Origin of the sequence: Chitinophaga polysaccharea, from assembly GCF_902150045.1 — a bacterium.
Lineage (GTDB): Bacteria > Bacteroidota > Bacteroidia > Chitinophagales > Chitinophagaceae > Chitinophaga > Chitinophaga polysaccharea_A.
Genome location: NZ_CABFVU010000001.1, coordinates 2,941,105 through 3,056,447, shown reverse-complemented (window position 1 = coordinate 3,056,447; position 115,343 = coordinate 2,941,105). Strand labels below are relative to the sequence as shown.

The following is a 115,343-nucleotide window of genomic DNA, read 5'->3' as shown; positions in this document are numbered from 1 at the left end:
AACTGGAATTCCACCCGGTTAACATAGTTATCGATCGTAGTGATATAACTCTCTTCGTTAATCGGCGGTACATCTTTCAACGCCCATTTGTAAGTTGTTACAGAAGGCGTAACAGTTACCAGGTTGGAAGGGCCGGTGGATCCACTCGATTCATTACGGAAGGTAAAGGTTGTACGGGAAAATGTTTTCGTTTTCACCACGTATGGCTCATACCCCTGGGGGATCAGCATATAATCGAAATACTCAGGTATAGCAACACTGTACTCACTCCACAGGCGCGGATATTGCCCCTGGAAATCCCAGGCGCGCAGATGCCGGTAGTAAGGGGAGGAAATCGTGTAAACGTATTCAATGATGGTGCCTTCCTTTACCGCAGGCAGGGTAAACTTTTTGACAAGCAGGTTTTTATCCTGCTTATCATTGAACACATTTTTGCTCTCCATCTTCGTTTCCACTACTTCCCCATTTTCAAGGTTATAAGCAGCAGCTTTCAGGTTCAGCAGCTTTTCTTCCGAGGAACTGGATTTGTAAATGGGTACCAGTACGGTGGCTACATTGTAACCATTCTTGTCCATAACTTTGATACGGCGGTGTACCTTATACACCAGTCGAAGATCATTTCCATCCGACTCAAAGATGGAAGAACCGATCTCAGACAGGATGATAGCATGCGCGCCGGTATCCTTCTCCGATCTTTTTACAGCAAATTCTTCTTTGGAAACCTTACCAAATTTCATTTTACTTCCATCCTGGGCCGTGGTGGAAAGGGCGAACAAACAGCTGGCAATGGGAGCCAGCAAAACAAAAGTATAGCGCATACTGTTAACGGGCATATGGGATATATATGCCTGGCGAAGATATAAATAATATGCTAATTTTGCCCGGATGACCCATACATTATTCATAAAAGAGCTGGCCAAAGAATTAGGATTTGACCATTGCGGCATTGCGAAAGCGGAGCAGCTGGACGACGATGCACGGCGACTGGAAGCCTGGCTGAATAAGGGCATGCATGGCAACATGCAGTATATGGAAAATCATTTCGATAAAAGAATAGATCCGCGCAAGCTGGTAGACGGCGCCAGGTCGGTGATCACGCTGCTGTTTAACTACTTCCCTTCCGAACAGCAACGCGCCGATGCCCCCCGCATCTCCAAATATGCCTATGGCCAGGATTATCATGAGGTGATCAGGGCTCGACTGAAAACGATGCTGCTGCGGATGCAGGAACGCATCGGCCCTGTCCAGGGCCGGGGCTTTGTGGACTCAGCTCCTGTACTCGAGCGTGCCTGGGCCAGCCGCAGCGGGTTAGGCTGGGTAGGTAAAAACGGGAACCTGATCCATAAACAGGCCGGCTCCTTTTTCTTCATTGCCACATTGATCACCGATATTGAACTGGAATATGATGGCCCCGTGGCCGATTACTGCGGCTCCTGTACCCGCTGCCTGGACGCATGCCCTACAGAGGCCCTGGTGGCGCCAGGCGTAGTGGATGGCAGCAAGTGTATATCTTATTTTACCATAGAACTGAAAGAGCAGCTGATCCCTGATAAAATGAAGGGACAATTTGATAACTGGATGTTTGGCTGTGATACCTGCCAGGATGTCTGCCCATGGAACCGGTTCTCCAAAGCCAACCGGGAAGCGGCATTCACACCTGTGCCGGCCATCCTTAATTTTTCCACCCGCGACTGGGAAGAGCTGACGGAAGAAGCCTTTAAAAACATCTTCCGCCATTCCCCCCTTAAGCGCAGTAAGTTTGAAGGTATCCGGAGAAACATCAATTTCCTGAACAGTTAGCGGTTGGCCGCCTTAATCAGCCATTGGGCCAGGTCTGTTGCGGCTTCATAGTTTTGGAAAGATGCCGGTAGCTTCTTTCCATCCACATATTCATTATAAAACCAGGGATCGCCAACAGCAAATACCTTTCCTTTTCCTACTTCAGCCACCGCCATAATCACATGGTCACCGTCTTTATAAACCGCCCGTGCAGGCGCTTTCAGTGTTAAAGTAGACAGTTCCTTGATATACACCTGCCGCCCCGGAGAAAAAATTTCATGCCCGGCAGGAATATGGAAAGTGCCCTGTTCAAAGTTCCTGCCCTGCACCCGGTTGCGGCTGTCGCCATTAAAATGGATACCAAATTTCCCGCTCAGCCGGTTAAAGTGCGCAAAGTCGGCATTGGCAGAGTCGTTTTCCAGCAATACCAGCACCCCGCCTGCCTTTACCCATTCGTAAATGGTGCGGGCATCCTTCTCATTCATATAATTAGGCCGGGGCGATTCCTTTTCTGTATCAGGGTCAATGATGATATAGATACCGGTATTTTCCAGGTTGGCAGCCGTGGGCGCCGTTAACAGGCTATCCCTTTTTACTCCCAGGGAGTCGAAAATATGCCCCCAGAGCGACACGCCCCCGTTATCCGTTTCCCCCCAGATGTAATGCCATCTTTCCGGGTTACCGGCTTTATCCTTTCTGAACTCGCTGTTGTAATAATAATCGAGCGTAACGGTGCCCCCCTTTGCAGGCGGTTGCTGCGCAAAGGCGGCCAATCCCGTTCCTGCTAACAGCATCATACATAAAGTAATACGTTTCATGATTTTCAGATTGGCAAAAAAGTACTCAATAATCTTTAAAGATTATAACCCATTATCCTGAAATTATCCAGCCGCAGAAAAAAATAAGGTTTCGGGGTGATTTTAATCTTTTTTTAAATATTGTTTGCTAATTTCTTGACAATCGTTTTACCTTCACCTACTTTTGTATAGCAAGAAGCTGGCTATCCCCATAAAACCGCAAATATCATTTATCATATACCGGCTTGCCGGATTTTTAGCTGATTAACTTTTTATGGACCTGAGTGCCATAACGTGGAATTTTAGCAATAAAGGTCGAATTCTTTCGACCTTTCTTTTTTTATTTCCATTTTATGGTATATTGTTGCGCAATAATTATAACTATAATTGTCAGACCAACAATTTTTCAACCAGGTAAGGTGTACATGCGGAAGCGGGTCTTTATATTTATCTTTTTATTCCTCGTTACGATAATAATGCGGGGACAAACACTCCCCTATCAGTTCAACCGGATTGATATCAACCAGGGCTTGTCTAACAACCAGGTAAACTGTATTTTCAGGGATAGCACAGGATTTATGTGGATAGGGACTGTATCAGGTCTGAACCGGTTCGACGGCTATCATTTCACTGTGTACCAGCACGATCTGCGCGATACTACCTCTGTAGCAGATAATAATATCAGCAGGATCATGGCTGGGCCAGGACAGCATCTCTGGATCCAGACCCGGGCCGGCATCAATATTTATGACCCGGTGACCGCCCGTTTTAACCGGCGCCCTGAAAAGATCCTGGGCCAGTGGGGCTTTCCCGGCAACACGGTCACAGATATCGTGAAAGATCCTTCCGGCGGGTACTGGTTCCTGCACCCTTCCGCAGGCATTTTCCTGGTAAGTGCAGCCAACAAGGTAAAACGGTTTACGCATACTGGTTCCGGAGGCAGCATCGGTACCAACAGCGTGTCTGTACTGTTGCCCGGTAAAGCAGGTATCTACTGGCTGCTGCATAGCAATGGCCTGCTGGAAAAAATGGACGCCCGCAGTCACCAGGTTGTTTACCGTGATAATACACTCGTAAGAGCTGAAATCCCCACCGGTGGCTGGGGAATGGTGGCAGATGCCGACGGCGACCTGTGGATGTTCAGCAAAAATGAGGACAACGGCGTTTACTATTTTGACGTAAACACACAACGTTTCCGGCATATCGACCAGAATACTCCCGGGCTGGCGCTGAATAACAATATTGTAAGAGGCATCGTTCCGGATAATAGCGGCCTGGTATGGATAGGTACCGATCATGGCGGTATCAATATTATTAATAAGAAAACACAAAGCATCCGTTACATTGAGAATATCAGTGAAGATAACCGAAGCCTGAGCCAGAACAGTATCACCACGCTTTATAAAGATAATACCGGCATCATATGGATAGGCACCTTCAAAAAAGGGCTGAACTTTTACCATGAAAACATGGTGAAATTCCCGCTCTACCAGTACCAGGCGTATAGCCGTAACAGTTTGCCGTATAACGATGTGAACCGGTTTGTGGAAGATGCAGCCGGTAACTTATGGATAGGCACCAATGGGGGCGGATTGATCTACTTTGACCGTGCCCGCAACACCTTCACCCAGTACCGGCACGATCCCGCCAATAATAACAGCATCTCCGGCAATGTGATTGTAAGCCTATGCATTGATCACAACAAACAACTATGGGTAGGTACCTATTTCAGTGGGCTCGACCGCTTCGACAACGGCCGTTTTATCCATTATAAACATGACCCGGCAGACAGTTCCAGCATCAGCGATAACAGTATATGGGAAATACTGGAAGACAGCCGCCACCAGCTGTGGGTAGGCACCCTCGGCGCCGGTCTTAACCGGATGGACCCCGCCACAGGCCGTTTCCGGCAATACAGGCGGGAAGTGAAGTCCAGGTACATTTCCGCTCTCATGGAAGACCACCAGGGAAAGCTCTGGATAGGCACCTCAGATGGCCTCGATGTATACAATCCCGCCTCCGGCATTTTCAAACATTATAACAATCTCCCGGGCGACAGCACCAGCCTCAGTCACAATAACGTGGTATGTATTTTCCAGGACAGCCGCCGCCTCATATGGATAGGCACCAGGGAGGGACTGGATCTCTTTGATCCGAAAACCAACAGTTTCCGTACCCTCCGCAAGGAGAACGGTCTCCCGGATAATTCTGTCCTGAACATCCTGGAAGCCAATGACCACCGCCTCTGGATGAGCACTCCCAATGGCCTGTGTAATATGACCATTGAGGGTAATACCTATACTTTCAAAAATTACGACGAATCCGACGGCTTGCAGGGAAAGGATTTCAACGAAAACGCCGCCCTGAAAACCAGTCGCGGTGAGCTTATTTTCGGCGGCGGCAACGGCTTCAACCTCTTCTACCCCGATGCCATTGCCCTCAATAATAATATCCCTCCAGTGGTGCTCACTGATCTGCAGATCTTTAACAAAAGCGTGCTCCCGGGAGAGGAGATCAACGGGCGCATACTACTGAAGGCCGCTATTCCGGAAACACAAAGCATCACCCTGAAGCATGGTGAAAATGTATTTTCGCTTGAATTTGCATCCCTGAATTATTTCCACCCGGAAAAGAACAGGTACGCCTATATGCTGGAAGGGTTTAATAAAGACTGGCTGTACACCGACGGCCTGCAAAGAAAGGCCACCTACACCAACCTCGACCCGGGCGAATATACTTTCCGCGTAAAGGCTTCCAACAACGATGGCGTATGGAATGAAAAAGGGCTTACCCTGAAAATAAAAGTACTCCCACCCTTCTGGAAAACCTGGCCTGCCTTCCTCGGTTATATACTGCTCATACTGGGGGCGCTGCTACTGGCCCGCCGCATCATACTGGAACGGGAAAGACTGAAGTTCAGAATGGAACAGCAAACACAGGAAGCTGCACGTATGCACGAACTGGATACGCTGAAGATCCGCTTCTTTACCAACGTAAGCCATGAATTCAGAACACCGCTGAGCCTTATCATTACCCCACTGGAAAAAATTGTGCGCCAAACAACCGAAGGCCCCTTAAAAGTACAGCTGGACCTGATGCAACGCAACGCACGGCGCCTGCTCAACCTCGTGAACCAGCTGCTCGACTTCCGTAAAATGGAAGTCCAGGAAATCAAACTGCATCCCGCAGAAGGAGACATCATCAGCTTTGTAAAAGACCTCACCGGCTCTTTTTCCGACCTGTCTGATAAAAAACATATACAGCTCGGCTTTCAGAGCAATGTACAAGAGCTAAAAATGTTGTATGATGCCGATAAAATAGAGAAGATCATCTTTAATCTCCTCTCCAATGCATTTAAGTTCACCCCCGAAAATGGCAGTATATCCGTTCAGGTTAGTTACCAGGAAACTGCCGGGCAACTGGAAATTGCCGTAAAAGATAATGGTATCGGTATTCCCCCGGAAAAACAGGAACATATATTTGAAAGGTTCTTCCAGCATGAAGTACCGGCCTCCATGGTGAACCAGGGCAGCGGGATCGGGCTCTCTATCACAAAGGAATTTGTGAAAATGCATGGGGGCAGTATTACGGTAGACAGCGCCCCGGAAATGGGTAGCTGCTTTACGGTATACCTCCCGGTTAAAACAGCTGCTGCAGTTGTTCCCGGCGATGTGCAGGAAACAATACGTACTGCCGTTACCGTTACAGCGCCTCCTGCGGTGAACACCAACTCTAAAAAACCGGTGGTTTTACTGGTAGAGGATAACGAGGATTTCCGTTTTTATCTGAAAGATAATCTCAGCCAGTACTTCCAGATTATTGAAGCAGAGAACGGGCTTGCCGCCTGGAAAGTGCTGCAGCACACGCTCCCGCACCTGGTAGTAAGCGATATTTCCATGCCGGAAATGGATGGACTGGAATTATGTAAAAAAGTACGCGCCCTGCAACGCACCGCGCACCTTCCCCTTGTATTGCTCACCGCCAGGGCCGAAGAAGCCCAGCAGCTGGAAGCCCTGGAAACCGGCGCTTCCGATTACATTACAAAGCCTTTTAACTTCGAGGTACTGCTTTCACGGCTCAGGAACATTATCTCCCAGCAATCATCTCTCAGGAAAACATTCCAGCAATATATAGAAGCCAACCCGGGAGAAGTAGCCATTTCATCGGCAGATGAACAATTCATACAACAGGCTTTGCAAATTGTAGAGAAGAATATTGCCAATCCCGACTTCTCGGTAGAAGAACTGAGCAGGGCGCTTTTCATGAGCCGGGTATCCGTGTATAAAAAGATCCTGGCCCTCACCGGGCGATCGCCCATCGAATTTATCCGGAGCATCCGTTTAAAGCGGGCTGCACAACTGCTGGAAAAAAGCCAGCTTACCGTAGCAGAGGTGGCCTATGAAGTGGGCTTCAACAATCCCAAATACTTTACAAAATATTTCAAGATGGAATACAATGTGCTTCCGTCTGTTTATGGAAAGAAGAAATAATACCCCTACTTCAAAAGTACATCATCCTGCAAAACAACAAATCTGCCCTATGAAATAACGAAATGCGCCCCCTGTTTCAGGGGGGCAATAGATAATTTTGTTGGATCGATTATTAAACCTACTATGTTCAAGCAAAACTTTAAACGAAGCAATCGCCTGTATCTGTTGATTGAAATCCTGCTGTACTGCCTGATCACAGGTTCTCTCATCGGCATCTTCTTATTATAACAGCTTTATAACCAGCCCTTTCATTTGCCATACGTTAACATTTAATGCCCTTACCGAAATCAAATTGTTACCCAGCGGATACCAGGAGTTAACATAATCGCCCTACATCAAAAACATACCCGTACCCTCGGATTCGTGCCCTCCTTTTACTTTTGTTTCAACACGTTTTGAAGTAACACGTTTTTGAAAAATGCAGCACAGGTACCACAACCTGTATTTGTAACAACCACGTTCAACCAACGAAAAAATCCGTTCAAATATGCAGATAAAGAGGGCGATACCGATCGTATTAATGACGTTCCTCACTTCCTGGTCTTATGCCGGGCAGGTGGAAAAATTGGCTGATGGGCTGTTGATCCATTTAAAAAAAACCGCCCGGAACGGCGCCAGGCAGGTGAAACTACAGGTGGTTTCTGATAAAGTGATCCATGTAACCGCCACCCCGGACGATCATTTCACGGGATCTCCAAGTCTCATGGCCGTAGATGCTACCGGTAATACTATCAAATGGGACTCAGAAGAACGGAATGAAAGCGTTACACTGAAAACAACCAGCATTACCGCTACAGTAGCACTGAATACCGGGGAAGTGACATTTCGCGATAAAACAGGCAATATAATATTACAGGAACAGGCCGGCGGAGGCAAACGCTTTTCCCCGGTTACTATTGGCAACAAATCCTTATACCGGATCCAGCAGGTTTTTGAATCCCCCGCCGGTGAAGCTTTCTATGGACTTGGACAGCACCAGACCGGCTTAATGAACTACAAAAACCAGGATGTAGACCTCACTCAGTACAATTCTGTAGCGGCGGTTCCCTTTGTAGTGTCCAGCCGGAACTACGGTATTTTATGGGACAACTATTCCATTACACGTTTCGGTGATAACCGTCCCTATAAACAAATGTCTGAATTACACTTAACCTCAGCCGACGGACAAACAGGCGGTTTTAGTGCCACCTATGGCGACCGTAATAATAATACAGTATATATAAAAAAGGTAGAGGATAAGATCGACTACGAATTCCTGGACCGTTTATCGTCGCTTCCTCCTTCCTTTCCAATGGTAAAAGGAAAAGTAACCTGGGAAGGCTCCGTGAATGCAGATGAAACAGGCGAGTATAAATTTTTCATGACCACTTCGGGTTATACCAAAGTATGGATCAATGGCCAGCTGAAGCTGGACAAATGGCGCGAAAGCTGGAATCCCGGCGCTTCTGTATTCCGCCACCTTCTTAAAAAAGGAGAACCGGCTACCGTAAAAGTAGAATGGATCCCGGAAACCGCGCAGTCTTTTATCTCCCTTAAATTCCTTCCTCCTACCCCGGAAGAAGGACCGGATAAAATGCAGCTAACCTCCGAAGCAGGTGAAAAACTTGACTATTACTTTATGTATGGAGAAAATATGGACGAAGTGATCAGCGGTTATAGAAAGGTAACAGGTAAAGCCACCATGATACCACGCTGGGCACTGGGCTTCTGGCAAAGCAGGGAGCGGTATAAAACGCAGCAGGAGATTGAAAGCACCGTGGCAGAATTCCGCAAAAGAAAGATCCCGCTGGATAATATCGTACTCGACTGGAGCTACTGGAAACAGGACGAGTGGGGCAGCCAGCAGTTTGATCCCGCACGTTTCCCGGATCCCGCAGGCATGATCAGCCGCCTGCACAAACAGTACCATACCAACTTCATGATCTCCGTATGGCCGAAATTCTATGAAGGCATCAGCAACTATAAATTATTCGACAGCAAAGGCTGGTTATACAAACAGAATATCAAAAACAGGCAGCGCGACTGGATAGGTAACGGTTACGTATCTACGTTCTATGATGCCTTTAATCCTGAGGCACGCAAACTGTTCTGGAGCCTGTTGCAGAAAAACCTGCTCAGCAAAGGTGTGGACGCCTGGTGGCTGGACGCCACAGAGCCGGATATCCTTTCCAATGCGTCTATTGAAGAACGCAAAAAACTGATGGATCCCACTGCGCTCGGCTCTTCTACCCAATACTTCAATACCTACGCACTGGTAAATGCGCAAGGCATTTACGAAGGACAAAGAGCTGCAAAACCGGATCAGCGCGTGTTCATTCTTACCCGTTCCGCTTATGCAGGGCTGCAACGTTATGCCGCCGCCACCTGGAGCGGCGATATAGGCGCCACCTTTACCGAGTTTAAAAGGCAGATCCCCGGCGGACTGAATTTCAGCCTCTCCGGCCTGCCCTACTGGACTACAGATATAGGAGGTTTTTTTGTGGAAGATAAATATGACAGTCCCGATCCGCAGGGGCCGGCACTGGAAGAATGGAGAGAGCTCAATACAAGGTGGTTCCAATATGGCGCTTTCTGCCCGCTGTTCCGCTCTCACGGGCAATACCCTTATCGTGAGATGTTCAACATTGCTCCCGACAGCAGTGTAGCGTACCAGTCTATGCTGTACTACGACAAACTGCGTTACCGCCTGCTGCCTTATATCTATTCCATTGCAGGCAGCACTTACCACCACGACTATACGATTATGCGCGGGCTGGTAATGGATTATGGCGGGGATACCGCGGTACTGAATATCAGCGACCAGTACATGTTTGGTCCCTCTCTCCTGGTAAACCCCGTAACGGAGTACCATGCACGCAGCCGCGAATTGTACCTGCCTGCAGGTAATGGCTGGTACGATTTCTACACCGGGAAATACGAAGCCGGTGGCCGGCATATTACCGCCGAAGCGCCTTTGCAAAGAATGCCTTTATATGTAAAGGAAGGCGCCATTCTGCCGGTAGGCCCTGACCTCCAGTATACCAGTGAGCGCCGTGCAGATACCATACAGCTGTATGTGTATACAGGTAAAGACGGTGAATTCACGCTGTATGAAGATGAAAATAATAACTATCAATATGAGAAAGGTGCTTTCAGCAACATTTCCTTCCAATGGAATGAAGCTGCGCAAACACTCACTATAGGTCAACGGGAAGGCAGATTTCCGGGTATGCTGCAGCAGAGGTACTTCCTCGTAACATTCGTGGGAAAGGAAAATGCGGCAGGACCGGACATCAGCAATAAGACAGGTAAAATGATAACATATAATGGAATAGCAAAAACGGTCCGGGCCATCTGACCTGGACCATTTTCTCTTAAAATCATTAAACTCCTTTGCCTAAATAAAACACGTTAAACATGAAAATCTGGTACACAATCAGCAACTATTTTCCGCGGCAAACCGTCATAAAGGCGCTCGCCGTATGCAGCCTGACCACCGCTGCGCCTCCCGCGCTGCATGCAGCTGCTAATAACGGGAAGGCATATACGCAACCTGTAAAACAAGCAGTTACGGGCAAGGTAATTGATGCCAATGGCGGCGCTCCCCTGCCCGGTGTTAATATCGTTATAAAAGGAACCACCCGTGGCACTGTTACCAACGTCGACGGAATCTTCACCCTGCAGGCAGCTCCTGGTGACATACTCGTGGTATCTCTGGTAGGCTATACTAAACAGGAACTGCCGGTAAAAGTGGACGGCCCCATGGTAATACGCCTCCAATCCGCTTCCACCGGTCTGGATGAACTGGTAGTAGTGGGGTATGGCGCGCAAAAGAAAAAAGTAGTGACCGGCGCCACTGTACATCTCAACAACGATGATCTCATAAAAAATCACGCCATCAGCGTAGAACAATCTTTACAGGGACAGGCCCCCGGTGTGCAGGTAACATCCAACTCCGGCCAGCCCGGTGATGCATTGAAATTCACTATCCGTGGTATAGGCACCAATGGCGACTCCAGGCCGCTGTTCATTATTGATGGCTTCCCGGCAGACGATATCAGCTTCCTCAATCCAAACGATATTGCCAGCGTAGACGTGCTCAAAGACGCTGCCTCTACAGCTATCTACGGAACACGCGCTGCCAACGGTATCGTAATGATCACCACGAAGAAAGGCCGCGCGGGTAAAATGAATGTCAGTTTTGATGCGTCTTACGGGTTACAGAATCCCGCCCGCAAACTGGACCTGCTGAATGCGCAACAGTATGCACATATCATGAATGAAGCAGCTATCAACTCCGGTTCGATACCTATCTATACACCGGATTCCATTGCGAAACTGGGTACAGGGCCCGACTGGCAGAAAGCAGCTACCATCAAAAATGCACCTATACAGAACTACAGCCTGAGCCTCTCCGGTGGCAACGAGCACTCAGTGTTCTCCTCTTCCCTTTCTTACCAGGGACAGCAGGGCGTAATGGGGCTTCCCGGCAGATCTAACTTTGAAAGAACTTCTTTCCGTATCAACTCAGAGCACAAACTATATAAGGACCTGATCAAAACCGGGGAGAACTTAACGTTTGCGCATACACGCCAGCGTGGTATCGGTACAGGCAACATCTATAATAACTCTATCCGCGGGTTACTGAACGCCTCACCCATTTACCCGGTGTATAATGCCGACGGCAGCTATGGCAAATCGCCCTATGCAGAGGAGCCCAATCCTATCGGTATGATCGATTACACGCAGAATAACCAGACCATCATCGACAGGATCATTGGTAACATCTACGCAGAAGCTACCCTCATCAAAGGACTGACCCTGCGTACCGACTTCGGCGCCGACATCTCCTATAATTACAATAACTCGTTTATTCCGGTATACAACCTCGGTACCAATAATAAGAACGATCACTCCTTTGCCAGCCAGGGAATGTACCGCAATCTTACCTGGAACTGGGATAACACCCTCACCTACCAGCTCACAACAGGCAAGCATAACCTGAATGTAATGGTTGGTACCACGGCAAAGAAATTTGAAGGGTATAATGTAAGCGGCAGCAAAACAGATCTTATCATTGCCGACTTTGATCATGCCATTATCGATAATGGCAGAAATGATTCTACCCGCAAAGTATATGGAGCAAGAACTTTGAATGCCCTGCAATCATACTTCGGAAGGGTGTTTTACAGCTACGACGATAAATACCTGCTTACCGCAACATTACGCCGCGACGGCTCCACCAAGTTTGGCGCCAACAACCGCTATGGCTACTTCCCCTCCTTCTCTGCAGGATGGATTGTGACCAACGAAGCGTTCCTTAAAAACAGCAGCTGGATCAACTTCCTGAAGATCCGCGGTGGATGGGGACAAAACGGTAGCGACAGGATTGATGATTTCAGGTACCTGGCCACTATCAATTCTACTTACCGCGATTACTACTTCAACGGGCAAAAAGCCATCGGCGCTTCTCCTGATAAGATACCCAACCCCGATCTGCACTGGGAAGCATCTGAACAGATTGACATCGGGTTTGATGCAACACTGTTCAAAGACGTAACCGTAACATTCGACTGGTATCAGAAAAATACCCGCGACTGGCTGGTAACGGCTCCTATCCCCGACCTGGTGGGCACCGGCGCTCCTACCATCAATGGCGGTAATATCCGGAACAAAGGTATTGAACTTGGCATTAACTACAACCACCAGTTCGGAGAAGTTACCATTGGTATCGGCGGTAATATTGCCTTCAATAAAAACACCGTAATAGATATTCCTAACCAGGAAGGCGTATTGCATCCTTCTTACAATGGCGTACTGTCGTCCAATATGGATGAATACTTCCGCGCGCAGAACGGCATGCCTATCGGCTTTTTCTATGGCCTGAAAACAGCCGGTATTTTCCAGAACCAGGCCGAAATAGATGCCTACACCAGCAAAAGCGGGCAAAGGATCCAGCCGGGCGCACAACCGGGCGATGTACGCTTTGTAGACATGAACGGCGATGGTGTGATCAATGGTGATGATAAAACAAAAGTGGGAGATCCTAATCCTACACAAACCTATGGCATCTCTTTATCCGCCGGCTGGAAGGGATTTGACCTGAGTGTGCTCATGAACGGTGTAGGCGGCAACGATATCGTGGATGGAACAAGGGCTTACGACCGTTACACTAACAACTATACCACAGCTATATTTGGCCGCTGGCATGGTGAGGGCACTTCCAACAGCATGCCCCGTGTAACACAGAATAATGAAGCCAACCAGAACTACACCCGCTTCTCAGACCTGTATGTGCACAATGGCGCTTTTCTCCGCATCAAAAGCATCAACTTCGGATATGATTTCAAGAAAACATTACTGAAACGCCTGCCGCTTCAGCAATTCAGACTATATGTATCCGGGCTGAATGTATTTACGTTTACCCATTACCGTGGGCTGGATCCGGAAGTGGGTTATGGTATCGACAGCTGGTCATCAGGCACAGACCTCGGTTACTTCCCGCAGCCCAGAACTGTTCTATTCGGCCTTAACGTTAAATTTTAAACTCCGGTAATCATGAAGAAAATATTTGCAGCTATCATCGTAACGGGGTTAATGGCTTCCTGTTCCAAAAGTTTCCTGGAAACATTGCCCATCAATACTATAACAGAAGAAGATTTTTATAAGACACCCGCAGATGCCTACCAGGCATTGGTTTCCGCATACAGTGTGTTAAACTGGGATGGATACGGGAATATTGCTCTCTCCTCAGAAATTGCATCTGATGAATGCTTTGGCGGTGGTGGTACCTCCGATAACGGTTGGAACCAATGGGATAAGAGCATTAAAATGAATGACCTTAACAGCAATGCCTGGAAGAAGTATTATACCGGTATTTACCGCGCCAATAAACTGATCCAGAAAATAGATGCAGTAGATTTCAAAGGAGATGACGCTACCAAAAAGCGTTATGTAGGCGAAGCACACTTCCTGCGTGCCTACTTCTATTTCGACCTGGTGCGTATGTTTGGTCATGTGCCATTACTCACAGCACCACTGGAACCCGGTAATTATAATATCCCGCAGGCAAGTCCCGACAGCGTATACATGCTCATTGCCAACGACCTGAAACTCGCAGCAGGTAATCTTCCTGCTACTCCTTTTGCCAGTATTCCCACCAGCGAATATGGCAGGGCTACCAAATGGGCCGCCGAAGCCCTGCTGGGCCGTGTGTTCCTGTACTACACCGGCTATTACAGCAAGCCTGATATTGCCGGCGTGCTTTCACAGGCAGATGCGATTGCCGCTGTTGACGATGTGATCAATAACAGCGGTCACAGTCTTATTCCAAAATACCGGAACCTGTTCCGTGCCTCCGCAGAAAACACTACTGCATATGCGGGTCAGAATAATGCAGAGGGCGTATTCACCATCCAGTACACCTACCTCGGCCTGGGCGATCAGAACCAGCAGAACGGTAACCGCATGCAGGTAATGATCGGTATCCGCTCCCAGGAACTGGGCCCCTACTACAAAGGATGGGGCGCCGCCACTGTAAATGAAGCGCTCTTTCATTCCTATGCACCCGGCGACACCAGGCAAACCGCTTCTATCATTTCCATTAACGGGGAAGGATTTGCCGATACCTATACACTGGGCGATCAGGCGCAATACACCGGCTTCTTTATAAAAAAATATACACCGCTGAAAGATAAGAACCCTGATGACCTTGGTGGTAATTTCCAATGGGACAATTTTGATAACTACGTGGTGATCCGCTTTGCAGATGTACTGCTGATGGGTGCTGAATTAAACATTACAGCCAACGCTGCCAAAGCACAGGAATACCTGGATCGCGTGCGCGACCGCGCATTTGGTGATCAGACTCACCGCGTTACCCTTAGCAGTAAAACGCAGATCATGCAGGAACGTAAATGGGAACTGGCACTGGAAGGACACCGCTACTGGGATCTGCTCAGGCAGGGCATGACCGTTGCCAAACAGGCAATAGATAACCCATCTTCCCAGGCAGCCTTTAATGTAGTATTCCGTACAGAAACAAATGGTTTATTCTCTATCCCTGAAACACAGATCAATTTATCTAACGGTACACTCAAACAAAACACCGGCTGGTGATATTGCTCACTTTAAAAAACCAAGAAAATGAAACGTCTGCATATATATTTCCTGGGATTAACTGCTGCATTATTTTATGCATGCAGTCCTTATGAAGACAGGATCACTCCCGCAGATCCTGCCGGCATTCAACTCGATTTCTCTGTTACACAAACGCCTGGTTATGATAACCAGGTAACGCTGGAAAGCAAAACCAAAGATGTGATCCCCTTCTGGGATTATGGCTTTGGTACCACTAAGAACGCGAAAGCGGTGGTGATCCTTCCTTTTGCGGGCGACTTCTTCATAAAATATTCTGCTTATGGCGCCGGTGGCCCTAAAACAGATTCCGTAAAAGTAACCGTGAGTGAAAACGATCCGAAATTTTTCGCCAGCGAATTATATAACCTGCTCACCAATGGCGCCGACGGAAAAACCTGGGTATGGGCAACTGATGTTCCCGGTGGCTACTGCTTTGGCAACGGCCCCGGTAATGCAGATAAACCGGCATGGTGGACTGTAGGTACAGCTGGCTTAAGAGACCAGGGCGTACTGGATGATGAAATGACATTTGATCTGAACAAAAATGCAAATTTTACTATCCTGCATAAAGGAGTAACTACGAAAGGATCATTTGCACTGGACACGCTGAACAAGGCGATTAAGATCAACGGAGCAGATATCAGCTGGGGCAACAACGTTACTTACAATATTATTAAGCTGAACAACAATGAACTGACGCTGGTACAGCAGGGCGATGGCTGGCGTAATCTCTGGCTGTTCAAGCGCAAAGGGTTTGTATTTTAAAAATCCACATTATGGCCCCCGGCGGGGATCTCCCTGCCGGGCCTTTTAAAAATTATTTTTTGGAAGATGATAAAAGCGATAACATATATCATAAATAATTAAGATACTCAGTATTAATCAATGCTGTTTTGGTTGTTACCTGTTGCCGGTGCTTTTCAGCACCGGTTATTTTTTTGTTGTCCGGCTTTCATCATTCACTTAATTTCTTATTTGATGATTCTTTATTACCTTTCAAGACACAACGCCTCTATGTCATGGAAATTAAAGTACTGACCGCGCCGGGGCTGGGGAGCTCCGGTGAATTACACTGGCAAACACTATGGGAACAGTCTATACCAGGAACAAAACGGATTGAGCAAACAGATTGGAACGCACCGGTATGTGCCAACTGGGTAGCGCAGATAGAGAAAGCGGTAACCGAAGCCGGGCCGCAGGTAGTAATAGCTGCACACAGCCTGGCTTGTATTGCGCTGGCGCACTGGGCAGGGCAAACCACCAGGAAGATCCGCGGCGCATTACTGGTAGCGCCTGCAGATGCAGAAAGACCAGGCTTCCCACCGGAAGCGACCGGCTTTACGCCGATCCCTTTGGTTAAGCTGCCCTTTGAAAGTATCATTGTTGCCAGCACCAATGATACTTTCTGTTCACTGGAAAGGGCTGCTTTCTTTGCCCGGTACTGGGGAAGCCGCTTTGTAAACGCTGGCGCCAAAGGCCATATTAACAGCGAATCCCGGCTGGGTGACTGGCCTGAAGGACAGAACCAGCTGAAAGAACTGGTGCAGAACTGGCCAACGCTCTGATGCCACAGGGGCTTATCTCATCAAATTTTATTGCCTGCCGGCAACGTTTAACCTGTTATTTCATTTTTCTTTATTCCACTTTTTCTTACCGCGCAAATAAGATATAACGCCGGAAGTATTGACTAAATCGATTTTTTCTGCCGGGAATTAACATAAAGATAAACTCAGGCGGTACTGCATGCTAACAGGATTATACCACCTTTGCCCGCTGAAACTTTTGAAAACTATCTTTTACCATACAATGAAAAAAGCACTGTTCTTTTTATCCGGTGTAATGATGGCCGCCGGGGCAGCTGCCCAAATAAAGCAGTATACCATGGCCCAGGCGCACTCGCATAACGACTATGAGCGGGCCACTCCTTTTTATGCAGCAGCGGCCCTGCAGTTCGGATCTATCGAGGCGGATGTGCACCTTAAAAACGGCGTTTTATACGTAGCGCACGATGCCACTGCCATACAACCGTTCCGCACGTTTAAGGAAATGTACCTGCAACCGGTGCTCCGCCAGTTTTCTCTTTACAACGGCAAACCCTACGAAGGCAATGCACCCATGCAGTTGCTCATCGACCTGAAAACAGCCGGTACTCCTACCCTCGGGGCATTACAGGAACTATTGCTCCCTTACCGGAATTATTTTGACCGCAATACCAATCCATCTGCCGTAAAACTGGTGATATCCGGCAATGTGCCGCCAATGGAAGAATGGCAAAAGTATGATCCCATCTTCTTTTTTGATGGCCGTCCCGACAGCGTATACCCGGCAGCGTTACAACAACGCATTGCCATGGTAAGCGTGGATTTTCACTCCTACAGCCACTGGAACGGCAAGGGCACACTGGTGCCGGATGAATTGGAAAAAGTAAAGGCAGTGATCAGCAAAGTACACGGACAGGGGCACCCCTTCCGCTTTTGGGGCGCACCCTCTACCAGGTCTGCCTACTACAAATTGATGGACCTGGGCGCCGACTGGATCGGTACAGACCACCCGGAAGAATTGTATGATGTGCTCCACAACACCAGCCGCACTACCGCCTCCAACATGCCGGTGCATGAAATATATACTCCCTCCTTTGCATCGGATGCCACACAGGTACGCTCAAAGAACGTGATACTGATGATAGGTGATGGCACCGGTCTTGCGGAAATGTTTTCAGGCTATACCGCCAATAAGGGCGCGCTGAATATCTTCCAGATGAAACAACTGGGCTTATCAAAAACCCAGTCGACCGATAATTACCACACCGACTCTGCCGCAGGCGGCTCTGCCATGGGCACCGGTGTCAAAACACATAACCGCGCCATCGGGCTGGATAACACCTATGTGCCCATCCCCGTAATCCCTGAAATACTCGCCCCCAAAGGCATCCGTAGCGGCGTTATAGTTACGGAAGAAATTACCGGCGCCACACCGGCTTCTTTCTATGGCCATATTGCTGATCGCGACAGCACCTACACACTGGAAAAGCAATTGCTGGGCAGCAAGCTGGATCTTGCAGTGGGCGGCGGCAGGGAACAACTGGATAAAGACTTCGGCCGGCAGCTCGCCTCCGCTGGCATCCGCATCTACGATAACCTGGATAACTGGGACGCCACTACGAAAAACCGTACGCTCGTGATTCTGAGCAACAAAGTAGTTAGCTCGATGCGCAATGGCCGGGGCAGCTATCTGAAAAACGCACTGAAAAAAGCGTTGCAGCAACTCAACGCTTCCGGCAAAGGATTTTTCCTTATGGTGGAAGGCTCCCGCATAGATCACGGCGGCCACATGAACGACCTGGACTACCTGGTGCGGGAAATGCTCGACTTTGATGAAGCCGTGGGAGAAGCCCTTCGTTTCGCCGACCACGACAAACAAACCACGGTGATCGTTACCGCCGATCATGAAACCGGTGGTCTCGCCCTGATGGATGGAGATATTTCACAAGGCACTTTACGGGGCCATTTTGCCACCAACGATCATACCGGTATTCCTGTGATGGTATTCGCCTATGGCCCTAACTCCCAGCTGTTCCGTGGTGTATATGAAAACAACGAGATCTTCCGCAAGATGCTGACATGCTTCGGCGAGTAGCGCTGGTGCGCCTTCGGTGCGCGCGGATTTTGTCTGACTCAGGATTAAACTGATTACGCTGATTACGCTGATTTTATTTTTTGGGATTTTATAACATGATTTTAAAAGATTCGGGGAGATATAAGCGGATATCGCTTTTATCTCCCCAAATTCTTTAAAATCAAAACAGATCAAATCAGCGTAATCAGTTTAATCCTGAGTCAGACAAAATCCGCATCTTTTTTATACTTTTAAAGGCATTTTAAAATTCCGGTTATGTCAGCAAGAATGATATTGCTGCTCACGGGCATGTTATGCCTGCACGTAGCATTCGCACAGGAAACCCGATACATCTACCTTTCAGGTACAGATAAAGACCATACCGTTAACTGGGACTTCCGTTGTTCCGGTGGACAGCGCAGTGGAAAATGGACCACTATTCCCGTTCCATCCAATTGGGAACAGCAGGGATTCGGCAGCTATAACTACGGCCACGACAAAGTTAAAGCCGATGAACAGGGGTTTTACCGTTATCGCTTTACCGCTCCGGCCAACTGGCGCGAGCGACAGGTGAATATTGTTTTTGATGGCGTGATGACCGATGCCGAAGTAAAAATAAACGGCCACCTTGCCGGTGAAATACACCAGGGTGGCTTCTACCGGTTCAGGTATGATATCAGCAGATTGTTACAGAATGGCAGCAACCTCCTGGAAGTAAAGGTGAGCAAAATGTCGGCTAATGCAGGTGTAAACCGTGCAGAAAGGAATGGTGACTTCTGGATCCTGGGCGGTATTTACAGACCTGTGTTCCTGGAAGTGAAGCCGCTGATCCATATTAACCATGTAGCCATTAATGCCACTGCCAAAGGGCTTTTCACAGCGCAGGTATTCACTTCCCCTTTGCCGGAAGGATATTCCCTCAGTACACAGGTGGTAACTATGACCGGCCAGCCCCTGCAGCCTGCTGTAACCCTGCCTGCCACTGCTAATCACCCTGCCGCCTATACGTTGCAGCAACAGATTGATCACCCGGCTACCTGGAGTGCGGAGTTTCCAAACCGCTACCTGGCAGTGGTGGAAATTAAAAAAGATAACCAAACCATACACCGCATATCCCAGCCCTTTGGTTTCAGAACCATTGAAATAAGACCACGGGATGGCATATACGTAAATGATACCAAAGTAATACTGAAAGGCGTAAACCGCCATAGTGCATGGCCTGAAACAGGGCGTACGCTCAGTAAGGATATCAGCATCCTGGATGTGAACCTGATGAAAGATATGAACATGAACGCCGTGCGCATGTCGCACTATCCGCCGGATGAACACTTCCTGGACGTATGCGATTCCCTGGGCCTGTTTGTACTGGATGAGCTCACCGGCTGGCAGGCAGCATACGATACTGTAGTAGGCCGCAAACTGGTGAAAGAACTGGTGGAACACGATGTGAACCATCCATCCATCATTGCATGGGACAATGGCAATGAAGGAGGGTTTAACCGCGCCCTGGATGGCGATTATCAGTTGTACGATCCGCAGCTGCGCCCGGTATTGCATCCGTGGGAAAGATACGGTGGTGTAGACACCAAACATTATCCCAACTTCAACTATATCGTTAATTCAAGTCTTTACGACCAGGATATTTACATGCCTACCGAATTTATGCATGGGCTTTACGACGGCGGCATGGGCGCCGGCCTGGCCGATTTCTGGGACCGCATGCTGCAACATCCCCGCTGCGCCGGAGGGTTTCTGTGGGCATTCGGTGACGAAGGACTGGTACGTACCGACAAAAAAGGCATCATCGACACCAATGGCAACCACGCCCCTGATGGCATTGTAGGGCCTCACCGCGAAAAAGAGGGCAGTTTCTATACCATCCGCCAGATCTGGTCACCGGTACATATGTCCCTGCCCGTTATAAACCCCAACACCTTCGATGGCCGTATCCAGGTGGAGAACCGTTACGACTATACGCCATTGTCCAGGTGCCGGTTTACTTGGCAGCTGCTGCGATTTGCATCTCCCGGAAAAAATAATAAAGCAGATACTATCCCTTCCGGCAGGATCACTCCTCCCGGCCTGGCGCCTCATACCAAAGGCTTCCTGGAGCTATCCCTTCCCAATGGCTGGCAGGATGCAGACGCTTTATATGTGAATGTGCAAGACAGCTACGGACGCAGTATCATTACCCGCAGCTGGCCGCTGCAACCGCCTTCCCGTGTAGTGCGGCAGTTTCAGGGAACAAAGGGCCAGCTGGACGTAGTAACGGATCATGATACACTTTCCGTCAGCAATGGCGCAGGCACCTATTATTTCAGTCGCACCACCGGGCAGCTGTTACATATCCGCACCCCCAAAGGCAACATATCGTTAAGCGGAGGCCCTGTATTGGCGGGCATTTCCCAGGAATTGAAAGCATTCAGCTCCGGTACCGACTCCAGCGGTTATTTTATCGTTGCCAGGTACGAAGGCAACGGCTTTCTTCACGTTAAATGGACTTTTAAGCCCAACCTGCCGGTACAACTGGATTACAGCTATAGCATTAAAGGCGCCACACCCTATAGCGGCATTACTTTCCGCTACCCGGAAGAAAAGGTAACCGGACTGTCATGGACCGGTGAAGGACCTTACCGTGTGTGGAAGAACAGGTTGCAGGGACAATTATTTGGGAGCTGGTATAAAGCCTACAACAATACAGTAACGGGGGAAAGCTGGGAATACCCGGAGTTTAAGGGTTATCATGCCAACGTATACCAGGCCACTTTCCATACAAAGGAACAGGCATTTACCTTTTATACCGGGCAGGAAGGTACATTTTTACAGGTATTCCGGCCACAGGCGCCGGCAGGAGCAGCCAACAACTATACCGCGCCGGCCTTTCCGGACGGTGATATAGGCTTCCTGAGCGCCATTGCGCCCATAGGTACCAAGTTCCAGGATGCCGCACAGATGGGGCCTGAAAGCCAGGAGAATATAATGCTGAACTATACGCCGGTGAAGGGCACTATCTGGATAGACTTACCGTAGGTTGCCGGGGTCTGTAACAAAATTCAGGAAAGCATTGAACTTGGCGTTGTACTTGCGCTTGTCGAGCTTGAAGTAAAAGGCGCCGCGTTTGGAGCTGAGCCGGTCTTTATCCTTTTGTTTGATCAGCAGGCCGGTGGACAATACCTTGCGGCTGAAATTACGTTTATCGAAAGTAACGTCATATACTGCTTCATACAGCAGCTGTAACTGTGGAATAGTGAACTTCTGCGGCAGCAGTTCAAAAAGGATAGGATGTATAGCTGCTTTATAACGGAGCTTCTCCTGGGCCATCTTCACCATTTCAGTATGGTCAAAGATGAGGTCGGGCAGCTTACCGAGTGCGATCCATTCGGCATGGTACTCGTCGTTGATCTGCAGTTTGTACTGGTTGATATCAATAAGGGCGAAGTAGGTGATGGAAACAGTGCGCTCTACCGGGTCGCGGGCAGGTTCACCAAAGGCAAAGAGCTGCTCCATATATACCCCTTCCAGGCCCGTGAGCTTATGCAACACCCGTGCAGCAGCCGCTTCAAAGCTCTCGTCGGCCTGCACAAATCCGCCCATCAGGCTCCACTTATTCTTCTGCGGTTCAAACCCCCGCTTGATCAGCAACAGCTTTAGTTCTTCCCCATCGAAACCGAAAATGATGCAATCAACTGCTACCAGCATTCTTGATTGCCCTGAATAACGTGTCATACCAGCAATTATTTATATAACCCGGCAATTTATGGTACACTGCCGACATTTGGAAATTATATTGCAATATTCCTTGTCTATACGAACAATTGTTGTAACACCGGATCGGTATAGTCCGCCACAAAAGCCCTGATATTGTTGTAGGCGGCAAACTCTTCGCGTGTATGCATGGTGGTTAATACAATTGCCGCCATACCCGCATTCAGTGCGGCTTCCACCCCTTTGGGCGCATCTTCAAATACGATGCAGTTGTTGGGCGATACGCCCAGTTCTGCTGCGCATTTGAGGAAAACTTCCGGATCCGGCTTGCTGGTGGCAACATCATCGGCACTTACAATAGCCTTCAGGTAGCGGCGGATATCCAGGTTGTCGAGCACATAGTTGATGTTGAAAGTGTTGGCTGCAGATCCTATTGCCATGGGAATACCCGCAACGGCAGCTTTGTCAAGGAATGCAGGCAGCCCTGCAATCAGCTCCAGGTGAGGCCTGAAAGCTTCCTGGTACAATACCTCTTTTTCATGGGCAATTTCCTCCATCTCTTGGGCGGTGAAACGATCTTTCCCGAACACACGTACCAGCAACTCTTCATTTTTGCCGTACATATGGCTTCTTACAATTTCCCTGGGAAGATTGGCGCCCAGCTTGTTCAACATGTTATACCAGCCTTCCAGGTGATACTCCATGTCGTTGATCATAGTACCATTCAGGTCAAACAGAAATGATTTTTGCTGCAGGGTCATAATGCCTTTTTTTGTAAGGCGCAAAGATACACGAATTTTGTCTGACTCCCGAGTCAGACAACCACCACGTAGTTCGAAAGGAATTACTTATATTTGAAAATTGTGACATTCCGGCCAGTGGCTTCAGGCATTAAATTACCCGGATGGACCCGGCTTCTCAGGATAACCTTTTCACCAGCTATAGTTCATTATCTCAAATATTAGTTGCAGTATGGATATCATTCAAAGAAACAATATCCATGTTACCGGTAACCCTGACAGTCCGCAGGAAGCAGTAGCTGCCATCCAATTGTTTCTTTAGTTCATCTTTTTAATTGCATACTTGTGAGCAACTGGGAGCGTAAAGCTTTAAATTTTATCAATCAAACCGGCAGATGGGATAAAGAAAAACATATCTCCTCCTTTCTTGCCTTCAGTATTTCCCTGGTAAAAAACCTGGTGGAAGCAGATATCGCACTGCAACTGGAGTTTGAAGACGAAGAAACAGCCAGGGTAAAATGCGCTTCCCCGCTCCATCTGAACGAAATTGTGCTCAACCCTGAACCCATCAAAAAGCTATTGTACGCCAATGGCTTTAAAACCATCTACTGGCGCGTAGTGCCGCCACCAGAAGAGAATGTGTTCAGTGAAATAATGCCTGCGTTGTCGTCGGCCGTTATCATGCCCGTAAATACCAGTCCGAATAACAGCCTCCTTATTTTAGGCTGGAGTGAACCGCCATCCTTTGATGCCGGCTTCCTGGAATGTATAGAAACGATCCGTTTACGTTTGAAAGAGGTACTGGTGCAATCCCAGCAGCAGATCTACTTTCAGCGGGTAGCCATCCGGTTTGCCGCTATCCTGCATACCATTCCCCATGCACTGGTGTTCATCAACAACGATGGGTTTTCCGGTTGGGTAAACCAGGAAGGCGCTACCCTTCTCGGGCTGTCCGGTCCGGGAGAACAGCTGCCGGCTGTGCTTTCAGACGCCATGATGCAGTTGCGGAATAAAGCGGCTAACATAGTGGCAATCGACAGGGAAGCGATGCAATTGTTCTCTTCCCCGGAAAATTCCATCCGCAACTGGACCTGGGAGATGGAACATAAAACATTGATGGTATCGTGTTTACCTGTTAACACCCAGCAGGTAAGCGGCAGGTTATGGATCTTTGAAAACAGCGATCAGGACCAATCCTTTCCTCCTCTCAAAAATTAATTTGGAAAATTAACACTGTTCAGTATATTTGCACTGTAAACAATTCAACGTGGGCATAACAGAAAGAAAAGAGCGGGAAAAGGCAGAAATGCGCAGGCGTATTGTAGACGTGGCAATAAAAATGTTTGTGGAAGAAGGATATGAAAAAGTATCTATCCGCAATATTGCCGACAAAATAGAATATAGTCCTGCAACTATTTACCTGTATTACAAAGACAAAGACCAGCTGCTGTATGATGTACAGACAGAGGCCTTTGCCACGCTGGCCGGTGAATTTGCGAAAAAAATTACACATAAGGAGCCATTTAAGCGCTTGCAGCAACTGGCAAAAGCATACATAGAGTTTTCAAGGGATCATCCTGAACTGTATGACCTGATGTTTATTATAAAAGCGCCGATGAATGCCACACATGAGGAAGAATGGAAGAACGGGGATCCTTCATATGATGGGTTGTTTCACCTGATGGAGGAATGTATAGCAAAGAAACTGGTGAAATTTAAGGACCCCACCATTGCTACGCTATCTGTCTGGGCTTTTGCACATGGCTTCATCAGTCTCTACCTGAGAGGACGATGCAAAGTAGCCGCTGTGTCACAGGAAGAAATGCCCGCGGTGATAGATAAAGCAGTGGACGAATACCTGCGGATGATCAAAGCATAAACTACTAAAGCCATTACGGCTTTTTTTTAAGACAGGAATTAAACACTGTTCAGTATCTAAACATCGATTAACAGAAGCCTGCCGGCTTTATTTTTTTCGACATTAATAAACACCGTTCACTATGTATACATCAATCACAAAAGGAGCATTGTTAACAACCTTGCTGACAGCAGGATTCAGCTCCTTTGCACAACATTCCGTACTGGATCAATACATACAATCCGCCTTTGATAATAATAAAGGATTGAAGGATCAAAACTTCCAGCTTACTAAATCGATGCTGGCTTTACAGGAAGCCAAAAGCCTGTTCGGGCCAAATGTTTCCGTACTAGGCAGTTATACCAAATCGGCCGGGGGCCGTACCATCGACTTCCCCATCGGTGATATTATGAACCCGGTGTACAATAGTCTAAACCAGCTTACCAACAGCCACAATTTTAAAAACATCGACAACGTGTCCGTACAGCTGAACCCCGACAATTTTTATGATGCAAAAGTAAGGGCCAGCCTGCCGCTGATCAATGCAGAGATCTATTACAACCAGAAGATCCGCAAAGAACAGATCACACAACAACAGGCAGCGCTGAACGTATACAAACGGGAACTGGTGCGCGATATAAAAACAGCCTACTACCAGTATTACCAGGCTGCTCAGGCAGTAGCTATTTACAACAATGCGCTCTCGCTCATCAATGAAAACATACGGATCAATGAAAGCATGGTACGCAATGGCGTTCGCAACAATACCGCCCTGTACCGTGCGCAAACAGAGAAACAGAAAACGGATGCCGATATCAATAAAGCCATCAACGCCAGGGAAAACTCAAAAGCCTATTTTAACTTCCTGCTCAACCGCGGACTGGATGAGAATATTACACTCGACAGCACCCTCCTACGGGTGCCGGCACAACTGCCTGGCAGGGATATCAACGACCGGGAAGAACTGGCGCAATATAAAAGCGCTACTAACGTATACCGCTTAAACGAACAACTGCAGCGCTCCTACCTGGTACCCCGGCTCAGTACCTTTATTGACCTTGGCTCCCAGGGTACGGGCGCGCACTTTGATAAAGATACCCGCTACTATCTTTTTGGCGTAAACCTGGAATGGAACCTGTTTGCTTCGCATAAATACAAGTACAAAATAAAACAGGCAGCCAATGAAGTAGCCACCATTACCAATGCCGCCGACCAAACAACACAGCAACTACAGCTACAGCTATACGAAGCGGTAAACAACTACCAGACATCCGTACTGAACTTTAAAACAGCACAAAGCCAGCTATCCTTTGCGGAAAGGTATTACCGCGACCAGATGAAAGTATACAAAGAAGGACAACTGCTTTATATAGAATTACTGGATGCACAGAACCAGCTCACACAGGCACAGCTGCAAACCGCAGTAGCACAGGCCGCCGTGCAAACGGCCTACGCTTCGGTAGAACGTGCACAGGCATCTTACAATATCACTGATAATCACAACAACCAATAAATATATACTCATGAAAAATACATTGCTCCTGCTGCCTCTTTCTGTACTGCTGTTCTCCTGCGGCAGTAAACCGGCAGCTATCATCACTGTTTCCGATACTATCCCCGTAAAGATCATGCCACTGGAAAAACAGGGCACCGCCGTTACCATCAATGCCTCCGGGCAGTTTACTACCGATGATGAAGTATATCTCTCTTTCAAAACCAATGGCATCATCAGCAGCATCCTGGTAAAGGAAGGGGATAAAGTACATAAAGGACAATTACTGGCAACGCTCAATCTCACTGAAATAAATGCACAGGTGCAGAAAGACCAGCTGGCCTTTGAAAAAGCCCAGCGCGATTACCAGCGCATTGTGAGGCTGCATAACGACAGCGTAGCCACACAGGAACAACTGGAAAACAGTAAAACCATCATGGACCAGGCACGGCAGCAACTGAGCACTACCCAGTTTAACCGCAGCTACTCCACCATTCATGCCACACAGGATGGCTATGTATTGCATAAACTGGTAAGCAGCGGGCAAATGGTGAACGCAGGCACGCCGGTGCTGCAAACCAACGGCGCCAGCAGCTCCCACTGGCTGCTTCGTGTAGGCGTAAGCGACAGGGAATGGGCACAGGTAAAGAATGGCGACAAAGCCAGCATTGAAATATCAGGCGTTCCAGGCGACACACTCACTGGCATGGTTACACGTAAATCAGAAGGTATTGATGCACAGAGCGGCACCTTCCTCATTGATGTACAGCTCACCGGCAACAAGCCCGCCGCTATCGCGGCCGGCATGTTTGGCCGTTGTCATATTCACGCAGGCGCCATTACCGGCAGCACTGCCTGGAGCATCCCCTACGCCTCCCTGCTGGATGGCAATGGCAGCAGCGGGTTTGTGTTCGTTACCAACGACAATAAAACCGCGCAGAAAATACCTGTTACCATTACAGGTATGGAAAAAGAAAATGTACTCATCAGCACTGGCATGGAACAGGCAAAAGCACTCATCATTTCAGGCAGCGCTTACCTGAAAGATCAATCACCTATCCGTATCATCCAATAACAACTGCGATCATGAAAATAGCCAGATATGCCGTAAAAAATTACCAGTTCACCCTGGTGATATTTATAATGATCATTGTGCTGGGCATTACTACCATACTCAATATGCCCCGCTCGGAAGATCCGGAAATGAAAGCCCCGCAGTATACCGTTATCGTGGTATACCCCGGCACCAGTCCAAAGGATATGGAAGACCTGGTAGTGGATCCTATGGAAAAGGAGATCTACGGACTGGATGATATCAAACGGGTACGTACCTCCATCAGCGACGGCGTGGCCGTGATGCGCGTGGAATATAAATACAGCTCCAATGTGGACCAGAAATACCAGGAGCTGGTGAGGGAAGTTAACAACAAACGCCAGGAGCTGCCTGCCGACATATACAGCATAGAAGTACAAAGACAGGAGCCCTCTGATGTGAACATCATGCAGATAGCGCTGATCTCTGAAAACGCTTCCCGCGACAAGCTCCGCTATTATGCCGATAAGCTGCAGGACGAACTGGAGAAAGTACCTTCCCTGAAAAATGTAAAACTGCATGGCTTGCCGGAACAACAGGTAAGAGTGGAACTGCAGCTGGATAAAATGGCGCAGCTGCACCTGCCGGTAAGCACCGTGATGGCGGCCATGCAAAGCGAAATGGCCAATATCCCGGGCGGCAGCATTGACGCCGGCGAAAAAAGCTTCAACATCAAAACCAGCGGCAACTATCAGCATCTCGATGAAATCAGTAACACCATTGTATCTGCCGGTAACGGCAAAAATATTTTCCTGAAAGATGTTGCCCGTGTATATTATGGCTTTGAAGATGAGAAATACTTTGTGCGGTTGAACGGTCACCGTTGCGTAGTAGTATCCGCTGCACAAAAATCCGGCGAGAACATCACCAAAACGCAACTTGACTATAAGCCCGTAATTGATAAGTTCAAAAAAACATTGCCAGCCAACATCGATATGGTGCAGTACTTCGACCAGGCCGATGCAGTGAACAACCGCCTGAGCGGCCTGGGGAAAGACTTTATCATTGCCATCCTGCTGGTAGCCTTTACCCTGCTCCCATTGGGTCAGCGACCGGCGCTCATCGTGATGATCTCCATCCCGTTGTCGCTTTCTATTGGCATCGTATTGCTGCAACTGTCTGGCTACAACCTGAACCAGCTGAGCATCGTAGGACTGGTAGTGGCATTGGGGCTGCTGGTAGATGATAGTATTGTGGTAGTAGAGAATATAGAAAGATGGATGCTGGAAGGGCATAGCCGTATGGAGGCCACGCTCAAAGCCACTTCACAGATAGGCCTGGCAGTAATAGGCTGTACAGCTGCATTGGTGATCTCGTTTATGCCACTGGTGTTTATGCCGGAAGGCAGCGGCGACTTTATCCGGAGCTTGCCCCTGGCAGTGATCTTTAGTGTGCTGGCTTCTATGGCCGTATCACTTACTATCATCCCGTTCCTCTCCAGCCGTTTGCTGAAAGAGCATACCGGCAACCCGGAAGGCAACCTGTTTATGCGTTTGCTCAAAAGGCTCATACATGGCAGTTATGCAAAGCTGCTTGATAAAGCCCTGCATCGCCCGGTAATCACCATCCTGGTTTCACTGGTGATATTCGGCGCCTCCATCGGGTTATTTAAAGTGATTGGTTTCAGCCTGTTCCCCGCTTCGGAAAAACCGCAGTTCCTTATCAATGTATTTACGCCGCCACAGTCGAACCTGAATTACACCAACAGCATTGTACAGCAGATTGAAAAAGAACTGAAGCAGGAAAAAATGGTGGCCTCCTATGCCAGCAACATCGGCAAAGGCAATCCCCGCATCTATTACAACGAGGCGCAGGAGAATGAAAAAAGCGATTATGCGCAACTGTTTGTACAGCTGGATCCGCATACCAGTCCGGCTGATAAGAACAAGCTCATTGAATCGCTCCGTAAAAAGTGGACGCCTTATCCCGGCGCCAAAGTGGAAGTAAAGAACTTCGAACAGGGCCCTCCCATGGTAGCACCGGTAGAAGTGCGGCTGTTCGGGGATAATCTGGACACCTTACGGTCTCTGGCTGCCAACGTGGAAAAAATGCTGGAGAAAACACAGGGTACTATCTATATCAACAACCCTGTGAGCAACCTGAAATCGGATATCCGTGTACGGATAGACCGTGAAAAAGCACAACAGCTGGGCATCCCTACCGCCAACATCGACAGGGTGGTACGTTTAGCCGTAGCAGGTATAAACCTTGGAAAGTACAACGATCAGAATGATAACGATTACGACATCCTGCTTACCAAGCAGAAGACGGATAAGCCCACACTGGATGTATTCAGGGACCTGTACGTGAACAACAGCCAGGGAACCGCGATCCCGCTTTCACAAGTGGCACAGCTGCAACTGGAAACATCTCCCCTGACTATTAACCACCAGGAGAAAAACCGGGTAGTGGCAGTAGGCGCTTTCATAAAGAAAGGATTCCTCACCGACCAGGTAATAGCAGACGTAGTAAAACAGATGGATGCCCTGAAGCTTCCTGCCGGATATACTTACGAAATGGGTGGTGAAGTAGAAAGCAGGAAAAATTCCTTTGGTGGTTTTATGAGCGTGATCATTGTTACCGTCTTCCTTTTTGTAGCTGTACTGATACTGCAGTTCAAAACGTTCAAGAGCATGCTCATTGTATTATCAGTGATCCCGTTGGGCATAGTAGGCGCAGCTACTGCTTTGTGGCTCACCGGCAACTCCCTGTCGTTTGTAGCGATCATAGGATTGATAGCCCTGGCCGGTATTGAAGTGAAGAACACGATCCTGCTGGTAGATTTTACCAACCAGCTACGGATGCAGGGCAAACCACTCGAAGCCGCTATCCGGGAAGCCGGCGAAGTAAGGTTCCTGCCTATTGTGCTTACTTCCCTCACGGCTATTGGCGGATTAATACCGGTGGCTGTTTCCACCAACCCGTTGATTGCCCCGCTGGCCATTGTGCTGATCGGTGGCCTTATCAGCTCCACCCTGCTGTCAAGGATCGTTACGCCGGTGGTATATAAACTGATCCCTCCGCGGGTTGAAGCCATTAATAGCAACGGGCATGGCTCACATAAACAGCAAAGCCAGGACGAAGAGGAAGAGGTATTATCTCATCATGCGGTAATTCACAATTCGTAATTAGCAATTAGTTCCTTACTTTTACGGCTAATTAGCTAGTCACCAATCCTTTGAAAATTAGTTCTTATGAAAAAAATCTTCCTGGCATTTGCAACCATGCTGCTGATGATCTGTATCAGTTCACAGTCGTCGCAGGCACAATTGAAACGATTCAGTATCGGCCCTTTTGTTGAAGCGGGCTTTCCTGTGGGCAAGTTCAGCGATACCCACGAAACCGGCTATGGCATTGGTTTGGGCGCCGATGTAAAACTGGTAGCAGGTTTAACAGCCGTAGGTTCTGTAAGCTACTTTCATTTTGGCGGTAAAAGCTTTAACACAAACGGTGTAAGCGGCGACTACGCGGATTACAATGTAGTGCCTATCCGTTTGGGGCTGCGGTACAACCTGATCTCTATCCTGTATGTGAAAGTAGAAGGCGGTACTGTGCAGTATACCGGTAAAAACTACAATGGTATAGGCGGGCTGGTAGCTCCCGGTATCGGTATCCGTATCCTGGGCCTCGACGTGGAAGGCAAGTATGAAGCATGGTTTAAAGACGGCACAAGAGGGTTCTTTGGCCTGAAAGCCGGATATAATTTCTAACAAATAAAAAGCTGGTAGTTATCGCTACCAGCTTTTTTATCTCTTTAAAATATCGTCGCTGTCCATGTTCTTTCAAACAACCCATCCGGCGCCAGCCGGTTGATCCCCTCTTTCTCTTCCAGCTCCCCGTTAGTATCCACACTGTCGGCAATCCCGCACCAGGGCTCAATACATACAAAGTCCGCATCCTTGGCCGCCCATATGCCCATGTAGGGAAAGCCTTCAAAGGCCAGTGTTAAACCATGCGGCGTATGGTTGCTTTTAATACTGATAGCGGTGGATGCCAGCTGTTTGAATACCAGGGCATCATTGTAAAACAGGGATTTCTTCAGGGGCAGTTCGTGTGTGTGTTGAAGATAAGGCACGGGAGCTGTTTCCACCTGCCCGCCGGCAGACAATGGCCAGATCCCTGCATCCTCTTCTTTATTAAAATACAGGTAATAATCTTCATACGTTGTATCCGGCACCAGCGGCAGTTTAAAGGCGGGGTGCGCCCCTACGGAAAAGAACAGGGTTTTGTCGTCCCGGTTGAGCACCTGGTAAGTCACCTGGAGCTGGTCGTCCTGCAACAGGTACTGGATGGTAAAATCGAAGCGGAAGGGATATACTTTGCGGGTAGCCTCATTGTCTGAAAGACGGAGACTTACATGTTCCGCTCCCTGCTCCGTTACGGCAAACAGCTGTTCCCTGGCGAAGCCATGGCGCCCCAGCGTGTAGTGATCGTCGCGGTATTGATAGGTATTATCTTTCAGCCCGCCGACGATAGGGAATAACACGGGGCTTTTCTTGCCCCAGAAGGTGGGGTCGCCGCTCCATAAATATTCGAGGCCGGTATCGTTGCGGACAATGCTTTGTAGTTCGGCTCCCTGGGGGCTCACCAATACGGTGAGTTTTTCATTGGAAATCTGTATCATAATATGAGGGTCTTATAAACTAGAACAATGCGAAGATAACCCGTAAATGGAACAAAGCTTTGTACCTTTGCCAGGTATTTTTAAACTTATAAACCGAAGGCATAATGGAATCATTAAAAGGAAAAAAGGCCCTGATCACCGGTGGTGGCAAAGGCATAGGTCGTGCGCTGGCAATGGCGCTGGCCCAGGAAGGCGTAGATATTGCCCTGCTGGGGCGTAGTGCCGGTTCGCTCGAGGCGGTGGCAAAAGAGATTGGCGGTACAGGCGTGAAAGTGGCCTATGCCACCGCTGATGTAAGCGATATGCAGGCGGTGAATGAGGCAGTGACCGTGCTGGTAAAAGAACTGGGTGAGCCGGATATCCTGATCAACAATGCGGGTATTGCTGCCTTTGGCGGTTTCATGGAACTGGAGCCTGCCCAATGGGAGCAGATCATCCGGGTAAACCTGCTGGGGGTATATTATGTAACCCGGGCCGTATTACCGGGTATGATAGCCAGAAAAACAGGCGATATCATCAATATATCTTCTACTGCGGGCCAAAGAGGCGCGCCGCTCACCAGCGCTTACAGCGCTTCCAAGTTTGGCCTGCTGGGCTTAACCGAATCGCTGATGCTGGAAGTAAGAAAACATAATATCCGGGTAAGCGCCTTAACGCCGAGCACCATTGCAACGGATATGGCCAGGGACCTGAACCTGACAGATGGCAACCCCGACAAAGTATTACAGCCGGAAGACCTGGCGGAATTTGTAGTGGCACAGTTGAAGCTGAACAGAAGAGTGCTGGTGAAATCAGCCGGGTTATGGTCTACCAACCCATAGTGACAGCTATTTGTTTCAGCAGGAGCTTCCTGCTGAAACAAATGCTCTTCTTATTTTTTATTACAGATACGGTAGGCGTACCCGATAGAAGCAGTGGCAGCGCCGATATTATTTTTGCCGTTGGCAGATCCTTTCTGGATGTTAAGGAAGCCATAGTTCCCTCCTCCTTCCACAAATACCTGGTTGCGGCCAAAGATATAGGCCAGTCCTACGTTTCCGCTTACGCCCACATTGAAAGTATGCAGCTGATCCTTAATGTCTGTTGTTTTATCGAAAGATTGCGGTTGCTGCGTGATGGGTTGTTTTCCCTCTTCATCCAGGTAAAGTATGCTGCTACCGCTGGTCACCTGTTTGGCGCTTACCAGGAAGCCCAGGAACGGTCCTGCATCTACGTAGAGGCGTAGAGGTGAGGTAGCTCCCAGGTTCCAGCCAAACTTGGCCAGGATGGGCAACATCAGGTAATTCATTTTTGCCTGGCTTTCGAAATTTGCATACAGATAGGTAGGCGCGGGCATACCGGGAGGCAATGCGGGCGCCATTTCCGGCGGGAAAGGGAATGCCTGCAATCCTTTTTTCTTACCCCCCTCCGAGGAATAGGAGAGCATGGCTTCAATAGAAAAGAGCTTGCTGATGTGGTATTCACCAAAGATGCCGAAGTCGGGTCCCTGCCTCGAGCTGTAGCCGGTATTAAGCGGGTTGCTCTCACTGCCGCCGGCAGTAAGATTGGGGATACTGATGCCTCCGCGGGCGCCCAGGTCAACCTGGGCATTTGCCTGCAAACAACCCAAAAGCAGCATGGCAGGCAACAACCATTTGTAAGAACAGTGGAATTTCATAGTGATTAATTGTAAAACGAATTTACTGATTATCTCACATTACTCAGCCAACCTGCAATAAACAGCAATATGTCCCTCTTTGCGGGCTCATTATGCATTTCATGATACATCCCTTCCCACTCGCGATACGTAAGCAAAGCGGAGGGCGCTCTTACGGCAAACAGGCGCGAGCCTTCCACAGCCGTAAATTCATCGGCGTTCCCATGGATGAGCAGGCAGGGCACACACAGTTCAGCAGCATGTTCCAGGCACCAGGCGCCGTTGCTGATCATATCATTGGCCAGCCGCAGGCTCAGTTTACCATGACGCAGCGGGTCGGCCCTGAATTTCTCTACCTCCGACTTATCATGTGAAATTTTATTGAGGTCCAGCCCCTGGTTGATCCGGAGATTGGGAGCTATGGCACTGGCCATTTTCAGCACTCCCTTCAGGAAGCCTCCGGGACGCATACCGATGATGAGCGCCGGCGCAGAAATAACAGCCGCCAGGATCACCGGCTGCCGGCGGAGCAGGAATCCTGTGAGCACGCCTCCACCCATACTATGACCGTACATTACCACGGGCTTCCGGTAAGTGTCTTCCACATAGCGGACAAAGCTCTGCAGGTAATCAAACATAAACGCAAAGCCCCTGGAAGCGCCTTTCGCACCATCGCTCCGGCCGTGGCCATAATGATCGATACCTATCACGGCATATCCCTCTTTCATAAAAAAGGAAGCTACATGATCGTAACGGCCCGTATGTTCCCCTATCCCATGTACAATGATCATAACCCGCCCGAAACTGGCGGGGATCCAGTTAATACCATGAAACCTGGTGCGCTGGTAAAACCAGTAAAATTCATTCATAGCCGGAAGTGCTGGTGCAGAAACGAAGATAAAGAATATCTTTACGCCCGATTTCAACCAGGTAAAATTAACTGAACAACACACATGAGCAAACAAGCCACCACTTCGCCGGTATACAGCATTCCTTTAAGTTACCGTAAGATGGAAAACCTTCATATTGTTTTCTGGCTGTTGAAAGATATCAGCTGGTGTATGATATGGAAACCGCTGGGCTTTGCGATGATCTTTCCTACACTGATCATATCCATCGTTATTGCATGGCGTACCCGCCAGTTTATGTCGGAGCTGTGCCATAATGTAGCTATTACCGTATGGATTGCAGCCAATTCCTACTGGATGATCAGCGAATTCTTCCACTTTGATACCATGGTGATCACCGGCGATATTACTTACAAACATCTTGCACTGATCCCTTTTGTTACCGGGATACTGATACTGGCTTATTACTACCTGTATTACCAACCAAGGCATAAGGAAGAAACTGAAGTGATCACTGAATAAGATGCGCATGCAGTAACCGCTGTATTTCCGGTTCCAGTAATGCTTCTTTTTCCACCGTAATATTCACCAGGTAATAATTGTTCCCGCTGCAAAGCGCATCCCATCTCCATTCCAGCAGATCATTGGCTGTTGGCGTTTAACCGTTGCCATGGCAATGTATCATTGGCGGCGTTATACAGCCGGTTTAAGACGGATAACGTTTACCGACTGCGCAGGCACTTCCCAGCTGAACTGTGCTGCTGCATTATGGATAGCGGAGCTATGCGGAGTGCAGGCTTCCGGTGCTGTAAAAGAGTTTTCAGCTTCCGGTTTGTCTGCTGTTAAAGTGATCACTTCCGCTACCGGGTTAACTGCTATACCATTAAGACTGATGTCTGCTTTTACAGGAGTGTTCCCGGCATTCACGATCTTAAGAATAATATCTCCCGTCTTTTCATCTTTCCCGGCAATGGAAAATAATGAAGGTGGCTCACGGTAGGTCATCAACAGGGAATCATCTATATAACACCTTACTTCTTCATTATCCACTTCCAAACGGATATTATACCAGCGGCCTGATTCCAGCGGCGCTTTCAATCGCACCGGGTTGCTGATCCCGGCAACATCATACCCGTTGGTAAGACTTTCAAACATGGCATTGGAATTCAGCCAGGAACCGATATGGGCACGCAGGCAGGTATTGGTATCCTTTACCGCAAAAGGAATAATAAATGCGTTTACACCGCCTGTTTTCCTGGCTTTCAGCGAAAGCGTATAGGCATTAAAGTGATGCCCTTTCAGGATGGCCAGTTGCTGTGCGCCTTCTGCTGTTTGTGCAAGCAAACCGGCCTGTTTTTTCCAACTGCCTCTTACAGGGAGCCAGTCTGCCAGCTGTGGATCACGGCGGCTGTTATAAACGGTATCGCCCTGTTGTACCACGGTGATGTCTTTATACTCCGCTTCTGTGTCCCAGGTAGCAAGGCCAATACCTCCCCCGAACTTTGGCGCCGGCTTTTCTTCCGGGAACAAGGTAGTGGTTACCGGGTAATTAAAAGTAGCCTTATGATCATTCAGCATGTTAATCGCATAATAAGAGATCCTGGCAAAACTGGCGCCTGCATTGAAGTGGATGAGATTCACGGGCCAGTCCACGTCATGTTCATTCACCAGCAGCGGCGCATAACTGCTCATCTTTACCAGGTCTGCATTCTTTTCCATACTCATTACATACACCGCATCATTGAGGGCTGCCTGAAGATTGCCGGCTCCTACGCCTGCATTCGTGGCATACTCTCCCACATACATATCCCAGTGCCCCCGCTTGTACTTATCGAAGTGGTCAAAATTGCGTTGGCTCCATCCTGCCGCTTTATAGGCATGTTCATCCACGATGTCTGTATGTTGCATACTGTCGAGCGTATGCCGGTTTACATCCCCGATACCCATGCTGGCGATAATGCCTATCTGCGGATATTTTTTATGAATAGCATCATAAAAACGGTTATAACGTTTGGCATAATCCGGGCCATGTTGTTCGTTGCCTACTTCCACGTATTTGAGCGGAAACGGCGCCGGGTGGCCGTTGGCTGCGCGTTGTTTTCCCCACTTTGAGGTAACGGGGCCAATAGCATATTCAATAGCATCCAGCGCGCTTTGTATATACGGCGCTACGCTGTCGTCCGGCACAAATGTGCCGCTGCGGTATTCACAGGAAATCCCCACGTTGAAAACATACAACGCTGCGGCATTGATATCCTCACAAAACTGCAGGTATTCGTGATAGCCAAAGCCATTGCTGCTCCAGTAACCCCAGGGGCTATACGTAGGCGTACGCTGCTCCAGCGGGCCCAGCGTGGTTTTCCAGTCGGGCGCACTTTCTACCGTAATCCCTTCCACATAACAGCCGCCGGGCCAGCGCACAAAGGCCGGCTTCATTTGCTGAATGAGCGTGGCCAGGTCTGCACGCATTCCATTGGGGCGGTCCATGAAAGTATGCATAGGGAATAACGATACCATGTCCAGCAAGAGGGTGCCGGGCTGCTGAAGGGTAAGCACCAGGCGGGCGGTAGAGTCGCCCGCCTTTGCAGTGAGCACAGCATTGTATTTCTTCCATGCAGCGGCCCCGCTTACGTGGAATATAGTATCTGCCAATATTTGCCCGCTGGTTGTTTGCAGTGAAACTTTTACTTCTCCCGTATATCCTTTCACGTTACTGGCAAAAAAAGAAAGACGGTAGCGGGCGTTCTTTTCCACGTTCATTCCCCAGAACCCTTCATTGACCAGCGCCCCGCCTTTCTCTACCGCTTTCACCTGCATGGCATGCGGTGTAATGGTATTCAGCGGGTGATCTGTTACCAGGGAAAGCTGTGCATTATTTTCTGCATGCCAGGCAGGCCACTGACTTTTCAGGGGCCATTCCATTTTCCAGTCGGATACCTGCCTGTTCAGCATGAAATGCGGCTTACGCGGGAAAGGCACCAGCCACCCGTTTTCCAGCCTGGTACCCGGCGGAAGACGGTGATCCTCAAAACCGCGGTTCTGGACCATTTCTGCATATAGCCCGCCTTCACCGGCATGACTGATCTCCTCGAAGAAAATACCATGCAGGGTAGACGGAATAAGAGGCCCTTTTTCTGCGGTATTTACCCTGATCTCCGCCCTGTTCTGGGCAATGGCCTGGCCACTGCCCGCCAGCAGGCAGATAATGGCCCAAAAGCCCTGTTTTATGCGATCCATAATTATTCAACTATCCATTCATGTATACCGGTGGCATTATCGGCCGGCAATTGCACTTCCAGCTTCAGCGCCGTGGTTGTCACCGGGTCAAAGGTGATGGTGTTGTATTTATCTTTTGCTGTGGTGTATGGCGTTTTAGCATTCACCGGCTTCCACTCGGTTCCTTCCTTGTAATACAGTTTCCATGAAGCGGGTACCCTGCAGCCACCAAAGGGGCCATCATCGTACCAGTATACTTTGGAGCTGCTTACCGTATGAGCAGTATCGAATGTGTACTGCACCCATTCTGTAGTGCCTTTGGCCGGCCACCAGTGCAGGTAAAGTGCGCTGTTATCTTTAGAGTCCTTTGGTTCATACTGGTCGTTCAGCGCCATGTACATCCGCTGGTTTTTCACAGAAGCCGTTACCTTGCTTTTGGAGGCAATGGTGGGCGCTGGTTTGGGACGGGCCGCAGAAGCTTCATAAGGGATCCATACGGTCATTTCAGCGGGTCCCCGGTTGGCCCACGAAAAATAAGGTATAGCCGTTACCGTTTGCCGGCTGCTGATAAGTGAATCGGAATTCAGCTGCCTGCTGGCGGCGGTACCGGTCATCTGCAGGGTCATTACACCACTGAGCAGATCAGGACGGTATACGGGAGAGATCAATGCCGCTTTATCCACCACGATATTCTGTACGGTGGCATCTTTATTATCCGGTCCTTCCAGGCAATACATGATAGGGCCACGCTCAAGCGCAAAGCGGGAATGATCATCCATTACTTCGGCAGTCGCCAGCACCTTCTTTACCTCCATGGGGAAATCCAGTGTCACCTTATCTCCTTTTTTCCAGGATCGCTTAATCACGGCATAACCTTTCTCCATCGTATAGTCGATGGGGTTACCATTCAGCAGGATGGGTATCTTTACAGCAGCGCTGTCTTCTTCAAAATACAGGTTACCTGGTACGGGCCTGTTCTCCACCCAACCCGGAATACGCACCCGCAGGGCAAAGGTGGTAGGCTTCACCGGATCCACGGTAATCTCGTCTTTCCCATTCCAGGGATAATCCGTTTGCTGTACAAGATGTACTTTCCCTGCCTTCAGCTGTATGGTGGCAGAATCTCCCACAAACAGGTTCACATACAGGTCATTATCTTTCTGCGCATACACATAGCCAGGCATGGAAGGCAGGAAGCGGGTCATGTTGGAAATACAACATGCACATCCAAACCAGGCGCTTCGCTGGTGCTGCCCCATTGAGGCCAGCGGGTTGGGGTAAAAGAAACGGTCGCCGCTGATAGATACGCCGGAGAGCAAACCATTATACAGGGTGCGTTCCAGTACATCAATATATTTAGCGTCGCCATGCAGGAGGAACATACGGCTGTTCCAGTATACATTGGCAATAGCTGCACAGGTTTCCGCATAAGCCGACATGTTCGGCAGTTCATACGCAGCGCCGAATGCTTCACCGGCGCCGGTAGCGCCAATCCCGCCTGTAATGTACAGTTTCCGGTCTATCACATCATCCCAGATATCATCGATGGCTGCCAGGTATTTGCGGTCGCCTGTTAAGGCAGCTACATCGGCCATGCCGGTGTACATGTAAGTAGCGCGTACTGCATGCCCTACGGCTTCGTGCTGGTCGGTCACTTTTTTGTGCGACTGGCTGTATTCCTGGCTGTATGGGGTACCCGGCCCGCGAACATCCAGGAAAAATTTGGCCAGGTCCAGGTAGGCTTTGTTGCCGGTTACCCTGTAAAGACGGGTAAGCCCTGTTTCCACTATCTGGTGGCCCGGGAATTTTTCTTCTTTGCCCCAGCCGAAATCCTTCACCAATAAATCCGCGTTGCGGATAGCAATATCGAGCAGCGTTCTTTTGCCGGTAGCCTGGTAATGCGCAACGGCAGCTTCAAACAGGTGGCCGGAGTTATACAGTTCATGACTCAGGTCCTCTTCTTTCTCCCATCGTTTACTCCCTATCCATTGATGCGGTTTGGCCGCTTTCACGGTACGGAAAGTATAGAGATACCCGTCTTTTTCCTGTGCGGCGCCTATGATACTGATCAGCGTATCCAGGTACTTCTCCAGCCCGGGATTGGGCTGCATCTGTAGCCCATAGGAAGCCCCTTCTATTATTTTATACAGGTCGGTATCATCAAAGGTGTACTCTGTAAGCTTATCGCCCGGCAGCTTTCCTGCAGCACGCAGAAAGTTATCAATGCGCCCTGTTTTCTTACATTGCTCCAGGGTATACGGAATTGTTACCGTGGCATTGGTCCTTATCTTCGGCGCCCAGAAATGATCGTTCACCCTTACCTGTGTAAAGGCTACCGGTTTGATCGGATAATCTTTCTGCAGCTGCGCCTGCACTGCAGAGCCGGCCATCAGCATCCCCGCGCCTGCCAGCGCCGCTTTTCCCCAAAATGATCTCATACCCTTTTTTTTATTATCTTCTAATATAATGTTTTACAATTGTCTTAATAACAATTATTTGTCATAACCAGGATTCTGGTCCGGTAGCGGGTTTTACTGATTTCGTCCCTGTCAACCGGCCGGTCATTCAAGGCTTCTCTATACCTACAATTTCGTCACATTCGGCAATCTTATAGTCACTTCATAACTACCTTCAAACAATATCTGGAAACCGAACCGCGGGTTGGCAGCCCAGGCCTTGGCCGGGGCTCCGTTCATTTTGATAAACCAGGCCGGGATCCTGTAATAGATCAGGTAATTTACATAGCCCGGGATCAGCTTTGCAGGATAGGGCGCAATCGCATAATCCGTGATCAACGCCGTATCTGTTACGATCACCGGGTTAAATTTTGCATACGAAGTAAATGAAGGACGATCGCCCCGTGTGATCACTTCCCCATTCTTCGGATTAAACAATTTACCGTTCTTATCCATGATCTTTAGCATCACCGTAGTACCGGTAGTGGATATACGTTTTAATTCCATTGTTCCTTTTGCTTCGCCGGGGAAAGTATTGGTAACAGAATCATAACCGGGTATCACGGGTACCTCCGTCATCCGGATATACTCCGGGTCTTCAATATGCAAACGGGCAATGTTCTTATACACCTTGCTGCCGTTCACATTAGTGGCCTTCACATCAAATTCATACACGCCATTGGGAATATTGACGGAAGGCGATTTAAAGAGGAAACCACCATTCACCGGGTTAAACTCAAAAGGCAGTTCCTGCAAACTATCCTGCTTTGCGCGCAATAATTTAATGGTGGTATCGGTATCCGGGTCAAAAGACATTTTATCTTTAAATACCCATACCGGGTACCTGGTAGTAAATGCTCCCGGTAGCTTTCCCCCGCCCACAGGGCGTATCTCCAGCATTTCAAATGTTACCGGCGGCGTGGAGCCATCAAATAAAATACCGGGATAACGGGCGGTAATCCCTTTGGGAATAAATATTTCAGGACTTTTATAGCGGATACCATCGCTCAGGAAGCCTTCTTCCACTTTGGTACATGCGGCAGTCATACCCAGCAATGCGGCAGCAACGAATAAGATATATTTCATGGTCATCTTATTTTTTTAGTTTTCCCTGTAAATGTAAAATCCGAGGTTGGCGTTGGCCTCCAGTACATGCACCATCCCCGTGGCAGTACGCACTTCAGAGGTTTGGACATAGGCGTAAAAATCCGGCTCTTTGTTCTCTGTGCCATCCGGTACATCTTCATCGGCCAAACCGAATACACGCCGGATCTGTATCCTGTTGGTGGTAGAGCGGATACCGCTTACATCGATATAGTACTTCTCCAGCAACAGGAAGTAATTTCCTTCACTGTTAATATTGACAAAACTTTTCTTTGTATAACCCAGCGCGCTTTTATCTATCACCCCCTTGAAAATATGCCGGCGCATAAAGAACTTAATACTGTCGGCAGTCAGACTATCCAACGTAAATTTGAGGTTCTCATTATTGTATTTCCGTTGCAAGGCACGTGTTTGCTGTGCCAGGAAATTGTTGACACCGGCATTGGTTGGCGGGAAAAAAGTAATGTCGCCATTGATCTCGTCTTTCATACCTGCACGGTCTATCAGCATAACCACAGTATCCAGCACTTTGCTTTCTTTCAGGAAATCGTAGCTCGACATTTTCCTGATCCTTTCGCGGTCGGTACCGCCCTCGTTAACGAGGTAATTATCTTTTTTACATGCAGCCAGGATCAGCAGTGATCCGAGCAGCAAATGAATGATCTTCATGATAAATGATTTGGATGGAAACTAAATTTTACCTGCCCAGTACTTATTCTGCACCAGCAGCCTGTTATTGTTAAACAACGCAGGATCCAGCGGCATCAGGTAACCTTCCTGGTTATACCTTGCGGGCGTTAGCCAGGGAACTACGGAGCGTTTCATTCTCACATCGTCGAAATAAAGCTGTCCTTCCATAAACAGCTCCCGCGAGCGCTCGGTCATGATCTCATCCAGCAGGCTGTTGTAAGTAAGCGGCGATTCGCTCACATACAGCGCTGAATCCATCTGCGGGAGGTTACGCGAACGGCGGAAGCTCCGCAGCTGCGCATAGGCTTCACCCAGCTGTCCTTTATACACGGCTATCTCCATGCGGTTCAGCAACACATCTGCATAGCGGATCAGGGAAACATTATTATCGAGATAAGGTTCTGCCTGTTGATTAGGATTATTGTAAATTATGTTGCTGTATTTTGTAAAGATGGGTTGGGCACCGTCTGCGTCATAAAGAAATAATCCTCTTCGTATATCCGTATTCGGTATAGTGTCTTCAGGATTGGGTCCCGTCTGAATGATCCGCGGGTATAGATTGCTCACAAAACTGTTGCCCAGCAGCAGGGGGCTCCAATCTGTTTTTGCCAGCACCGGTATTCTCAGGAACTTAATGGGCATCAGGTTATTAGATCCTTCATTATACGCATAACGGGTATACAGCTCAAAAATACTCTCGCGGGTGTTACCGATAAATACCTTTGCATACTGGATGCTGTCTACCTTACCACCAGCCGCGGGCAGGCCATACAAGCCACTGCTTACAATACTTTCCACCAGGGCAGATGCTTTGGCTACATCTGCCATATCAGGGGTGGCTTCAAAGGCCGGTTTCCTGATCACACAGGCACGCCACAGGTACACCTGCGCTTGCAGCGCCATTACTACCGCTTTATTGGGTACGGTACCCCTGCTGGCATCCACTTCGTAAGTCATATCCAGGCAATTGGCGGCGGAATCAAGATCGTTCAGTATCTGCTGCACCACCACGTTCTTATCGGTGCGGGCCAATGGTTTATTGGCAATAGGGTCCGGGTCTGGTGTAAGCACCAGCGGCACATCGCCGAAAGTACGGAGCAGCTGGAAGTATACATAGGAGCGGATAAAAAGGGTTTGCCCCGCAATGTTCTTCCGTCCTTTTTCCGGGTCGTCCAGGAAAGTATTGTCCGGTACCAGCGGCAGCTTTTCCAGTATAAGGTTGGTTTGCAGGATAGTGCTGTAAAACCTCGACCAATTACGGAACACACCCAGGTAGTTCATTTCAAACTTGCCCACCTGGATGTTCCAGTCGGAGCCAGAAAAATAAGGCCCGCTGCGGATAATGATAAACTGGTCGCCCAGCGTCATATCGCCCAGATTATGCAGGTAGTCCTGTTCCAGCATGTTGGCGCGCAGCGAAGCGTAAGCGCCCGCCAATGCTTTCTTCATATCGTTTTCCGACTTCCAGAATTTCTCTTCGTAAGTAGTATCTTTTGGCTCCTGGTTCAGCATCTTCTTACACCCTGATAAAGACGCCGCCGCTATGATGATGATAATTAAAGTCCGTTTCATAAAAAGTGTTTAGCTGTTTTAAAATCCTACATCAATGCCCAATGTGTATTTATGCGGGCTCGGATAGCCTACACCGTTATACTCCCCGTAAGGATTTACATTCTCTGCATCCGGTAATCTTCTGGATGCCTGGAAGATGTATACGTTGTCCATCAGCCCATAGAACCGTAAGCGGTTCAGGTGAAGCGGTTTCAGTGCCTTTTCGCGGAGGGTATAACCAAATGAAATATTCTTGATCCTGAAATAATCTCCTTTCTCCAGGAAGAAGGTCTGATCTGCACGGTAGTAGTAACGGTAAGTACCAATATCCATTCTTGCGTACTGTGCCTTGTCGCCCGGCTTACGCCAGATGTTCATAGACGAAAGATCAGACACCGCATATTTGGAAAATTCATCACCACCTGTATCCCAGCCATAACGGCCATAGGTATCGGATTCATACAGGTTCAGCACATCCCTTTTAAATGTAAACGTGCAAAGGAACCCGAAGGTGAAATTCTTCCAGTAAAAATTTTGCGTGATACCACCGGTGAGGAAAGGATTAGGGTTGCCATAAGGGATTTTATCCCCGGTAATACCGCCGTTATAAGCATCTATAATACCATCGCCATCCAGGTCTGCAAAAATAAACTCGCCTGCCCGGAAAGGATTGTTGGAATTCGGGTCATTCACTGCCCCTACCTGGAATTTCTTACCAGTATATTTATCTGTCGGCACATCATCATCGGTACTATATACGCCCAGTGTTTTCAGCAGGTAAAAAGTATTCACCGCTTTTCCGCGGGTAAGGATATGCGTGGTATTAAAGAGATTACCAAAAGTAAGATCCCTGTTATTATTAGGTATGCTAACCACTATATTCTTGTTCATACTCACATTCCAGAGTATTTCCCAGCGCAGGGCGCTTTTCTCCGGCATTACATTCCTGAACTGGAAGTTGATATCAATACCTGAATTGCGTAACTGTGCACCGTTGGTTTTGGCGGTAGCGATACCGGTAGTGCTTTGCAGGTTCATATCTATTAACCCGGCTTTACTGTTCTTTACATACACATCGGCGCTGAAGTAGTATTTACCATTCATCAGTTCTGCTTCTATACCTCCATTCCAGCTGGCGGTTTTCTCCCAGCTGATGTCTTTCTGCGCCACGCCACCGGAACCAAATTGCGGGGTAATGGTAACACTGCCATTGTAGGTATTCGGGCTCAGGCCACTGCCGTTATAACCGGCGCCGCCAATGTTATAAAGACTGTACTGCAGATAATAATCACCCGGAAGATTACCCAGCACACCATAACTGCCGCGTAGTTTCAACATGGATAACCAGCTGGCATAGCGCCGCATGAAAGGCTCATTACTGATCATCCAGCCGGCGGAGATAGCGGGAAAATATCCCCATTTATTATCAGGGCCAAAGCTGGATGCTGCATCTCCGCGGAGGGAAGCAGAAAAGAGGTAAGTACTTTTATAATCATAGTTCACCCGCGAAAACAACGAAAGGATACCAAAGGCTGAGTAAGCGGAACTACCATACAGGTAAGGTCCCTGCGGGAAACCGTTCACTACCTGTATCTGGTCGCTGGCGCCGCGGGAACCCTGCGCATAGGTATTCTGATAGGTGCTGTACTGCACTTCCTGTCCTACGATAGCGTTAATGGTATGCTCTTTCCCTTTTCCGAATACAGCGTTCCAGTTCAGGTCGTTGGAAGTGGTATAGCTTTGCTGCAGCCCACTCGTAGACGAGGCAGAATTGCCAAGATCTGCATTCAGCTCACCGGGCACTGATACGTCGCGGCGGCTCATCACCATCGATACAGAGTTGCGGGAGCGGAAAGACAACTGGGGAGATAACCTCAGCTGCAGGGAAATATCGCCATTCACCTGGTTATCCACATTAATATCCATATTGCTTGAATACCGACCCAGCACACGTTGCAGGCTGTTCTCATCAGGTGCGAACAACGACGACGGCATGCTTTGCCCTACTGCGCCAAACAGGTCGGCACTACCGGAGCCACGCCCTCTTTCCATACGGGCCAGCCTGATATTGGGCACTACTTCCAGCGCGCCGTTCTTGGTACGTATCGAAGAAGAATAGTTGAGCGTATAACGTTTAAACCCGGAGGCTTTTACGATACCATCTTCCATATACAGGCCGGCAGACAAACGATACGTGTTATACTCCGTACCCCCGTATACGTTAAAGTCTACATTCCTGATCATTCCTTTGCGGTAAAACAGGCGTTGCCAGTCGGTGGCCTTGTCCAGGTCCGGGTTCAGGCTATCCGTCATGATCAGGTTCTTATGTGTAAGCCGGTCGTAGTTACCTTCAAAGTTGTCATCATACAGGCGGATCTTCTCCCGGCGTTCGGCTGCTCCCACCAATACCTGGCGGAGCTTTGGGATCTCCGTTAAACCGCCATAAGCCGATACGCTGAAGCGCGGGGCGCCGGTACGGGCTCTTTTTGTTTTGATGATGATCACCCCATTGGCGCCGCGGGAACCGTATACGGCGGCTGCCGCTGCATCTTTCAGTACATCTACCGACTCAATTTCATTGGGATTCAAACCGGCGATATTGTTGGTGCCCGTACCAATGTCCGGTCCTACCATATCATCATTGAACTGCGGCACATCATCAATTACATACAATGGTTTGTTCAGTATCTTATACTGATTGTTTTGGTAAGATGTACCAATGGCCGTGTTGCCCCTTACCGAAATAGTAGGAGCAGCGCCGGGCTCACCGGTGAAGTTCTGTACATTCACGCCAGACATTCGTCCCTGCAGGAGTTGTTCAAAACTACCGGCGGGAATGTTCTCAATGTCTTTTCCTTTAATGCTGGAAACAGCCGCAGTGGCCTTACGCCGGTTTACGGTCTGGTAGCCGATCACCACCACATCGCCCAGCGCACCGCTCTGCGCGGTAAGCACAATATTCAGGTGGGTACGGCCTTTCAGTTTCTGTTCTTGTTTAAGGTAGCCGATAAAACTGATCTCTAACGTGGCATCGGGTGATGCCGCCAGGGAAAATTCCCCTTTATCATCCGTAACTACCCCCTGGGAGTTCCCTTTGATCTTGACCGAGGCGCCGGGAAGTGGCCCGCTTCTTTCATCTGTAATTTTGCCGGTCACTTTTACGTTCTGGGCAACAGATGGTAAGACCGCCAATAAGGCGATAAAGGCCATGACAATTTTCTGCATGGGATTAGATTTAAGAAATGTTGAAAAATTCTGGTTGATATATGCTATTACAGGCCCGCACACCGTGCGTTGACGCGATATTAGATCTTACTCCGGTTGATTTATTTTAATTGTATTGTTGACAATTGTTGTTACAAATCTATCTAAAAGGGCCGGATATTACTTCCCGGAAATTAACAGATAGGTTGCTGATTTTAACAGGTAGAAAAAGAAAAGGGCCATTGCCGTTTATAATGGCAACGGCCCGTAAAACTATAACTTATAAAAGCGCCAGCTGGATGTAAAATCCTTTGGCACCGGCTTGTTCAACAGGATAGCCCGGAGCATTTCTATAGGCATCATATTTTCCCTGAGCACTGCATCATGATATTGTTTAAAAGACATTTTACCGCTGTCTACCAGCTCCTTCTTCAGGGCTTCGAACTGTAATCCGCCAATCATATAGGCAATCTGGTACAGGGGGCTATACCCGCCAACAAAAGAACGGCGCACCTCTCCTTCCGCATTGGCCCGCTCGTGCCCTACACGGTCTACCAGGAAATCAATGCATTGCTGCGGCGTCCATTTACCGGTATGATAATTAATAGAGAAGATAATGCGTGCGCAGCGGTGCTTGCGCCAGAACAACATACCTATACGGTCTTCGGGCGACTGTGCAAATCCCTGGTCCCACAACAGCCGCTCCCAGTACAGGGCCCAGCCTTCAATCCAGAACGGGGTTTCAAAATGCCGGTATGTTTTATAACGGTTCTGCATAAATTCCTGTAAGGCATGCCCTGCCAGCAGTTCATGATGCACCGTGGCCCTGGAGAAATGCGGGTTATTGCCACGCATGCTCATCATTTTATCTTCGTGGCTCATACTGCTAACGGGATAGGATACACTGAATTCCTCCCCGCCGGTGAAGAAGGGATTTACCAGCTGCCGCTCCGGCGTCATCATGATCATACGCCAGGTTTCTTCTGCCAGTGGCGGAAGGGTGATCAGGTTGTGCTGCTTTATAAAATCCACTGACTCATTGTAAAGTTTCATCATCGCCGCCGGCTGGTCCGCCGGGGGCACATAACTGTTCTTCACTTTTTCCATAGCGGCTTTCCAGTCGGTCCCCAATCCCATTTCACGGGTGGCTTTTTCCATTTCAGCATCACACCAGGCAAATTCTTTATTGGCAATAGCGAGCAATTCTTCCGGTGTGTAAGGGATCATTTCCTCCTGTAATCCTTTGATCAGCGCCGTTCTTCCGATAGGGTGACCAGCAATGCCACTTCCGTCGTCCGGCATGCGGGCAGTACTTTTTTCTTTATTATAGAAAGTAGCGCTGTAGGTTTTCAGCAGGCTGTCTACCTGTTTGTACGGGGCCGGCACCCACCAGGAAAAAAGCGGGTCATACCCATTATAAAAAGTGAACACGCTGCTTAATGCTTCCCGTAAACCTTTGATAGTGGAAATGCCCCTGCGGATCTGTGGCAGGGTGAGCGAGCTGTCTGTTTCCAGTTGCTGCCTGCTCCGGGCAATTTCCTTTGCCATATCGCTCAGCTGTGCAGCCAGCGCCGGTGCATCCGGTTTTTCCCCTCGGCGCCGGTGCTGCTCCACCTGGTAGATCTTCTCTGCAAAGGGAAACCACTTTTTTAACTGCGCACTTTCCTGCTGTGCCAGTGTTAACTCTTCCAGTGCCTGCAACAGCCGGCGTTTGAAGAGCGTATAATCTACCTGTGCACCTACATTCAGCCTGGTATAGTTCAGCTCTTCCAGCCGTTGCTGGTAGCTTTTCACCAAGGTGGTCATGCGGGAAAGCTGCTCCGGTGAATTATCTACAAAATAAAAACGGTGCAGGTTACCGGCATCTGCATCATACTGCACCATGATATTATTCACTTCGCTGGACTGGAGATACAGGTCATTATCTGCCGATTGGGCAATAGTTGCCACCTGCAGCAACAGCAGGCAGGTAAGCAGCGGGTATAATTTCTTCAAAAGAGGCATAATTTACTCATTTATATTTCTGTCTGGCGGATTGGTATTCAGAAGATTTTTTACAAAGAAATCGCGGCGTTTAATGCGCCCGTAAGGACCACCGTCGCTATGTCCCATGCCAGGCACCGGCAGGAATTCAAAAGACTTTCCTTTTTTGATCAGTGCGTTGATCACCCGGTAAGTAGATTCAGGCGGCACGTTAGTATCGGCCTCCCCTACTATCAGGAGCAGGCGGCCCTGTAATTTACCGGCGTTCGTTACATTGGATTGCTCTTCATACTCCTTGCCCACGGGGTAACCCATCCACTGTTCATTCCACCATTGTTTATCTACCCGGTTATCGTGGCAACCGCAGGAAGCCACTGCCGCCTTATAAAACTCCGGGTGGAAAAGCAGGCCGCCCAGGGCGTTCTGGCCGCCGGCAGAAGTTCCGTATAGCCCTACCCGTGAGGTATCCACAAACGGGTATTTTTCAGCCAGTGCCCTGATCCAGAGGATACGGTCGGGGAACCCTGCATCAGCAAGATTTTTCCAGCATACATCATGGAATGCCTTGGAACGGTTGGCGGTACCCATACCATCTATCTGCACTACAATAAACCCAAGATCCGCCAGGCTTTGCATATCATTATAATAGCTCATGAAGCTTTTGGGCACAAAAGCATCCTGCGGACCGGCATAAATGTTTTCCACTACCGGGTACATTTTTGTGGAATCATAATCTGTTGGCCTGCACATTATACCCCAGATATCTGTTTTGCCATCACGGCCTTTTGCGCTGAACGGAACCGGGAAAGGAACGCCGGTGGCTTTCCAGCCGCTTACGTCTGCCCTTTCCAGCACGGCCATCAGTTTCCCGTCGGCCGTACGGCGCAGTTCATTCACTGGTGGTACATTTACCTGTGAGTATTTATCAATGAAATATTTCCTGTCGGGAGAAAAGAATACCTGGTGATTTCCGGCAGCCGGTGTCAGGTCAAGCAGGTGCTTCCCTGCAAAGTCTGTACGGTAGTAGTGAACAAAGTAAGGGTCTTCCCCGGCGTTCCTGCCGCCGGCCCTGAACCATATCTCTCTTTTCTTTGCGTCTACACTGTCTATTTCCCTCACTACCCAATCGCCTTTTGTTACCTGGTTCTTAATCTCACCGGTGAGGGTGTTCACCAGGTAGATGTGCCGCCATCCATCCTTTTCAGAGGTCCAGAGCAGTTCATTGGTTTCCGGCAGGTAATGGGTATAGAGACGGGATTCGTAGATGAAAGTCGGTGTTTGTTCATCCAGTATAGTGCGGGTGTTGCCATTGGCGGCATCCACTTCTATTACGCGGAAGCGCTGATGGCCACGGTCCACTTTTTCATAGAGAAAATAGCGGGGGGCCTTGTTGCGCCAGTGCAGTACCGGTGCGTCAAAGAAATCGATCCTGTCTGTTTTCACCCGGGTAGTGGTTTTTCCTTCCATGGTGAACAGGTACATATCAAAAGTAGTAAAAGGATCGCCCGGCTGTTTGTAGGGATGGGAGCGCAACTGCCCGCGGGTGGTGCCGGGCACATCAGTGAGCACATAATACACCGCGGAATCTTCCACGGGGTGGATGCGGTACCCGACAAGGTATTTGCTGTCGGGCGACCAGGCAAAGGCACCATAGAAATCGCCACTGGCTTTCCCGTCTGTTGTGAATGGCGTAAGCGCACCAGTGGCTGCCGATCGTATATATACATTGCCGCCTATGGTAGTGGCTATCCATTGTTTATCCGGCGAAATACTGTCGGTGGCAAATCCTTCCCAGCGACTGGGCTCATGCTGTCTCAGCGGCAGCAGCCTGGCCTCGTTCTTTGCCAGTTGCGCAATTTTTGCGGTATCGGTGATCAGCTCTTTTTTCCCGGTGGCAGCAGTTACAAGATAAGCTGTTTTAACACTGTCCTTTCCTGTAACCGTGTACCAGAACGTCTTCCCGTCGGGCAGCCAGTTGGCGTCCACATTATGCCGGGAAATAGTTTTCCGGGTAATACTATCCAGCAGTTGTACTTTCCTGTATCGCTGCAATATCTCCGCATGTGAAGGCAGGTAAGGCGTTGGCTTGTTTTGCTGTGCGAGCAGCAGCCCCGTTGGCAGGCTCCATAGAATCAGCAGGTAAAGAAATCGTTGATATTTCATAAGTTGTGTTGATCCGCTATAATTAAATGTAATATGGACAATTAATATAATCCGGCTCTCCGGATATTTTTTAAAAGTACACCAGGCATTGGTTAGTTTTTAAACGTTTTTTAATAACTTGTTCTCATATCTTCACCTAAATTTGGTTACAATCTCTTTAAAGGTGTTAAAAAAAGAATAATGTAATTACATGAAAGTATTGCAGTTTACAATACCTGTAGCGCACGATAAAACCATTATCACACAACAAGACCGGTTGCCGGCTTTCTATCCGCATCTTCACCGCCATGAAGAAATCCAGCTTACCTGGATCCAGCATGGCCATGGCACGTTGATAGTGGAGAATAATATGCATACTTTCTGGTCCAATGAAATATACTGGATCGGGAGCAACCAGCCGCATGTGTTAAAAAGTGAAGAATCGCCATTCGGGAGCAAGAACAAGAAAAATGTGCAGGCCCTCACGCTTTTCTTCAACCCTGAAGGCAAGCTGGCGCCTTTGTTTGGCTTACCGGAATTTAAAAAGATAAAATCTTTTATTGATCAGTCGCAGAACGGGTTCAAGATCCCCGAGGCGCATGTGGTGGATATATCCAGCCGGCTGTTGAAGATACACCAGTCGCAGGGTATTGCACAGTTCCTCACATTTGTGGAGCTGATCAATTTCTTTCTCACTATCAAAAACCTGGAGCCGCTGATCACAGGATCCAGGTTATCTGCTGTAAATGAGCAGGAAGGTATCCGTATCGGGTATATCTACAATTATATTATGCAGCATTATGATGCGGAAATAAAACTGGAAGATATTGCCCGGGAAGCGCATATGACACCGCAGGCATTTTGCCGGTATTTCAAAAAGCATACGCGGCTAACATTTGTTTCCTTCCTGAACGAGGTGCGGATCAATGAAGCCTGTAAGAAACTGGCAGGGGGCTCGTACGACAGTATCGCCACTGTGGCCTATAACTGCGGCTTTAACAGTATTGCAAATTTTAACCGGGTGTTTAAAAGCATTACCCGTAAATCGCCCCGCAGCTACCTGCGGGAGTATGAGCAGCTCGAAAACGGAGCCACAACAAAATCTGCATAGTATTGATCAAAAAGCGAATAGAATTGCCAGCAAAGTAACTGTAGTTTTAGGGGAGATAAACCTGTAATCAACCAAACTACGATAGTTACTATGTCAGACGCTCCTACCTTTAAGCCATCCATTAAACTGCTGGATGCTACGATGATCGTGGCCGGCAGTATGATCGGTTCCGGGATCTTTATTGTCAGTGCAGATATTACCCGTCATACCGGAAGCGCAGGCTGGCTGCTGCTGGTGTGGCTGATCACCGGCTTCATGACGCTTACTGCCGCATTGAGCTACGGGGAGCTGAGCGGAATGTTTCCAAGGGCAGGAGGACAATACATATACCTGAAGGAGGCATATAACCCTATGACGGCCTTCCTGTATGGCTGGAGCTTTTTCACCGTTATACAAACAGCTACCATTGCCGCTGTAGGCGTAGCCTTTGCCAAATTCACCGCCTATCTCCTGCCGGCGTTCAGTGAAGAAAATGTGCTGCTTTCTGTGGGCGCTTTAAATATCACTGCGGCACAACTACTTTCCATTGGGGTGATCGTTTTACTAACCTATATGAATACACGTGGAATTGAAGGAGGTAAAACCATTCAAACCACCTTTACACTCACCAAGCTGGTGAGCCTCGCCGCGTTGATCATTTGCGGGCTGCTGGCTGTGAAGCCGGAAGTGTGGCAGGCCAACTGGCAACAGGCATGGCAACTGCATCCGCTCACTGCAGACGGCAGCATTTCATTCTACACCACCGTCGCCGCTTTCGGCGCTATTGCGGCTGCCATGGTTGGATCGGTGTTCAGCAGCGACTCCTGGCACAATGTGGCCTTTGTTGGCGGGGAAATAAAAAGCCCTAAGAGGAATATCGGGCTGAGTCTTTTCCTGGGAACAGCCATCGTGACTGTTATCTACCTACTTACCAATATCACTTACCTGGCGGTACTCCCTTTATCAGAGATTGCACATGCGCCGAAAGACCGTGTAGCCGTGTCCGTGTCGCAGGCCGTACTTGGAAACACCGGTACTGTAATTATTGCCGTTATGATCATGATCTCCACATTTGGCTGCAACAACGGGCTGATACTGGCCGGGGCCCGTGTATATCATACCATGGCAAAGGATGGCCTGTTCTTTAAAAAGGCCGGCCATCTAAACCGCGCTTCGGTGCCTTCTTTTGCATTATGGATCCAATGCGTGGTGGCCTGCTTATGGTGCCTGAGCGGCCGTTACGGCGATCTGCTGGATATGATCTCTTTCGTAGTGGTGGCCTTTTATATGCTTACTATTGCAGGTATCTTTATTCTCCGCAAGAAACGCCCGGATGCCGACAGGCCCTACAAAGCTTTCGGATATCCCGTATTGCCTGTGCTATATATATTGATGGGCATTGCTTTCTGCGGCCTGCTGTTTGTATATAAACCAAGATTTACATGGCCGGGATTATTCATTACCCTGTCTGGTATACCCGTGTACTTTTTAGCCAACAGTAACCGTACTGCTGTTTCCCAAAAGGAAAATATAACCACCACCGATCCTTCTTACTAAATGATATGTCAACCAGGGGGACTATTAAAAGTCCCCCTCCTTTACTTTCCCCATAAGCGTATCCCTTACGCCTTTCAAAGTATTAATACATAATTAATCCAGTACCATACCCGGGCAAAAAACTATACACGTACATTTACAAAATTCGTTACCTTACCAGCAGAAAATGATACAATGCAATGTGATGTAGATATGTAATTCCTTTTCTGACTAAGCGATACGACGTGCCATATTGATCATGTGAAAGCCAACTTTGTTTCATCTCTTTTTGAGGGACGCAGTGAATTATATAAGATCCCTGCAGCAGGCAGATGTGCAATAACGATTTAGCAAATTTATTTAATCACAACCAAAAAACATTAGGCTACAAAACAATAAAGACAGGCCGTATATCTGTTCCATTTACGTTTATTCAAATTCACGTCTTATTCATTTGTTATGAGGTACTCATTAATTGGAAAATTATGCTTTCTGATGGTCTTTCTATGCGTAGCCAGCAGCGTGGCTTTTGCGCAAAAGACCCTTACCGGAAAAGTTACCGGGACGGCAGATGGTGCTGGTCTGCCTGGTGTAAATATTATCGTAACCGGCACCTCTGCCGGCGCCAGTACCGATGCAAAAGGGAACTATACCCTTTCTTTACCACCGGGTGCTAAATCGGTTTTGTTCTCGTTTATAGGGTACGAACCCCAAACAGTTACTATCGGCGACAAAACCATTATCAATGTAGCCCTGGCCGCCGCCACCAAAGGATTGGGAGAAGTAGTGGTAGTAGGTTACGGTGTGCAGAGCCGCCGCGATGTAACCGGTACCATCGCCTCTGTAAAAGGATCAGATATTAAGAACCTCCCTGTATCAGACGCCGCACAGGCCATCCAGGGCCGCGTTACAGGCGTGGATATAGTTCGGTCCGACGCCTCTCCCGGCAGCACGCCCTCTATCCGTATACGCGGTACCGGCACCATTAATAATGCCGACCCGCTGATCATTATTGACGGCGTGCCCGCAGGCGGCCTGGCCGATGTAAGCCCAAACGACATCGCCTCCATGGAAATACTTAAAGACGCCTCCTCTTCTGCTATCTATGGCACCCGCGCCGCTAACGGCGTGGTGATCATTACCACCAAAAAAGGTAATTATGGCGAAAAACTGAAGGCATCGGTGAATGTATACCGCGGCATTTCCAACGTCTCACACTATGTGTCGCTGCTCACCGCTCCCGATCTGGTAAAACTGAAACAGGAACGCTATACCAACGATGGAGTACCTATAGAGGCTGTATGGCAGGATCCATACTATGCCACCCAGCGCACCGACTGGCAGCGCGCACTGTTTGGCACCGGGCATATCACCAATGCTGATGTGAACCTGCGGGGCGGTAACAATACTTCCAATTATATGTTCAGCGCAGGTTACTATAATGAAGATGGCATCATCACCAACTCCTACTTCAAAAGATATTCCGTACGCATCAACTCAGAACATAAGCTGGGCAAGCGTGTAAAAGTGGGCGAAAACCTGCAGCTTACCTATAAACAAAACAGCGGACCCGATACCTATTCTTCACAAACCGGTCTTATTTTCAGCGCGCTGCGCTTTAACCCCGCTATCCCCGTTCACAACCCCGATGGCAGCTGGGGCAGCTCTAAAGCCAGCAATGAACTGGGCGATATCAATAACCCCGTATATACTGCTGAAACCACTGACACCTGGACCAAAAACTACCGCATGCTGGCCAGCGTATATGCCGAAGTGGAGATCATGGATGGACTTTCCCTCCGCGCCAATTATGGTTTCGATGGCAGCCTGGTGAACCAGTTCAGCTTCAACCCGAAAGTACTTGACCAAACCAGGGCCCGCGATCATGCTGAACTTTTTACCCGCAATGAAAGCTATAACAGCCAGCTGAGTGAAATATTCCTCACCTATAACAAAGTGCTGTCGAACATACATCACATCACTGTTACCGGTGGCTACTCCCAGCAAACCTATAACGGGTCCTGGAACCAGGCGGAAAGATGGGGATATAATGATGAATCGAAAGACCAACTGGTACTAAGCAATGGTAACGACATCCACGATGCAAAAGGCAATTACTTTAATGCCAATGCCATTGCCTCCGGATTTATCAGGGGTTTTTACGGCTTTAAAGATAAATACCTGCTCACCGTTACCTTCCGCGCCGACGGATCCTCCAGGTTTGCACCAGACCAGCGCTGGGGCTATTTCCCCGCCTTCTCCGCAGGCTGGCGTATCTCCGATGAAAGCTTCTTCAAAGACAATATCAAAGCAATCAGCAACCTCAAAATAACAGGTGGCTGGGGACAACTGGGTAACCAGAATGTTACCGAATTCCAGTACCTCGCACAGATCAATAAAGACCGCCGCTATAATTTCGGGGAAACCTCGTACACCGGCATCTGGAACTCCAGGCTGGCCAACCCGGATATCACCTGGGAAAAAGCCGAAATGACCAACATCAGCCTGGAAGCAGGGTTCTTCCATGATAAACTGAATGCCACCATCACCTGGTTTAATAAAAATACCAACGATATGCTGGTACCAGCTCCTGAAATGGATCTGCATGGCACCTCCGCTATCCCCGACCGGAACCTTGGCCAGTTAAACAACAAGGGCTGGGAAATAGAAGTAGGCTACCAGGGCGGCAACGATAAGTTCCATTATAATGTAAGCGCCAACGCATCCTTCATCAAAAATGAAGTCACTAAATTATACGACCCTTCTTCCTATATCGGCTCTACCCCCTATGGCAGGCAGGGACAGGAAATTTCCCGCACCTATGTGGGCCAGCCGCTGGCTTCTTTCTATGGCTGGAAAACAGGCGGTATTTACCAGACCATGGACGAGATCAATAACGATCCCAACATCAGCAAAGATCCCAACAAAGACAATATCCAACCGGGCGATGTACGCTTCCTGGATACCAATGGCGATAACATGGTAAATGATAAAGACCGCATAAACCTGGGCAGCCCCAATCCTAAAGTGGTATATGGCATACAGGCCAGCGCAGGCTATAAAGGCTTTGACCTGAGCCTCTCCTTTGCCGGTGTAGGCGGCGTAAAACTTTACAACGCCGATAAAATGCAGGGAATGGATGCCAACTATCCATACAACCTCTATGCAGATGCACTGAACCGCTGGCATGGCGCCGGTACCAGCAACACGGTGCCCAGAATGACCCTTGGCAATGCCAACCAGAACAACCGCGCTTCCGACCGTTTCGTGGAAAGCGGCGATTACTTCTCCCTGAGAAATGCAGCACTTGGCTACACCATCCCATCCAAAGTATGGGGACGCAGCGGCATTTCAGATATCCATGTATATGTGGCCGCACAAAACCTGTTCATGCTCACCAGCTATTCCGGCCTGACCCCGCAACTGGGCTATAGCGGCTCTTCAGACGGCAGCAAAGGCACCTCCGACGGGAACAGGCAGAGAGGCGTAGACGTAGCCGCTTATCCGCAGGCACGGACCTTTACATTTGGCGCTACCCTCAACTTTTAATTCACGGGAACTTTAAATCAATTACTATGCAACGGATCAAATATATATTAGCACTCACGGGGTTACTTTTCACCGGCTGTAAAAGCGTACTGGATGTAACTCCACAGGGATTGTACAGTACCGGTAACTACTGGCGTAACCAAAGCGATGCTGTGGACGGCGTAACCGGTATCTATAATATTTTACTGGAAGAAGATTATACCGGCTTTAATGAATTTGTGTTCGATAATTGCTCAGACGACCAGGTACGCGGCGGTGATCATGATTACGATGGGGTGATAGAAGATTTCACCTATGATGCATCCACCTACAGCGTAAGAGTAGGCTGGAGATGGAAATATGAAACCATTAACCGCTCCAACAACGTACTGATCTATGTACCTAAAATTGCAGGCATGGATGCTGACATTAAGAACCGCTGCCTGGGAGAAGCACACTTCTTCCGCGCATTCGCTTACTGGCGCCTGCTGCTGATCTATGGCGAAGCTCCTATTATCACGGAAGATGATGTACTCAAATCTTCCTACAACAAACCCAAAGTAACAGCAGATGAGCTGCGCGCCCAGATTGAAAGCGACTTACTGGCGGCTGCCGATCAGCTGCCCGAAAGCTATGATGATGCCAATAAAGGCCGCGTAAGCAAAGGCGCTGCATGGGGCCTGCTTTGTAAACTGTATATGAACTGGGCCAAGCTGGACAAAGCCATTGAATACGGCAACAAAGTAATTAGCAATGCTAACTATAAACTGGCGCCTAACTATGCGGATAATTTCAGCGTAGCCACCGGCAATAATCCGGAAATGCTGCTGGCCGTTCAAACAGTAGATGGAAATGGTTACTCCGATTTCATTACCTATCATGCCCCCCGCAACTGGAACGGATGGAGTTTCTTCTACCCTACCAAAGGACTGGTAGATGAATTTGAAGCCGGCGATCCACGTAAAAACATCTGTATCATGCAGCCCGGCGATAAGATCAACATCGGTACCGGCATTGCCACCTATGAAGCGGCGGCTTCCTGGAGCGGCTATCACTACAAGAAATTCTGCAGCTGGAAACCCTCCGGCGGATTGGATTACTCTCTTAAAACACCACTGATGCGCGCGGCAGATATTTACCTGCTGGTAGCAGAAGCAAAGATCCGCTTAAACGGACCAGGCGCCGGTGATGTGGAAATCAATGCCATCCGCAAACGTGCTTCAGCCACTTTGCCTGCTGTTACCAATGCCGGCATGGCCGCACTGATGCATGAACGCAGGGTGGAACTATGCGGGGAAAATGAAAGGCACCAGGACCTGCTGCGCTGGGACAAAGCCAGCCTGGTGGATATCGTGGAGCTGTACAAAAAGCCCAAGCTGGCGTATAACGGTACCGTGATCACCAGGGGCGGGGCGCCACGGAAATTCAGCAAACCCAAAAACTACTACTTCCCGATGCCTCAGCAGGAGATCGACAGAAGCAAAGGCACACTCGTGCAGAACCCTAACTATTAGTGGTGGGCCGCCTTCGGCGGCGCGCGGAGTTTGTCTGACTCAGGATTAAACTGATTACGCTGATTACACTGATTTTATCTTTTGGATTTTTAAAGGATTGAATTAATAAAAAATTAAGGGAGATAAAAGCAATACCCGCTTTTATCTCCCTTAATCATTTACTAAATCTCAAAGATAAAATCAGTGTAATCAGCGTAATCAGTGTAATCAGCGTAATCAGTTTAATCCTGAGTCAGACAAACTCCGCGCGCCGCCGAAGGCGGTAAGCGAGTTATTTCACTGAAAACTTATACACAGTTGTCTGCGAAAATGTGTCACCTGGTTTCAGGATCACATTCGGGAAAGACGGCTGGTTGGGAGAATCAGGGAAGTGTTGTGTTTCCAGGCAAAGAGCGGCATTCTGCACATATTTCTGCCCGTTACGGGTGTTGGTAAGCGTACCATCCAGGAAGTTGCCGGTATAGAACTGGATACCAGGCTGAGTGGTGGCTACTTCCATGTAACGGCCGCTGGTAGGGTCATACAGTGTAGCTACTGTTTCCAGTACGCCTTCCTGTTTGTCCAGTACCCAGTTGTGATCGTAGCCTCCTTTTACTTTACCTATATCTGCACCGATCTTTTTAGCAGTAGTAAAATCCATTGGCGTGCCTTTCACAGGCTCCAGTTTACCGGTTGGGATCAGCTTATCATTTACAGGGGTGTAGCGACTGGCCTTCAGAGACAATTCATGCCCGAGGATAGTGCTGTCTTTTCCTGCGGAAAGATTGAAGTAAGCATGATTGGTAAGGTTCACCGGTGTTGGCTTATCGGTAGTAGCCTTGTAGGTGATCTGCAGGGCGTTGTCTGGCGTGAGCGTATACACTACAGTAGCCTGGAGATTACCAGGGTAGCCTTCTTCTCCGTCTTTACTGTTATATACCAGCTGCAGGCTGCTGTCGCCCGCAGGAGTGGCCGCCCAAACTACTTTGTCAAATCCTTTCAGTCCGCCGTGCAAACTGTTACCGTTATTGTTAGGAGCCAATGTGTACTCTTTGCCATCCAGTTTAAACTTTGCATTGGCAATACGGTTGGCATAACGGCCCACCAGTGCCCCAAAATATGGCTGACCTTTCTGCTGATAGCCGGAAAGTGAATCGTAAGACAATACCACATTGCCTTTCTCTCCCTGTTTGTCGGGGGTGATAATATCCGTGATGGTACCGCCATAGTTCAGGATCTTTACTTCCATCCCGTTTGCATTCTTCAGGGTATATTGCAACACTTCCTGGCCATCTGCCTGGCCAAAGCTGCGTGGACCATTTGTTACAGCCGTTTCAGCTGTTGCAGTAGAATCCTTGCTTTCGGCTGTTTTTGCAGTATTATTGTTGCAGGAGGCCAGCATGGTACCGCCTGAAATCATGAGAGCGGTTAACGCCTTAAGGTTCATGTCCATAACGTATTTTGATGTTAAGTGAAAAAGAGTCACTAAATATCGGGATAATCCCGTTAAAGTCAAATATTTTTATTTGAAATTTATTGTCACAAGAACAATTAAAAACGCTATTGATTAAAATACGTGTACTATCTGTCAATAATTGGAAAGTAAGTATACGGTGTGCGGATTAGTTTTAGCATGTTAAATACTGAAGAAATGAAAAGACTGATCACTACAGGGCTGTTGCTGGCAGGCAGCCTCCAGCTGTACTATAGCGCCTGCGCTCAATCCTATGTGCCGGAATGGAAAGAAAAAAAGATGAAAGTGCTGCCGGCTGCCACCATAAAAGCATACCCGTTCCCGATAACAGATGTCACCCTCCTGGAGAGCCCATTTAAAACAGCGATGCAGGCGGATGCCAGGTACCTGTTAAAGATAGATCCCGACCGGCTGTTATCTGCCTTCCGCACCAATGCCGGGCTACCTGCAAAAGGCAAACAATATGGCGGATGGGAAACGGGCGGTCTTGCAGGCCATACCATGGGGCATTACCTGTCGGCCTGCTCCATGCAATATGCCGCCACTAAAGATACGGCCTATCTCAACCGGGTGGCCTACCTGGTCAGTGAGCTGGCACTGTGCCAGCAGAACCGCCACAATGGTTATATAGGCGCCTTCCCCAATGATGATAAACTCTGGTCTGAAATTGCTGCCGGCGATATCCGTTCCCGGGGCTTCGACCTTAACGGCGGCTGGTCGCCCTGGTATACCGTGCACAAAATCATGGCCGGCCTGCTGGACGCATGGCTGTACTGTAACAATGCGGAAGCGCTGCAGGTAAACAAAGGCATCGCCGACTGGACCGGCAACGTGATCAAAAACCTGTCGGAAGAACAGATGCAGAAAATGCTGATCTGCGAATACGGGGGCATGGCGGAAACACTGGTAAATACCTACGCTTTAAGCGGCGATAAAAAATACCTGGACCTCTCCTATCGCTTTTATGATAAACGCATCCTGGATTCCCTGGCTATAGGGAAAGATATACTTCCGGGAAAGCACTCCAACACCCAGATCCCTAAGGCCATTGCCAGTATCCGCAGGTATGAGCTGAATAAAGATCCCAAAGATGCGGCTATCGCAAAATACTTCTGGGAAGTAGTTACCAGGGACCACTCCTACGCAAACGGGGGCAACAGCAATTATGAATACTTCGGTCCCGCAAGACAGCTCAATGAAGCGCTCACCGACAATACCACCGAAACATGCAATACCTATAACATGCTTAAACTCACCAGGCACCTGTTTGCACTGGATCCGCAGGCACGCCTGATGGACTACTACGAGAAAGCATTATACAATCATATCCTCGCCTCGCAACACCACGAAACCGGTATGATGTGCTATTTTGTGCCGCTCCGTATGGGAGGTCATAAAGAATACAGCGATGAGTTTGAAACCTTCACCTGCTGCGTGGGATCAGGCATGGAGAATCATGTGAAATACGGGGAAAGCATTTACTATCGTGGCGCCGACGGCAGCCTGTTCGTAAACCTGTTTATCCCTTCCGTACTGCAATGGAAAGAGAAAGGTGTTACTATAAAACAGGAAAACAAACTGCCAGCAGATAATCGTATAACCCTCACCGTTAGCACAAAGAAAGCAGCGCCATTCACCATGCGTATCCGCAAACCGGCATGGGCCAGGGCAGGTATGACCCTCCGGGTAAATGGTACGGAACAACCACTGCAGACAGATGAAAGCGGCTACCTCTCTGTTACCCGCAACTGGAAGAACAACGACCAGGTAACGCTTACCCTACCGGCAGATGTATATTCAGAAGCCCTCCCTGACAATCCCAACAGGCAGGCATTATTCTATGGCCCGGTATTATTGTCCGGCACCCTGGGAGAAAAAGAACCCGACCCTGTAAGCGGCGTTCCTGTACTGGTACCAGCCAACCAGCAACCCGTTACGTGGATCAGCCGGACGGAAGATCCTGAATCGCTCATCTTCCGCACCACCGGTACCGCGCAGCCAAAGGATGTAACACTCACTCCTTTTTATCAAACCCGCAATGAATACTACACCGTATACTGGGATGTATTTACCCCGCAAAGCTGGCAGGAACAGCAGGTGAAATACGCTGCCGCGAAAAAAGCACAGCAGGAACTGGATGCACGTACTACAGATATTCTGCGCCCCGGTGAAATGCAACCTGAAAGGGATCATGAATTTACCGGTGAAAAAACCAGCACGGAAGAGGAACATGGACGTAAATGGCGTATCGCCTGGCCCGGAGGATATTTCTCCTTTAACATGAAGGTAGATCCCAACTCCCGCCATTCACTGCAATGCACCTACTGGGGCATGGATAACCGGGGCCGCACCTTTGATATCATTGTAGATGGCACTACCATTGCTACCGAAGATCTCAACAAATTTAAAGAGAGCCGCTTCTATCCTGTTTCATACGATATTCCGGAGCATCTTACCAAAGGTAAACAAAGCGTAAACATCCGCTTCGTGCCCAAAGCCAATAATAGCGCGGGCCCGTTATACGGATGCAGAATAATAAAAGAATAAACACTACAGGTGTTAGCGGGTAGTTTCCGCTAACACCTGTTTTATTACCGGCCAGTCACTTTCCCATTGCAACAGTTCCACCTTCAGCGTTGTTTTACCCCGGTTACCTGCATCATATCCGTGAAAAACAAGATAGTCGTTCCCTGCCGGGAACGGATTGTATCACCATACCTTTATCGATCCATTTAAAATCACGCGATCGCGGATCCAACGTCCTGTTAACCGTCACCCCGATGGCAGATGTATTTTTACCAAAGGCGGAAACCGCATAATACAGATAATACCACCCGTTATGATAACTGATGTCCGGCGCCCAGGTATGCCCTTTAAAACCGACAACGGCGGCCTGTGTCGTGCATAATACCTGTTTCATGCGTCTTTTTTTACCCAAAAAAAAACGGCGGCAGGAAAAATTTCCCTGCCGCCGGTACATACCTGCCAGGTGACTATTTATTTATTCTTGCGCGGATCACATAGAATGACCAGGGCGCTATTTCCGTACGGATCGTTTTTCCTTTGATCGCAATACTTTTCTCCTGCGGGGAAATGCGGGTAGGCTGATCCAGTGAATTAAGCCCCGGCAGGCTATCGCTGCCCAGGGTAATCAGGCGGCCATTGGCCGCCAGCCCTTTCACCCCTTGTACAGCTACCGTCACCGGTTTAGGAGTAGCTGCCGCATTCACCAGTTTAATGATCAGTTCACCGGTGGCATTATCTACTACCGTAGACGCATATACGCTATCCTGCCCGCTGATGAACTCATTACCTTTTAGTATAGGTACTACAGTTGTGCCTTTGTGGTTGCCGTAAAGTTTTTGTACATAGTAATTAGGCGTACCATAGGCGCGCAGGTTATCAAACCAGATAAGGTCCGGTGTCCACTGCCATCCATCCACATGCGCCAGCAGCGGTGCATAGGATGCCATCACCACTACATCTGTATTACGTTCCAGGCCGGTCATAAAGGCGGCTTCCGCCAATGCGCACAACCAGCTGTTCTTATTATCACCATTGCCTACTCCCTTGCTGTGTGCGGCATACTCGCCGGCAAAGATCTTAGGGCCTTTACGGTCGTAGGAATCATAACGGGCCGCATTGCGGAAGAACCACTCGGGAGAGCTGTAGTAATGCTCATCAAGAATGTCCGCATTCAGCTTACGGAGGGTATCGTTGAGGAAAGTAAATTTATCACCGTCGGGGTCGGGGCCAAGACTATTCACCAGTTTAATCTCCGGGTATTTGTTCTTTATGGCCTTTGCAAAGGCGGTATAACGCTCTACGTATTGCGGCCCCCACTGCTCATTGCCTACACCCATCATTTTCAGGTTAAAAGGCGCAGGATGGCCCATTTTTGCACGCAGGGCGCCCCATTTCGTACTTACGTCCCCGTTAGCAAATTCAATCAGGTCCAGTGCGTCCTGGATATAAGGATCCAGTTCATTCACAGCAACCACCTCTGCACTGTTGAACTGGCAGGCCATGCCACAGTTGAGGATAGGCAAAGGAGAAGCGCCTATATCTTCCGCCAGCTGGAAATATTCAAAGAAGCCAAGTCCGAACGACTGGAAATAATCCGGTGTAGCGCGGTGTGCAAATTCATTGTTCCACCGGTTCATGATCACTTCACGATCATTCACGTCTCCCACTGTTTTTTTCCACTGGTAGCGGTTCGTCAGCTCACGCCCTTCTACAATACAGCCGCCGGGAAAGCGCAGGAAACCCGGGTGCAGGTCGGCCAGCAGTTGCACCAGGTCGGCGCGCAGCCCGTTGCTCCGTTCCTTCCAGGTATGCTGAGGGAACAGGGAGATCATATCTACATCTATCACACCGTTGCCATCGAAAGCCACTTTCAGCTTTCCTTTTGGTACAGTAGCATTAGCGGTGAAACTGGCCTTGTATTGCTGCCAGTTGCTGCCTTGCGGTGTTACAGTAGCGCCGCCAATGGCTTTGCCTGCATCATCCAGCAGGGTCACAGTAAGCTTTACAGCGCCCTCCTGTTGGCGGGCATACACGGAAAAGTTGTATTGTTCCCCTGCTTTGATCCCCATGCCACGGAACCCTTCATTCACGATCTCAAAGCTACGTGTATCCGGCATCGTTATCCTTGCAAAGCGGGGATTGGAAGGATGGTCTTCTTTACGGTTAACCACCACTATCTGCCCGTTGGATACAGCGTCTTTTGGTATGCTCCATCCCATAAGCGGAGAGCTGAACTCAAAAGAACGGTTCTTTACCAGCTCCGCATAAATGCCTCCATCTGCACTGAGATTGATGTCTTCAAAGAAAATACCCCACATGTTGGGCGATACCGGCGTTTTCACCTCGCCGGCCTTTACAGTAAAATTCAACGGTTGCTGTGCGGCTAACGGGGTAGTATATACGCCCCCGAGCAGGGCCAGCGCCGTGATAAAACGTTGTGTTCTCATATATGATTATACCGTTTTTTTTGATTCAGACTGCAGGGCCGTTATGTTGCAGCATATGCGGATCCGGAACAAAGTTCAGGAAGGCGTGGAAATTGGCGTTGTATTTTTTCCGGTCTATCTTATAATAAAAAGCGCCTTTCTTGGAGCTTAGTTTATCCTTGTCGGTGAGCTTTACCAGCAGCTTGGTAGACAGGATCTTGCGGCTGAAATTACCTTTATCAAAAGAGATATTATACACAGATTCGTAGAGGTGCTGTAACTGCGGGATAGTGAATTTTCCCGGCAGCAGTTCCAGCAGCAGCGGATGCAATGCCGCTTTGTAGCGCAGTTTCTCCTTTGCAAGATCTACCATGGCCTTATGATCAAAAATAAGTTCCGGGTGATGGTTGATCGGGAACCATACTGCATGGAAATCTTCATTCAGTTGCTGTTTGTATTTCTGAATATCGATCAGGGCAGTGTAGGCCACTGATACGGTGCGTTCCACCGTATCGCGGGAAGGAGAACTGAAGGTATGGAGCTGTTCCATATAAATACCATCCAGTCCGCTGAGGTTTTTCAACACCCTGCTGGCAGCGTCTTCGGCGCTTTCCTCTTCCTGGATAAATCCGCCTACCAGGCTCCATTGACCCTTGCAGGGCTCAAATCCCCTCTGTATCAGCAGCAGTTTCAGTTCCTGGCCATCGAATCCAAATATGATACAGTCAACGGCAAATAATAATCGGGTCTGCTGTGAATATCTTCTCATAATAATAATTTATTGTAGCGGATTTTGTCTGACTCAGGATTATGATGATTACGCTGATTTATTATTTTGGATTTTAGCTGATTTTTATCAAAACAATAGAAGCAAATCAAAGTAAATCTAAAAATAAAATCAGCGTAATCATCATAATCCTGAGTCAGACAAAACTCGCGTTACCAGAAGCGGATGTACAATGCGGATAAGAGCAGCAGTGTTATTACAATCATCACGGTAGTGGCCGGGCTGATCTTAAACATTGATTTATCCAGTACAAAGGCTTTCGGGTTCACTTTTGGTCCTGCAAAGCTGATGGCGATCATCACTATCATGGTGAACATGAAGGCCAGTCCCATACAGATGAGGAAAGGAATTTCATAACCGCCTTTACCATTGGGGTAAGCGGTATAGAAAATTGTTTCATGGCCAAGTACAGCAGGTGCAAACTGGTTAAAGAATACACAAAGTGTGAAACCTGTAATGATACCCGCTACTGCAGCAGCGCCGGTAGTGCGTTTCCAGAACATTCCCAGCAGGAACATGGCGAATACGCCCGGGCTGATAAAGCCGGTATATTTCTGGATAAAAGTAAATCCACCTTCACCACCAATGCCCAGCAGGTCGTTCCAGGTAAAGAGGATGCCCAGCAACATGGCGGCAACAACGGTGATGCGACCGGTCCACACCAGCTTTGCTTCAGAGGCATCCTTCTTAATATATTTACGGTATACGTCGAGTGTAAAGATAGTAGAGATACTATTGGCCTTACCCGCAAGAGAGGCTACGATAGCGGCTGTTAAAGCGGCGATAGACAAGCCCTTCAGTCCTGATGGCAGGAATCCGAGAATAGCGGTGTAGGCGCCGTCTTTGCTGGCCAGGTTAGGCAGGTGGCCATTCTTCTGTAATACATACGCAGCAATACCCGGCAGCATTACAATGATAGGCATCATGATTTTCAGTAAGCCTGCAAAGAGAATACCGTTGCGGGCTGTTTGCAGATCCGCGCCCAGTGCACGTTGCGTAATATACTGGTTGCAACCCCAGTAGTTGAGGTTCACGATCCACTGGCCGGCAGCATACATCAGGATACCGGGGAGCACCAGGTACTTATTGATGTATTCCTGTGAAGAAGTGGCATCCGGCTTTGCAAGGATCATGTGAAAATGATCCGGCGCATCTTTCATGAGGGCGCCGAAACCAGCAAGCGCATTGTGGCCCAGGCCAAACTTCTCACTTACCAGGGTTAAGGCCATGTAAGTAGTGGCCAATCCCCCGATGATCAATACTCCTACCTGGATCACATCTGTATAACCTATCACTTTCATACCGCCAAGCGTAATAATGATGGCAAATACAGAAAGCGCAATCATCACCACATGCAGGTACTCTCCTCCCAGCAGGCCATTGATGGCCAATGCGCCGAGGTAGAGGATAGAGGTGAGATTAACAAACACGTAGAGGAATAACCAGAAAATAGCCATGATCAGCGCCACAGTTTCATTGTAACGCGTTTTCAGGAACTGCGGCATGGTATAGATCTTATTCTTCAGGTAGATGGGAATAAACCATACTGCAATGATGATAAGAGCAATAGCGGCGATCCATTCATAGGCGGCAACAGCAATACCAACGAAGTAGCCATCGCCGCTCATTCCGATAAACTGCTCCGCAGAAATATTTGATGCAATCAGTGAAGCACCGATTGCCCACCAGGTAAGGGAACCTTCTGCCAGGAAGAAGTCTTTGGTATCTGTATGCTGCTTCTTTTTCTTCCTGTATATCCAGTAGCCATATACGGCAACCACGATAAAATAAGTAATGAAGACGAGTATATCGCCGGTGGAAAGGATGTTTTGCATAACGGGCAGTTTATTATCTTTTGCTTTAAGAAGTTGGCTGATGATAAAGCAACCGGCGGGCATTTCCAATGTGATTGAAGCGCCCGCCGGCAGTTGGAATTATTTAAAAGCAACATCGTTCCAGCGCAGCTCATTTTTGAATTCGCGCAGGTCGGTATGCTTTCCTATCAGTGCCAGTTCAATACCTGCCATTTCTGCAAAGTCCTGCATATGTGCGGAGGTAAGGTTCTGGCTGTAGCAGGTATGGTGTGCGCCACCTGCGAGGATCCAGGCAGTGCAGCCTTTTTTCATGTCAGGGTATGGCTTCCAGAGCACGCGGGCCACCGGTAGCTTTGGCAGGTCCTGTGGCGGCTCCACGGCTTCCACTTCATTTACCAGCAGGCGGAAACGGTTGCCCATGTCCACAATGGAAGCGTTGATAGCTGGTCCGGCAGCAGCATTAAATACAAGGCGTACCGGGTCGGCTTTCCCACCTATGCCCAGCGGGTGTTTTTCGCACGATGGCTTGCCGCTGGCAATGGATTCACAGATCTCCAACATATGGGAGCCCAGCACCATTGGATTAGACGGATCAAAGTGATAGGTATAATCTTCCATGAAGGAGTTTCCACCAGGTAAGCCGCTACCCATTACTTTCATGGCCCGCACCAGCGCAGCTGTTTTCCAGTCGCCTTCCCCGGCGAAACCGTAACCTGCTTTCATGAGGCGCTGCACTGCAATGCCCGGCAGTTGTACCATGCCATGAAGGTCTTCAAAAGTATCAGAGAAGCCTTTGAAATTCCCGTTTTCCAGGAAGGCTTTCAGACCCAGCTCAATGCGTGCCGCATCTTTCAGGGCGGGGTCCTGCAGGAGCGCGGAAGATATCGTATATACGTCGCCGTATTCTTTTACGAGGGAGGCTACAGCCGCATCGGAGATACCGTTGATCACACTAACGAGATCGCCTATACCGTGAGTGTTGCAGGAAAAACCGAATACGGATTCCGCTTCCACCTTATCCCCGTCAGTAACGGCTACAAAGCGCATATTATCGCCAAAGCGTACAAAACGTGCGCCCTGCCAGTCGTGCCAACCGGCGGCAACCCTTGCCCATGCGCCCAGCTCATCCAGTGCTTCAGGGTCCTGCCAGTGACCTGTTATCACTTTGCGGTTCATACGCATACGGCTCATCATGAATCCGAACTCCCTGTCGCCATGCGCGCTCTGGTTCAGGTTCATAAAGTCCATATCAATTTCGCTCCAGGGGATATCGCGGTTGAATTGTGTATGCAGGTGGCAGATGGGTTTGGACAATGCTTTCAGGCCACGGATCCACATTTTTGCGGGGGAGAAAGTATGCATCCAGGTAACTACGCCTATACAGTTGGGAGCGGCATTTGCTTCCATGCATACAGCATAGATTTCGTCCGGTGTTTTCACAGTAGGTTTATATACTACGGTAACGGGTATACGTGCATCGCCGTTCAGGGAAGCGGCAATTTCCTGGCTGTGTGCGGCTACCTGTTTCAATGTTTCTTCTCCGTACAGGTGCTGACTGCCGGTTACAAACCAGATCTCGAAATTTTTCAGATTAATCATGTTGCTTGGTTTATTGCCCGTAATAGGAATTGGGGCCATGTTTACGTTCAAAATGTTTCCGGATCAGCGCATCTTTCAGTCGGGGTGCATTATTGTTTATCGACTCAGTGAGATACGCCATTTGAGCCACCGATTCCAGTACGGCGCTGTTATACACTGCTTTGGCAGGAGTTTTTGCCCAGGTGAATGGTGCATGGTTCCCTACCAGGATCATTTCAATCTCTTCGTAGGACAGCCCTCTTTCCGCCAGTGTGTTCATGATCTGGAAGCCGGTCTGGTATTCGTAATCGCCGGCAATCATCTCGTCCGACATGGGCGGGGCGCAGGGAATATCCACGGTGTTATGATCGGCGTGCGTGGTGCCGTAAATGGGAATGTCGCGCTGGCTTTGTGCCCATGCCGTAGCGTAGGTGGAATGGGTATGCACAATGCCGCCGATATGTTCCCAGTGTTTATACAATACGGCGTGGGTGAGGGTATCGGAGGAGGGACGTAACTGCCCGTCAACTGTTTTACCATCAAAGTCCACGATTACCATTTTTTCGGGAGATAGTTCCGCATAGGGCACTCCGCTCGGCTTGATGGCAAACACGCCCAGCTGCCGGTCCGCCGCGCTTACATTCCCGAAGGTGAAGATCACCAGTCCCAGCGCGGGCAGCTGCATATTGGCTTCGTATGCCGCCTGCCGGATATGTTGATACTGTTGCATACTGAATTAATCAATAGTGATGGCGGAGGTAAATGCGCCTAATGCTTTATACTTCTGGTACCTGCTTTCGTATATACCTGCCCGTTGGGCGTCGGGATGGTAGGTCACTTCAAAGCCCTGTCCCATTGCTTCCATAGCGTCTTCCACCCTGCTGAACAATCCTGCCGCAGTAGCTGCGAACATGGCGGCGCCCAGTGCGCAGGTTTGTTCGGAGCGGTGAATGCGGATAGGCATATTCATCACATCAGCCATCATCTGCATGATAAAGGCTGATTTTTTGGCTACGCCGCCGATGCCTATTAAACCTTTCACAGGCACTCCTTCCCTTTCAAACCTCTCTACGATGGCTTTGGCGCCAAAGCAGGTAGATTCCGCCACGGTGCGGAAAATGCGGGGAGCGTCTGTAGCCAGGTTCAGGCCGGTGAGGGTACCTTTCAGCGACTGGTCGGCATCCGGTGTACGGCGCCCGTTGAGCCAGTCTATTCCCAGCTCACTGTGCTCTTCAGGCGGGATCTGTGCGGCCTGTTTGGCCAGTTCCGTAATTAGCCTGGCAGAGGTTTCCTGTGCCAGTTTTGCGGCGGTTTCCACATCAATGAGCGACGACGAAGGCAGCAGCTGATGTAACGGCCACGCCAGTACGTTGCTGAACCAGGCATAGGCGTCGCCAAAAGCCGACTGCCCTGCTTCCATGCCCATCATACCGGGGATCACAGATCCCGGCACCTGTCCGCAGATACCTTTCACCAGTTTATGTTTCATTTCATCCATGGGCGCCACCAGCATATCGCAGGTGGAAGTGCCCATTACCTTGCTGAGATGGTAAGGTTCAATTTGTCCGCCTACCGCGCCCATATGCGCATCAAATGCACCAATGCCTATCACCACGCTGGTAGGGAGGCCTAACTTCTCCGCCCATTCGGGGCAAAGATGACCTGCGGCTTCGCCGGAGGTATATGTTTTTGTAAAGAGGCGTTGGGTAAATCCCTGCAGTAAAGGATCAATAGCGGTGAAGAAAGCATCCGGGGGCAGGCCGCCGAATTCTTCTGCAAACAGCGCTTTATGCCCGGCGCTGCAAACGCCGCGTTTCAGCTGGCTGATATGTTTTCCGCCGGAAAGCAGGAACGGTATCCAGTCGCAATGCTCTACCCATGAATAGGTAGCATTCCTGACTGCTTCGTCTGTACGCAGAATATGCAGCAGCTTGGCCCAGAACCATTCAGAGGAATAGATCCCTCCCACAAAGCGGAGGTAGTTTTCCCCGAAGGTAGCGGCCGTAGCATTGATAGCGGCGGCTTCTTTCAGTGCGGTATGGTCTTTCCACAACACGAACATAGCGTTGGGGTTCTCACGGAAGGCCGGGGTAAGCGCCAGCGGCGTACCTGTTTCGTCTACTGCCACGGGAGTGGAACCGGTGGTATCCACTGAAATGGCTTTGATGTTGGCAGCAGCGCCGGGCCCTGCCTGTTGCAGGCATTGACGGATGGTCGCTTCCAGTCCTTCTACATAATCCAGCGGGTGCTGGCGGAAGCGGCTCTGGACTGCATTGCAGTACAGGCCGTCTTTCCAGCGCGGGTAATAAAAAACAGCCGAGGCGATTTCATTCCCGTTATGTACATCTACAATGATAGAGCGTACCGAATCGGTACCATAGTCTACCCCTATTACCCAGGATGAATTCATATTAATGTTATATTGACACTTATTTAACAAGGTAAAAAACACGAATGTCGGCGGGTGGTATACAGACCGGATTCCAGTTCGGTCAGAACCACCCCACCGCTATCCGTTATTTTAATTCCAGCACTACTACGGAAAATGGCGGCAGCTTTACGCTAACCGTATTCTTTTTAAGCGATGCGCCTTTAAAATCCACCGGTTTAATAAGATCCGGCTTTGTAAAGCTGTTATAGTCCTGCAGTTTTGCAGATGCCAGCAATTTACCGCTGATTGATTTATAGGCTTCGCTATGGGTATCCAGCGTTACTTCCTGTGTTTTATGCGCGTCGATATTTACGAGGGAAATATGCGTAACGCCGTTCTTATCTTTGGAAGCAGAGGCGGAAATTGCAGACAGCTTCTCGTTTTCGAACGTATAGTCGTTGGAGTGAATTTCTATGGGAATCAGTGTAGCATCCTGGTGAACGTTATACATCTCCATTACATGATAGGTTGGCGTAAGCACCATCACATCTCCTTTAGTAAGGATAACGGATTGCAGTACGTTAATAGCCTGTGCCAGGTTGGCCATGCGTACACGGTCGGAGTGATTATTAAAGATATTCAGTGTGGCGCCTGCAATCATCGCATCGCGCATGGTGTTTTGCTGGAACAGGAAACCGGGATTCGTTCCTTTCTCTACGTTATACCATCCGCCCCATTCGTCTACCAGGAGCGCTATCTTTTTCTTCGGGTCGTATTTATCCATGATAGCCGTATGCCTGCGGATCAGTGTATCCATCAGCAGGGCCGATTTCATGGTAGCGAAATATTGTTTTTCGGTAAAATCCACCGCATCGCCTTTATGGTTCCATTCAACCGTTGAATAGTGGTGCAGCGCTACACCATCAAGCAGGTTTGCAGGGATATTCTTCATCAGCACTTCCGTCCAGTTGTAATCACCATCGCTGGCGCCGGAGGCGATACGGAACAGGCGGTTGCCCTGCATAAAAGTGGCAAACTTGCGGTAAAGGTCGGCATAGTACTCCGGCCGCATATTACCACCGCAGCCCCAGGCTTCATTACCCACACCCCAGTAACGCACTTTCCAGGGCTCCTTGCGGCCGTTCTGCTGACGCAGATCGGACATAGGGCTTTTACCGGGAAAGTTGGCATACTGTACCCAATCGGCCAGTTCCTGCGCAGTACCGCTGCCCACGTTGCCGGACAGGTAAGGCTCTGCTCCCAGTTCTTCGCACATGTTGAGGAAGTCGTGCGTACCAAAACTGTTATCTTCGGTTACATTTCCCCACCAGGTATTTACAATGGTTGGTCTTTTATCCTTTGGGCCAATCCCGTCTTTCCAGTGGTAGGTGTCTGCAAAACAGCCGCCCGGCCAGCGGAGATTAGGGATCTTCATTTTGCGCAATGCGGCAATTACATCTTTACGTACGCCATTTGTATTAGGGATGTGTGAGGTATCTCCCACATAAAACCCGCCATAGATACAATTTCCCAGATGTTCTGCGAAGTGGCCATAGATATTGCGGTCAATGGTCTGAGTGGGCGCATCCGGACGAAAGGTCACTGTATTCTGCGCCTGTAAAGCTTGCGTGGAAAGCAACATACCAAGGATACCCGTACGGATATAACGATATTTCTTCTTCATAACGAGGTTTTAAAAATCAAGTATCACAGCACTGTTTTGCTGCGGTAATTCAAAAGAACAAAATAATTGTCACATTTACAATTAAAACCGTAAAAAAACATTTAAAGCCGGCGGGGATGGCCCCTGTGCCTTATTCTTTATTTATGCCGCTCACCAACCAGGAACAAATGTTCTTTTGTTTGTTATTTATAGCAGGCTGCATGCCTTCCCCATCTCCAGGGGAAAAAACGGTAACAACGGATACTATTGCCACTACAGCTATTGCGCCAGGGGAACAACATATGGTAATGCCTGCAGGTTCACTGCCGGAAAACTGCCACTCCCTGTTCCCGGGTCATGAGCAGCTGCGGGAAGAAGATTAGTTTTACCTTTGCTTAATTTTAAAAAATATGAAGCATTTTATACTGGCGAGCACTTCTACTTTGTTTGGCCAAACCTACCTGGCATACCTTCAACCGGCGATGAAAACATTGTATGCCGGCGTAGACGAAATTGTGTTTGTTCCGTTTGCCCGCCCGGGTGGCATTTCACACAACGATTATACCAGCAGGGCCGCGGAGGCCTTTGGAGAAGCAGGCATCCGCGTGCGCGGCCTGCATACCTTCAGCGATCCGGCTGCCGCCATTAAAAATGCCAAAGGCTTTTTTACAGGAGGCGGCAACACCTTCCTGCTGGTGAAACAATTACATGAAGCGGGGCTGATGTCCCTGCTCCGCGATGCGGTAAACAATGGCGCCCCATACATGGGATGCAGTGCAGGCAGCAACATTGGCGGGGTTACCATGCAAAATACCAACGATATGCCCATTGTATATCCGCCCAGCTTTGAAACAATGGGCCTGATCCCATTTAACCTTAACCCGCATTACCTGGATCCTCAGCCGGGCTTACAACATATGGGAGAAACGCGCGAAACACGTATCAGGGAATATCATACACAAAACATGACGCCAGTGCTGGGGTTAAGGGAAGGCAGCTGGATTTATGCACATGGCGATGCTTTAACGCTGGAAGGCACGCTCAGCGCCAGGATCTTTGAAGCAGGTAAAGATCCTTATGAACTGCCCGCAGGCAGCTCCCTGGCTCATCTGAAATAATTTGCTGTAAAATTTTAAAAGAACAACCATTCTTTTATCTTTGTCCCATGCGTGCAAAAGATGAAAATAAAGAATGGACCATCCGGGAAAAGGCCATAGAAATGATTGTTCATGAAGGCTTTGACGGATTGAGCATGCATAAACTTGCCAAGGCAGCCAATATTTCCGTGTCTACCATTTATATTTATTTCAGGAACCGGGAAGACCTGCTGAACCAGTTATACGCAGCAGTGGTGGAAACCTTTGTGGAACATACCATGGCGGGTTTTGACCCTGCCATGGACTTTGAAGCCGGCTTATGGCTGCAATGGCAAAACAGGTATGCCTATATTCTCAAGTACCCGCTGCAGTTCCATTTCTCGGAACAGTTCCGCAATTCCCCGCTGATAAAAAAGCAGGATGATGCGCCGGAAGTTGTTTTCAAGAGGGCCATGCAGCAGTTTGTGGCCAATGCCGTAGAAAAAGGCGAGATAGTAAGCCTGCCGCGTGAAGTGTTCTGGGCTATTGCCTATGGTCCTTTTTACACGCTTGTTAAATTCCACCTTGATCATCATGCCACTATGTCGGGTATTCCTTTTACACTGAGCAACGAACTGCTGCAGCAGGCCTTTCAGCGCACCATGAAGGCATTGCGGGTATAAGCAGGCTATAAGCTCAACCCGCCGTCGCAGCGTACTACCGTTCCCGTTACATTGCCATTACGTATGAGAAAAAGGATGGCATCTGCCACATCATCCGGTTCTCCTACCCTTCCCACAGGCAGTTGCGCGGCATACTTTGCGAAGGTATCGTCTTTGACATCTGCAGGGAGGAAGTCCCACCAGGGCGTATTTACCACGCCGGGAGAAACAGCGTTGATGCGTAAGGGTTGTATTTCCTTTGCAAGGGAAGGGATCATCAGCTCCAGTGCGCCGTTGATGGCAGCCAGCCCGGATACGCCGGGAGCCCGGCTGATAGCAGAAATAGCAGTGATGAGGGTAATGCTGCCTCCCTTGTTCACATAAGGCAACGCTGCCTGGAGGGTGTTCAGCTGGGGCCAGAACTTACCTTCAAAACCATCCCGCAGTTCTTCTAAGGGGAGGTCTGCAAATTTACCCGCTCCTTTAGACCCGCTTACGGCAATCACCAGGTGGTCAAAATTTCCCCGGGTATCAAAGAATGCATTAAGGTCTTTCCGGTTGCCGCTGTCCAGCGCAGCGGTGTGAATACCGGGAATGATTTTCGCCGCATCTGCCAGTCGTGCTGCAGAACGGCCGGTAACCGTTACATGTGCTTTTTCCCCGGCCAGTTTGGCGGCAGTGGCCAGTCCTATTCCCGAAGAGCCGCCGGCAATAATTACTTTCTTACTTTCAAATGATTCCGACATATTGTTGTTATTTATACCTGCAAAGTTGGGGCAGAAAGTTGTGCAGGCTGTTACCGGGATTATGCATTGTATTAACCCGACCATGCATTTTTGCGGAAGGCCAGCGGGGTTTGCCCGGTTTGTTCGCGGAAGAAGCGGTTAAATCCGGCCGGATCGCTGAAATTAAGCTGGTAAGAGATTTCCGCCACGGAAGTATCCGTATACCGCAGCACTGCTTTGGCTTCCTGCACCAACATTTCTGCAATGGCGTCTGAAGCGGTGCGGCCGGTTACTTCTTTTACGGTGCGGTTAAGGTGATTAGGAGTTACGCCCAGCATGGAAGCATAATCTGATACTCTTTTTTTAGAGAGAAAATGCTGGCTTACCAGTTTTTTGAACCGGGGCACCAGGTATGTATTTCGTGTATCCGTCGCCGTTAAGTGAAGCTGTTGCGCCATATAGCTTCTCTTTACTTCCAGCAGCAGCAGGTACAGGTACATCTTCACCGCCTTCCCGCATCCCGGCCGGTGCTGCTGCAACTCTTCATTGATCTTCCCGCAGAAATCAGCCACCGTTGTTATTTCCGTTTCCGTTAACTGTATAAAGGGTACGCCTGTATAATCGAAGAAAGGAAACACTGTTGGTACTTCATCTCCCGGGATAAGTTCCTGCAAAAAATCTGTATCAAACAAAATATAATACCCGAAAGTATCTGCACTGATATTGCTTTTACTGAACACCTGCCCGGGAAAGGTAAAACTCAGTGTACCAGGCCGGTGTTTAAACTGCTCCAGTCCCAGTTGTACATCCACGCTTCCCCTGAGTGTAATGCTGATCCTGTAGAAATCAGATTTTAAAGGCCCTACCGCCGGCCGTAATCCTTCACTAGAATATATTTCCATACCGGCAATCTTCTTTGCCGGGTCCAGGTTACTATAGCCAAAGCTGGAAGTATCGCCCTCTTCGCGGTGAAGATGGCGGAAATCTTTTAATACGTATTGTGGTATTTCCGGTTTGCTGAGCTTGGTTTTCGTTGCCATTTACCTATATTCGTTCTCTAAAATTAGATAAATATTATCAATGGAGTTAACCACCTTGTATCGCCCTGTAGGACCAGATGAACTGGTATTGATTGAACAATCCGGCTGGAAAAGATTTCCACCCAGGCGGCCGGACCAACCCATTTTTTACCCCGTAATGAACGAGGCATATGCCATACAAATATCGGTGGAATGGAATGTTCCTGCGTATGGATCCGGCTTCGTCACTAAGTTTTCGGTGAATAGTGATTTCCTGAAAAGATATAAGGTTGAAAATGTAGGCGGTGAAATTCACAATGAATTATGGGTGCCGGCTGAAGAGCTGGAAGCGTTTAATGATAATATTGTGGGGGTGATCGAGGTGACGCAGGAGTATTATAAGGACGGATCGTCTTTTACCGATAAATTACCCAATAGGTAATAGGTAGCCTTATACAGATAACATTGAAAACCGGTACGGGATATCATCCCACCTGCATTCAGCACCCATCCCAAGCAAACTGCTGTTGGCGCCTGATCTGCTTTAATGCCACCACTGGCATAGCTTAATTCAACCGGTAATTGAATACTTTTTGATCCGGCAACATGTAAAGGAATGGAAATATTGGCTACTCCAGTATAATTACTGACGGAGATGTCAATCATTTGCTGCATAGCAGCAACATCTGGTGTTTTGGGCGAATAATCAAATTGTGGACGTCCGATAATAGATTGGGCTGAAGTGCCCCGTTATCTCAATTGGTACGGGAATTGAGCAGCAATCCTGAACCGAAAGCATGTGTATTACCTCACCCAAAAACCATTGTATGCCCACTATATCTTACCTCCCCGAACCACCGGATACTTTTAATTTTCGCGGTCAGCAAATCCGCTTTGGCATTATTGGAAAAGGAAGCTCTGTAGTCCTCCTTCACGGCACGCCGTTTTCATCCGTTGTATGGCGGCGGATTGCTCCATGTCTGGCTGAGCATTACCGCGTGTTTTATTTTGACCTCCTGGGACATGGCTGCTCGGAAAAACAGGAAGAGCAGAATGTATCATTAGGTGTACAAAATGAGGTGTTCACAGCGCTGCTCGATCATTGGGGCCTGGAACAACCAGACATTGTTGCACACGACTTTGGCGGCACCACCGCTTTGCGTGCGCATCTGTTAAACAAGCATGACTATCATTCCCTAACACTGATAGATCCTGTTGCAATAGGCCCTTCCGGCTCACCATTTGTTCAGGCTGCAAAAAATCATCCGGAAGTTTTCACCGGATTGCCGGCCTACATTCATGAGGCCATACTTCGAAAAAAAGGCGCCTCAGCATATTGAGACGCCTCTTTAAATCATCTTACAAAATTTCCTATTTCGCTATATCAATCTTTACTTTCTTATTCTTGATCTTCTCATTCTTCACTGCTTCCAGTGCATGCTGCACTTTCGATTTCACTACTGCTGCGAAAGAAAAGAAATCCTTCACTTCTATTAAGCCTATATCTTCTTTTTTCAGGTGCGCCTGTTTGGACAGGAACCCAACAATATCTACTTTATTCACTTTATCTTTTTTACCGGCGCCAATAAAAATGGTGGTCCATTTTGGTTTGTCGGGTATAGTAGAGGTGGCAGGCAGTTCTATATTTTCGATCACTTCATCTGCCAGGTAAGGCATGCGTTTTTCGTCGGGCGCCAGTATGAGTATGGCGGTTCCGCTGGCTTCCATCCTGGCGGTACGGCCGTTGCGGTGCGTCCAGCTGTCTTCCGTATGCGGCAGGTGGAAATGAATAATGTAACGGATATTCGGAATATCCAGCCCACGGGCGGCCAGGTCTGTTGTAACGAGTACATTTACAGAGCCGTTGCGGAACTTACAGAGGGCGGCATCCCGCTCCCGCTGCTCCATGGCGCCATGATAGAAGGTATTGATAATACTTTTTTCAGACAGCATTCTGCTGGTGCGCTCCACTGCTTCGCGATGGTTACAGAACACAATGGTAGAGCGGTTGCCAAGGTAACAGATCAGGCGGAACAGGGTCTCTACCTTATCATTTTCAGGCGATAATACTTCTTTGATCGTTAAGCGGGCGGCAGGAGTGCCTTCTTCCGGCAGGAAGTCCAGCTTTTCCGGATTGTTCAGCGCCAGGAAGTCCGGGATCTCCACTGATTCCGTAGCCGACGTAAGCATCCGCTTTTTGATATTTGGCAATGACGCTATGATGAAAGACACTTCCTCCTGGAAACCCAGTTCCAGGGTTTTATCAAATTCATCAAGCACCAGGGTTTCAATGGCCGCGGTGGTTATATTTCCCCTGCGGATATGATCCCCCAGGCGGCCGGGTGTACCCACAATCACCGCAGGAGGCTGTATCAGGTTATTTTCCTCTGTTTCCCGCAGGTGCCCGCCATAACAGGCGGTGATTTTATACCCCGTGCCCATCTGTTTGAACACTTTCTCTATCTGTAAGGCCAGCTCACGGGAAGGCACCACTATGAGGGCCTGGGTGCTTTTATTGGCAGGATCGAGCCGTTCCAGGATGGGCAGCAGGAATGCCAGCGTTTTACCGGAACCGGTAGCTGACAACAGGATTACATCATCGTGATGCTTGTTCGCTTCCACCGATGCCTGCTGCATTTCATTGAGTGAATCGATCTTGAGATTGGTAAGAATATTACCTATTGCGTACTTTTCTTTTTGCATTTGCCGCAAAAGTACGAAGATTAAAGGGTTTTACCTGCACAAATGCATCTGATCGCCTGCCGGGTAGCTAAATGTATTAGGCACCACCCATCTTGCTTTGTAGATCTTCCAGCCTTTCCGGATGAACAGGCGCTTGCCTTTGGCGTCTATCACCTCGTCTGTCCACCAGGACACTTTAGGCCTGGCCACAATGGTTGGAAACCCATTCCCTGCGGAGGAAACGCTTTTAATATTTGCCTGCACCACATCTGCCTGCGTCAGCTTCAGGGTAACGGGATCAAACTTGTATACGTTGGTGGTGTTGGTAAGCCATAAACTATTTTCGCCATATACAGGGAACAGGTCATGTGCTTCTGTGCCCGGAAGGGAAAAAACTGTATCCTGTACCAGGTCCGGAGCATTACAGTTAAAGTTGTACCGGAAGGAATGCATATGTTCCCTGGCGGCAGACCATAACCGCTGCTGTTTTGCATCCCATACTACGTTATGGCCGAAATCGATGGGGATCTTTTTCGTATATACATCACCGGGGTAATGCAGGGTATCTGTTTTAAACACCATCAGGTAATTGCCGGTGCTGGAAGCGCTTACAATATTGCCATCGGGCAACAGTTCGGCGGAATGGGTATTGCCGCCTACGTAGGCATAGAATATGGTTTTCTTATCAGCCACCCTGATCAGCGCTACGCCTCCACCGGAGGCATTCATTAACACGTACCCGTTATTGTACACCATTTTAGCATCGCTGGGATTACTGAACCATTTTACATGTGCCGGCTGCACATTAGAGCTTTCCGGTTTCCATTCCCAGATCACCCTCCCGGAAGGCACTTCTGCAATCACGATCCGGTGCTGTGATTGTTCCGCTATTACCAGACATTTTTTACATGCCGCTACTGCAAGTGTGTCCTGGTTATTTCCATTATTCTGGGCAGTAGCGCCAATGGCCAGCAGGCAAAACAAAGCGGCCGGTAAGGATCTTCTTTTTTTCATTGTTTGTAAGATATAACGCCACCCCTGGCGGCGGCGCCACATAATTACAATTTTTTCCGGGGAAATAAAAAGGTGCGTACCAAAGCAATTGCGCCATTTTCCTTATTTTCACTATATGAAAACACCTTATATTTTACTGGCGCTTGGCGCAGGCCTCTTTGCATCCTGTAACCAGCAAGGCGGGCAGCAGCAAACCAATGTTGTACAAGATTCAGTACCACCGGTAGTGGAAAAAGAAAAATCCAGTCATTGCTTCGAGAAAGTACTTGGCAGGGATACTATCCAGCTCAGGATCACTATGCACGACAGTGTAGCTACCGGCACCCTGGTATATAATTTTTTTGAGAAAGATAAAAACACCGGCCAGTTCAACGGCATTGTCAGTAACGGTATTATCCGTGGCAAATACGTTTTCTACAGTGAAGGCGTGGAGAGTTCCCGCCCGGTGATCTTCAAAATATCCGACCACGAAGCCTACGAAGCGCTGGCCGACAGCGTGGATCACCAGGGTTTACCCATATTCAACAGCGATAATGCGGCGCTTAAATTCGATAACATTCCCCTGGTGGAAGGCGCTTGTAAGTAAGGCCTCCGGCCTTACGCGGATTTTTGTCTTGGAACGCTGATTTTGATGATTAGTTTGATTTTATTTAGGTTTTTATTTTTATTAAGGGAGATATATGCGAGTGAATGAATTCGCTGATATCTCCCTTTATTATTATCAAATTCCAAAAAGTAAAATCAAACTAATCATCAAAATCAGCGTAATCAGTGTTCCAAGACAAATTTCGCTTTATTTCATCCCGCGGATCCACTGCCTTATCAGCTCCACTCCTTCCGCATGCACTACTGTACGCGCCAGCTCTGGCATCGCGGTGCCCGGCTCTACGCTGTTCATGCGGTAGGCAAGGATGGAGTGCTGCGGATCACCGGGAATAACATCGTAATCCAGCCCGCCGGCGCCGCCGCCGGCAGATACGGGCGATTTCATGATGCCCAGGTGATCCGGGGCAGTTTGCTCATATTCCAGGAACAAACCCGTATTGAATGCATCGCCGCCTTTGGTATGGCAATGCGCACAGTTTACATCCAGGTAAGCGCGGGCGCGCTCATTCACGGTGTAGTGAAGGCTGTCTTTCCAATCCGGCAGGCGCGGTACCTTGTCAGGTGAAGGCATCCCCGCCAGCAACCCGTTGGCAGCCCACTGCTGCAGCTGATCCTGGGTTTGCCCCTGCCGCACAAAATTAAGATTACGCGCTTTGGGCCCTATGGGCGTAAGCACGCTGTTGTTAATGTGGCAGCGTTTACAATCGTTCGTATTGGGCATCTGGTACATGGTGGAGTGCTCACGCCCCTTGTCGTCCAGGAAAGTGACAGGGATCTTTTTTCCCAGGATCCATTTCTCTGCATCCTGCTGTTCCTTGTTCCACAGGTAGTTCATCACTTTCCACTGGTGGTCTGCCGGATCTTTGAACAGCAACCGGGTCTCTATCATGATCTTTTCGTGTGCCGGGTTGGTGTAGGCAAAGTTCTTTATGATAAAAGTAGAATCGGGAAAATCAAGCGGACCATGATCTGTATAGGCCACTGTTTTCCCTTCCGGTAAAACAATAAAGCGGTCTTTTACTGTGTAATCGGTGAACAATGGCGTTACCAGCTCATAGTTCACCACACCTTTACGCGGCTGCAATGTTTTAAGCGCGCCGGTAAAGAATCCATAATCAGATAATTTCGGTTTAAACTGGAACAGCCCGGCCGTTGCGGCAGGCGCCGGCTTTTGCTGACAGCTCTGCGTGGCGGCGATCCATAAAATTAAACACATCACAAATAAACAGGACTTCCTCATCTCCCTTAAAAAATTTAATACAAAAAACTATTTACATACATAAGGCGTGATATCGGTACTGGGCTTCCAGTTTTTCGACATCATATTCATGGCATCCACGTTCACAAACAAGTTAGGACCTGTTTGCTGTATGCAAAGCGAATCGGGGTTCACAGCAGTGCCTTTTGTAAGAATGTTGGTGGTAATGCCATCATAGGTAATAAAAGGCAGCCGCGCATTTTTCCTCGACGGATCATCTGCATTCAGTTTCTGTTCTATGCCTACCAGTACTTTACCGGTATGATGCTCAAATACTGCCGGCGGAAATGCAGGTCCCACTTCCATGATATTATCATGTATATGCACATTACGGGGAATGGGAAAATAATGATCATTGATCTTTCCTCCTGCTTTTTCATCAATAAAAAATCCTGACACCACGGAAATGGCGCTGGAATTATTATTAATGATGCGGTTGTTGTACAGCTCTATATCGGATGCCGCAAGGATCACTACGCCACTGCCGGGAGCAGCGTTACCTACGCCCCAGGTGGAACCGAAGCTGCCGGATTTGGCAAAATTCTTTTCGTTGTTGTCATGCATATAATTGTTATACGCTTTTACAAAGCCTCCGCGTTTGGACAGGTCGGGCAGATCAAAAATGAGGAAGCCGGCGGTATTGCCCCAGAACTCATTGTCGTATACCTCTGCATGGGAAGTGTTTTCTATTTCGCAGCCGGCTACATTTTTAAATGCCTTGCATTTGCGTACAACAGCGCTGTCGGTTTGCCCTACGTAGATGCCTGCATCGGATGCGCCCTGTGCGTAGCAGTTTTCTACCAGCACGTTTTTGCACATCACGGGATAAATGGCGTAGCCGCCGCTGGTGGAATCGGAAACAGACCAGATGGCATGCACATTGGTAACTACCACCTTTTCGCTTTTGTTGATCTTGATCAGGTCGCCCTTGGAGTCGCGCAGGGTAAGACCGTCGATGGTAAAGCCCTTTACATCAGTTACCCGGATGCCTTCCCCACCCTGGCTCTGGGCGGAGAAATCAAAAATAGTTTTATCCGGTCCGGCGCCCTGGATGAGAATGTGATTCACCTGGGCGATACTGAGATTATCAAATTTGTAGGTGCCTTCCTTTAAGGTGATGCTGCTGCTGTCGGTCAGCGACAGGAACGCTTCGGCAATTTTTGTTTCTTCGCCCGGGCCAAACTGCAGCCGGGTCTTATAATCGTTTTTCTCCTTAACTTCCGGGCCCTGGCAGGCTGCCAGCAGGGTTATCAATAACCAACAGATAGGATACCGTTTCATATACAGGTTGTTTTATTTAGATAAATCAGAAAACATTGTAAGCGAAGGTGACGTAGTACATCCCCCCGATGGCCGGGCTGCCAAAGCCATTTCTGTAGTAAGTATTGGTGAGATTTACCCCTCCCAGTTTAATCGTGGAATGCGCCTGCAGGAGCCGGTAACTCACCTGGGCGTCAATCACTGCCGAGGCGGGCACCGTACCGCTGCCAAAACCAATCTGGTAAAAATAGGCCGGTCTGTAACGGAAGGTAGTATTAAATGAGAATCTTTCCTTCTTACCAAAACCGGTATTTCCAAAATCCACGTTGAATTTATAGTTAGGCGTATTAAAGTTATTCACCTGGCTGTTGTTCCGGTTTTTCAGGAAATCGGACGAGAAATTCACTTTTGCCAGGAAATGTTTCGACAGGTCTACGCTCACACTGGCGGCATAGCCATAGGTATTCACTTTTTCCGCGCCGTTATAGGCAATATTATACTGGATATAAGTGCTGTGATCCAGGAAGGCATTGGGATCTGCTGTACCCGGCGTATTGGCCACGTTTACATAGCCGATAAAATTTTTCCAGGTAGAATAATAACCCAGCACATCTATCAGCACCCGGCCTGCAATGAGCGAGGAATAACCTAACTCAAACGCATCTACCGACTGCGGCTTAATGTCGTTTAAACTAAACTGCTTGAGATCAGCAGGGTTCTTTGTGCGCTGGAAAGAATCCACGCTTTCCAGGGTATAGGCCGGGTATTTATTGAACTGGTATACACCGTTGAGCAGCCTGTCTGACCCGCCGGAGGCGAAGCTGTTGTAATCGACCGGGGTGCTCTGGAGCGACTGTATATTAGACGGGAAGCTGTATGCGTTCTGGTAAGAGAAACGGATAAAACTTTCCTTGTTCACTTCCAGTACGGCAGATACCCGGGTGGTGACCCTGGCCTTGGCGAACAGGGTATTCTTATCGTAGCGGAAAGCGGCTGCCAGGCTTAGTTTTTCGCGGATCACTTTTTTGGTGAGATGGGCGTACGCACTGTATTCGGCTACATCAATAGGGCTGTCGTTGTCCGGGAACAGGGTGCCTTTGGAATCCAGCCGGTAAAGACGGTAATTCAAGCCGGCAATCAGTTCTGCAAACTTTACCAGGTGCGTAAAATTATACTGGGCCTCTGCATTGAACAGGCGGCTTTTATCTGTGAACAGGGTACCGCCTTTGGAGGTAGGGATGTTGGAGATACTGTCTTTCAGATGCAGGAACTGCGGGCTGCCGGCATCGGGCCTGCCCTGGTCGGCAAAGGCCCTGGCCAGGTTGCTGGCGTCTATATAGCTCTGGCCCTGCGACATGGCCTCCAGCAATGCGCTGGTATACTGCGGGTACCAGCCGTCGCCTGTACCTGCGTCATAGCTGGGCTTCCAGGCCTCGTTGATCAGCTGGGCAGTAGGCATGGCAATGATAGTGCGACCTGAATTTTCCCGGGAAGTATAGGCCCTTACAAACCAGTGCTCGGCTTTCACTTCAGCGCGGTATTGCCCCAGGTGAAAACCGGTGAGCGCGTAACGGGTATCATTGCTGTATACCGCGTTGCCCTGTCCGTAGGTGCCTGAGAGGATAGCTTCCAGCTTGGGTTTGATCTTATAACGCAGTTCCACGTTGGCTTTAAACATTTTGGCATCGCTGCTCAGGTAGCCGTATTCGGTGTAGCCGGTGCGCGCCACCTTATGCTGGCCTTCTGCCAGCAGGGGCGCTATGATAGGCTCCAGCTCCGGCACCTGTGCCAGGGCGCCTTCCAGGAAGGGATTTATGTCAACCGATGTTTTGCTGCCGTAAATATTCACGCCATTATAGTTAGGGTCCTGCCGGGGGCCACCGGGACCGTTGGTATTGGTGGTATCGTTGGCCATCCAGTCTTTCGCCTGGGTGTACTGCACATTTATTTTAAAGGCAAACTTATCGCTCACCTTTTTACCCCAGCGCACGGTCCAGTCGTAATAAGGCGATGGACCCAGCGGGTCGTTGGATTTTCCTTTCTTCACGTGATTCACTCCCTGCGTGATCTGCGCGCTTAGCCCCTGGTATTTGAACGGGTCCTTGCCGGTCATTACCATGGTACCATTGAGGCCCCGGGAGCCGTATAATGCGGAAGAGGCGCCGGAAAGCACCTCCAGGTTGTCTACATCCAGTTCAGTAAGACCGATAATCGCCCCGATAGGGAAATTAAGACCGGGGGCCTGGTTATCCATACCATCCACGATCTGTGTGAAATTGGTATTGCCGCTGGTGTTGAAACCGCGGGTGGTGATGGTGGTGAACAGGAGACTGGAAGTGGTTACATCTACTCCCTTGAGGCCCTGCAGCATGTTATAGTAGCTGGGCTGGGGGGAATTGATAATGTCTTTGGTGCTGATCCTTTCAATGGTTACCGGCGACTCAATCTTCTTTTGTGTGAACCGGCTGGCAGAAACCACCACTTCTTTTCCCAGTACCGAAGCCGGCGACAATTCTATACGCTGGAACCCGGGGCCGGAAATGATGATCTCTTTTGTTTCGAAGCCCACCGATGACAGTATAAGGGTAACAGGATAATTTTTCCGGGTAGAGAATTTAAAATTTCCCTGGTCGTTGGTATAATCCCCGTTCTGTGCTTCCTTCATGGTTACGGAAACAACGGGCACTACTTCCTGGGTAACGCTGTTGCGGACGTTGCCCGAAATCACGATCTGTGCATTTGCCGTAAGGCATCCCCCGAACAGGCATACCATACTTATGATAAAGGATCTTAACATCGGCAGGTGGGATTTAGATGGCTTGGTTGTTAGTCGTTTATTGCCTTTGCGGCATAGCGATATTACCAAAATCCCTGCACGGGAAGTGTTGGTACCATTGACTTTGGGGCGAAACCAGGGCTATTGGGGGTAAAATCAGGGCGTGGGGGCGAATCGTTCCTGGAAGGCGGTTAAACAGCTGGCCGATACCGGCACGCTGATATCGCTCAGCCCTTCCAGTTCCAGGTAATGTCCTTTTGAATTTTTCTTAAAAAGAACCACTTTGGAGATGTTTACAAGATATGAGCGGTGTGCGCGCACGAAAGTACCGGCAGACAGGTAAGTCTCCAGTTTTTTCAGGGAGGTTCTGACCAGTTCTTTACTGATAGTATTCCCGGAGAGGTAAAACACCTGCACGTAGTTGTCTTCCGCTTTCATGAGCAGCAGTTTGCCCGGGTGCAGGGTAAGTACGGGCTTATCATGTTCATCGCGGATCAGGATACAGGGATCTGCTATGGTTTTGATTACCTGTTCTTTTTCGAGGCTCCGGAGCTGGGCCATCTTCTCCCTGGTAAAGAACCACAGGAGGGCAATGCAGTAAGGCAGTGGTAAAATAAGGGCGATATAACGGAGGGTATTAATAAATTCAGACCAGGTAAGGAAAAAGGTATCCACAAGAATTACATCCACTATAGTAACCATCACCGCGATACCCACTATTTCTCCTACAAACCAGCAAAGGTAAGTAGCGTTAGTAAGCCTGCGGCGCCACTTCAGGCGGTACAGGCCGAACTGTGAAATGCTCAGCACCAGTACCCCGCACAGGGTAAAAATAAAGAACAATGCCATCAGCGACAGCTGTTGCCCTTCGTACCACATGTTAATATTAAATGGCAGAAAGATGTACATGAACAGGAAACTGAAAACGCTGCAAAATACGATCAGGGAAATCCTGTTGGCTACAGAATCCAGTAACGTAAAGCGGGGTTGCTCTGCAGCATACCTGGAAATAAGTGGCAAAGTAGGCAAGCTTTTCATGTAGTGGATGATTTACTGTAATTAAGTTAAGCAAAAAAGCCGGAATGAGAGCGCGCTGTCAAAAGCGGGGTAGCTCCCGGGGTTTTAAGTAGAAGCTACGCCTGACGCGGTCAATGAGCCATTTTTTTGCTTTATTAATTTATTCTATCCGGACAATACTAAATTATCATATATTTATACCACCTCTTAATTAACCCGGGAGGTCCCATCTATTATGTATGATGGTTGGTTATGCCACCACATAAACACAAATTCAAAAGATTGAGAGAGCATGTAGAGGTTATTCTATGTGGAAATATTTTACTTTATTCTAGTATCAGCATTTAGCGATGTTACCCAAAAAAAATTATGAAAACTAAATCTGTATTGTTTCTACTCACCCCCTTATGTCTGTTGTACCTATTTCTTGCCTGCAATAAAAATAACGAACAGGCAGATTCGATGGACCCTGACACTGGTCTGATTCAAGATGCAAAAAATTATTTTATGAAGGAAGTATTGCCTGATAAGCTCATACAAAACCCTATTGTGGAGCGCAATAACAGACTTCCTTTAGGCAAAATTGCAAATTGAAGAATGTGTCCAGGAACTAAGATGGGGAAAAACAGTAGTTGTGCCACTTAATCTTCCCAACATATATATAACAACCGATATGGGTGGAACAAAGCGGTCGCTTAATGGCACCTCCTTTCTTGTAGTTAGTTTATAGTGATAAGAATAAGGTTAAGCAGGCAGATGTCGTTTTGCTGTTTCCGGACAGCAATTCAAAGAAGGATGCATTCTCAGGTATGATAATAGTTGAAGATTGGGACGGAGACATCAAATCGGGTTACAAATATGAGAATGGTCGTGAATACAATGTGGTTACGACAGTAATTGATAAGCGTAAAAGGAATGTAACAACGGAACAAACCTGCATTACGACCGATTGGTACAATTGTGTTAAGGTAGGTAGTTATCCAACGGACTGTCATTACAATTACTCCACAACCCAATGTACAAGTGGCGGCAATACTGGAGGAGGTGGCGGTGGTTGTAATTGTTGGCCTGCGCCCCTGGACCCTGAGACGGTAACTCTTTCAAAAGAAGAGCTACTAGAAAGCTTTGATCAGCGCGCAAATCAACTCAATTTGCCGGAGTGCGCACGGAACATCTTCAATAAATTATTGGCAATAAGGACGGGGGAGTTTGCAACAATTATTAATAATTTTACAGGGCAGATCGCCACATATAACTGGACATTGGTAATAGGAGACGCAGGAGGAAAAACAAATGCTAGTACAAATCCCTCACCTTACCGGGAATCGGTAATATCTACTTTTGATGAAAGATATCTGAAAACTGCAACAGACCTGTCAATTGCAAGAACTATGCTACATGAAGGCGTTCATGCCTGGCTGGTCAATGCTTTTAGAAGTAACCAACAGAAGGCAAAGCTGGACTATCCAAAGTTGTTTGAAGAACATGTGGCCGGAAAAACTGATTTAAATGAGGTACACCATAATGAAATAGTACGGTCATTTATTAATGACATAGCTCACAACCTGGAATTATTTGGCCGGGCATCAGGTTATGTACTTAGTAGTCAGTATTACGCGGATATGGCCTGGGGTGGCTTGCAGACTACCAGGTATTTTATGAAGTTACCACAAGCAGATCGGGACAGAATAAATGCAATTCTTGAGGCAGAACAAACTGCGTCATCTGTAGAACAAAGCGATGGTACCACTGTATCGCCCAAAGGAAAAAGAGCCTGTAACTAAATACAATAACAACTAAAACTATTGAATATGAATAAACTATTAATAAGTCTATCCCTCCTTATATTTTTAGGCTCTTGCGGGTCATGGTATAAATCAGGGCAAGGTACCAAACAATATTCAGAAAAGAATGGAAATGAGTTGGAGGCGGTAAGACTAAAACGTGCAAGTAAAGGTGACGACAGTGCCATTGTAACAGGCAAAATCAGTATAAAAGGTCCTTATTCCGATAGCTTTATGACCAGAATCACTGTAAACGACAAGCATTACCAGGGGGATTCAACAGGAAGGTTCACATTTAAGTTAGCTGAAGGAAAATATAACTTTACAGGCGCAGCGTTTATGTACAATGCACTATCGGTAAAGAAGATTACGCTCTTAAAAGGCGATAGCCTTGTGTTAAATTTTAAATTAACGCCAACTACGGAGCTGCTGGAGTAGAAAATACGGCTGCTGATTTCAGCCTCACTGAACCGGTGAGGTCATTTTATATATAAAAAAAACGTAGCTGTATATATGAATAAACTATTAATAAGTCTATCCCTCCTTTTATTTTTAGGTGCCTGCAGGTCATGGTATAAATCAGGGCAGGGTACCAAACAATATTCAGAAAAGAATGGAAATGAGTTGGAGGCTATAAGACTAAAACGCGTAGGTGAAAGTGACGACAGTGCCATTGTAACAGGGGAAGTCAGTACAAAAGGTCCTTATTCCAATAGAATAATACCAAGAATCACAATAAACGGCAAGGGTTATCAGGGGGATTCAACAGGGAGGTTCACATTTAAGTTAGCTGAAGGAAAATATAACTTTGCAGGCGCAGCGCTTATGTACAATGAACTATCGGTAAAGAAGATTACGCTCTCCAAAGGCGATAGCCTTGTGTTAAATTTTAAATTAACGCCGTCTACGGAGCTGCTGGAGTAGAAAATACGGCTGCTGATTCCAGCCTTACCGGTTCAGTGAAGCCGTTTTGTATATAATAACAACGCCGCCAAATATACGCAAAGGATACTACCCGGCCGTTATATACAAAATCACAATTAATTGATTATCAATATAATTTTAAGAAATTACAAGAAATATATGTAAAAGAAAGGCCGGAAGATATTTCTTCCGATCATGACCAGGGCTCCTCTCCCGGTTTCAATGCTTTGCCCCGTTGTTTTTCCGCAACGGAAAAAGCTTCATCCGTCAATGGCCGGAAGCCCTTAGGTGCTTTGGAAGCAGGACCTTTGTAAATGCCGATAAAGGGTTTGGGGAAGGTTTTGCGGGTAACGGGATCGGTCATACGAAAAAACTGCGGGTACCAGCCCTGCACGGAACTATTGTCCGGCAGCGGTTTTTCCGCTGTCTTATTCCTGTTGGCTAATATGGCATCCAGGGAGATGTTGTTAAGCGCAGCTTCCGAAAAGAAATAAACTTTGCGCCCGATCAACCGGCCATTCTTTGCTCCCTTAAAAACGCCGGCGTGGTGCCATTCTGTGGAAAATACGCCCAGTTCCTTCGCTGATATTTTCATATTGAACTTCTTCGACAGTAATACCGCCGCCTCACCGGCTTTTAATAAGCCCTTTGCTTCCGCATCCTGGTAATTTTCAGACTTTCCCTGTCGCAGGTAATCACTCCTTTTCATGGTGGCAAGATACAATTAAGTGCTTTAAAAGTGGGCCTGTATTGTTTTTAGCCTGCAATCACCCAATAACAAAAGGCGATCAGACCCGCCACAACCGGAGAAATTGCCTACCTGACTGCCGTAAACTGGCATATGTGTTGATGGTTTCACGGGATACTTACCGGAGTGCTCCTTTGCTTTATGCCGTAACGACCCGGAAACAACCTGGCCTTTATGTGGTACATGCTGCAACAATACAGGGGATACCCGCGTTTTAAAACGGTATCACCCTGAACGTTGACCCGGAAATGAAAAAGGTCATCGGAAAAACTGAATAAATATCATCTTAAAACAACACAAAAAAATGGCAACAAAGAAAACCACTGCAGGAAAATCCAAAACAGGTTCCACTACAAAAACAGCCGCAAAGAAAGCCGCTGCGCCCAAAAAAGCAGCTGCTGCAAAAGCCCCTGCTAAAAAGGCTGCGCCAGCCAAAAAAGCAGCGGCTAAGAAAGCAGTTCCTGCTAAGAAAAGTGCCGCCGCAACCAAAGCAAGTCCTGCCAAAAAATCTGCTGCAGGTGCATCCGGCAATTCAGGCCTGAAAAAACCGCTGTCTCCCTCCGCTGACCTGGCGGCCGTTATTGGCGATAAAGCGCTGCCAAGAACAGAGATCGTTAAAAAGGTATGGGACTACATCAAAGCCAATAAACTGCAGGATACCGCCAACAAGCGCATGATCAATGCAGATGATAAACTGGGTAAAATATTTGGCGGGAAAAAGCAGATCTCCATGTTCGACCTGGCCAAAGTGATCAGCATTCATGTGAAATAAATTACCGGCAGGAAAGGTGAACCAGCTATGAGCGGGCGCCTCCGGATAAACCCGGAAGCTCCCCTGCCGGTATGCTACGCCCTTTCAGGAAGCATATTTATATTTCATTTACGAAGCCCAAAGTAACTGCGAGCATGCCCTATGAAGCCCGGAATGACCTGGCCCTTTCAGGAAGCATGCTCATATTTCATTCTCAGGATCTCTTCTTCAATATCCACCAGCTCATGAAACTTCCTGATCAGCTCATGCGAGGTATGAGGGTCCCTGTTGAGTTCGTGTAATATGCTACGCTGGTGGTCCAGCATCTTCAGGTATACTTTCTTGTATAACTTATGATCCACCCCATCCGTTTTATTGTGCATGGCCACTGCTTTGCGGTGCTCCAGGTCGTCCCGCAGCTGTTTTAATGCTTCATGCGACTTCACCTCCTCGCTGAAATGCGTGTCCAGGAAATGAATGCTCCCTGCCAGCAGCCGGTCGCGGATCATCCGTTCCTGCTCTTCAGCAGGCAGCTCATTATCCGGGTCTTCCATTTTCACCCACCGGATCAGCACCGGCAGCGTAAGCCCCTGCACCACCAGGGTAAGCAGTATCACCGTAAAGGTGATGAACAGGATCAGGTTGCGCTGCGGGAAAAGCTGACCATTGTCCATATACACGGGGATGGATAAAGCCGCTGCCAGCGATACCACGCCCCTCATACCTGCCCAGCCGAGGAGCAATGGCCCTTTCCAGCCCGGACGGTTATCGGCAGTAGTGATGTACCGGCTGATAAATACAGTGAACACCGAGGCGAACATAGTGCAAAGCAAACGGGTTACGATCAGCACCACGGTAATAATAACACCGTACTTAATAGCTTCAGAAAGACTAGCAGTGCCCAATTCCTTAATGATCACCGGCAGTTCCAGCCCTATGAGCATAAATACCAGCCCGTTCAGCATAAATCCCAGCGTGGCCCACACATTGGCTCCCTGCAACCGGCTCCGGTATGTAAGAAAATGCTGGCTCCGGGCCGAGAGGAACAACCCTCCGCTCACTACTGCAAGCACCCCGGACCCATGGAAATATTCTGCGGAGATATACATCACATAAGGCGCTGTAAGCGTTAAAATCACATCCATATCTGTACCGGTAGGCAACCAACGGTGGATAGTATAGTATAATAACCCTACCAGCAACCCGATGGCAATTCCCCCTGCAATCGCAATAACAAAGCTCAGCGCCGCATTTTGCAATACGAATACGCCCGTAGTAACGGCCGTGCTGGCAAAGCTGAATACGATCAAACTGGAAGCGTCGTTCATCAGGCTCTCCCCTTCCAGGATGGAGGAAAGTCTTTTAGGCACTTTCACATATTTCAGGATTGTAGTGGCAGATACAGCATCCGGTGGCGACACGATCCCTCCCAGCACAAAACCCAGCGCCAGCGAAAATCCCGGGATCAGCGCATGCGACACCACGGCTACTACCCCGGAGGTAAAGATCACTATCAGAAAAGCGAAGATGGAAATAACACGCCGCCACCGCCACAACTCCTTCCAGGAAGTATACCAGGCCGCTTCATATAGTAAGGGCGGCAAGAAGATGAGCAGGATCATTTCCGGGTTGATCTGGATAGAAGGGAACAACCGGAACATGCTAAGCGCAAGTCCACCCAGCACCAGTACGATGGGGTAAGCAATTTTCAGCTTCTGGGCGATCATCACCAGAGATAAAATAAAAAAGATCAGTAAAATGTATTCTATAACGGTAGCGAGCATACTAAAGATTCTGGTGCTTGAATTTAGTGCTCAAGTTAATATGTTTTCCTGATACCATAAAGATGCCTTCTCCCCTGTAATGTACCGTTTTAGGACATTTTGGATACCCCGCAGCCTGTGCTGCCACTACTTCCAGTATAAAGAAATTGTAACCTTTCAGCAATTGGGTATCAGCCACCATGGTCATAATATTGGTACTGTTCTTCCAGCGGGAACTTACCAGCACAACAGGACCAGGCTCCAGGAACCTGCGGATCTCCGATACCGGCAGGCCGGCTTTCTTATAGGCTCGTTTTATCATTGTATTATTTGCATTTAGTGTCACTGCTATAATACACAACATCCGCAATAATCATACACAACACGTGGCGCTGTTTATTGTCAGACCGGCTATAATATTCCTGTCTAGTCCGGGAAGATCCCCGCAGCTATATTTATTATTATTAAATTGACATTAGTTTATTATTAAACCCAGCTCATGACACCAAGAAACACTGCCGCCGGTATCCTTTTATGCCTTATTTTTCTTTATCATTCCTTATATGCCCGGCAGGGCGATCAAAAACAACTGCTGAATAAAGTGCAAAAGATAATGTTGCCGCCAGCCCCTGATGATGCAGCGTTCACCATTCCCATCAGCGAAATACCTGTTATTATTGCCACCGCAACTGAAAAAGAAATCAAACAGCACCTGCCTGTTATCGTCACTTCCCGGCTGGGTAAAGGCAGGATCCTGATAACAGGATCGGACCAGTATTTTAAAAAGCCGCTTTCAAACGATAAAAATATACAACAGCTGCTGCAAAATGCCATTGCCTGGGCAGCCAATACCAAAGGCAATACCATCCAGCTATGGGGTAGTAATATGGATCTTCCAGCATTCCCAAAAGGATATAAAAGTATAACCGATACCGTTAGTATCCATCCCGCAGCAGGCATTATTATCATTACACAGGATGTTACCGATTCTGTTAAAATAAACAGCCTGGAAGCATTTGTAAGAAAAGGCGGCTCCCTCATATTCGGCTCTCCCGTTGCCGGCATGCTAAACCAGCAAAAGGTCACTTATTTTGAAATGGGGCTGAACCAGCTGTTCAGGAAGGCAGGCATGTTTCACATCAGCTCTACGGCAAAACCGGATGATAAAAAAGGCTGGCTTACTACCAACCCTATCCCGGCTTACGTACATATCACTTCTTTGCTGAACGAGTTTAAAACACCTGGGTTTATTCCCCCCACTGCGGAGGCAGACAGCTACTCAAGTACCATCGCCAACTACCTGTTCAATAATCCCGGCACATCTGCCATATCCAATAAGATCAGGGCATTATTCGAAACATCGCAGGCGCCCGTTATCCCTTCTCCCCAACATCCTGTTTCAAAAAATGATGTAAAAAGCATGTTAATCTACCGGGTACAGAACTACCTGGCTACACAACGCCAGCAATCGCATCCTGACACAGGGTACATACATCCTGCCAGCAGAATATTCCCCGGCGAGGTAAGCAAAACTGCCCCGAGAGTGAATGAACAAATAGTGATCCCCATAAAAACCGGCGCACAGGGTTTACTGGAACCTGATGGAATTTTTTACAGGTGGCACAGCACCGGCCTGTATGTGGCCGCGGGCGATACCGTAACAGTGACCATACCCGCGAACTGTATTCCCTTGCACCTGAAAGCGCAGATAGGCGTGCATGAAGATGACCTCAGCCACATGACTTACTTCACCCGTCATATTGATAACCTCACCAGGACGTTTGAACTGGAACAAATGGTCACTACTATCTTTTCTCCCTTCGGCGGCCTGCTGATGATCAATATTCCAGACACCTCTTCCCTGAAAACGCTTACTGTAAAGGTAAAGGGCGCCGTTAAAAGCCCTTATTTCAAACAGGGCGTTACCAGCCTGGACGACTGGCAAAAGACCATCCGCCAGTATCCCGGGCCCTGGGCGGAACTGGCCACCGATAAAATTATACTCACTGTCCCTTCCTATCGTATCCGCCAGCTGGATGATCCCGGGAAGCTCCTGCAGTTCTGGGATGAGGTAATGGATGCCGATGCTAAACTGGCAGATATCGCTCCCGACAGGGTTCACCCGGAAAGGATCATCATAGACCAGCAGGTGGCCTTCGGTTATATGTATACTGCCCCCTATAAAATCATGGCGCCCGATGATGAAAGCTGCGCCCTTATGCTGGATGAACAGCAGCTGCGTGCAAAGGGTTCCTGGGGTCATTTTCACGAACTGGGCCACCGTCACCAGTTCTGGGGCATTGATTTCAATGGCCTGGGCGAAGTAACTGTAAACCTGTACACGATGTATGTATATGATCACGTATTACATAAAGGGCTTTATAACCACGAAAATATTTCGGGTAAACAGGCAGTAATGGATGATATACGTAAGTATATGAAAGAACAACCGGGTTTTGATAAATTTTGTGAAGATCCGTTTCTTGCTTTAAAAATGTACATCGAGCTTATTGAAGGTTTTGGCTGGCAACCTATTGAGACGGTGTTTAAAAAATACCGTGCCCTGCCTGCTTCGCAATATCCGGTAACAGAAGAAGATAAAAGGGATTACTGGTTTACGGCTATCTGTGCTGCCACGCAGAAAAACCTTTCTCTCTTTTTTGAGAAGTGGCAGGTACCTGTTAGGGAAACAGCGAAGAGCTCTGTGAGTAATTATCCCCCATGGTTGCCGGAGGAGTTGAAATAGTAATGATTAAAACGCCTCCTGTGCAAGATCGGTCACGCATCCTTCAGAAGCGCTGCTTACGGCCCGGGCGTATTTTAACAATACCCCACTCTTTACGTTAGCTGCGGGCTTCACCCATTTGCTGCGGCGCACTGCTATCACCTCTTCTGCCACCTTCAGATTAAGGGTGTTGGTTACTGCATCAATCTCTATCAGGTCATCATCTTCCACCAAAGCAATCAACCCGCCTTCTGAGGCTTCCGGTGTAATATGTCCTACCACGAAACCATGCGTTCCGCCACTGAACCGGCCGTCTGTGATCAATGCCACGGTTTTGCCCAGTCCTGCGCCAATAATGGCTCCTGTAGGTTTCAGCATTTCCGGCATGCCTGGCGCGCCTTTAGGCCCTATATAACGGATAACGACCACATCACCTGCTTTCACCTTACCCGATGTAATACCTTTGCTGAAAGCTTCCTCGTTATCAAAAACGCGGGCCGGTCCGCAGAACTTTTCACCTTCTTTCCCGCTTATTTTTGCAACACTTCCTTTCTCTGCCAGGTTCCCGTATAATATCTGCAAATGTCCACCCGGTTTGAGAGGAGTTTCCAGTGGCATCACTATTTTCTGCTTATTGAAGTCCAGCTGCGGCACCTTCTCCAGATTTTCTGCCAGGGTTTTACCGGTAACCGTCAGGCAGTCTCCATGCAGCATTTTTTTCTCCAGTAAATACTTCATCACTGCAGGAACTCCGCCATGCTCATGCAGGTCTTGCATGAGGTACTTACCGCTGGGTTTAAAATCCGCCAGCAACGGCACACGGTTGCTGATATCCTGGAAATCGTCCGGAGTAAGCGGCACATCCGCACTTTTGCCAATTGCAATCAGGTGCAGCACGGCATTCGTACTGCCGCCCAGCGCTATCACCAGGGTAATGGCATTTTCAAAGGCTTTTCGCGTCATAATATCCCGGGGCTTAATATCCTTCTCCAGCAACAGTTTGATGGCCTTGCCGATGGCGGCGCATTCTTCTTTTTTATGCCGGCTTACAGCGGGGTTGGACGAAGAGTAAGGCAGGCTCATTCCCAAAGCTTCTATAGCGCTTGCCATGGTATTTGCGGTATACATACCTCCGCAGGCGCCGGCGCCCGGACATGCATGCCGGATGATCCCTTTGAAGTTTTCCTCGCTGATCTTACCTGCCACTTTTTGACCCCATGCTTCGAAGGTACTTACCAGGTTAATATCCTCTCCCTGGTAATGCCCCGGCGCAATCGCACCTCCATACAACATGATACCAGGGCGATTGAGCCGTCCCATGGCCATCATTGAGCCAGGCAAATTCTTATCGCAACCGGGTATGGTAATCAGTGCATCATAATACTGCGCGCCGGCATTTGTTTCAATGCTATCCGCAATCAGATCGCGGCTTACCAGGCTATAACGCATTCCGGGCGTGCCCATGCTGATACCGTCACTAACACCGGCCGCATAAAAGCGCAGCCCCAGAAGCCCATCGGTCTGGTTGATGTGATCCCTCACCTCTGTAGCCAGGTCATTGAGATGCATGTTACAGGGGTTGCCGTCCCAACCCATACTTGCAATGCCTACCTGCGCTTTGTTGAAGTCCTCCTCCTTAAAACCGATGGCATAATACATAGCCTTTGCACCGGGCAATGTTTCGTCCTGCGTTAATACGCGTGAATATCTGTTGAGTATTGCTGACATGATGTTGGATTTTATTACATGTGTGATTTCAGCCTGCTGAGCGTTTCAGGAGAAATGTTCAGGTAAGCGGCGAGATTGGCGTTAGATAATCTTTGTATCAGTTCCGGATTATTTTCAAGCAGGTTCCTGTACCGTTCGGTGGCATTCTGTGTAAGCAGGCTGTTTAGTTTGGAGGTAATCACAGTTAACCCGTATTCAAGTATATAGATATACATTTTATCCCATGCCGGTATCGTTTTCCTTAACCGGAAAAAATCATGATGGGAAATCACCAGCAATTCAGAAGCTTCCACAGCCTGTATATATTCAGATGAAGGCTCCCTCGAAATAAAACTGACAATAGACGTTAAGAAAGTATGCTCAAATGCCATGAACCGGGTAGCTACATTATTATCGTTACTGTAATACAAACGAAGACAACCTTTATTAATGAAGAAAATCCGGTCGGCTACCACTCCTTTCTCCAATAACAATTTGTTTTTCGGAACTTCGACAGTATGGAAGCAGGATAATACTGTGCTTAGCTCTCCATCGTCAAGCGATGTTTTTTCCCGTATCAGATCTGCAAGCATTGTTATCATATATCAAAGCTACAGCGAACCTTTTTAAAAAACATTGACCTTGGTCAAAATCGAAAAGAGGACATATCAAAGTACTATATACCCTCTTTTACCCGGATGCCTGATGAAGGCCGGCTGTTGTTTAAGCGAAGCTCCGCGCCATCATTTATTTCTGATACATGCTCTTTTCAATTAATAAAACCCTTTTATCAGCAGGTAATCCTTTTCTTCCGCTGCATGCTTCTTCAGCAGCTCCGCATCTTTTGATAATAATTGCACCGTGCTGCTGATAAGGATCACCAGGCGAAGGATACAGAACAACAATAGTATAATGGCTATGATAAACATATGAAAGCTATTTAATGGAAAGAATGTATGCAGATAATTCATTCAGATCTTCTTTTGACAACTGCGGGAAGCCGGGCATTTGCGGGTATCCTGCCCTTTTTTTTCCCGGCGTTTTGATCCAGTGCTGCAAACCGGCTGCATCGTTTTTATAAATGCTCACCATTTCCGTCATGGGCGGGCCCACCAGTTTTTCGTTGGGCCGGTGACAGGACGAGCAATTAGCCTGGAAAATAGCAGCGCCTTTTCCTCCTTCTCCCGGCGGAGTTTCCGCATCCTCCTGCACCGGGTGCATCCTTGCTTCGGCCGATAAGCGCTCAAACTCCGCAGTTTTGGCTGCCATCAGCTTTTTATGCGGCGCCAGCGCATTGGCCCGGTACACCTGCCTGCCGCTGCCCATGCACAATACCGTGAGGGTCATGGCTGCCACCACTTTACCAAAATGTTTGTTGAGCTGCTCCTCCGGTCCGTTAATGGCTTTCCACATCCAGTACATGGCGGGCAGCGCAATGGCGGCTCCTGCAAAAATGATCCCCAGCAGGCGCCAGTTCATCCCTTTCGCCGGCAACGTTAACAGCACCACCGGCCCAATCATAAACTGGAACAATGAAAATGCGAGAGCCAGTGAATAGGTTTTCTTCCTTACCTGGTACCGGGTAAGCGTAGTAAAGTAACGTTCAAAAGGATAATTCCTTCTCCCGAAATACCAGCACAAAAACAAACCCGTTACCGCCATGGAAGCAGAGAGAAAGTGGAGGTACCGGGGAAAAACGTTAGGCAGCGCCAAAGCGCTCACGAATCCCCTGACGGTGCCCCACTTCTCAGGAAATAACATCAGGTTAATGTTGGCTAAAAAAATAAGCGGGATAAATAGGAACACCAACACCGCTGCCGCGATAATGGATATATGCAGCGGCTTATTATGCTCCAGCTTATGCCACGTATATTTATGCAGGTAAGTGAGCAGGAAGGCAAATGTAACCAGTGGAATGATGGAGATCCACATCAGCCCGGTCAGGGCGTTGGCGGAATAAAAGTAAATGGTGTAAAGCGCGTTGATGCTCAGTAAAGGCGCCACGCCCAGCACTACCGCCAGGCTTTTGTTGACCGTAATGGTCCGTGCGATCTCATGCGCCAGGGTATCGTACTCTTTATCCTTCAGCCCTTTCAGCTGCGTCCATAAGATAAGCACAGAACCGCCCAGCATCAGGTTCACAAATACAATATGTGCCAGGAACGACACTACCAGTAATACTACCAGCAACCATTCCGGCAAAGGCAGATCCAACGGGATATCTCTTGGCACAGGCGTACCCGCCTGCAAAAAAGCTGTCATGTTTTTGATGTTTTATGGGTTCTTTTCTTCTTTCAGTAATGCCTCTGCGGCAGGCACATTTTGCAGCGGGTTCACTATTACGCCGGTGGTTTGTGCCCCCTCCAGCGATTCCCCGCTCAGCTGCAGATGCCGGATATAAGCGGCCAGCGCCTTCAGCTCTGCTTTATTCCCCGGAAAAGGCGGCATATAGGTACGGCCATTGTGCATGTTCGGAATATATGCTTCCATTGAATTTTCCTCCAGTGGTTCTCCTTTGCCGTATACGCCTTCAAATACCGTTACAATGGAATTAATGCCATTAGTGGTATGGCAACGGCTGCACGACAACATAAACACATCCCTGCCTGCACTTAGTTTATTCGTTTCCGTTATAACCGCCGCCCCCGCATAGGTGGCGTATTTCAGGATACCATCCCTTTTGTATAAGGGATAATCTTCTTCCCGTAATAAATTGGAATACATATACCCTCCTATCACGTAAGGCTTCCTGATAAATTCCCTTACCCTTTCAAAAATGCCGAGGAACCCAAAGGCAGCCAGGCAGGGCACCAGTACAAAGGCAAAACGTATACTCCCCGGCCGCGCCCAGGCCCAGATACTGATGAGCACCACCAGCGATACGGCGCCGGGAATAATATAACTCAGCAATCCATAATATTTTTCGAACTCCATGGTACCCACTGCTGTGCTCATATTGGCGCGCATGGCTTCCGGCATGACGTTGTAATAGATGCAGGCTGCAGCCAGCGTGACCGGGGCCCAGCCCAGGATCCACTGTGCAGCGCTTTTCAACACCCTGCTCCTTTCTATACTGCCTTTTTCCCCGAAAATGGTGGTGAGCAACATACCAAAGATGCCGCCCAGGACCATGGCTGCAGGCGTTCTAAAAAAGAGCTGTGGCAGGTAAATGGGATTGGTAAACCCGTTCAGCAGGCTATGGTGTTTGTTCCAGTTGCCGGGGTCCATCATAAATCCAAGTATGGATACAATAATGGCCATAGTGATCCAGGAAAAGATGGACAGGAACCATCCCAGGCGGATATGACGCAGCTTTCCGCGCAGGGTGGCATTGGCGTTTTTCCAGGTGAGGAAATAGATCATGATCAGCACTACCTCCGTTACAAAGGCGACCCACTCCGCGAACCAGGCGAAGTAGAACACACGGATCAGGCTCCCGATAGAAGAAGGGCTGATCAATGCGGCGGAAAACCAGATACCTACTCCCGTCATAGCCCCTATGGTGGTAGTGATGATAAAGGCCACCTTCATTTTTTTATATACCATTTCATCCCAGGCAGGGTTTGTGATCTGCGTGGGACCAGCCATTTTAACGCCTTTTTGTTCCAGCCACGCGATGTAGGGAATAAAACCCACTGCCAGTCCGTGGTTGATGAAAACATGCACGATGGCGATCATGGCAATGAGGAACCGGTCGTTCAGCCAGTCGAGGTGGAACATTGGAAAATCCATGTGATGATTTTTAGTCTACAACAATTTTAACAACAGCAGGATCAGGCAGCATAGGAGCACGCCCACTGCTATCCTGTTTAACAGGATGATGGTGCCCAGCAGGTTTTTCTTTCCCGGCCCGGCGTTATATTCATTGATTGACATACAAATATTTTTACTGTTGTTTTTTTCTGAAACTCTCGGGTGTTGTGCCCGTGTTTTTTCCAAAGAAGGTGACGAAATAAGATGCGCTTTCAAAGCCAAGTTCCTTGGCTACCTCCGCTACCGACAGTCCCGTGTAATGTAGCAGGCGCCGGGCTTCCAGCGTGATCCGTTTTCGGATCAGCGCTCCGCTCGATAACCCGTTGTATTCCCTGCACAATTTATTCAGGTAGTTGGTGGTGATATTAAGTTGACCTGCATAAAAAGAAGGCGTTTTGTGCGCAATGAAATGTTCGTCCAGCAGCAGTTTGAACTGTCGCAGTTTTTCTTCCTTGTTGTTCTTCCGCTCGGTTCCTTCCACCGGGTTAAACAGCCGCTCCAGGTTACAGAGCAGGATATTGAGATAAGACCGCAGCACGTTGCCGGCGCCTTTCTGGCGGTGATGGAATTCCTGTTCCATAAACCGGGTAATGTGGCTCCACTCTGCCGCTTTGGCGGCGTTCAGACGTACCTCATGCACATTTTCCTTATTCAGGAATGAGAAGTTGAGCAATACATTGTTGTTATATCTCAGGGAGAAGAAACCTTCTGTAAAGCAGATCACGTGACCGCTGGCATTGCGGTTAATATGTATGCTGCATATGCTGCCGGGTTTCACACAAATGATTTTCGGATGATCCAGCAGGATGGTAACGCCATCTATCACCGCACTGCCTTCTGCGCTTTCAATGCACAGCAGCATGTAGAACAATTGCCTGTGGGGCTGTTCCAGCAGCGGGTACTTATCGGGGATACATCCCGGGCTGCCTATCCAGAAAAAATCATTGCCAGTGTCAAACATATCGGCAGATAACACAGCGATTTCGCCGGATTTCATACTCATGTAGTAGCTTAATGATGTTTAACGCAATAGTGACTGGTTAAGCCATGGCAGCGGGCGGGCGGAAGATCTGCCTGATCAGCAGCTGGGGGAAATAAGGCGAGTGGTAATCGCAGAAGGAGATGATAATTCCGGGAGATACGGGTTTTGCCGGGGCAAGATCAAAGGGTTCGCAGAACAGGGTAATTTCTTTAAGCCGGCTGGCTGAATTGCCTTCCTGCTGCTGATCGTTTTCCTTTATTTTTTTTTCGAGGAAACAGGAGCCTTTACACACAGGAATAAGATCGAACCGGTTGATACAAAGTTCTGAGGCGATATAGTTCCTGTTAAGATAAAATGCGGCTACTATCCAGCAGTTGCCGGTGCTTTGCAAAAGCATTACACACAAAAGCCATATGGATAATATCCGTTTCAATTTTCTTTTAGTAAGATGTTAATATCGTTTATAAGCCGGGTTGTTTCCTTAGGGTCTGTGCCGTTATATACGCCGCGTATGTGCCGGGCTTTATCAACGAGGAGCAGTCCCCCGCTGTGAACATATCCCCCGGGAGCGGTACTGTCTTTGTACGCCGTGGAGAAATATCCTTTCTCCGCCAGGTGATATACCGTATCCTGGTTGCCGGTCACAAACCGCCATTTTGGGCCGCTTACTTCCTGGCTGGTGGTATACGCCTTCAGGCGGGGAATGGAATCGTCTTCCGGATCTATGGTATGCGACAGGAAAAGAACGCCGGCATTTGCTTTGAAGGTGTTGTATACTTTCTTCATTTCCGCCGTCATTTTCGGGCAGATGTTCGGGCACGACAGGAAAATAAAATCTGCCACATAGATCTTTCCGGCGAATGACCGCTCATTTACCGGGAGGCTGTCCTGGTCGGTGAACGAAAAAGGCGGTACCACCGGATAAATGGTGTCGTATACCGTTTTCCCGTTCTGCCCATGCGCCATTACATCAGGCTCTCCCAGGATGGGCAGCCTTTTTCCGGGCCTGTTACATGCAGACAGCAGTAATGCGAGCAGGAGGATCTTTTTCATTGTTATTTTACGCCAGGTGTGGAAGCCGCTTTCATCACAAGTGTATAAGCAGCGGGATTTAACAGGAAGCTGTCTTTACAGGCAGCAGAACAAAATCCGATCACAGCGCCCTGGTAATGGGCAGTGTCATAAATGCCCGCCTTAATGGGCATCCTGCATACAGGGTCACGCCTGTTAGCCACCAGGGCGGTATCGTACTGCTTTTCCTCCGGGGCTACTGTCATGGAAGAATCTCCCCGGGCGGGGGTTTCATGACCGCCGTTCCCGGCGCATGCCGCCAGTACGGTCATTATAAATAATCCAATAAAAATCTTCATGCCGCTTCATTTTTCATTATCAGCAGCAAAAGTAGGGATTAATACACAGGGACAGGAAAAATGAACAGGACAATAGTTTAGAAAAAAGTAACTAGTTTGCGGGAAACAGCAAATGTGCGGCCTAAAGCGACTGTATAGCAAAAGTATGGATGCTCCCCGGTTAAGCCATATTTGCGCCGGAGGTAAGCCACATTTCCCCCGTATATTCCCCGTATCTTCTGAGCTACGGGGAATCATGGGTTCCTCCTTTTCTCATTCCCGGGTAGTCCCCGGCATTCCCCGGGCCGGCCTGCTGATGGCGGATAGCCGGTCAGTACATTCCCTGCCAACGCTTTGCACAGCCCTCCCAAATTCCTACATTTATGCCCTATGGATATAAAAGACGCCATTGCGCTGATAAAGCACACACCTGCCAATGCAGTCGCCCCGGCAGTTTGGGCTGACCTGGGATGCGGCGCCGGCACATTTACCTACGCCCTGGCCCATTTGCTGGAACCAGGCAGCACTATTTATGCGTTCGATAAAGAGCGGCCGCGGTTAGCCTCCCTGCCTGATCCTCACCAGGTTCATATAAAGTCCGGGCAACTGGATTTCCTGGCAGATGATTTACCGGTATCAGGGCTGAATGGAATACTGATGGCCAATTCCCTGCACTATGTACCCGGGAAGCCGGCGTTTATTGATAAAATAGCCCGGCATTTGCAGCCGGACGGGGCTTTTCTCATTGTGGAATATGAAACATCCAGGTCCAATCCATGGGTACCCTATCCCGTACCATTCCGGGATTTAAAAACGCTGTTCCATGAAGCGGGGTTTACATCTGCCGGCAGGCTGAATGAAAGACCTTCACTATACGGATCAGGGCATATGTATGCGGCGTTGTTCAGGAGGTAAACAGGCATGTATCAAAAACGGACAGCCGGCTGTACTGAAAGTGAACAATTTTGTTTTCATAATAAGGATATAGTCTTGTAAATCAGCCATCTGGGTATCAGGCATCCCGTTTGAGAACTACCAGGATCAAACCCGGATTTTATAAGCGGATATTATGATCAGAAATTTCTTCAAAGTAGCTTACAGGAACCTTTTACGAAATAAAGGGTTTTCTTTCATCAATATTACCGGCCTGGCCATTGGTATGGCCGCCACCATGCTTATCCTGCTCTGGATACAGGATGAGCTTAGCTACGACCAGTTCCATCAAAACAAAGACCGGATCTATGAAGTATGGAATCATGTGCCTATGGATGGCGAGATCCGCAGCTGGAACGGCGTTTCCTCCCTGCTGGCGGGCACACTGGAAAAAGACCTGCCCGAGGTGGAGCGGGCAGTCAGGGTAACCTATGATAACTATTTGCTTACAGCAGGTGATAAAAAAGTAATGAAATCGGCCAATATAGTGGACACCGGCTTCCTGCAGATATTCACTTTCCCTATGTTGAAAGGCGATCCGTTCACAGCGTTGAACGACAGGCATTCGATAGTGCTCACGGAAAAAACTGCTAAAATATTATTCGGCACTGAGGAAGCCCTGGGTAAGATTGTAAAAGTTGATAATAAAGATAATTTCACGGTTACCGGTATTCTGAAAGATCTTCCCACTAATTCAAGATTCAATTTCGATTACCTGCTGCCCCGGTCCTATACCAAATACCGGGAAGGAACAGACCTGGGCTGGCACGACAACAGCACGCCTACCTATGTATTACTGAAGCCCAATACCAGCTACGCAGCAGTGGAGGCTAAAATAAAACATCTCAAACAACGCTACGATGATGAGGCCAAAAGAATAAATTGGGAACTGGGTATTTACCCCCTTAGCCGCTGGCGCCTGTATTCCAGCTTCAGCAACGGCGTGGAAGATAACGGGGGGCGCAGCACCTTTATCCGGCTGTTCAGCATCATTGCAGGATTTATATTACTGATCGCCTGCATAAATTTCATGAACCTGAGCACCGCCCGGAGTGAAAAACGCGCAAAGGAAGTGGGGATCCGGAAATCAGTGGGGGCCCAGAAAAGCTCCCTTATCGGCCAGTTCATCGGGGAATCCGTTTTCCTCGCATTCCTGGCAGGCATTGCGGCCGTCATTGTTGTACAGATAAGCCTGCCAGCCTTTAACCAGCTTACCGGTAAAAAACTGTTCCTCCACTTTGGTAATATGTATACATGGCTGGGACTTGCAGGCTTCATCCTGTTCACCGGCGTGCTGGCTGGCAGCTACCCGGCCTTCTTTCTTTCTTCTTTCCAGCCTGTGAAAGTATTAAAAGGCACCTTTAAGAAAACCAATGCGCTGATAACACCAAGGAAAGCACTGGTGGTGGTACAGTTCACATTTGCTATCCTGCTTATTATCTGCACTATTATTGTAAAACAACAAATAGATTATGCCCGCAACCGGAATACAGGCTACAACAAAGATCATCTTGTATACCATTTCATGACGGGCGACATCGCCAAGAATTATGCGTTGATAAAAAATGAATTGCTGGCATCTGGTATTGCCACTTCCGTTACCAAAACAAATTCCCCCCTTACCGAAAGATGGAGCGATGGATGGGGACAGGACTGGGAAGGAAAAGATCCTAACTATAATCCGTCCTTCGACAGGTACCTGTGCGACGAAGGGCTGGGCGTTACCGCAGGCCTGCAGTTTGTACAGGGCCGCGATTTTGACCTGAAACAATACCCTACAGATTCAACCGGGCTTATTATCAATGAATCGGCGCTGAAAATTTTGAAGTTCAAAGACCCGATCGGTAAAACAGTAAGTGACCTGGGTGTCGACTGGCACATTGTAGGCATTATTAAAGACTTTATTCTTACCAATCCGTACGAACCTACCAACCCGATGCTGATATGTGGCGCGAAGAGCCGGTTTATGACTTTTAATGTGATGCAGATAAAACTGAACGGGAACAATTCCACCAGCCGGAACCTGGATAAGACCGCAGCCATTTTCAGGAAATATAACCCCGATTATCCCTTTGATATAAAATTTGTGGATCAGGCCTACGCCAGCAAATTTGAAAGCGAAAAGCTCCAGGGCCAGCTGGCTGGCCTGTTTGCAGGGCTTACAATATTTATCTCCTGTCTTGGTTTATTCGGGCTGGCCACTTATGTAGCAGAAAACAGGGTAAAGGAAATCGGTATCCGGAAAATATTAGGCGCCTCTGTAGCGGGTATCACTACATTATTGTCAAAAGATTTTGTGAAGCTGGTGATCGTGTCTTTCCTTCTGGCAGCGCCCGTGGCCTGGTGGGGCATGCATAAATGGCTGCAGGGTTACACTTACCGGGTGAACATTGAATGGTGGGTGTTTGCACTGGCAGCTTTCCTTTCTGTAACGATTGCATTGCTGACGGTGAGTTATCAATCGATCAGGGCAGCTATTGCCAACCCGGTGAAAAGCCTGAGAGCGGAATAGGTTCTTTATTAAATCTCCCCCGGGTATGACAGCCCGGAGGAGATAAATGTTTTATAAAACGTATTATTTTTTCTGCTGCGCCAGGAAGCTCACCAGAGATGCAAACTCGTCGTACGACAGTGCATTGGCAAGACCTGCCGGCATCATGGAGGTTTTCATTTCCTTGCGGCTCAGGATATCAGCCGTATTAACCGTGTATACTTCTCCTGCAATATCTCTCATCACCACTTTGGTTGCTGTTTCTTCAGTGATAAATCCTACATAGGTTTTATTACCCTTCGCAGTGACTGTTACAGTTGCGAATCCCTGTGAAATAGAAGCATTAGGTTTAAGGATGGATTCGGCGATCCGCTCACGGTTCATGATAGATCCGATCTGCCCCATAAAAGGCCCTTTCATTTTTTCACCCCTGCTGAGGCTATGACAGGCGATACAGCCCTGGTTGGTGAACAGTACCCTTCCTTTGGCGGCATCTCCTTTTAACTGCTTCACGGCCAGCAGCACATCTTCAATAGAAGATTTGCCAACCTGTCCTTTCTTACTTTTTATTTTCTCCAGGTCCACTTTAGGCTCTTTTACTGCAACGGCTTCCGCCTTTTTCAGCGGGGCAAAAGCAGCGATCTCCATCCTGTTACGGGCATCAAGCTCTCTGAAAAGCTGCAGGCGGACAGGGTTTGCCGCCTCCTTCTTCATAAAGTTCTCGATCACAGGCGATCCTGCCCAGAGTACGGCTTTATAATACGGGCCATGTGAATCGGGCCGGGTTCCCCACCACCAGGATGCGTCATAGGCGTCCTCTTTCCTGTACAGGCGCGCCAGCGTAACCAGGATCTGCTTCTTCAGCTTTTCGTCTTTCGACTGTTTGTAGGCAGCAATTAAACCATTCACTGCCTTTTCATCATGCATATAACGCAAAGCCCATAATGCAAGCGTGGCATCGGGGCCTTTAATAGCCGATACAGCGGCATCTACCGCATTCAGTTCCACCAGTGCGCGCACTGCCAGGTGAGGCAACACAATAGCGGCATTGGGTGTGGCATGTGGTCCTTCCTTATCTTTGACAGGCGCCACAAATGAGGCAGGCACTTTTGTTTGCAGTAAAGCCGTGGCGGCTTCTATACGGCCTAAACGTCCAAGGCCTACAATTGCTGCGGCCTGAACACGTGGAGATGGATCTTTCAGTGCATCCAGGAAGGGTTGCTCCGGAACATCCCCGCGAATGCCTTTGCGATCTGCCAGGGCGCGCAATGCGTGCTCCTTCACGGCAGGATCTTTTGTAAGCTCCACCAGCGCCGTGATACCATCTTTTCCTGTGGCCTGTGCATATGTATAGAGGCCGGCCAAACGGGCGTATAATGGTAACTGTGCGTCCGATGCGATCTTTAAAGCGGCAGCAACTCCCTGCTGGTCACCGCGGCGGAGCAGCTCCTGCGACGCATTTAACCGGGCCACTGCACTGGTAGATTTAAGCAGGTTCACCAGTTCTTCCACCGGGGCTTTGGCCAGGTCAGGGAAAGCCTTGTAGGTCCAGTTATTGGGCACGGCTCTCACTACGAAGCCAATGGTATCGCTACCGGAATAACCGGCGCCATCCCATGCAGAGAGGTAAAGCCTGCCTGATCCGTCCACATCCAGGTCGGTGATCTGTGGAAGTGCAATGAAGTCTTCTTCTTTTTGTGTGAAGGTTGCGCCATCGGGCTTTACCCTGTGGATGTAAAGCATGCTTCTTCCCCAATCGGCCATCATAGGCACATTGTTATATTTTTCGGGCCAGCCTGGCTCCGACATAAATAAGGCGCCGGTACCGGAGCCTCCGCCCAGGTCTGCCAGCGCAGGTATTATTTCATCTGTAAAATGCTGGAACAATACCGGGTACCCGTACTCGCCGGATTGGATATGATGTGAGAAGCGTACATTCCATCCTCCGCCATCATTGGTGTTTTCCCTTGTAAATACATTCATGTACGGATCGATGGCTACATCATACACATTGCGTGTGCCGTGAGTAAATACCTCCATTTCGGTACCATCAGGGCGTACCCTTACGATGCCTCCACCAAGCATGGTTAGCTTTTTACCGGAGCGGTCGGTAGCGTCATGGAACCCAAAGTCGCCCACAGCAATATAGATCCAGCCATCAATACCCATACGGATACCATTGGTAGCATGGTCTGTTCCACGCTCCTGGATGTATTTGGTGTTACTGAGGTGTTCAACAAGCGGTCTGGCAGGGCCATCGGCCTTTCCATCGCCATCTTTATCTTCAAAAACCACCAGGGCCATTCCTGTGGCTTTGCCTGTTTCGCTGGAAAATGTAGTGTGCAGTACAAATACCTGGTTGCCCATTACAATGATACCCCGTGGATTGTCTACAGTGGCAAAGTCGGTATGCTCATCCATTTTACCATCATTGTCCTTGTCCACCAGCTTTAGTATCCGGCCTTTCCCCGGATCTTTGCCAAGAGAACCTATCATGTCCACACCAACAAATACTTCCCCAGTAGGCGCTACTGCCAGGCAGGCGGGGCTGGGTGTAATGGCAGGGCCGGAAAATCGGGTGATGGTTAATTCAGTGGGGGCGGTTTGAGAATACCCTGAAAACGGTTTTACTACAATAAGCGCTGTAAGAGAACAGATCAGCTTAAGAGGAAATTTAATCATTTAATTGCGGCTTGTTTAAGATCGTATAACTATAACTAAGTAAGTGAATTAGCCGATCAAGATATAAAAAATAAATTTCCATATCGGAATTTATTCTTTAAACGGTACCTGGTTTCTGTTTGCTGCCATTGTGATGAAAATATTGCATTATGAAATAAATTATCCTATATTTAAGTACTGTATTCAGGTTGAGCTAAACGGATTGAAAGCGTTAGCAAAAGAGATCAGATAATTTCAGGCGCCTGGTTGCCCGTTGTAAATGTGCCTGAAATAATTCCACGAACATAGTTCCAACCCGTATTTGAAGAAACCGAGATTCCAGGCCGATGAGAGATGTGATAGTGTTAGCCCTATAATATGCCAGACACTAATCCTTATGATAATAATATATCCATGATACCCGGTTATTATTCTGACAAAGTAGTGCGTCTAAATGTGTTTCCCGTAAGGGGAACGGGAAGCGTGACTGAACCTTTTTCCTGACAACTTTAGTTTTGTACAAATGAATCACAACGTTAGTGCTGTTTCCACGCAGCGTATATTTCCACGGCTGAAAGAAATCGTTGTTGTTAATAGTGTGACATTATCTGTGGCTGCATTAGTGCTCTTCACACTAATGGTTTATTTCCCTGTATTTTCTCATCAATTTCAAACGCATTGGGATGATCAATGGGTAGTGATTAATCCGTATACGGAAAACGGGCTGAACTCACAAAACCTATGGGCCATCCTGACGGAATTTTACAAAGGGCAATACGCTCCTCTTAACCAGCTGCTATATACAATACTGTATTCCGTATTTGGTTACAACCCGTTTTGGTTTCACCTGGCAGGCATTATGCTGCACCTGTGCAATGTGCTGCTGGTCTATTTCTTCATCCGGCGCGTCTTAACCCGATCAGGTGATTTTACGCTCGTTTCCATCACAAGGATCTCATTCTTCACAGCAGCTATCATGGCCCTTCATCCGCTGCTGGTAGAATCAGTGGCGTGGATATCGGCCTCCAAAATTCTTATTTACAGTTGCTTCTACCTGGTTGGGCTCCATCTTTATTTAAAGTATCTATCTTCCGGCAAAATAATTTATTACTTACTCACCCTACTTCTTTTCATCTGCTCTTTCGGAGGAAAAGAACAGGCAGTAACGTTCCCGGTATGTTTGCTACTGGTTGATTATGCCGTAAACAGGAACTTAAAAACCAAACGGTTATGGATGGAAAAACTGCCGCTGTTCCTCCTCGCATTCCTGATGGGTTATATCACTTTACTTTCACAAAGTGCAGATAAAGTGGGGTTACTTTCCAATTCCCGCCATTATCCATTTTACCAGAATATTATATTTGCGAGCTATTCGGTAACCGAATACCTGGTAAAATGCCTGATCCCTGTTAAGCTAAGCTACCTGTATGTTTTTCCCAATGCTATCGGGGAAGAGGTACCTAAAAGATTCTGGATATATCCCCTGCTGTTACTGATCATGTTATTTTCATTCTGGGATTTCTGGAAAAAGAAATGGGTCTTTTTTGGCATCGCATTTTTCCTGATTCACATTGCTATGGTGCTGCATATCATTCCCATGGCCAGGTTTGCCATGGTGGCAGACAGGTATGCTTACCTGTCGTCTGTTGGAATATTTTTCCTGGTGGCTTTTTTTGCAGACAAGGCATTGAACCAAACAAAGCATATACGCCTGGTGCTGACCCTTGTTTTCCTCTACTCCCTTTCCATCGGGATTTATGCACATCAGCGAAGCAAAGTTTGGCGCAATAGCGATACCCTGAAACAGGAGCTAAAAGATCTTTTAGAGAAAGCAACGATTCCTCAAAATAACCCACATCAATGACACCGCTTATTATTAACCTCCCCAACATAACAGTTGAGTTATTCCTGCTGCAATACTGGTGACCCCTATGGGGTCTATTTATACTATACTTTCAACCAAAACAGCAAGCGTTAATCAAACCATATTTCAATTTAAAATTATAACCATGAAAAGAATCTTTAAAATCGCAGGCGGTATAGCCGTTGTAATCATATTAGTTTGCAACCTCCAGTATGCCCTTATCAGCTTTGATATTACAAATTCTTCCAACAAGGCATCCGCAGCATGGGTTGATACCAATGGTAATGGTAACAGGTATTGCGGATCTACCGGCGACAGGACCTTCAGAACAGGCACCTGGGTTTGGGTAAATGATGATTATTATTACGTGGTTGAGCATTGGATTGGTTACGACACCGGTTATTATGTATTTTATCCTAACAACTCAGGAAACCAGTGTGGTGCAGAGTATAACCCTTTCACCCCGCATAATAACTACCATGATGTAACAAATATTCCGCCCACGATAGTACCCTGATCATTTCATTCCAACATCTGCCATCCCTCCCGGGTGGCAGATGTATTTGTATTCACAAGCTGACTCAATCATATACTAATGAAGCAACACTTACTAATCTTTCTGATACTGCTATCAGCTTCCTGCTCTCAAAAAGGAGGCAAAGGATGGAATGACTCACCCGCTGTAAAAATTAAAATTACACCATTGGACAGCCAGACTGTTTTTATAGAAGATATTGCCGACAGTGTTTATTACGTTCAACTGAAAACCACCAAAGACTTTTTTGTTAACCAAATCTCCGGTTTCTTTGTAACCGATAGCCTCCTCATTATCGCTGACCGCTCGCAGGGGGCGGTATTAATTTTTGATCAGCACGGCGTTCCCAAAACAAAAATCCACCAGGTGGAAAATAAACGTGATCAGTATGTAAGCATGACAGATGTTATTTATGATGCACACCAACGCCAGGTTGAAATACTGGATCTTAGTCAGAATAAAATATTCCGGTATGACATCAGCGGAAAGCTAACCAAAGTACTTGAAATTATAGGCTCAAGATATTTCGGGCTAACATTTGCAAAAAGCGATGGAATGTATGTAAGCGAGATCGTGAATAACAATAAAGAGATGGTAAGGCTAAGGATCTACAAGGAGAAGGGCAACATGGTCACCTATCATTCCCAGGAACTGTCTTTTTTTCCGCTGATAAAGGAACTTGATATAGCCTTCCCGCACCAGTTCGACAACTACAAAGATTCGGTTTTCTATTTTCCGCTGTTAGACGATAAGATCTACCACGTAACAGCGGACGGGGCAATCCCCATATACCAGGTAGATGCGCCGGGGAACAACCTGATAACGGAAGAAACCAAAGCCATCACAACTATCAGGGATCATTTTGCCTATTGGAAAAAAATGGAAACTGATAATATTATCTATGATAACAACTCCCTGTTTATTACAGATAAATGGGTATCGTTCAGGTATAGTTTTCAATCGAGGATCAGTCCGAGGAATGTATTTTTTTCAAAGAAAACCGGCAAAGTACTTCAGCTGACAGAATATAGCAGCAGAAAAGATTCCACCTTCCATTCCCGGAATAAAATAACAGGAAAGCTGGGCGATTATTTTGTAATGAAGGTTCCTCCCCTTCATCCACCTGTACCAGGAACAACAGCGCCGCGGGAAGATATTAGTTTTATGTTTTTCAGATTAAAGGATTTTTGAGGGATATGCGGGTGATCTCATGCCAGGTACCTCTACAAGTACCTGTTATTAAAAAACAGGCATTCCGGAGCAACCTTCTTTGAGTGATGGTGTCCTTTAATATGAGTTACAATATGTAGCTCACATTAACCCCAAACCGGTTAACAAAAAACATGATAAGCACAACTATGAAAAGAAATCAACTCCCGGTATTATTATTCCTGTTTTTGTTGCCCGTAACGGAGGCCTGCAAAAGCAAAGCCAAAAAGGAAGTTACCAAACCGGTACCCAAAAGCAATTATGTTTTCTCCGATATAAAAGACATAACTGCATTACCCGTTATTGACCAAAACGCCTCCGGAACATGCTGGAGCTTTTCCACCACTTCTTTCCTGGAGTCGGAGATCATCCGGCTGAAAGGTGAAAAGATCGACCTTTCGGAGATGTATTTTGTAAGATGCGCCTATTTACTAAAGGCCCGGAATTATATCCTGCGACAGGGAACTGCGCGCTTTACCGAAGGCGGGCTTAATCATGATCCGCTGATCACTGCAGCGGCCTTCGGGATGCTGCCGCAGCAGGAATATACGGGGTTAAAGGAGGGGAAAACCCGGCATAATCATTTTAAAATGTTCAATGAACTGGATACTGCCGTAAAAAGATATGCCAATCCGGCGAATAAGGCCGGTACAGGATGGAAAAAGGAGATACCGGAAATATTGGATCGTTTCCTGGGAAAAGTACCGGAACAGTTTCAATATAACGGGCAAACATATACGTCGCAGAGCTTTCTTGCCTATACCCGGCTAAATCCCGGTGATTACCTCACCATTACTTCTTTTTCGGATGCCCCGTTCTATAAACTTTTCCAGCTGAGCATACCTGCCAACTGGGCCAATGAACGGTTTTATAACCTGCCTCTTGATGAGTTTATGGAAAACATTGATCATGCCGTTGATGCCGGGTTTTCTCTGGCCCTCGACCTGGATGCCACTGAGCCCACCTTTGCTCCCGACCAGGGAATAGCCGTTCTGCCGGAAAAACAGGAAGATAACACCCTTATACTTACAGATATCCGGCCGGAAAAGAAAGTTACCCAGCAAATGCGCCAGGATGCGTTTGAATCTTTCGAAACCACCGACGATCACCTTATGCATATTGTTGGTAAAGCAAAGGATCAACATGGCAATATCTATTATAAAACCAAAAACTCATGGGGAACAGGCTCCAGCAGGCAGGGCTTTGTTTATCTCAGCGTTCCTTACATGAAAATGAAAGGCATCTCGGTACTCCTCCATAAAGATGGCCTGATGGAGGCAACAAAGCATAAACTTTGGAAGGACCCGGAAACCCCATACTGAGGTTCTGACTGCACAAACATTTCATGTGGATAGCTGTTTTGCTTTTATAGAAAATAATACCCTATTTTGGAGGTATTGCATCTATAAAAATATGAAGCAGGTACTTTTCAACGTAGCTATTATCCTGGTTACTTCCGCCTGTTACGGGCAGACCAATGTTAACACCAAAGGAGTTGCAAACGACAACCCTCTTCACACCAGGCTGGATTCACTGATAGATCACAGTGTACAACAGTATTTGCAGGACAGGCGGGCGGTGGGGATTTCCATTGGCATCCTTTTAAAAGACAAGGCCTGTTTTTATAACTATGGCGAAACAA

At 48.3% G+C, this 115,343-nt stretch carries 87 protein-coding genes (2 of these 87 only partly in view); 41 read left to right on the top strand and 46 right to left on the bottom strand.

Annotation, left to right across the window (positions count from 1 at the left end; all coding sequences use genetic code 11):
- Window positions 1–833 carry the start of a DUF3858 domain-containing protein gene (locus FN124_RS12525; RefSeq protein WP_185937176.1) on the bottom strand. 1,198 nt of this gene lie to the left of the window's left edge, so only the first 833 of its 2,031 coding nucleotides appear in the window; its start codon is at window positions 831–833; the stop codon falls past the left edge of the window.
- A 52-nt stretch (window positions 834–885) separates the two neighbouring features.
- Here FN124_RS12525 and queG point away from each other — a divergent pair, with 52 nt between their 5' ends.
- Window positions 886–1,800, top strand: a complete 915-nt coding sequence (gene queG / locus FN124_RS12520; protein ID WP_142685052.1) for a tRNA epoxyqueuosine(34) reductase QueG — start codon at window positions 886–888, stop codon at window positions 1,798–1,800.
- Here queG and FN124_RS12515 read toward each other — a convergent pair.
- Window positions 1,797–2,597 carry a DUF4350 domain-containing protein gene (locus tag FN124_RS12515; RefSeq protein ID WP_142685051.1) on the bottom strand — a complete coding sequence of 267 codons (801 nt, stop codon included), beginning with the start codon at window positions 2,595–2,597 and terminating at the stop codon, window positions 1,797–1,799. The genes queG and FN124_RS12515 overlap by 4 nt on opposite strands.
- Window positions 2,598–3,052: 455 nt before the next feature.
- On the opposite strand from FN124_RS12515, the gene FN124_RS12510 reads away from it, so the two are divergent.
- The 8 genes from FN124_RS12510 (at window position 3,053) to FN124_RS12475 (ending at window position 21,829) form a co-directional block, all read left to right on the top strand.
- Window positions 3,053–7,066 carry a hybrid sensor histidine kinase/response regulator transcription factor gene (locus FN124_RS12510; protein ID WP_221887763.1) on the top strand — a complete coding sequence of 1,338 codons (4,014 nt, stop codon included), beginning with the start codon at window positions 3,053–3,055 and terminating at the stop codon, window positions 7,064–7,066.
- A gap of 487 nt (window positions 7,067–7,553) precedes the next feature.
- Window positions 7,554–10,403: a TIM-barrel domain-containing protein gene (locus FN124_RS12505; RefSeq protein ID WP_142685049.1), complete on the top strand. Its 2,850-nt coding sequence runs from the start codon at window positions 7,554–7,556 to the stop codon at window positions 10,401–10,403.
- A gap of 59 nt (window positions 10,404–10,462) precedes the next feature.
- The gene (locus tag FN124_RS12500) at window positions 10,463–13,591 is read left to right on the top strand and encodes a SusC/RagA family TonB-linked outer membrane protein (protein ID WP_142685048.1); all 3,129 of its coding nucleotides are present in this window, start codon (window positions 10,463–10,465) and stop codon (window positions 13,589–13,591) included.
- 12 nt (window positions 13,592–13,603) lie between these two features.
- Window positions 13,604–15,163, top strand: coding sequence for a RagB/SusD family nutrient uptake outer membrane protein (locus tag FN124_RS12495; protein ID WP_142685047.1), 1,560 nt, complete (start codon window positions 13,604–13,606; stop codon window positions 15,161–15,163).
- A gap of 27 nt (window positions 15,164–15,190) precedes the next feature.
- Complete coding sequence (locus tag FN124_RS12490; RefSeq protein WP_142685046.1) at window positions 15,191–15,949, top strand: hypothetical protein; 759 nt, start codon at window positions 15,191–15,193, stop codon at window positions 15,947–15,949.
- A gap of 128 nt (window positions 15,950–16,077) precedes the next feature.
- A complete protein-coding gene (locus FN124_RS12485) occupies window positions 16,078–16,749 on the top strand; it encodes an RBBP9/YdeN family alpha/beta hydrolase (protein ID WP_312847220.1) in 672 nt (223 codons plus the stop codon).
- A gap of 241 nt (window positions 16,750–16,990) precedes the next feature.
- Window positions 16,991–18,820 (top strand): alkaline phosphatase, encoded by a 1,830-nt coding sequence (locus FN124_RS12480; protein WP_185937175.1) that lies wholly within the window; start codon window positions 16,991–16,993, stop codon window positions 18,818–18,820.
- 255 nt (window positions 18,821–19,075) lie between these two features.
- Window positions 19,076–21,829: a glycoside hydrolase family 2 protein gene (locus tag FN124_RS12475; protein ID WP_142685044.1), complete on the top strand. Its 2,754-nt coding sequence runs from the start codon at window positions 19,076–19,078 to the stop codon at window positions 21,827–21,829.
- On the opposite strand, the gene FN124_RS12470 is transcribed toward FN124_RS12475, so the two are convergent.
- Together FN124_RS12470 and FN124_RS12465 are read right to left on the bottom strand one after the other, a co-directional pair.
- On the bottom strand, window positions 21,821–22,525 hold the full coding sequence (locus FN124_RS12470) for an NUDIX hydrolase (RefSeq protein ID WP_142685043.1): 705 nt from the start codon (window positions 22,523–22,525) through the stop codon (window positions 21,821–21,823). The genes FN124_RS12475 and FN124_RS12470 overlap by 9 nt on opposite strands.
- A 77-nt stretch (window positions 22,526–22,602) precedes the next feature.
- Complete coding sequence (locus FN124_RS12465; protein WP_142685042.1) at window positions 22,603–23,265, bottom strand: HAD family hydrolase; 663 nt, start codon at window positions 23,263–23,265, stop codon at window positions 22,603–22,605.
- A 324-nt stretch (window positions 23,266–23,589) separates the two neighbouring features.
- Between FN124_RS12465 and FN124_RS12460 the strand changes: the two genes are divergently transcribed.
- The 6 genes from FN124_RS12460 to FN124_RS12435 all read left to right on the top strand — a co-directional run bounded on the left by FN124_RS12460 (window position 23,590) and on the right by FN124_RS12435 (window position 31,397).
- Window positions 23,590–24,462: a hypothetical protein gene (locus FN124_RS12460; RefSeq protein WP_142685041.1), complete on the top strand. Its 873-nt coding sequence runs from the start codon at window positions 23,590–23,592 to the stop codon at window positions 24,460–24,462.
- Between the two features lie 49 nt (window positions 24,463–24,511).
- Entirely contained in the window at window positions 24,512–25,123 is a 612-nt protein-coding gene (locus FN124_RS12455; protein WP_142685040.1) for a TetR/AcrR family transcriptional regulator, read from the top strand.
- Between the two features lie 121 nt (window positions 25,124–25,244).
- Window positions 25,245–26,615, top strand: coding sequence for a TolC family protein (locus FN124_RS12450; protein WP_142685039.1), 1,371 nt, complete (start codon window positions 25,245–25,247; stop codon window positions 26,613–26,615).
- Between the two features lie 10 nt (window positions 26,616–26,625).
- A complete protein-coding gene (locus FN124_RS12445) occupies window positions 26,626–27,669 on the top strand; it encodes an efflux RND transporter periplasmic adaptor subunit (protein ID WP_142685038.1) in 1,044 nt (347 codons plus the stop codon).
- A gap of 11 nt (window positions 27,670–27,680) precedes the next feature.
- On the top strand, window positions 27,681–30,815 hold the full coding sequence (locus FN124_RS12440; RefSeq protein WP_142685037.1) for an efflux RND transporter permease subunit: 3,135 nt from the start codon (window positions 27,681–27,683) through the stop codon (window positions 30,813–30,815).
- Window positions 30,816–30,881: 66 nt separating this feature from the next.
- Window positions 30,882–31,397, top strand: a complete 516-nt coding sequence (locus FN124_RS12435) for a hypothetical protein (RefSeq protein ID WP_142685036.1) — start codon at window positions 30,882–30,884, stop codon at window positions 31,395–31,397.
- Between the two features lie 44 nt (window positions 31,398–31,441).
- Here the strand turns inward: FN124_RS12435 and FN124_RS12430 are convergent, their stop codons facing one another.
- Window positions 31,442–32,311 carry an aldose 1-epimerase family protein gene (locus tag FN124_RS12430; protein ID WP_142685035.1) on the bottom strand — a complete coding sequence of 290 codons (870 nt, stop codon included), beginning with the start codon at window positions 32,309–32,311 and terminating at the stop codon, window positions 31,442–31,444.
- Between the two features lie 104 nt (window positions 32,312–32,415).
- Here FN124_RS12430 and FN124_RS12425 point away from each other — a divergent pair, with 104 nt between their 5' ends.
- Window positions 32,416–33,132 (top strand): 3-ketoacyl-ACP reductase, encoded by a 717-nt coding sequence (locus FN124_RS12425; RefSeq protein WP_142685034.1) that lies wholly within the window; start codon window positions 32,416–32,418, stop codon window positions 33,130–33,132.
- A gap of 50 nt (window positions 33,133–33,182) precedes the next feature.
- On the opposite strand, the gene FN124_RS12420 is transcribed toward FN124_RS12425, so the two are convergent.
- A complete protein-coding gene (locus FN124_RS12420) occupies window positions 33,183–33,968 on the bottom strand; it encodes a porin family protein (RefSeq protein ID WP_142685033.1) in 786 nt (261 codons plus the stop codon).
- A gap of 29 nt (window positions 33,969–33,997) precedes the next feature.
- Window positions 33,998–34,873, bottom strand: coding sequence for an alpha/beta hydrolase (locus FN124_RS12415; RefSeq protein WP_142685032.1), 876 nt, complete (start codon window positions 34,871–34,873; stop codon window positions 33,998–34,000).
- Window positions 34,874–34,900: 27 nt separating this feature from the next.
- Between FN124_RS12415 and FN124_RS12410 the strand changes: the two genes are divergently transcribed.
- A complete protein-coding gene (locus tag FN124_RS12410) occupies window positions 34,901–35,317 on the top strand; it encodes a hypothetical protein (protein ID WP_260607409.1) in 417 nt (138 codons plus the stop codon).
- A gap of 171 nt (window positions 35,318–35,488) precedes the next feature.
- Here FN124_RS12410 and FN124_RS12405 read toward each other — a convergent pair whose 3' ends face one another.
- The 8 genes from FN124_RS12405 to FN124_RS12370 all read right to left on the bottom strand — a co-directional run bounded on the left by FN124_RS12405 (window position 35,489) and on the right by FN124_RS12370 (window position 51,162).
- On the bottom strand, window positions 35,489–38,032 hold the full coding sequence (locus tag FN124_RS12405; RefSeq protein WP_142685031.1) for an alpha-L-arabinofuranosidase family protein: 2,544 nt from the start codon (window positions 38,030–38,032) through the stop codon (window positions 35,489–35,491).
- A 2-nt stretch (window positions 38,033–38,034) separates the two neighbouring features.
- Window positions 38,035–40,449 carry a glycoside hydrolase family 127 protein gene (locus FN124_RS12400; RefSeq protein WP_260607408.1) on the bottom strand — a complete coding sequence of 805 codons (2,415 nt, stop codon included), beginning with the start codon at window positions 40,447–40,449 and terminating at the stop codon, window positions 38,035–38,037.
- 144 nt (window positions 40,450–40,593) lie between these two features.
- Entirely contained in the window at window positions 40,594–41,553 is a 960-nt protein-coding gene (locus FN124_RS12395) for a DUF5007 domain-containing protein (RefSeq protein ID WP_142685030.1), read from the bottom strand.
- 15 nt (window positions 41,554–41,568) lie between these two features.
- Complete coding sequence (locus FN124_RS12390; protein ID WP_142685029.1) at window positions 41,569–42,240, bottom strand: fasciclin domain-containing protein; 672 nt, start codon at window positions 42,238–42,240, stop codon at window positions 41,569–41,571.
- Between the two features lie 21 nt (window positions 42,241–42,261).
- The gene (locus FN124_RS12385) at window positions 42,262–43,833 is read right to left on the bottom strand and encodes a RagB/SusD family nutrient uptake outer membrane protein (RefSeq protein ID WP_142685028.1); all 1,572 of its coding nucleotides are present in this window, start codon (window positions 43,831–43,833) and stop codon (window positions 42,262–42,264) included.
- A gap of 18 nt (window positions 43,834–43,851) precedes the next feature.
- Entirely contained in the window at window positions 43,852–47,037 is a 3,186-nt protein-coding gene (locus FN124_RS12380) for a SusC/RagA family TonB-linked outer membrane protein (protein ID WP_142685027.1), read from the bottom strand.
- Between the two features lie 252 nt (window positions 47,038–47,289).
- Window positions 47,290–49,020, bottom strand: coding sequence for a DUF885 family protein (locus tag FN124_RS12375; RefSeq protein WP_142685026.1), 1,731 nt, complete (start codon window positions 49,018–49,020; stop codon window positions 47,290–47,292).
- A 3-nt stretch (window positions 49,021–49,023) separates the two neighbouring features.
- The gene (locus tag FN124_RS12370) at window positions 49,024–51,162 is read right to left on the bottom strand and encodes a S9 family peptidase (protein ID WP_142685025.1); all 2,139 of its coding nucleotides are present in this window, start codon (window positions 51,160–51,162) and stop codon (window positions 49,024–49,026) included.
- Between the two features lie 190 nt (window positions 51,163–51,352).
- On the opposite strand from FN124_RS12370, the gene FN124_RS12365 reads away from it, so the two are divergent.
- From FN124_RS12365 to FN124_RS12350, 4 genes are all read left to right on the top strand, one after another.
- Window positions 51,353–52,252 (top strand): AraC family transcriptional regulator, encoded by a 900-nt coding sequence (locus FN124_RS12365; protein ID WP_142685024.1) that lies wholly within the window; start codon window positions 51,353–51,355, stop codon window positions 52,250–52,252.
- Window positions 52,253–52,342: 90 nt separating this feature from the next.
- Window positions 52,343–53,788, top strand: coding sequence for an APC family permease (locus tag FN124_RS12360; RefSeq protein ID WP_142685023.1), 1,446 nt, complete (start codon window positions 52,343–52,345; stop codon window positions 53,786–53,788).
- A 474-nt stretch (window positions 53,789–54,262) separates the two neighbouring features.
- Window positions 54,263–57,316, top strand: a complete 3,054-nt coding sequence (locus FN124_RS12355; RefSeq protein WP_185937173.1) for a SusC/RagA family TonB-linked outer membrane protein — start codon at window positions 54,263–54,265, stop codon at window positions 57,314–57,316.
- Between the two features lie 26 nt (window positions 57,317–57,342).
- Window positions 57,343–58,809: a RagB/SusD family nutrient uptake outer membrane protein gene (locus tag FN124_RS12350; protein WP_142685021.1), complete on the top strand. Its 1,467-nt coding sequence runs from the start codon at window positions 57,343–57,345 to the stop codon at window positions 58,807–58,809.
- 271 nt (window positions 58,810–59,080) lie between these two features.
- On the opposite strand, the gene FN124_RS12345 is transcribed toward FN124_RS12350, so the two are convergent.
- The gene (locus FN124_RS12345; protein WP_221887762.1) at window positions 59,081–60,241 is read right to left on the bottom strand and encodes an aldose epimerase family protein; all 1,161 of its coding nucleotides are present in this window, start codon (window positions 60,239–60,241) and stop codon (window positions 59,081–59,083) included.
- A gap of 198 nt (window positions 60,242–60,439) precedes the next feature.
- Here FN124_RS12345 and FN124_RS12340 point away from each other — a divergent pair, with 198 nt between their 5' ends.
- On the top strand, window positions 60,440–62,809 hold the full coding sequence (locus FN124_RS12340; RefSeq protein ID WP_142685020.1) for a glycoside hydrolase family 127 protein: 2,370 nt from the start codon (window positions 60,440–60,442) through the stop codon (window positions 62,807–62,809).
- 112 nt (window positions 62,810–62,921) lie between these two features.
- On the opposite strand, the gene FN124_RS12335 is transcribed toward FN124_RS12340, so the two are convergent.
- The 8 genes from FN124_RS12335 to FN124_RS12300 form a co-directional block, all read right to left on the bottom strand.
- The gene (locus tag FN124_RS12335; RefSeq protein ID WP_260607406.1) at window positions 62,922–63,182 is read right to left on the bottom strand and encodes a family 43 glycosylhydrolase; all 261 of its coding nucleotides are present in this window, start codon (window positions 63,180–63,182) and stop codon (window positions 62,922–62,924) included.
- Window positions 63,183–63,255: 73 nt separating this feature from the next.
- Window positions 63,256–65,235, bottom strand: a complete 1,980-nt coding sequence (locus FN124_RS12330) for an alpha-L-arabinofuranosidase family protein (protein ID WP_142685018.1) — start codon at window positions 65,233–65,235, stop codon at window positions 63,256–63,258.
- Window positions 65,236–65,260: 25 nt separating this feature from the next.
- Window positions 65,261–65,983 (bottom strand): NUDIX hydrolase, encoded by a 723-nt coding sequence (locus FN124_RS12325; protein WP_142685017.1) that lies wholly within the window; start codon window positions 65,981–65,983, stop codon window positions 65,261–65,263.
- Between the two features lie 170 nt (window positions 65,984–66,153).
- Window positions 66,154–67,836 carry a sodium:solute symporter family transporter gene (locus FN124_RS12320; RefSeq protein ID WP_142685016.1) on the bottom strand — a complete coding sequence of 561 codons (1,683 nt, stop codon included), beginning with the start codon at window positions 67,834–67,836 and terminating at the stop codon, window positions 66,154–66,156.
- A 99-nt stretch (window positions 67,837–67,935) separates the two neighbouring features.
- Entirely contained in the window at window positions 67,936–69,414 is a 1,479-nt protein-coding gene (gene araA, locus FN124_RS12315; protein ID WP_142685015.1) for an L-arabinose isomerase, read from the bottom strand.
- 10 nt (window positions 69,415–69,424) lie between these two features.
- On the bottom strand, window positions 69,425–70,123 hold the full coding sequence (locus tag FN124_RS12310) for an L-ribulose-5-phosphate 4-epimerase (RefSeq protein WP_142685014.1): 699 nt from the start codon (window positions 70,121–70,123) through the stop codon (window positions 69,425–69,427).
- 6 nt (window positions 70,124–70,129) lie between these two features.
- Window positions 70,130–71,803: a ribulokinase gene (locus FN124_RS12305; protein ID WP_142685013.1), complete on the bottom strand. Its 1,674-nt coding sequence runs from the start codon at window positions 71,801–71,803 to the stop codon at window positions 70,130–70,132.
- Between the two features lie 106 nt (window positions 71,804–71,909).
- Window positions 71,910–73,448 (bottom strand): alpha-N-arabinofuranosidase, encoded by a 1,539-nt coding sequence (locus tag FN124_RS12300; RefSeq protein ID WP_260607405.1) that lies wholly within the window; start codon window positions 73,446–73,448, stop codon window positions 71,910–71,912.
- Between the two features lie 116 nt (window positions 73,449–73,564).
- On the opposite strand from FN124_RS12300, the gene FN124_RS12295 reads away from it, so the two are divergent.
- From FN124_RS12295 to FN124_RS12285, 3 genes are read left to right on the top strand one after another with little or no spacing between them, the layout of a single operon-like run.
- Entirely contained in the window at window positions 73,565–73,810 is a 246-nt protein-coding gene (locus FN124_RS12295) for a hypothetical protein (protein ID WP_142685012.1), read from the top strand.
- A 27-nt stretch (window positions 73,811–73,837) separates the two neighbouring features.
- Window positions 73,838–74,545, top strand: coding sequence for a dipeptidase PepE (gene pepE, locus FN124_RS12290; RefSeq protein WP_142685011.1), 708 nt, complete (start codon window positions 73,838–73,840; stop codon window positions 74,543–74,545).
- 47 nt (window positions 74,546–74,592) lie between these two features.
- Window positions 74,593–75,186, top strand: coding sequence for a TetR/AcrR family transcriptional regulator (locus FN124_RS12285; protein ID WP_142685010.1), 594 nt, complete (start codon window positions 74,593–74,595; stop codon window positions 75,184–75,186).
- Window positions 75,187–75,191: 5 nt separating this feature from the next.
- On the opposite strand, the gene FN124_RS12280 is transcribed toward FN124_RS12285, so the two are convergent.
- Window positions 75,192–75,911 carry an SDR family oxidoreductase gene (locus tag FN124_RS12280; protein ID WP_142685009.1) on the bottom strand — a complete coding sequence of 240 codons (720 nt, stop codon included), beginning with the start codon at window positions 75,909–75,911 and terminating at the stop codon, window positions 75,192–75,194.
- Between the two features lie 71 nt (window positions 75,912–75,982).
- Window positions 75,983–76,930 carry a helix-turn-helix domain-containing protein gene (locus tag FN124_RS12275; RefSeq protein ID WP_142685008.1) on the bottom strand — a complete coding sequence of 316 codons (948 nt, stop codon included), beginning with the start codon at window positions 76,928–76,930 and terminating at the stop codon, window positions 75,983–75,985.
- A gap of 40 nt (window positions 76,931–76,970) precedes the next feature.
- On the opposite strand from FN124_RS12275, the gene FN124_RS12270 reads away from it, so the two are divergent.
- Both FN124_RS12270 and FN124_RS12265 read left to right on the top strand, forming a co-directional pair.
- A complete protein-coding gene (locus FN124_RS12270) occupies window positions 76,971–77,351 on the top strand; it encodes a hypothetical protein (RefSeq protein WP_142685007.1) in 381 nt (126 codons plus the stop codon).
- Between the two features lie 385 nt (window positions 77,352–77,736).
- On the top strand, window positions 77,737–78,249 hold the full coding sequence (locus FN124_RS12265) for an alpha/beta fold hydrolase (protein ID WP_142685006.1): 513 nt from the start codon (window positions 77,737–77,739) through the stop codon (window positions 78,247–78,249).
- A gap of 31 nt (window positions 78,250–78,280) precedes the next feature.
- Here FN124_RS12265 and FN124_RS12260 read toward each other — a convergent pair whose 3' ends face one another.
- Both FN124_RS12260 and FN124_RS12255 read right to left on the bottom strand, forming a co-directional pair.
- The gene (locus FN124_RS12260) at window positions 78,281–79,612 is read right to left on the bottom strand and encodes a DEAD/DEAH box helicase (protein WP_142685005.1); all 1,332 of its coding nucleotides are present in this window, start codon (window positions 79,610–79,612) and stop codon (window positions 78,281–78,283) included.
- 30 nt (window positions 79,613–79,642) lie between these two features.
- Window positions 79,643–80,605, bottom strand: coding sequence for a DUF6528 family protein (locus FN124_RS12255; protein WP_142685004.1), 963 nt, complete (start codon window positions 80,603–80,605; stop codon window positions 79,643–79,645).
- Window positions 80,606–80,720: 115 nt separating this feature from the next.
- Here FN124_RS12255 and FN124_RS12250 point away from each other — a divergent pair, with 115 nt between their 5' ends.
- The gene (locus FN124_RS12250; RefSeq protein ID WP_142685003.1) at window positions 80,721–81,191 is read left to right on the top strand and encodes a hypothetical protein; all 471 of its coding nucleotides are present in this window, start codon (window positions 80,721–80,723) and stop codon (window positions 81,189–81,191) included.
- A 207-nt stretch (window positions 81,192–81,398) separates the two neighbouring features.
- Here FN124_RS12250 and FN124_RS12245 read toward each other — a convergent pair whose 3' ends face one another.
- From FN124_RS12245 to FN124_RS12230, 4 genes are all read right to left on the bottom strand, one after another.
- A complete protein-coding gene (locus tag FN124_RS12245) occupies window positions 81,399–82,451 on the bottom strand; it encodes an SO2930 family diheme c-type cytochrome (RefSeq protein ID WP_142685002.1) in 1,053 nt (350 codons plus the stop codon).
- A gap of 27 nt (window positions 82,452–82,478) precedes the next feature.
- Complete coding sequence (locus FN124_RS12240) at window positions 82,479–83,750, bottom strand: parallel beta-helix domain-containing protein (protein ID WP_142685001.1); 1,272 nt, start codon at window positions 83,748–83,750, stop codon at window positions 82,479–82,481.
- Between the two features lie 25 nt (window positions 83,751–83,775).
- Window positions 83,776–86,526: a TonB-dependent receptor gene (locus tag FN124_RS12235; protein WP_142685000.1), complete on the bottom strand. Its 2,751-nt coding sequence runs from the start codon at window positions 86,524–86,526 to the stop codon at window positions 83,776–83,778.
- Between the two features lie 135 nt (window positions 86,527–86,661).
- The gene (locus FN124_RS12230; protein WP_142684999.1) at window positions 86,662–87,543 is read right to left on the bottom strand and encodes a LytR/AlgR family response regulator transcription factor; all 882 of its coding nucleotides are present in this window, start codon (window positions 87,541–87,543) and stop codon (window positions 86,662–86,664) included.
- 348 nt (window positions 87,544–87,891) lie between these two features.
- Between FN124_RS12230 and FN124_RS12225 the strand changes: the two genes are divergently transcribed.
- The 4 genes from FN124_RS12225 (at window position 87,892) to FN124_RS12210 (ending at window position 90,230) form a co-directional block, all read left to right on the top strand.
- Window positions 87,892–88,116, top strand: coding sequence for a hypothetical protein (locus FN124_RS12225; RefSeq protein WP_142684998.1), 225 nt, complete (start codon window positions 87,892–87,894; stop codon window positions 88,114–88,116).
- Window positions 88,117–88,286: 170 nt separating this feature from the next.
- The gene (locus tag FN124_RS12220) at window positions 88,287–89,306 is read left to right on the top strand and encodes a hypothetical protein (protein ID WP_221887761.1); all 1,020 of its coding nucleotides are present in this window, start codon (window positions 88,287–88,289) and stop codon (window positions 89,304–89,306) included.
- Between the two features lie 27 nt (window positions 89,307–89,333).
- Window positions 89,334–89,744 (top strand): carboxypeptidase regulatory-like domain-containing protein, encoded by a 411-nt coding sequence (locus tag FN124_RS12215; RefSeq protein WP_142684996.1) that lies wholly within the window; start codon window positions 89,334–89,336, stop codon window positions 89,742–89,744.
- 75 nt (window positions 89,745–89,819) lie between these two features.
- Window positions 89,820–90,230: a carboxypeptidase-like regulatory domain-containing protein gene (locus FN124_RS12210; protein WP_142684995.1), complete on the top strand. Its 411-nt coding sequence runs from the start codon at window positions 89,820–89,822 to the stop codon at window positions 90,228–90,230.
- Between the two features lie 193 nt (window positions 90,231–90,423).
- On the opposite strand, the gene FN124_RS12205 is transcribed toward FN124_RS12210, so the two are convergent.
- Window positions 90,424–90,939 (bottom strand): hypothetical protein, encoded by a 516-nt coding sequence (locus tag FN124_RS12205; RefSeq protein ID WP_142684994.1) that lies wholly within the window; start codon window positions 90,937–90,939, stop codon window positions 90,424–90,426.
- 343 nt (window positions 90,940–91,282) lie between these two features.
- Here FN124_RS12205 and FN124_RS12200 point away from each other — a divergent pair, with 343 nt between their 5' ends.
- Window positions 91,283–91,750, top strand: a complete 468-nt coding sequence (locus FN124_RS12200) for an SWIB/MDM2 domain-containing protein (protein ID WP_142684993.1) — start codon at window positions 91,283–91,285, stop codon at window positions 91,748–91,750.
- Between the two features lie 167 nt (window positions 91,751–91,917).
- On the opposite strand, the gene FN124_RS12195 is transcribed toward FN124_RS12200, so the two are convergent.
- Both FN124_RS12195 and FN124_RS12190 read right to left on the bottom strand, forming a co-directional pair.
- Complete coding sequence (locus FN124_RS12195; protein WP_142684992.1) at window positions 91,918–93,513, bottom strand: Na+/H+ antiporter; 1,596 nt, start codon at window positions 93,511–93,513, stop codon at window positions 91,918–91,920.
- Window position 93,514: 1 nt separating this feature from the next.
- Window positions 93,515–93,814 carry a hypothetical protein gene (locus tag FN124_RS12190; protein ID WP_142684991.1) on the bottom strand — a complete coding sequence of 100 codons (300 nt, stop codon included), beginning with the start codon at window positions 93,812–93,814 and terminating at the stop codon, window positions 93,515–93,517.
- Window positions 93,815–93,991: 177 nt separating this feature from the next.
- Between FN124_RS12190 and FN124_RS12185 the strand changes: the two genes are divergently transcribed.
- Window positions 93,992–96,238: a M60 family metallopeptidase gene (locus FN124_RS12185; RefSeq protein ID WP_142684990.1), complete on the top strand. Its 2,247-nt coding sequence runs from the start codon at window positions 93,992–93,994 to the stop codon at window positions 96,236–96,238.
- Between the two features lie 6 nt (window positions 96,239–96,244).
- Here FN124_RS12185 and ilvD read toward each other — a convergent pair whose 3' ends face one another.
- The 10 genes from ilvD to FN124_RS12145 all read right to left on the bottom strand — a co-directional run bounded on the left by ilvD (window position 96,245) and on the right by FN124_RS12145 (window position 104,029).
- Window positions 96,245–97,945 carry a dihydroxy-acid dehydratase gene (ilvD, locus tag FN124_RS12180; protein ID WP_142684989.1) on the bottom strand — a complete coding sequence of 567 codons (1,701 nt, stop codon included), beginning with the start codon at window positions 97,943–97,945 and terminating at the stop codon, window positions 96,245–96,247.
- A gap of 14 nt (window positions 97,946–97,959) precedes the next feature.
- Window positions 97,960–98,517 carry a Crp/Fnr family transcriptional regulator gene (locus FN124_RS12175; RefSeq protein ID WP_221887760.1) on the bottom strand — a complete coding sequence of 186 codons (558 nt, stop codon included), beginning with the start codon at window positions 98,515–98,517 and terminating at the stop codon, window positions 97,960–97,962.
- Window positions 98,518–98,697: 180 nt separating this feature from the next.
- Window positions 98,698–98,853, bottom strand: a complete 156-nt coding sequence (locus tag FN124_RS30880; RefSeq protein ID WP_185937172.1) for a hypothetical protein — start codon at window positions 98,851–98,853, stop codon at window positions 98,698–98,700.
- Window positions 98,854–98,860: 7 nt separating this feature from the next.
- Window positions 98,861–100,186, bottom strand: coding sequence for a c-type cytochrome (locus FN124_RS12170; RefSeq protein WP_142684987.1), 1,326 nt, complete (start codon window positions 100,184–100,186; stop codon window positions 98,861–98,863).
- A 12-nt stretch (window positions 100,187–100,198) separates the two neighbouring features.
- Entirely contained in the window at window positions 100,199–101,656 is a 1,458-nt protein-coding gene (locus FN124_RS12165; RefSeq protein WP_142684986.1) for a c-type cytochrome, read from the bottom strand.
- 15 nt (window positions 101,657–101,671) lie between these two features.
- On the bottom strand, window positions 101,672–101,800 hold the full coding sequence (locus FN124_RS31410) for a hypothetical protein (protein WP_260607404.1): 129 nt from the start codon (window positions 101,798–101,800) through the stop codon (window positions 101,672–101,674).
- A 10-nt stretch (window positions 101,801–101,810) separates the two neighbouring features.
- Window positions 101,811–102,680, bottom strand: coding sequence for a helix-turn-helix domain-containing protein (locus FN124_RS12160; protein ID WP_142684985.1), 870 nt, complete (start codon window positions 102,678–102,680; stop codon window positions 101,811–101,813).
- Window positions 102,681–102,717: 37 nt separating this feature from the next.
- Entirely contained in the window at window positions 102,718–103,056 is a 339-nt protein-coding gene (locus FN124_RS12155; RefSeq protein ID WP_142684984.1) for a hypothetical protein, read from the bottom strand.
- 32 nt (window positions 103,057–103,088) lie between these two features.
- A complete protein-coding gene (locus tag FN124_RS12150) occupies window positions 103,089–103,712 on the bottom strand; it encodes an SCO family protein (protein WP_142684983.1) in 624 nt (207 codons plus the stop codon).
- Window positions 103,713–103,714: 2 nt separating this feature from the next.
- Window positions 103,715–104,029 carry a YHS domain-containing protein gene (locus FN124_RS12145; RefSeq protein WP_142684982.1) on the bottom strand — a complete coding sequence of 105 codons (315 nt, stop codon included), beginning with the start codon at window positions 104,027–104,029 and terminating at the stop codon, window positions 103,715–103,717.
- Window positions 104,030–104,398: 369 nt separating this feature from the next.
- Here FN124_RS12145 and FN124_RS12140 point away from each other — a divergent pair, with 369 nt between their 5' ends.
- Window positions 104,399–104,923 (top strand): class I SAM-dependent methyltransferase, encoded by a 525-nt coding sequence (locus tag FN124_RS12140; protein WP_142684981.1) that lies wholly within the window; start codon window positions 104,399–104,401, stop codon window positions 104,921–104,923.
- Window positions 104,924–105,077: 154 nt separating this feature from the next.
- Entirely contained in the window at window positions 105,078–107,453 is a 2,376-nt protein-coding gene (locus FN124_RS12135; protein WP_142684980.1) for an ABC transporter permease, read from the top strand.
- A 63-nt stretch (window positions 107,454–107,516) separates the two neighbouring features.
- Here FN124_RS12135 and FN124_RS12130 read toward each other — a convergent pair whose 3' ends face one another.
- On the bottom strand, window positions 107,517–110,114 hold the full coding sequence (locus FN124_RS12130) for a DUF7133 domain-containing protein (protein ID WP_142684979.1): 2,598 nt from the start codon (window positions 110,112–110,114) through the stop codon (window positions 107,517–107,519).
- Window positions 110,115–110,616: 502 nt separating this feature from the next.
- On the opposite strand from FN124_RS12130, the gene FN124_RS12125 reads away from it, so the two are divergent.
- The 5 genes from FN124_RS12125 to FN124_RS12105 form a co-directional block, all read left to right on the top strand.
- Window positions 110,617–111,957 (top strand): glycosyltransferase family protein, encoded by a 1,341-nt coding sequence (locus FN124_RS12125; protein WP_142684978.1) that lies wholly within the window; start codon window positions 110,617–110,619, stop codon window positions 111,955–111,957.
- A gap of 145 nt (window positions 111,958–112,102) precedes the next feature.
- On the top strand, window positions 112,103–112,474 hold the full coding sequence (locus FN124_RS12120; protein WP_142684977.1) for a hypothetical protein: 372 nt from the start codon (window positions 112,103–112,105) through the stop codon (window positions 112,472–112,474).
- A 78-nt stretch (window positions 112,475–112,552) separates the two neighbouring features.
- The gene (locus tag FN124_RS12115) at window positions 112,553–113,683 is read left to right on the top strand and encodes a DUF4934 domain-containing protein (RefSeq protein ID WP_142684976.1); all 1,131 of its coding nucleotides are present in this window, start codon (window positions 112,553–112,555) and stop codon (window positions 113,681–113,683) included.
- Between the two features lie 167 nt (window positions 113,684–113,850).
- Window positions 113,851–115,023, top strand: coding sequence for a C1 family peptidase (locus FN124_RS12110; RefSeq protein ID WP_142684975.1), 1,173 nt, complete (start codon window positions 113,851–113,853; stop codon window positions 115,021–115,023).
- Between the two features lie 91 nt (window positions 115,024–115,114).
- Window positions 115,115–115,343, top strand: the start of a protein-coding gene (locus FN124_RS12105) for a serine hydrolase domain-containing protein (protein WP_142684974.1). The gene runs 908 nt beyond the window's last position; the window shows 229 of its 1,137 coding nt (coding positions 1–229); it begins with the start codon at window positions 115,115–115,117; its stop codon lies beyond the right edge, outside the window.

Bases quoted from the DNA above. Each gene is read 5' to 3' on its own strand.
- FN124_RS12440 (WP_142685037.1), top strand. From the start codon at position 27,681: ATGAAAATAGCCAGATATGCCGTAAAAAATTACCAGTTCACCCTGGTG.
- FN124_RS12190 (WP_142684991.1), bottom strand. From the start codon at position 93,814: ATGATAAAACGAGCCTATAAGAAAGCCGGCCTGCCGGTATCGGAGATC.
- FN124_RS12120 (WP_142684977.1), top strand. From the start codon at position 112,103: ATGAAAAGAATCTTTAAAATCGCAGGCGGTATAGCCGTTGTAATCATA.
- FN124_RS12205 (WP_142684994.1), bottom strand. From the start codon at position 90,939: ATGAAAAGGAGTGATTACCTGCGACAGGGAAAGTCTGAAAATTACCAG.
- FN124_RS12245 (WP_142685002.1), bottom strand. From the start codon at position 82,451: ATGAGGAAGTCCTGTTTATTTGTGATGTGTTTAATTTTATGGATCGCC.
- FN124_RS12285 (WP_142685010.1), top strand. From the start codon at position 74,593: ATGCGTGCAAAAGATGAAAATAAAGAATGGACCATCCGGGAAAAGGCC.
- FN124_RS12365 (WP_142685024.1), top strand. From the start codon at position 51,353: ATGAAAGTATTGCAGTTTACAATACCTGTAGCGCACGATAAAACCATT.
- FN124_RS12250 (WP_142685003.1), top strand. From the start codon at position 80,721: ATGAAAACACCTTATATTTTACTGGCGCTTGGCGCAGGCCTCTTTGCA.
- FN124_RS12330 (WP_142685018.1), bottom strand. From the start codon at position 65,235: ATGAGAACACAACGTTTTATCACGGCGCTGGCCCTGCTCGGGGGCGTA.
- FN124_RS12115 (WP_142684976.1), top strand. From the start codon at position 112,553: ATGAAGCAACACTTACTAATCTTTCTGATACTGCTATCAGCTTCCTGC.
- FN124_RS12395 (WP_142685030.1), bottom strand. From the start codon at position 41,553: ATGAAATATATCTTATTCGTTGCTGCCGCATTGCTGGGTATGACTGCC.
- FN124_RS12505 (WP_142685049.1), top strand. From the start codon at position 7,554: ATGCAGATAAAGAGGGCGATACCGATCGTATTAATGACGTTCCTCACT.
- FN124_RS12380 (WP_142685027.1), bottom strand. From the start codon at position 47,037: ATGCAGAAAATTGTCATGGCCTTTATCGCCTTATTGGCGGTCTTACCA.
- ilvD (WP_142684989.1), bottom strand. From the start codon at position 97,945: ATGTCAGCAATACTCAACAGATATTCACGCGTATTAACGCAGGACGAA.
- FN124_RS12435 (WP_142685036.1), top strand. From the start codon at position 30,882: ATGAAAAAAATCTTCCTGGCATTTGCAACCATGCTGCTGATGATCTGT.
- FN124_RS12185 (WP_142684990.1), top strand. From the start codon at position 93,992: ATGACACCAAGAAACACTGCCGCCGGTATCCTTTTATGCCTTATTTTT.
- araA (WP_142685015.1), bottom strand. From the start codon at position 69,414: ATGATTAATCTGAAAAATTTCGAGATCTGGTTTGTAACCGGCAGTCAG.
- FN124_RS12420 (WP_142685033.1), bottom strand. From the start codon at position 33,968: ATGAAATTCCACTGTTCTTACAAATGGTTGTTGCCTGCCATGCTGCTT.
- FN124_RS12200 (WP_142684993.1), top strand. From the start codon at position 91,283: ATGGCAACAAAGAAAACCACTGCAGGAAAATCCAAAACAGGTTCCACT.
- FN124_RS12140 (WP_142684981.1), top strand. From the start codon at position 104,399: ATGGATATAAAAGACGCCATTGCGCTGATAAAGCACACACCTGCCAAT.
- FN124_RS12300 (WP_260607405.1), bottom strand. From the start codon at position 73,448: ATGAAGAAGAAATATCGTTATATCCGTACGGGTATCCTTGGTATGTTG.
- FN124_RS12425 (WP_142685034.1), top strand. From the start codon at position 32,416: ATGGAATCATTAAAAGGAAAAAAGGCCCTGATCACCGGTGGTGGCAAA.
- FN124_RS12480 (WP_185937175.1), top strand. From the start codon at position 16,991: ATGAAAAAAGCACTGTTCTTTTTATCCGGTGTAATGATGGCCGCCGGG.
- FN124_RS12445 (WP_142685038.1), top strand. From the start codon at position 26,626: ATGAAAAATACATTGCTCCTGCTGCCTCTTTCTGTACTGCTGTTCTCC.
- FN124_RS31410 (WP_260607404.1), bottom strand. From the start codon at position 101,800: ATGTCAATCAATGAATATAACGCCGGGCCGGGAAAGAAAAACCTGCTG.
- FN124_RS12350 (WP_142685021.1), top strand. From the start codon at position 57,343: ATGCAACGGATCAAATATATATTAGCACTCACGGGGTTACTTTTCACC.
- FN124_RS12470 (WP_142685043.1), bottom strand. From the start codon at position 22,525: ATGACACGTTATTCAGGGCAATCAAGAATGCTGGTAGCAGTTGATTGC.
- FN124_RS12510 (WP_221887763.1), top strand. From the start codon at position 3,053: ATGCGGGGACAAACACTCCCCTATCAGTTCAACCGGATTGATATCAAC.
- FN124_RS12280 (WP_142685009.1), bottom strand. From the start codon at position 75,911: ATGTCGGAATCATTTGAAAGTAAGAAAGTAATTATTGCCGGCGGCTCT.
- FN124_RS12450 (WP_142685039.1), top strand. From the start codon at position 25,245: ATGTATACATCAATCACAAAAGGAGCATTGTTAACAACCTTGCTGACA.
- FN124_RS12500 (WP_142685048.1), top strand. From the start codon at position 10,463: ATGAAAATCTGGTACACAATCAGCAACTATTTTCCGCGGCAAACCGTC.
- FN124_RS12325 (WP_142685017.1), bottom strand. From the start codon at position 65,983: ATGAGAAGATATTCACAGCAGACCCGATTATTATTTGCCGTTGACTGT.
- FN124_RS12475 (WP_142685044.1), top strand. From the start codon at position 19,076: ATGTCAGCAAGAATGATATTGCTGCTCACGGGCATGTTATGCCTGCAC.
- FN124_RS12390 (WP_142685029.1), bottom strand. From the start codon at position 42,240: ATGAAGATCATTCATTTGCTGCTCGGATCACTGCTGATCCTGGCTGCA.
- FN124_RS12410 (WP_260607409.1), top strand. From the start codon at position 34,901: ATGAGCAAACAAGCCACCACTTCGCCGGTATACAGCATTCCTTTAAGT.
- FN124_RS12335 (WP_260607406.1), bottom strand. From the start codon at position 63,182: ATGAAACAGGTATTATGCACGACACAGGCCGCCGTTGTCGGTTTTAAA.
- FN124_RS12195 (WP_142684992.1), bottom strand. From the start codon at position 93,513: ATGCTCGCTACCGTTATAGAATACATTTTACTGATCTTTTTTATTTTA.
- pepE (WP_142685011.1), top strand. From the start codon at position 73,838: ATGAAGCATTTTATACTGGCGAGCACTTCTACTTTGTTTGGCCAAACC.
- FN124_RS12515 (WP_142685051.1), bottom strand. From the start codon at position 2,597: ATGAAACGTATTACTTTATGTATGATGCTGTTAGCAGGAACGGGATTG.
- FN124_RS12135 (WP_142684980.1), top strand. From the start codon at position 105,078: ATGATCAGAAATTTCTTCAAAGTAGCTTACAGGAACCTTTTACGAAAT.
- FN124_RS12265 (WP_142685006.1), top strand. From the start codon at position 77,737: ATGCCCACTATATCTTACCTCCCCGAACCACCGGATACTTTTAATTTT.
- FN124_RS12305 (WP_142685013.1), bottom strand. From the start codon at position 71,803: ATGAATTCATCCTGGGTAATAGGGGTAGACTATGGTACCGATTCGGTA.
- FN124_RS12465 (WP_142685042.1), bottom strand. From the start codon at position 23,265: ATGACCCTGCAGCAAAAATCATTTCTGTTTGACCTGAATGGTACTATG.
- FN124_RS12320 (WP_142685016.1), bottom strand. From the start codon at position 67,836: ATGCAAAACATCCTTTCCACCGGCGATATACTCGTCTTCATTACTTAT.
- FN124_RS12295 (WP_142685012.1), top strand. From the start codon at position 73,565: ATGGCCCCTGTGCCTTATTCTTTATTTATGCCGCTCACCAACCAGGAA.
- FN124_RS12375 (WP_142685026.1), bottom strand. From the start codon at position 49,020: ATGCCTCTTTTGAAGAAATTATACCCGCTGCTTACCTGCCTGCTGTTG.
- FN124_RS12255 (WP_142685004.1), bottom strand. From the start codon at position 80,605: ATGAAAAAAAGAAGATCCTTACCGGCCGCTTTGTTTTGCCTGCTGGCC.
- FN124_RS12160 (WP_142684985.1), bottom strand. From the start codon at position 102,680: ATGAGTATGAAATCCGGCGAAATCGCTGTGTTATCTGCCGATATGTTT.
- FN124_RS12430 (WP_142685035.1), bottom strand. From the start codon at position 32,311: ATGATACAGATTTCCAATGAAAAACTCACCGTATTGGTGAGCCCCCAG.
- FN124_RS12345 (WP_221887762.1), bottom strand. From the start codon at position 60,241: ATGGACATGAACCTTAAGGCGTTAACCGCTCTCATGATTTCAGGCGGT.
- FN124_RS12110 (WP_142684975.1), top strand. From the start codon at position 113,851: ATGAAAAGAAATCAACTCCCGGTATTATTATTCCTGTTTTTGTTGCCC.
- FN124_RS12155 (WP_142684984.1), bottom strand. From the start codon at position 103,056: ATGCTTTTGCAAAGCACCGGCAACTGCTGGATAGTAGCCGCATTTTAT.
- FN124_RS12270 (WP_142685007.1), top strand. From the start codon at position 76,971: ATGGAGTTAACCACCTTGTATCGCCCTGTAGGACCAGATGAACTGGTA.
- FN124_RS12240 (WP_142685001.1), bottom strand. From the start codon at position 83,750: ATGAAACGGTATCCTATCTGTTGGTTATTGATAACCCTGCTGGCAGCC.
- FN124_RS12495 (WP_142685047.1), top strand. From the start codon at position 13,604: ATGAAGAAAATATTTGCAGCTATCATCGTAACGGGGTTAATGGCTTCC.
- FN124_RS12145 (WP_142684982.1), bottom strand. From the start codon at position 104,029: ATGAAGATTTTTATTGGATTATTTATAATGACCGTACTGGCGGCATGC.
- FN124_RS12355 (WP_185937173.1), top strand. From the start codon at position 54,263: ATGGTCTTTCTATGCGTAGCCAGCAGCGTGGCTTTTGCGCAAAAGACC.
- queG (WP_142685052.1), top strand. From the start codon at position 886: ATGACCCATACATTATTCATAAAAGAGCTGGCCAAAGAATTAGGATTT.
- FN124_RS12385 (WP_142685028.1), bottom strand. From the start codon at position 43,833: ATGAAACGGACTTTAATTATCATCATCATAGCGGCGGCGTCTTTATCA.
- FN124_RS12230 (WP_142684999.1), bottom strand. From the start codon at position 87,543: ATGAAAAGCTTGCCTACTTTGCCACTTATTTCCAGGTATGCTGCAGAG.
- FN124_RS12175 (WP_221887760.1), bottom strand. From the start codon at position 98,517: ATGCTTGCAGATCTGATACGGGAAAAAACATCGCTTGACGATGGAGAG.
- FN124_RS12340 (WP_142685020.1), top strand. From the start codon at position 60,440: ATGAAAAGACTGATCACTACAGGGCTGTTGCTGGCAGGCAGCCTCCAG.
- FN124_RS12165 (WP_142684986.1), bottom strand. From the start codon at position 101,656: ATGGATTTTCCAATGTTCCACCTCGACTGGCTGAACGACCGGTTCCTC.
- FN124_RS12370 (WP_142685025.1), bottom strand. From the start codon at position 51,162: ATGAAATATCAACGATTTCTTTACCTGCTGATTCTATGGAGCCTGCCA.
- FN124_RS12405 (WP_142685031.1), bottom strand. From the start codon at position 38,032: ATGGATCGCATAAAACAGGGCTTTTGGGCCATTATCTGCCTGCTGGCG.
- FN124_RS12310 (WP_142685014.1), bottom strand. From the start codon at position 70,123: ATGCAACAGTATCAACATATCCGGCAGGCGGCATACGAAGCCAATATG.
- FN124_RS12275 (WP_142685008.1), bottom strand. From the start codon at position 76,930: ATGGCAACGAAAACCAAGCTCAGCAAACCGGAAATACCACAATACGTA.
- FN124_RS12170 (WP_142684987.1), bottom strand. From the start codon at position 100,186: ATGACAGCTTTTTTGCAGGCGGGTACGCCTGTGCCAAGAGATATCCCG.
- FN124_RS12150 (WP_142684983.1), bottom strand. From the start codon at position 103,712: ATGAAAAAGATCCTCCTGCTCGCATTACTGCTGTCTGCATGTAACAGG.
- FN124_RS12130 (WP_142684979.1), bottom strand. From the start codon at position 110,114: ATGATTAAATTTCCTCTTAAGCTGATCTGTTCTCTTACAGCGCTTATT.
- FN124_RS12360 (WP_142685023.1), top strand. From the start codon at position 52,343: ATGTCAGACGCTCCTACCTTTAAGCCATCCATTAAACTGCTGGATGCT.
- FN124_RS12235 (WP_142685000.1), bottom strand. From the start codon at position 86,526: ATGTTAAGATCCTTTATCATAAGTATGGTATGCCTGTTCGGGGGATGC.
- FN124_RS12260 (WP_142685005.1), bottom strand. From the start codon at position 79,612: ATGCAAAAAGAAAAGTACGCAATAGGTAATATTCTTACCAATCTCAAG.
- FN124_RS12490 (WP_142685046.1), top strand. From the start codon at position 15,191: ATGAAACGTCTGCATATATATTTCCTGGGATTAACTGCTGCATTATTT.
- FN124_RS30880 (WP_185937172.1), bottom strand. From the start codon at position 98,853: ATGTTTATCATAGCCATTATACTATTGTTGTTCTGTATCCTTCGCCTG.
- FN124_RS12215 (WP_142684996.1), top strand. From the start codon at position 89,334: ATGAATAAACTATTAATAAGTCTATCCCTCCTTATATTTTTAGGCTCT.
- FN124_RS12125 (WP_142684978.1), top strand. From the start codon at position 110,617: ATGAATCACAACGTTAGTGCTGTTTCCACGCAGCGTATATTTCCACGG.
- FN124_RS12210 (WP_142684995.1), top strand. From the start codon at position 89,820: ATGAATAAACTATTAATAAGTCTATCCCTCCTTTTATTTTTAGGTGCC.
- FN124_RS12400 (WP_260607408.1), bottom strand. From the start codon at position 40,449: ATGAGATCATTTTGGGGAAAAGCGGCGCTGGCAGGCGCGGGGATGCTG.
- FN124_RS12225 (WP_142684998.1), top strand. From the start codon at position 87,892: ATGAAAACTAAATCTGTATTGTTTCTACTCACCCCCTTATGTCTGTTG.